General features: G+C 73.6%; 64 protein-coding genes, 1 pseudogene and 1 riboswitch (2 of these 66 running past the window's edge). Of the genes and pseudogenes, 21 read left to right on the top strand and 44 right to left on the bottom strand.

Going from position 1 to position 115,343, the window contains the following annotated elements:
- Together SD460_RS33730 and SD460_RS33735 are read left to right on the top strand one after the other, a co-directional pair.
- Positions 1-169, top strand: partial view of an HAD family hydrolase gene (locus tag SD460_RS33730; RefSeq protein WP_290054291.1) — the 3' end only. Its footprint begins 563 nt before the window's first position; the window shows 169 of its 732 coding nt (coding positions 564-732); its start codon lies off the left edge, out of view; the stop codon is at positions 167-169.
- Entirely contained in the window at positions 166-2,568 is a 2,403-nt protein-coding gene (locus tag SD460_RS33735; RefSeq protein WP_290054293.1) for a glycoside hydrolase family 65 protein, read from the top strand. Before SD460_RS33730 ends, SD460_RS33735 begins: the two co-directional genes overlap by 4 nt.
- Here the strand turns inward: SD460_RS33735 and SD460_RS33740 are convergent.
- Both SD460_RS33740 and SD460_RS33745 read right to left on the bottom strand, forming a co-directional pair.
- On the bottom strand, positions 2,549-2,731 hold the full coding sequence (locus SD460_RS33740; protein ID WP_290054295.1) for a hypothetical protein: 183 nt from the start codon (positions 2,729-2,731) through the stop codon (positions 2,549-2,551). The genes SD460_RS33735 and SD460_RS33740 overlap by 20 nt on opposite strands.
- 41 nt (positions 2,732-2,772) lie before the next feature.
- Complete coding sequence (locus SD460_RS33745) at positions 2,773-3,714, bottom strand: Ppx/GppA phosphatase family protein (protein WP_318307255.1); 942 nt, start codon at positions 3,712-3,714, stop codon at positions 2,773-2,775.
- 244 nt (positions 3,715-3,958) lie between these two features.
- Between SD460_RS33745 and SD460_RS33750 the strand changes: the two genes are divergently transcribed.
- Positions 3,959-4,555 (top strand): class F sortase, encoded by a 597-nt coding sequence (locus SD460_RS33750; protein WP_290054298.1) that lies wholly within the window; start codon positions 3,959-3,961, stop codon positions 4,553-4,555.
- 13 nt (positions 4,556-4,568) lie between these two features.
- Here the strand turns inward: SD460_RS33750 and SD460_RS33755 are convergent, their stop codons facing one another.
- The 4 genes from SD460_RS33755 to SD460_RS33770 all read right to left on the bottom strand — a co-directional run bounded on the left by SD460_RS33755 (position 4,569) and on the right by SD460_RS33770 (position 14,882).
- Complete coding sequence (locus SD460_RS33755; RefSeq protein ID WP_290054300.1) at positions 4,569-5,609, bottom strand: LLM class F420-dependent oxidoreductase; 1,041 nt, start codon at positions 5,607-5,609, stop codon at positions 4,569-4,571.
- 96 nt (positions 5,610-5,705) lie between these two features.
- Positions 5,706-6,620: a YhjD/YihY/BrkB family envelope integrity protein gene (locus SD460_RS33760; protein ID WP_318307256.1), complete on the bottom strand. Its 915-nt coding sequence runs from the start codon at positions 6,618-6,620 to the stop codon at positions 5,706-5,708.
- 83 nt (positions 6,621-6,703) lie between these two features.
- Complete coding sequence (gene fahA, locus SD460_RS33765; RefSeq protein ID WP_290054304.1) at positions 6,704-7,909, bottom strand: fumarylacetoacetase; 1,206 nt, start codon at positions 7,907-7,909, stop codon at positions 6,704-6,706.
- 349 nt (positions 7,910-8,258) lie between these two features.
- A complete protein-coding gene (locus tag SD460_RS33770; RefSeq protein ID WP_318307257.1) occupies positions 8,259-14,882 on the bottom strand; it encodes a DUF885 domain-containing protein in 6,624 nt (2,207 codons plus the stop codon).
- Between the two features lie 134 nt (positions 14,883-15,016).
- Between SD460_RS33770 and SD460_RS33775 the strand changes: the two genes are divergently transcribed.
- Positions 15,017-16,000, top strand: a complete 984-nt coding sequence (locus tag SD460_RS33775) for an Lrp/AsnC family transcriptional regulator (protein ID WP_318307258.1) — start codon at positions 15,017-15,019, stop codon at positions 15,998-16,000.
- Here the strand turns inward: SD460_RS33775 and SD460_RS33780 are convergent.
- From SD460_RS33780 to ileS, 9 genes are all read right to left on the bottom strand, one after another.
- Entirely contained in the window at positions 15,997-16,926 is a 930-nt protein-coding gene (locus SD460_RS33780) for an RluA family pseudouridine synthase (protein WP_290058523.1), read from the bottom strand. The two genes, SD460_RS33775 and SD460_RS33780, sit on opposite strands and share 4 nt — an antisense overlap.
- Positions 16,923-17,516, bottom strand: a complete 594-nt coding sequence (gene lspA, locus SD460_RS33785) for a signal peptidase II (protein ID WP_438860657.1) — start codon at positions 17,514-17,516, stop codon at positions 16,923-16,925. The genes SD460_RS33780 and lspA overlap by 4 nt, the downstream gene beginning before the upstream one ends.
- A gap of 77 nt (positions 17,517-17,593) precedes the next feature.
- Positions 17,594-18,208: a hypothetical protein gene (locus SD460_RS33790; protein ID WP_290058525.1), complete on the bottom strand. Its 615-nt coding sequence runs from the start codon at positions 18,206-18,208 to the stop codon at positions 17,594-17,596.
- A 16-nt stretch (positions 18,209-18,224) separates the two neighbouring features.
- Complete coding sequence (locus tag SD460_RS33795; RefSeq protein WP_290058527.1) at positions 18,225-19,583, bottom strand: aminotransferase class V-fold PLP-dependent enzyme; 1,359 nt, start codon at positions 19,581-19,583, stop codon at positions 18,225-18,227.
- Between the two features lie 39 nt (positions 19,584-19,622).
- A riboswitch (SAM riboswitch) is annotated at positions 19,623-19,737 on the bottom strand.
- 73 nt (positions 19,738-19,810) lie between these two features.
- The gene (locus SD460_RS33800) at positions 19,811-20,461 is read right to left on the bottom strand and encodes a M23 family metallopeptidase (RefSeq protein WP_290058529.1); all 651 of its coding nucleotides are present in this window, start codon (positions 20,459-20,461) and stop codon (positions 19,811-19,813) included.
- A gap of 132 nt (positions 20,462-20,593) precedes the next feature.
- On the bottom strand, positions 20,594-22,072 hold the full coding sequence (locus tag SD460_RS33805; protein WP_318307259.1) for a potassium/proton antiporter: 1,479 nt from the start codon (positions 22,070-22,072) through the stop codon (positions 20,594-20,596).
- A 97-nt stretch (positions 22,073-22,169) separates the two neighbouring features.
- The gene (locus SD460_RS33810) at positions 22,170-22,853 is read right to left on the bottom strand and encodes an ArsR/SmtB family transcription factor (RefSeq protein WP_318307260.1); all 684 of its coding nucleotides are present in this window, start codon (positions 22,851-22,853) and stop codon (positions 22,170-22,172) included.
- Positions 22,854-22,955: 102 nt separating this feature from the next.
- Positions 22,956-24,578, bottom strand: a complete 1,623-nt coding sequence (locus SD460_RS33815; RefSeq protein WP_318307261.1) for a penicillin-binding transpeptidase domain-containing protein — start codon at positions 24,576-24,578, stop codon at positions 22,956-22,958.
- Between the two features lie 83 nt (positions 24,579-24,661).
- The gene (ileS, locus tag SD460_RS33820) at positions 24,662-27,820 is read right to left on the bottom strand and encodes an isoleucine--tRNA ligase (RefSeq protein ID WP_290058540.1); all 3,159 of its coding nucleotides are present in this window, start codon (positions 27,818-27,820) and stop codon (positions 24,662-24,664) included.
- 369 nt (positions 27,821-28,189) lie between these two features.
- Between ileS and SD460_RS33825 the strand changes: the two genes are divergently transcribed.
- Together SD460_RS33825 and SD460_RS33830 are read left to right on the top strand one after the other, a co-directional pair.
- Positions 28,190-29,959, top strand: a complete 1,770-nt coding sequence (locus tag SD460_RS33825; protein ID WP_318307262.1) for an HSP90 family protein — start codon at positions 28,190-28,192, stop codon at positions 29,957-29,959.
- Positions 29,956-32,673, top strand: coding sequence for a hypothetical protein (locus SD460_RS33830; protein WP_318307263.1), 2,718 nt, complete (start codon positions 29,956-29,958; stop codon positions 32,671-32,673). The genes SD460_RS33825 and SD460_RS33830 overlap by 4 nt, the downstream gene beginning before the upstream one ends.
- A 92-nt stretch (positions 32,674-32,765) precedes the next feature.
- Here the strand turns inward: SD460_RS33830 and SD460_RS33835 are convergent, their stop codons facing one another.
- The 11 genes from SD460_RS33835 to SD460_RS33885 form a co-directional block, all read right to left on the bottom strand.
- Positions 32,766-33,425, bottom strand: a complete 660-nt coding sequence (locus tag SD460_RS33835; RefSeq protein ID WP_290058547.1) for a hypothetical protein — start codon at positions 33,423-33,425, stop codon at positions 32,766-32,768.
- 124 nt (positions 33,426-33,549) lie between these two features.
- On the bottom strand, positions 33,550-34,404 hold the full coding sequence (gene wag31 / locus SD460_RS33840) for a DivIVA-like cell division protein Wag31 (protein ID WP_290058549.1): 855 nt from the start codon (positions 34,402-34,404) through the stop codon (positions 33,550-33,552).
- 52 nt (positions 34,405-34,456) lie between these two features.
- Positions 34,457-34,732 carry a YggT family protein gene (locus SD460_RS33845; protein WP_013224824.1) on the bottom strand — a complete coding sequence of 92 codons (276 nt, stop codon included), beginning with the start codon at positions 34,730-34,732 and terminating at the stop codon, positions 34,457-34,459.
- Between the two features lie 115 nt (positions 34,733-34,847).
- Positions 34,848-35,447, bottom strand: coding sequence for a cell division protein SepF (locus SD460_RS33850; RefSeq protein WP_290058551.1), 600 nt, complete (start codon positions 35,445-35,447; stop codon positions 34,848-34,850).
- Positions 35,448-35,543: 96 nt separating this feature from the next.
- A complete protein-coding gene (locus SD460_RS33855) occupies positions 35,544-36,254 on the bottom strand; it encodes a YggS family pyridoxal phosphate-dependent enzyme (protein WP_290058553.1) in 711 nt (236 codons plus the stop codon).
- Positions 36,251-36,955 carry a peptidoglycan editing factor PgeF gene (gene pgeF / locus SD460_RS33860; protein WP_290058555.1) on the bottom strand — a complete coding sequence of 235 codons (705 nt, stop codon included), beginning with the start codon at positions 36,953-36,955 and terminating at the stop codon, positions 36,251-36,253. The genes SD460_RS33855 and pgeF overlap by 4 nt, the downstream gene beginning before the upstream one ends.
- Before the next feature lie 78 nt (positions 36,956-37,033).
- On the bottom strand, positions 37,034-38,341 hold the full coding sequence (gene ftsZ / locus SD460_RS33865; protein WP_318307264.1) for a cell division protein FtsZ: 1,308 nt from the start codon (positions 38,339-38,341) through the stop codon (positions 37,034-37,036).
- A 242-nt stretch (positions 38,342-38,583) separates the two neighbouring features.
- Positions 38,584-39,351: an anti-sigma factor gene (locus SD460_RS33870; protein ID WP_438860860.1), complete on the bottom strand. Its 768-nt coding sequence runs from the start codon at positions 39,349-39,351 to the stop codon at positions 38,584-38,586.
- A complete protein-coding gene (gene sigK / locus SD460_RS33875; protein ID WP_290061813.1) occupies positions 39,348-39,953 on the bottom strand; it encodes an ECF RNA polymerase sigma factor SigK in 606 nt (201 codons plus the stop codon). The genes SD460_RS33870 and sigK overlap by 4 nt, the downstream gene beginning before the upstream one ends.
- A complete protein-coding gene (locus tag SD460_RS33880; RefSeq protein WP_318307681.1) occupies positions 39,946-40,680 on the bottom strand; it encodes a DUF1365 domain-containing protein in 735 nt (244 codons plus the stop codon). Before SD460_RS33880 ends, sigK begins: the two co-directional genes overlap by 8 nt.
- The gene (locus SD460_RS33885) at positions 40,674-41,942 is read right to left on the bottom strand and encodes an NAD(P)/FAD-dependent oxidoreductase (protein ID WP_290061812.1); all 1,269 of its coding nucleotides are present in this window, start codon (positions 41,940-41,942) and stop codon (positions 40,674-40,676) included. Before SD460_RS33885 ends, SD460_RS33880 begins: the two co-directional genes overlap by 7 nt.
- Before the next feature lie 82 nt (positions 41,943-42,024).
- Between SD460_RS33885 and SD460_RS33890 the strand changes: the two genes are divergently transcribed.
- Complete coding sequence (locus tag SD460_RS33890) at positions 42,025-43,293, top strand: SAM-dependent methyltransferase (RefSeq protein ID WP_290061811.1); 1,269 nt, start codon at positions 42,025-42,027, stop codon at positions 43,291-43,293.
- Positions 43,290-44,051, top strand: a complete 762-nt coding sequence (locus SD460_RS33895) for a DUF1295 domain-containing protein (RefSeq protein WP_290061810.1) — start codon at positions 43,290-43,292, stop codon at positions 44,049-44,051. Before SD460_RS33890 ends, SD460_RS33895 begins: the two co-directional genes overlap by 4 nt.
- Here the strand turns inward: SD460_RS33895 and SD460_RS33900 are convergent.
- Positions 44,038-44,544 (bottom strand): DinB family protein, encoded by a 507-nt coding sequence (locus SD460_RS33900; RefSeq protein ID WP_290061809.1) that lies wholly within the window; start codon positions 44,542-44,544, stop codon positions 44,038-44,040. The genes SD460_RS33895 and SD460_RS33900 overlap by 14 nt on opposite strands.
- A gap of 80 nt (positions 44,545-44,624) precedes the next feature.
- On the opposite strand from SD460_RS33900, the gene SD460_RS33905 reads away from it, so the two are divergent.
- Both SD460_RS33905 and SD460_RS33910 read left to right on the top strand, forming a co-directional pair.
- The gene (locus tag SD460_RS33905) at positions 44,625-45,083 is read left to right on the top strand and encodes a MarR family winged helix-turn-helix transcriptional regulator (RefSeq protein WP_290061808.1); all 459 of its coding nucleotides are present in this window, start codon (positions 44,625-44,627) and stop codon (positions 45,081-45,083) included.
- A complete protein-coding gene (locus SD460_RS33910; protein WP_290061807.1) occupies positions 45,070-45,504 on the top strand; it encodes an OsmC family peroxiredoxin in 435 nt (144 codons plus the stop codon). Before SD460_RS33905 ends, SD460_RS33910 begins: the two co-directional genes overlap by 14 nt.
- A 96-nt stretch (positions 45,505-45,600) precedes the next feature.
- Here SD460_RS33910 and SD460_RS33915 read toward each other — a convergent pair whose 3' ends face one another.
- Positions 45,601-46,140: a CGNR zinc finger domain-containing protein gene (locus tag SD460_RS33915; RefSeq protein ID WP_290061806.1), complete on the bottom strand. Its 540-nt coding sequence runs from the start codon at positions 46,138-46,140 to the stop codon at positions 45,601-45,603.
- An 81-nt stretch (positions 46,141-46,221) separates the two neighbouring features.
- Between SD460_RS33915 and SD460_RS33920 the strand changes: the two genes are divergently transcribed.
- Positions 46,222-47,391, top strand: a complete 1,170-nt coding sequence (locus SD460_RS33920; RefSeq protein WP_318307265.1) for an MFS transporter — start codon at positions 46,222-46,224, stop codon at positions 47,389-47,391.
- On the opposite strand, the gene SD460_RS33925 is transcribed toward SD460_RS33920, so the two are convergent.
- Complete coding sequence (locus tag SD460_RS33925) at positions 47,388-48,218, bottom strand: NAD(P)H-binding protein (RefSeq protein ID WP_318307266.1); 831 nt, start codon at positions 48,216-48,218, stop codon at positions 47,388-47,390. The genes SD460_RS33920 and SD460_RS33925 overlap by 4 nt on opposite strands.
- A 57-nt stretch (positions 48,219-48,275) precedes the next feature.
- Positions 48,276-48,929 carry an FG-GAP repeat domain-containing protein gene (locus SD460_RS33930; protein WP_318307267.1) on the bottom strand — a complete coding sequence of 218 codons (654 nt, stop codon included), beginning with the start codon at positions 48,927-48,929 and terminating at the stop codon, positions 48,276-48,278.
- A 254-nt stretch (positions 48,930-49,183) separates the two neighbouring features.
- Between SD460_RS33930 and SD460_RS33935 the strand changes: the two genes are divergently transcribed.
- Positions 49,184-49,846, top strand: coding sequence for a lytic polysaccharide monooxygenase auxiliary activity family 9 protein (locus SD460_RS33935; protein ID WP_290059400.1), 663 nt, complete (start codon positions 49,184-49,186; stop codon positions 49,844-49,846).
- Here SD460_RS33935 and SD460_RS33940 read toward each other — a convergent pair.
- On the bottom strand, positions 49,843-51,312 hold the full coding sequence (locus tag SD460_RS33940; protein WP_290059402.1) for an FAD-dependent oxidoreductase: 1,470 nt from the start codon (positions 51,310-51,312) through the stop codon (positions 49,843-49,845). The two genes, SD460_RS33935 and SD460_RS33940, sit on opposite strands and share 4 nt — an antisense overlap.
- Before the next feature lie 83 nt (positions 51,313-51,395).
- On the opposite strand from SD460_RS33940, the gene SD460_RS33945 reads away from it, so the two are divergent.
- Positions 51,396-51,998: a TetR/AcrR family transcriptional regulator gene (locus tag SD460_RS33945; protein WP_290059404.1), complete on the top strand. Its 603-nt coding sequence runs from the start codon at positions 51,396-51,398 to the stop codon at positions 51,996-51,998.
- A 15-nt stretch (positions 51,999-52,013) separates the two neighbouring features.
- On the opposite strand, the gene SD460_RS33950 is transcribed toward SD460_RS33945, so the two are convergent.
- Both SD460_RS33950 and SD460_RS33955 read right to left on the bottom strand, forming a co-directional pair.
- Entirely contained in the window at positions 52,014-55,016 is a 3,003-nt protein-coding gene (locus tag SD460_RS33950) for a P-loop NTPase fold protein (RefSeq protein ID WP_318307268.1), read from the bottom strand.
- Positions 55,017-55,032: 16 nt separating this feature from the next.
- Positions 55,033-55,404 (bottom strand): winged helix-turn-helix transcriptional regulator, encoded by a 372-nt coding sequence (locus SD460_RS33955; RefSeq protein WP_290059408.1) that lies wholly within the window; start codon positions 55,402-55,404, stop codon positions 55,033-55,035.
- A 75-nt stretch (positions 55,405-55,479) separates the two neighbouring features.
- On the opposite strand from SD460_RS33955, the gene SD460_RS33960 reads away from it, so the two are divergent.
- A complete protein-coding gene (locus SD460_RS33960; protein WP_290059411.1) occupies positions 55,480-56,310 on the top strand; it encodes an alpha/beta fold hydrolase in 831 nt (276 codons plus the stop codon).
- A gap of 51 nt (positions 56,311-56,361) precedes the next feature.
- On the opposite strand, the gene SD460_RS33965 is transcribed toward SD460_RS33960, so the two are convergent.
- The 5 genes from SD460_RS33965 to SD460_RS33985 all read right to left on the bottom strand — a co-directional run bounded on the left by SD460_RS33965 (position 56,362) and on the right by SD460_RS33985 (position 61,129).
- Positions 56,362-57,279, bottom strand: a complete 918-nt coding sequence (locus SD460_RS33965; RefSeq protein ID WP_290059412.1) for an ABC transporter substrate-binding protein — start codon at positions 57,277-57,279, stop codon at positions 56,362-56,364.
- 75 nt (positions 57,280-57,354) lie between these two features.
- Positions 57,355-58,638 (bottom strand): LLM class flavin-dependent oxidoreductase, encoded by a 1,284-nt coding sequence (locus SD460_RS33970; RefSeq protein WP_318307269.1) that lies wholly within the window; start codon positions 58,636-58,638, stop codon positions 57,355-57,357.
- Positions 58,635-59,771 carry an LLM class flavin-dependent oxidoreductase gene (locus SD460_RS33975; RefSeq protein WP_318307270.1) on the bottom strand — a complete coding sequence of 379 codons (1,137 nt, stop codon included), beginning with the start codon at positions 59,769-59,771 and terminating at the stop codon, positions 58,635-58,637. The genes SD460_RS33970 and SD460_RS33975 overlap by 4 nt, the downstream gene beginning before the upstream one ends.
- 87 nt (positions 59,772-59,858) lie before the next feature.
- Positions 59,859-60,401 (bottom strand): TetR/AcrR family transcriptional regulator, encoded by a 543-nt coding sequence (locus SD460_RS33980; RefSeq protein ID WP_290059418.1) that lies wholly within the window; start codon positions 60,399-60,401, stop codon positions 59,859-59,861.
- Positions 60,398-61,129: an alpha/beta fold hydrolase gene (locus SD460_RS33985; protein ID WP_290059421.1), complete on the bottom strand. Its 732-nt coding sequence runs from the start codon at positions 61,127-61,129 to the stop codon at positions 60,398-60,400. Before SD460_RS33985 ends, SD460_RS33980 begins: the two co-directional genes overlap by 4 nt.
- A gap of 186 nt (positions 61,130-61,315) precedes the next feature.
- On the opposite strand from SD460_RS33985, the gene SD460_RS33990 reads away from it, so the two are divergent.
- Entirely contained in the window at positions 61,316-61,930 is a 615-nt protein-coding gene (locus SD460_RS33990) for a MerR family transcriptional regulator (RefSeq protein WP_290059424.1), read from the top strand.
- Positions 61,931-61,964: 34 nt separating this feature from the next.
- On the opposite strand, the gene eno is transcribed toward SD460_RS33990, so the two are convergent.
- A complete protein-coding gene (gene eno, locus SD460_RS33995; RefSeq protein WP_290059425.1) occupies positions 61,965-63,248 on the bottom strand; it encodes a phosphopyruvate hydratase in 1,284 nt (427 codons plus the stop codon).
- Between the two features lie 207 nt (positions 63,249-63,455).
- Here eno and fbaA point away from each other — a divergent pair, with 207 nt between their 5' ends.
- Entirely contained in the window at positions 63,456-64,487 is a 1,032-nt protein-coding gene (fbaA, locus tag SD460_RS34000; protein ID WP_290059427.1) for a class II fructose-bisphosphate aldolase, read from the top strand.
- A 7-nt stretch (positions 64,488-64,494) separates the two neighbouring features.
- Here the strand turns inward: fbaA and SD460_RS34005 are convergent, their stop codons facing one another.
- A complete protein-coding gene (locus tag SD460_RS34005; protein ID WP_290059428.1) occupies positions 64,495-64,935 on the bottom strand; it encodes a PTS mannitol transporter subunit IIA in 441 nt (146 codons plus the stop codon).
- Between the two features lie 317 nt (positions 64,936-65,252).
- On the opposite strand from SD460_RS34005, the gene SD460_RS34010 reads away from it, so the two are divergent.
- The 3 genes from SD460_RS34010 to SD460_RS34020 all read left to right on the top strand — a co-directional run bounded on the left by SD460_RS34010 (position 65,253) and on the right by SD460_RS34020 (position 74,458).
- Positions 65,253-68,060, top strand: a complete 2,808-nt coding sequence (locus tag SD460_RS34010; protein ID WP_318307271.1) for an AAA family ATPase — start codon at positions 65,253-65,255, stop codon at positions 68,058-68,060.
- 162 nt (positions 68,061-68,222) lie between these two features.
- Positions 68,223-71,774 carry a helix-turn-helix transcriptional regulator gene (locus SD460_RS34015; protein WP_318307272.1) on the top strand — a complete coding sequence of 1,184 codons (3,552 nt, stop codon included), beginning with the start codon at positions 68,223-68,225 and terminating at the stop codon, positions 71,772-71,774.
- A 5-nt stretch (positions 71,775-71,779) separates the two neighbouring features.
- Positions 71,780-74,458: an AAA family ATPase gene (locus SD460_RS34020; RefSeq protein WP_318307273.1), complete on the top strand. Its 2,679-nt coding sequence runs from the start codon at positions 71,780-71,782 to the stop codon at positions 74,456-74,458.
- A gap of 7 nt (positions 74,459-74,465) precedes the next feature.
- Here SD460_RS34020 and SD460_RS34025 read toward each other — a convergent pair whose 3' ends face one another.
- Complete coding sequence (locus tag SD460_RS34025) at positions 74,466-101,690, bottom strand: SDR family NAD(P)-dependent oxidoreductase (protein WP_318307274.1); 27,225 nt, start codon at positions 101,688-101,690, stop codon at positions 74,466-74,468.
- A gap of 603 nt (positions 101,691-102,293) precedes the next feature.
- Between SD460_RS34025 and SD460_RS34030 the strand changes: the two genes are divergently transcribed.
- Both SD460_RS34030 and SD460_RS34035 read left to right on the top strand, forming a co-directional pair.
- Positions 102,294-103,073, top strand: coding sequence for a DUF2306 domain-containing protein (locus SD460_RS34030; protein ID WP_290060713.1), 780 nt, complete (start codon positions 102,294-102,296; stop codon positions 103,071-103,073).
- 106 nt (positions 103,074-103,179) lie between these two features.
- Positions 103,180-103,365, top strand: coding sequence for a hypothetical protein (locus SD460_RS34035; protein ID WP_290060715.1), 186 nt, complete (start codon positions 103,180-103,182; stop codon positions 103,363-103,365).
- Between the two features lie 107 nt (positions 103,366-103,472).
- On the opposite strand, the gene SD460_RS34040 is transcribed toward SD460_RS34035, so the two are convergent.
- The 3 genes and pseudogenes from SD460_RS34040 to SD460_RS34050 form a co-directional block, all read right to left on the bottom strand.
- On the bottom strand, positions 103,473-103,883 hold the full coding sequence (locus SD460_RS34040; protein ID WP_290060717.1) for a DUF6892 domain-containing protein: 411 nt from the start codon (positions 103,881-103,883) through the stop codon (positions 103,473-103,475).
- 10 nt (positions 103,884-103,893) lie between these two features.
- Positions 103,894-110,025, bottom strand: a pseudogene (locus SD460_RS34045) (type I polyketide synthase); the annotation flags it as partial.
- 9 nt (positions 110,026-110,034) lie between these two features.
- Positions 110,035-115,343, bottom strand: the 3' end of a protein-coding gene (locus SD460_RS34050; RefSeq protein ID WP_318307276.1) for a type I polyketide synthase. Its footprint extends 14,242 nt past the window's final position; the window shows 5,309 of its 19,551 coding nt (coding positions 14,243-19,551); its start codon lies off the right edge, out of view; its stop codon occupies positions 110,035-110,037.

Genomic DNA, 115,343 nt, shown 5'->3' on the forward strand with positions numbered 1-115,343 from the left:
CTCGCACGCGGCCGTCTTCGAGGACGCCCAATCCGGCGTCCAGGCCGGGAAAGCCGGCGGGTTCGGGTACGTGGTGGGCGTGAACCGGGCCGACCAGGCCGCCGAGCTGAAGGCCCACGGGGCCGACATCGTCGTCGACGACCTCGCCGAACTGCTGGAGGACCGATGACCGACGAACCCCGCGGCTACGAGTGCTCCCCGTGGGAGCTGCGCTGGCGCGGCATGGACGTGGACGCCCTGCAGCGCACCGAATCGGCGTTCGCGGTGTCGAACGGGCACATCGGGCTGCGCGGCACCCTCGAGGAGGCCGAGCCGCGCGGGCTGCCCGGCACCTACCTCAACGGGTTCTACGAGCAGCACGAACTCCCCTACGCCGAAGCGGGCTACGGCTACCCCGAAGAGGGCCAGACCGTCGTCAACGTGACCGACGGCAAGATCATCCGGCTGCTCGTCGAGGACGAGCCGCTGGACATGCGTTACGGCACCGCGACCGCGCACGACCGCGTGCTCGACTTCCGCAAGGGCACGCTGAGCCGGTCCACGGAGTGGTCGTCGCCGACCGGGCGGCGGGTCCGCGTGCGCACCGAACGGCTGGTGTCGTTCACCCAGCGCGCGATCGCCGCGATCCGGTACGAGGTCGAGCCGCTCGACGAGGACCTGCAGCTGGTCGTGCAGTCGGACCTGCTGGCCAACGAGCCGATCGAGTCCGACACCAGCGACCCGCGGGTGGCCGCCGCGCTGAACTCGCCGCTGGTCGGCGAGTTCCACCGCGCGTCCGACTACAACGCCGTGCTGGTGCACCAGACCCGCCGGTCGGGGCTGCGGATGGCCGCGGCGATGGACCACAAGATCGAGGTGGACGACGGGATCCGCGCCCGCATCCACTCCGAGGAGGACCTCGCGCGGCTGACCGTCGCGGTCGACGTGCCGAAGGGCGGGCGGCTGCGGATCACCAAGTTCCTCGCCTACGGCTGGTCCGCGCAGCGCTCGGTGCCCGCGCTGCGGTCCCAGGTCGAGGCGGCGCTGGCGGGCGCGCGCCAGACCGGCTGGAAGGGCCTGGTCACCGAGCAGCGCCAGTTCCTCGACGACTTCTGGGCCACCTCCGACATCGAGATCGACGGCGATCCCGAGCTGCAGCAAGCCGTCCGCTTCGCGCTGTTCCACCTCCTGCAGGCCGGGGCGCGCGGCGAAAGCCGCGCGATCGCGGGCAAGGGCCTGACCGGCCCCGGCTACGACGGGCACGCCTTCTGGGACACCGAATCGTTCGTCCTGCCGGTGCTCACCTACACGATGCCGGACGCGGCGCGCGACGCGCTGCGGTGGCGGCATTCCACAATGGACAAAGCGCGGGAACGCGCGCACCAGCTGGGGTTGCGCGGCGCGGCGTTCCCGTGGCGCTCGATCAACGGCGCCGAATGCTCGGCGTACTGGCCGGCCGGCACGGCGGCGTTCCACGTCAGCGCGGACATCGCCGACGCGGTGCTGCGCTACCTCAACGCGACCGGCGACGAGGAGTTCGAGCGCGACTACGGCACCGAGCTGCTGCTGGAAACCGCGCGGCTGTGGGCGTCGCTGGGCCACCACGACCGGCACGGGACGTTCCGCATCGACGGCGTCACCGGGCCGGACGAGTACTCGGCGGTGGCGGACAACAACGTCTACACGAACCTGATGGCGCGCCGGAACCTGCTGGCGGCGGCGGAATCCTGCGAGCGGCACCGGGACGTCGCCGCGCACTTCGGCGTCGACACCGTCGAACTGGACTCGTGGCGCGCGGCCGCGGCGGCGATGTACCTGCCCTACGACGCCGAACTCGGCGTGCACCCGCAGTCGGAGGGGTTCCTCGAGCACGACGAGTGGGACTACGAGAACACCGATCCGGCGCACTACCCGCTGCTGCTGCACTACCCGTACTTCGACCTGTACCGCAAGCAGGTCGTGAAGCAGGCGGACCTGGTGCTGGCGCTGCACCTGTGCGGTGATTCGTTCAGCCTCGAGGAGAAGGCCCGCAACTTCGCCTACTACGAAGCGAGGACCGTGCGGGACTCCTCGCTGTCGGCGGGCACGCAGGCCGTCGTCGCGGCCGAGGTCGGGCACCTGCAGCTGGCCTACGACTACCTCGCCGAAGCCGCGCTGACCGACCTGCACGACGTGCACAACAACGTCCGCAACGGCCTGCACATGGCGTCGCTCGCCGGGGCGTGGCAGGGCGCTGTGGCCGGGTTCGGCGGGCTGCGCGACCACGGCGGGACGCTGGCGTTCTCCCCGCGACTGCCGGAGCAGCTGGGCCGGCTCACCTTCCGCCTGATGTTCCGCGGCACGCGGTTCCAGGTCGAGATCGACCCCGACCAGGTCACCTACCACGTGCTCGACGGCGAGCCGCTGGAAGTGCTGCACCACGGCGAGCGCATCACGCTCACCCCGGAGCCGCAGCGGTTCGCGATCCCGAAGATCGACGCGGGCGACCCGCCGAAGCAGCCCCCGGGCCGCGCTCCGATGCGGCGTGACTCGGAAAAGGTGCGTCAGTACGCGGAACCCAGCAACCCCATTACTCCGGAAGGTCGCTGAGGACGTCCCTCCCGGGCGGGGCCGGAACGTCTTCGGTCCCGCCCGGGTTCACATCCGGGTCGGGCGCGGTCGGCACGTCGTGCGTGAGGCTGCCCGGCGTCGGGAGCTTCGGGAGCTCTTCGTCTTCGTCGTCACGGCCGTGGATGCGCTGCTGTTCGCTCATGGTTTCCGGGATACCCGGTTTTCCCGGTCCCGGCCAGGGGTTCAAGCCGCCTGGGTGCCCGCGGCGGCCTTCGCCTTGTCCTGCAGGGTGAGCAGCAGGCCGTCTCGGGTGGACCACGGGCAGATCGCGACCTTGCCGCCCGAGACCGTCAGCAGCGCCTCCGCCACGATCGCGCCGGCCAGCGCCTGGTGGGCCCGGCTGCGCGAGATGCCCGGCAGCTCGGCCCGCTTCGACGGCGGGAGCGCGGCGAGCCGCGGGATCCACGCGCGCAGGTCGTCGAGCCGCAGTTCCCGGCACTTCCCGGGCCGGGCGCCGGACAGGCGGGCGAGCTGCTGCAGCACCTTCGAGCAGCCGACGACCCGCGGATCGACGACGTCGGCCGCGCCGAGCGTGGTGGTCACGATGTCGAGCGCGTGCGTGCGCAGCGCCTTGACCTGCCTTTTCGACACGCGCTCGGTGGGTAGCCAGTCCCGCGTCATCGACCGGGCGCCCAGCGGCAGCGACCGCGCGAACGAGGCCTGCTGGCCGCAGCCGGCGGCCAGCTCGACGGTGCCGCCGCCGATGTCGAGCACCAGCAGCGGCCCGGCGTCCGCGCCGTACCAGCGCCGGGCGGCCAGGTAGGCGAGCCCGGCCTCGGCCGGCCCGGACAGGAACCGCAGCTCGACGCCGGTTTCGCCGGCCACGTGCTGGACGACCTCGGCGGAGTTGGCCGCGTCGCGGATCGACGACGTCGCGAGCGGGTAGACGCCGCGGACACCGTGGCGGTAGGCCGTGCTCATGCCCGCCGCGACGGCGGCGGTGACGGCAGCCACGCCGCGATCGGTGAGCCGGCCGCGGCCGTCGAGCTCGCGGTCGAGGCGCAGCCGCGTCTGGTGGTTGAGCACCGGCTCTCGCGGGGACCCGTCGACGGGCACCACCACGAGGCGGGCACTGAACGAACCGACGTCCAGCACGCCCACCGCGGGCTCTTCGATTCTTCGCACGACTCGGCGCACCTCACTTCTACCTTGCTGAATATCCCCAGCGGGCCTGGTCGAAACCAGTAATGATGTCGGATCTCACGACGTACCGCCGGGTGATTAACGGGATTACCCCCTCTGGCGGTGCCTTTTTGCCGCGAAGGTCACAGCGCGATAACCCGAACGAGTGAATTGGACACGTTTTGGTAACGCCGAGGGGCGGTGCTGCGATCACCCGGGCATCAGCACCGGTGTGGAGCAGGGAAAAGTGACTGAACGGCCCGAGCGGAGATCCGAGTTCGCCCGGCCGGCCGCGGCCGTGCTCGCGGTCGTGGCCGGGCTCGGGTGCGTGCTGCTGGGCGTGACCACGGTACTCGCCCCGGCCACGACGGTCCCTCCGGGAGCGTCGGCCTCGCTCCCGGGCACCGGCGCCCCGCCGGCGTCGGTGCGGATCCCCGATCTGGGCCTGGAGCGCGACCACGTGATGGCGCTGGGTCACGTCGGCGGCCGCCGCGAGCAGCCGGGAACGGCGCCCGGGGTGGGCTGGTTCGCGGACGGCCCGGTCCCGGGAGCGCCCGGGGTCGCGGTGCTGTCCGGCCATGCCGGCTTCGGCTACTCGGCCGGGGCGTTCGCCCGCCTGTCGACGCTTCGCCCGGGCGCTCCCATCACGATCCGCGACGACGACGGGCGGGAGTACCGCTTCGTCGTCCGGCGCACGACGCTGTTCCCGTCGAACGCGCCGGACAGCACGCTGGTGGCGCCGGAGGGCGCGGGCCCGCAGCTGCGGTTGATCACCAGCGACGGAACGTTCGACGGCGCGGGTTTCAGCGGCGCACGGGTGGCCGTCTACGCGACGCTCGCCTGACGAGGGTTCCGATTCAGCCGATCAGCTCCCGCAGCTGGGACACCGCCGCCACGCGGGCGTCGCGGCCCGGGAGCAGCGGGTTCACCACCAGCGTCGTCACGCCCGCGTCCTTGAAGGCCGCCAGGCGCTCCTTCACGTAGCCCGCCGGGCCGACGAGGGAGATCGCGCGCAGCAGCTCGAGCGGGACCGCCGCCGCCGCTTCCTCCTTCTTGCCGTCGAGGTAGAGGTCCTGGATCAGCTTGGCCTCGGCCTCGTAGCCGTAGCGGCGGGCGAGGTCGTTGTAGAAGTTCTTGCCGCGCGCGCCCATGCCGCCGATGTAGAGCGCCAGGATCGGGCGCAGGTGGTCGAGCAGCGGCTCGACGTCGTCGCCGATGGCCAGTGCCACCGTCGCGAACGTGTCCAGCTCGCCCAGCTCCGGCGCGCGCTTCGCCTTGCCCTCGGCCAGCGCCGCGCCCCAGGCGTCGGCCGCCTTCTCGGGGTGGAAGAAGATCGGCTGCCAGCCTTCGGCGATCTCCGCGGTGAGCGCGACGTTCTTCGGCCCGAGCGACGCCAGCAGCACCGGGATGCGCTCGCGCACGGGGTGGTTGATCAGCTTCAGCGGCTTGCCGAGCCCGGTGCCCTGCTCCGGCGGCAGCGGGATCGTGTAGTGCTTGCCCTCGTGCACCACGCGTTCACGGCGCCACACCTGACGGCAGACCTCGACGATCTCGCGGGTGCGGCCCAGCGGCGCGTCGTACTTCACGCCGTGGAAACCCTCGATGACCTGCGGCCCGGACGCCCCGAGCCCCAGGATGAACCGCCCATCGGACACGAAGTCGAGCCCGGCCGCGGTCATCGCGGTGAGCGTCGGCGTGCGCGTGTAGATCTGGAAGATCCCGGACGCGAGCTGCACCCGCTCGGTCTTGGCCGCGAGGTACCCGAGCTGGCTGACGGCGTCGAACGAATACGCCTCCGGCACGAAGGCGACGTCGAGGCCCACCTTCTCCAGTTCGACGATGTCCGCGACGCTGTCGGCGAAGCCTCCGGCGTAGTTGATCGCGGTCCCGATCCGCATGTCCACCTCCGTTGCTGAGCAAGCGCTTAGCCGGATCCTAAGGGGAACGGGCGTTTCGCGTGCGGGCGATGTGCGCCCCGCCACTCGACCGCGGAGTCAGCGGCCCGACAGGGTGCGGACCACCAGTTCCGCCGATGCGCCCGCGCCCAGGGTCGTGCCCGCGTAGCGGACGTCCGCCGCCAGCGTGCCCGTCGGCTCGGCGCGGACCGTCAGCCAGACCGTGACCATCAGGAGCCAGCGGACGATCAGGTAGCCGAACAGCAGCAGGCCGACCAGGGTGCCGAAGGCCGCGACCGCTGGGGAGCGGCCCAGCAGGTGCAGGTACAGGCCGCCGGCCTGCTGGATCGCGCCGAGGCCGACCGCGGCGGCGCCGGCCGGGCGGAGGGTTGTGCGCAGGGGCAGGGGGCGGCGGGGGAGGCGGGCCAGGCACCAGGTGATGACCAGCCAGTTCGCCGCCAGGCCGAGCAGCAGGGAGCCCGCGACCAGCACGAAGTGCGCGAACCCGCCGTCGAGGCCAGCCAGCCGGAGCAGGCCCGCGCCCGCCGCGCCGGTCAGTGAGGCCAGGCCGAACGAGACCGCCGCCGCGAGGCCGATGCCGATGAGCACCAGGACGTCGGTGACGATGCCGCGCAGCAGTGGGCGCGGGGTGCGTTCCTGGCCGAGCATCGCGGTGACGGCGTCGCGGACGTTGCTGATCCAGCTCCAGCCCGAGTACGCGGCGACGGCGAGCGCGAGCAGCCCGATCCGGCCGCGCTCGCCGACGACGGTGTGCACGACGTTCGTGGCCTGGCCCGCGAGTTCGGGCGGCAGCGAGCCGTCGATGACGCGGTCGAGTTCGGCGCCGAGGATCCGGTCGCCGGCCAGCACGAACCCGGCCACCGAGACCGCGACCATGATCAGCGGGACCAGCGCGAGCAGGCTGAAGAACGTCACCGCGGCGGCGTAGTGGTCGCCGTCGCGCTCCCGGTACCGGGCCAGCGTCGCCCCGGCTCGCCGGAATCCCCTCTTCACCGCTCCACGCACCACCACACCGACCCTCTCATCCGCACGTGTCCTCCGCAGTCCGGACACGGCGGGCGCCGGATCGTCACGCGCTAGCCGGGCACCACCGTGCCCCGCACGTCGCCGAACCCGATCCGCGTGCCGCCGGGACCGGGCGCGGTCGCGCTGATCACCACTTCGTCGCCGTCCTCCAGGAACGCGCGGGTCTGACCGCCGGGCAGCGCCACCGGTTCCCGCCCGCCCCAGGACAGCTCGAGGAACGAGCCGCGCTGGTCGCGCTCCGGGCCGGTCACCGTGCCCGACGCGTACAGGTCGCCGGTGCGCAGGTGCGCGCCGTTGACGGTCATGTGCGCCAGCTGCTGCGGAGCCGTCCAGTAGTGCGAAGCGAACGGCGGGCTCGACACCAGGTGGCCGTTGAGCCGGATCTCCAGCGCCAGGTCGAGGCCCCACTTCTCGCTGGTGCGCAGGTACTCGAACGGCTCCGGGTCCTGCGGCGGGCCGTCGACGCGCGCGTGCTCGAGCGCGGCCAGCGGGACGATCCACGGCGACACCGACGTCGCGAACGACTTGCCGAGGAACGGGCCCAGCGGCTCGTACTCCCAAGCCTGGATGTCGCGCGCCGACCAGTCGTTGACCAGGCAGACGCCGAACACGTGGTCCGCGAAGTCCGTTGTGGACACCGGCGTGCCCGGCGTGGACGGGACGCCGACGACGAACCCGACCTCCGCCTCGATGTCCAGCCGCTGCGACGGCCCGAACGAGGGCGCGTCGGCGTTGCGCGGCTTGCGCTGCCCGTGCGGCCGGATCACCGGCGTGCCGGACGCCACGACGGTGCCGGCCCGGCCGTGGTAAGCGATCGGCAGGTGCTTCCAGTTCGGCGGCAGCTCGGTGACGTCGGGCCGGAAGATCCGGGTGGCGTTGAGGGCGTGCTGTTCGCTGGAGTAGAAGTCGACGTAGTCGGCGACCTCGAACGCCAGGTGGGTGGTCACCTCGTTCAGCGGCACGAGGTGCGGCCGGAGCTGGTCGGCGTACCGGGGTTCGGTCAGCCACTCCCGGACGCTCTCGCGAACCTCCCGCCAGGTACCCGGCCCGGCGGCCAGCACCGGGTTGAGCACCCCGCCGGTGAGCAGCGGCGCGAACGACGCCGCCGTCTCGGCGGCCGCGGCGGTCAGGTCGAGGACCTGCTCGCCGACGGGCACGCCGATCCGGCGCTCGGGCGCGCCGGCCACCGAGAACACGCCGTAGGGCAGGTTGTCCAGGCCGAACGGCGTGTCGTCGGCGAGCTCGAGCCAGGTCACGGTCGCTCCTCGATGCGGACAGTCCGCGCGGCCGGGCGGCCGGGCGTCGGGTGGTGGGAACGGGGTGCGGCACCTGAGCGGGGTACGGCACCCGGGCGCGGTCCGGCACCTGAGCGGGGTACGGCACTCGGGCGGGGTTCGGCACTCGCGCAGGGCGCGGCACCCGGACGGGGTGCGGTGCCCGGGCGAGGAGGGGCGCCGGGGGCGCCCGGCACCGCTGTCACGCCCGGCGAGGAGGGCGCCCCGCCGCAAGTGGCGGGCCCCACCTGCGCAAGCGTGGCCCGCGCCGGTACGTGGGTGGCGGCGGCCGGCACCGCCGCCCGTCGGTTTGCGGGGTGCGGGGGTGTGCTCACTCGCCGCCTTCCGTGCCTCGCGTCGCCACCCAGTCGGCCACCACCGTTGCCAGGACCGGCAGGGGCAGGGTTCCGCTGCCCAGGACCGTGTCGTGGAACTCGCGGATGTCGAAGCGGTCGCCCAGTGCCTGCTCCGCTTCGGTGCGCAGGCGCTCGATCTCCAGGCGGCCCACCATGTAGCTGAGGGCCTGGCCCGGGTGACCGGCGTAGCGGTCGATCTCCGCTTCGATCTCGATCGGTGCCATCGGGGTGTTGTCCCGCAGGAAGTCCACCGCGCGCTGACGGCTCCAGCCCAGTGCGTGCAGGCCCGTGTCCACCACCAGGCGGGCCGCGCGCATCGAATCCTGGGTCAGGAGGCCGAAGCGCGAGACGTCGTCGGAGTACAGGCCCATCTCGTCGGCCAGGCGCTCGGCGTACAGGCCCCAGCCTTCGACGTAGGCGTTGAAGATGCAGATCCGCCGCAGCAGCGGCACCCCGGTCAGCTGCTGTGCGAGCGTCAGCTGGAAGTGGTGCCCCGGCACGGCTTCGTGGAACGCGACCGACTCGCTCAGCGTCCGCTGCCGCTGGTCCGCCTCGTTCGTGTTGGCGTAGTAGGTGCCCGGGCGCGAGCCGTCCAGTGACGGGTCGATGTAGTACGCGATCGAGCCGCTTTCGGCCTCGGCCGGGGGTACCGGCGCGACCTCGCAGCGCTGCTCCGGGACGCGCAGGAACCATTGCGGCGCCACGGCTTCCGCACGGGCGATCGTCTGCCGGGCCGACTCCAGCAGCTCCTCCCCGTCGCGCCAGCGCAACGCCGGGTCGGTGCGGATCCGCTCGAAGATCTCGGCGAGTTCGGTGGTGCCGAACACCTTCTCGCCCAGCTCGCGGTACTCCCCCGCCAGCCGGTCGATGATCGCCAGCCCGGTTTCGTGCAGCTCCTGCGCCGTGCGCTCGGTCGTCGTCTCCGCGCGGATCAGGGCGGCGTACCGCTCCGGGCCGCCCGGGAGGTCGCCGAGGCCCGGGGACGTCTCCGGCCGCGCGACCGGGACGACCTCGCCGGTCAGAAAGTCGCGGTACCGCGTGTACGCGGGACGCACCACTTCGGCGAGCAAGCGGTCACGCTCGGCCTCGAGCCCGTGGACCGGGACCTTCAGCGGGTCGTCGTCCGGGGCGCCGAGGTAGCGCTCGACGTACCCGATGCCGATGCGCGCCAGGAACTCCGGCGGCGTCAGGCCCTCGGCGAGCGCCGCCCGCTGCCGCTCGATCAGCTGGTCCAGGTACGTGCCGATGGCCTCGAGCCGGCTCAGGTAGCCGCGGGCCTTGGGCTCGTCGTCGAGCACCGTCTGCGGCAGCTCCACCAGCAGCATCAGCGCCGGGGCGGCCAGGCCGTCGCTCACCGCGATGTCCGCCCGGCCGGAGGCGAGCAGATCGAGTTCGGTGCGTGCCTGCCAGATCACCACGTCGCGGGTGACGCGGTCGGCCGGGGCCAGCGCCGCCGCGTCGAGCGCTTCGGCCCGCGCGACGATCCCGGCGAGCCCGGCGCGGTACCGCTCGGCCGCCTCGGCGGTCTGGTCGGCGAGCTTGTCGTGCGCGCCCGGCAGGCCGTAGAGCGACGGGATCAGCGGCTGCGCCTCGAACATCAGCGCCACGCACTCGTCGGCGAGCCGGTCGGGCGTGTCCGCGTACCCGGCCACCCAGTCCGCGACGACGCCGGCCAGCACCGGCAGCGGGAGCGTGCCGCTGCCGAGCACGACGTCGTGGAACTCGCGGATGTCGAACCGCTCCCCCAGCGCCTGCTCGGCTTCGGCCCGCAGCCGCTGGATCTCCAGGCGCCCCACCATGTACCCGAGGGCCTGGGCCGGGTTGGCGGCGTACCGGTCGATCTCCGCTTCGATCTCCAGCCGCGCCATCGGCGTGTGCTCGACGAGGTAGTCGACCGCCTGCTGCCGGCTCCACCCGAGCGCGTGCAGCCCGGTGTCGACCACCAGCCGGCCGGCCCGCATCGAGTCCTGCGTCAGCATGCCCAGCCGCGAGACGTCGTCGGAGTACAGGCCCATCTCGTCGGCCAGCCGCTCGGCGTAGAGCCCCCAGCCCTCGGCGTACGCGTTCACGTGCGCGATCCGGCGCAGCAGCGGCACGCCGGTGAGGCCCTGCGCGAGGCACTGCTGGAAGTGGTGCCCCGGCACGGCTTCGTGGAACGCGACCGCCTCGCTGGTGAACCGCGGCCGCTTCTCGGCCTCGTGGGTGTTCGCGTAGTAGACACCCGGGCGCGTCCCGTCGAGCGACGGCTGGAGGTAATACGCGATCGTGCCGCTGGTCGCCTCCGCTTCGGGCACCGGCGCGACCTCGCACTCCTGCTCGGGAATCCGCGAGAACCATTGCGGCGCAACGGCTTCCGCCCGCGTGATGGCGGCCCGGGCGCCGGCCAGCAGCTCCTCGCCGTCACGCCAGCGCAGCGCCGGATCGGTGCGGATCCGGTCGAAGATCTCGCTGAGCTCGGTGGTGCCGAAGATCTTCGCGCCCAGCTCGCGGTACTCCCCCGCGAGCTTTTCGATCAGCACCAGGCCGGTCTCGTGCAGCTCTTGCGCGGTGCGCTCGGTGGTCGTTTCGACGCGGATCAGCGCCGCGTACCGCTCCGGGCCGCCCGGCAGGTCGCCGATGCCCGGGGACGTCTCCGGCCGCGCGACCGGCGCGACCTCGCCGGCCAGGAACGCGCGGTAGCGCTGGTACGCCGGGTGCACGACGTCGGCGAGCAGCCGGTCGCGCTCGGCCTCGAAGCCTTCGAGCGCGTACGGCGGTGTGACCCGCAGCGGGTCGCTCTCCGGCGCGGCGAGGTAGCGGTCCACGTAGCCGATGCCGATGCGCACCAGGAACTCCGCCGGCACCAGCCCTTCGGCCACGGCGGCGCGCTGCCGGGTGATCAGGGCGTCGAGGTAGTCGCCGACGCCGGCGAGCCGGCTCAGGTAGCCGCGGACCTTCGGTTCGTCGTCCAGCACCGTCTGCGGCAGGTAGAGCAGCAGCTGCAGCGCGGGCGCGCCGAGGCCGTCGCTGACCGCGATGTCGCCGCGGCGCGAGTCGATCTCGTCGATTTCGGTGCGGGCCTGGGAAAGCACGACCTCGCGGGTGACCCGCTCGGCGGCCGGCAGCCCCGCCGGGTCGAGCGCCTCGGCCCGGGCGGCGATCGCCGCGTACCCGGCCCGGAAGCGGTCTTCGGCGGCCGGGTCCGGCAGCTTGCCGTGGTCGCCGGGCAGCCCGAACACCGACGGGTAGAGCGGCTGCCGCTCGAAGTTGAGCGCCACCAGCTCGTCGGCCAGCCGATCGGGCGTGTTGCCCTGCCCGGCCACCCAGTCGGTGACCACCTTGGCCAGCGCGGACAGCGGCAGCATGCCGTGGCCCAGCACGACGTCGTGGAAGCCGCAGATGTCGAACCGCTCCCCCAGCGCCTCCTCGGCTTCCGCCCGCAGGCGCTGGATCTCCAGGCGCCCCACCATGTACCCGAGCGCCTGCGCCGGCCAGGCGACGTACCGGTCGATCTCCGCCTCGATTTCCAGCTGCGCCATCGGCGTGTGCTCGACCAGGAAGTCAATCGCCTGCTGCCGGCTCCAGCCCAGCGCGTGCAGGCCGGTGTCGACGACCAGCCGGCCGGCCCGCATCGAGTCCTGCGTCAGCATTCCGAAGCGCGAGACGTCGTCGGAGTACAGGCCCATCTCGTCGGCCAGCCGCTCGGCGTAGAGCCCCCAGCCCTCGGCGTAGGCGTTGAACATGCCGACCCGCCGCAGCAGCGGCAGGTCACGCAGTTCCTGGGCCAGGCTGAGCTGGAAGTGGTGGCCCGGCACAGCTTCGTGGAACGCGATGGCCTCGCTGGTGAACCGCGGCCGCTTGTCCGCTTCGTGGGTGTTCGCGTAGTAGGTGCCCGGCCGCGTGCCGTCGAGCGACGGCGGGAGGTAGTACGCGATCGTGCCGCTCGCCGCGTCGGCCTCGGGGACCGGCGCGACCTCGCACTTTTCCGACGGCAGGTGCGAGAACCACCGCGGGGCGACGGCTTCCGCACGGGCGATCGCGTCCCGCGCCGCGGCCAGCAGCTCGTCGCCGTCGCGCCAGCGCAGGGCGGGATCGGTGCGCAGCCGTTCGAAGATCTCGGCGAGGTCGGTGGTGCCGAACACCTTCTCGCCGAGTTCGCGGTACTCGGCCCCGAGCTTTTCGATCAGCGCCAGCCCGGTCTCGTGCAGTTCCTGCGCGGTGCGCTCGGTGGTCGTCTCCGCGCGGATCAGCGCGGCGTACCGCTCCGGCCCGCCCGGGACGTGCCCGATCCCGGGCGCGGTGTCGGGCCGCCCGGCGGGCTCGACCTCCGCGCGCAGGAAGTCGCGGTAGCGCGCGTACGCCGGGTGGACGACCTCCGCGAGCAACCGGTCGCGCTCGGCTTCGAAGCCTTCGACGGCCGCGGTCGTGCCCACCTTGAGCGGATCCCGCTCCGGCGCGGCGAGGTAGCGGTCCAGGTACTCGGCGCCGACGCGCGCGAGGTACGCGGGCGGCACGAGCCCGTCGGCGAGGCTCTCGCGCTGCCGCTCGGCCAGCGTCTCCAGGAACGACTCGATCCCGGCGAGCCGGGCCAGGTAGCCGCGTGCCTTCTTCTCGTCGTCCAGCTTGTAGTACGGCAGGTACATCAGCAGTTCGAGCGCGGGCGCGGTGAGCCCGTCGCTGACCGCGATGTCGGTCGTGCGCGCGCCCAGCCTGTCGGCCTCGACCTCGGCGGCGGCGATGACGACCTCGCGCGTGACGGCTTCTTCCGCGGACAGGCCGTCGGACGGCAGCGCCCGCGCGCGGGCCGCGAGCCCGGTGTAGGAGGCCCGGAAGCGGTCCTTCGCGGCGCGGCTCTGGTCGGCGAGGCGGTCGTGGCCGCCGGGCAGCCCGAGTACCGACGGGCTCAGTGGCTCCTGCTCGAACTGCAGCTCGACGAGCTCGCCCGCCAGTCCGCCGACGGTGTCGCCGTGCCCGGCCACCCACTCGTCGACGACCGAGGCGAGCACCGACAGCGGCAGCGGGCCGCCGGCCAGGACGAGGTCGTGGAACGCCCGGACGTCGAACCGCGAGCCGAGCCGTTCGGTGGCGCGAGTGCGGTTCCGCTGGATCTCCAGCCGCCCCACCATGTACGACAGCGCCTGGCCCGGCCAAGCGATGTAGCGGTCGACCTCGGACTCGATCTCGGGGCGCGCCTCCGGCGTGTGCGCCAGCAGGTAGTCGACGGCCTGCTGCCGGCTCCAGCCCAGCGCGTGCAGCCCGGTGTCGACGACCAGCCGTCCCGCCCGCAGCGAGTCGCCGGCCAGCATGCCGAGCCGGGCGATGTCGTCGGAGTAGAGCCCCATCTCCTCCGCGAGGCGCTCGCTGTAGAGCCCCCAGCCCTCGATGTAGGCGGTGAAGCCGCCGATGCGGCGCAGCAGCGGCAGCTCGGTGAGCCCTTGGGCGATGCTGAGCTGGAAGTGGTGCCCCGGCACGGCTTCGTGGAACGCGGTCGTCTCGGCCATGTGCCGGAGCCGCTCGGTGGCCTCGTGGGTGTTCGCGAAGTAGATGCCGGGCCGGGAGCCGTCGGTGGCCGGGCGCAGGTAGTACGCCGCGGGCGCGCCGGGCGCGACCTCCGCCGGGACCGCTTCGACCGTGCACTGCTGTTCGGGGATGCGGCCGAACCACTTCGGCGCTTCGGCGGCCGCCCGCGCGACGGCCGTGCGGGCGGTGTCCAGCAGGTCGTCGGCGCTGCCCCAGCGCAGCGCCGGGTCGGTGCGCAGGCGCTCGAAGATCTCGCCGAGGTCGTCGGTGCCGAACACCCGCTGCCCCAGCTCGCGGTACTCGGCGGCGAGCGAGTCGATGACGTCGAGCCCGATCCGGTGCAGTTCCTCGGGCGTGTGCTGCGTGGTCGTGTGCATCCGCGCCAGGCGCCCGTACGTCTCGTCGCCACCCGGCAGCCACGACAGGCCGGGCCGGTCTTCGGGCCGCCCGTGCGGCTTCACCTCGTCGGCCAGGAACGCGCGGTACTCCGCGAAGGCCGGGCGCACGACGTCGGCGAGCAGCTCGTCCCGCCGTCGCTCGAAGTCCTCGTCCGGCGCCGGCTGGCGGCGCAGCGGGTCGGTCGCCGGGTCGGCGAGGTAGCGGTCGAGGTGGGCGACCGCGGCGTCGACCAGGTGGGCCACCGGGACCAGGCCGTCGGCGATGCCCTCGGCGTGCCGCCGGGCGGACTGGCGGAGGAACTCCGGGATGGCGGCGAGCCGCCCGAGCTGCGCCTCCGCGGCCTCGCCCGCGGTCACGGTCGTCATCGGCAGCACCATCAGCAGCCCGGCCGCGGGCCCGATGGAGAGGTCGGTGACGGTGAACTCGGCCATCCGGCTGTCGGCCGACGCGATGCGGTTTTCGGCCGTGGCGATCAGCACCTCGCGGGTGACCCGGTCTTCGGCCGAGAGGCCGTCGCCGTCGATCGCGCGGGCGCGCTCCAGGAACTCCGCGAGCCGCGCCCGGAACGCGCGCTCGGCCTCGGCGGACTGGTCCGGCAGACCGGGTTCCGCCGGGCGGATGCCCAGGAGCGCGGGCATCAGCGGATCGGCGGCGAACAGCGCTTCGACGAACTCGTCGGCGAGTTCGGTGACCGCGGTCATGGGCAGGACCCCCAGTTTCGTTCGGTGTCTCGCCGGTGACCCTAACGGAGAGCACCGACAAGAACGCGGCGCATTTCGCCGGGGGCGGACAGCCTTCGGCACGGCCGGACGGGCGAAGCGGTAGCGTTCCGGGAGTGGCCGTGACCGATCCCGTGGATACCCGCCTGCTCGCCGCGCTCGCCGAACTCGGCAAGGCCGCGGTGCACGAGCTCGCGGCCAAGGTCGGCATGGATCCCCGCGAGGTCGCCTACCGGCTGGTCGCCCTGTCCGGCAGCGGGCTCCCCCTGCTCGTCGGCGTCGAGAGCGACCCGCAGGGGTTGCGCGCGGCCATCGCCGGCGCCCCGCCGTCGTGGGCGAACCGGCCGCCGCCGCAGTACCCCGCCGCGCCGCCGTCGCAGCCGATGCCGCAGCAGCCGCCGCCGATGCCGCCCCCGGTCCAGGGCACGCCTTCGGGTCCGTACAACGTCCAGGGCGCGCCTTCAGGGCCCTACAACGTCCAAGGCTCGCCCTCGGGTCCGTACAACGTCCAGGGCACGCCGTCCGGGCGGTACCCGGGCCCGCCGCCGCGCCCGCCGCAGCCGCCGCGCCCGTTCACGCCGCCCGCGCCGCCGCTGGACCCCGCCGTGAGCACGTGGGGACTGCCGCAGACGGCGTCGTGGGCCCGCGGCGACGAGCCGGTCAAGCCGGCCGGGACGGGCAAGCGCGGCCGATCCGGCGAGGTCATGGAGACCCAGGGGCTGGAGGGCGAGCAGCTGTCGGTGCAGCTCCTGGAGGTCCAGGACCCGGCGGACTACCTGTTCAGCGCGGCCGGCTACCGCCTCGAGGACGGTGAACGCGCGGTCGTCGTGCACACCGAGATCACCAACCGCGGGTCGATCCCGTTCGCGTCGCTGCCGGACAACTACCTCGAGCTGCTCGCCGCCGACGGCACCGCGATCGGCAAGGCCCCGGTGTCGCTGACCTCGCGGCCGCCGCACAAGATCGGCGTCAAGCCGGGCGAAACGCTCGGCGGGCACACGGTGTACGTCCTGCCGGACGCCACCCGCGTGGTGGCGGTGCGGTGGAGTCCGCGGCCGGAGCCCGACGAGCGCACGCTGACCTGGACGATCGAGGACTAGTAGCTCTCGTCCCGCAGGATTTCGAGGGCCTTCGCCAGGTCTTCCGGGTACTCGGACTCGAACTCGACCCAGCGGCCGTCCGCCGGGTGGGCGAACGCCAGGGTCTTCGCGTGCAGCCACTGGCGGCTCAGGCCCAGGTGGCGGGCCAGCACCGGGTCCGCGCCGTAGGTCAGGTCGCCGACGCAGGGGTGCCGCAGGGCCGAGAAGTGGACGCGGATCTGGTGCGTGCGCCCGGTTTCGAGCTTGATGTGCGCCAGCGACGCCGCCCGGAACGCCTCGACCACTTCGTAGTGCGTCACGCTCGGGCGGCCGCCCTGGACCACCGCGAACTTGTAGTCGTGGCGGGGGTGGCGGTCGATCGGGGCGTCGATCGTGCCGCGCGTCGGGTCCGGGTGGCCCTGGACGATCGCGTGGTAGCCCTTGTCGACCGTGCGCTCCTTGAACGCCCGCTTCAGCACCGTGTACGCGTGCTCGCTCTTGGCCACCACCATCACGCCGGTCGTGCCCGCGTCGAGCCGGTGCACGACGCCCTGGCGCTCGGCCGCGCCCGACGTCGCGATGCGCAGGCCGGCCGCGGCGAGGCCGCCGACGACGGTCGGGCCGGTCCAGCCCGGGCTCGGGTGCACCGCGACGCCGACCGGCTTCGAGATCACCACGATGTCGTCGTCGTCGTGCAGGATCTTCATGCCTTCGACCGGCTCGGCGACCACCTCGACGGGGTTCGCCGGCTCCGGCAGCGTGATCTCCAGCAGGCCGCCGCCGGAGAGCCGGTCGGACTTGCCCGCGGGACGGCCGTCGAGCAGCACGTCGCCGGCTTCGGCGAGCTCGGCGACGACCGTGCGGGACAGGCCGAGCAGCTTGGCGAGGCCGGCGTCGACCCGCATCCCGTCGAGCCCGTCGGGCACCGGGAGCATCCGCGAGCTCACGCCTGCTCCTCCGGCCCGGTGACCTTCTTCTTGTCCTTGGTCGACGTGCCGTCGTAGTCCTTGCCCAGCAGGGACAGCAGCACGATGAGCGCGCCGCCGACGCAGATCGCCGAGTCGGCGATGTTGAAGATCGCGAAGCCCTTGCCGTTCGGGGCGAACGCCGAGATGAAGTCGACGACGTGGCCCTGCAGGCCGCCGGGCGCGCGGAAGATGCGGTCGGTCAGGTTGCCGGTGGCGCCGGCGAGCACGAGCCCGAGGCCGATCGCCCAGCCGATCGAGCGCAGCCGCCGCGACAGCCAGATGATCGCGATGACGACGGCGAGCGCGACCAGCGCGAGCACCCACGTCATGCCGGTGGCCATCGAGAACGCGGCGCCGGGGTTGCGGATCACCTGCAGGTAGATGAGCCCGCCGAGGATCTTGACCGGCTCCTTGCCCTCCAGGTTGGCGGTGACCAGGTTCTTCGTCACCAGGTCGATCGCCCAGAACACGACGGCGATCGCGAACACCCAGCCGACCCGCCGCTTGGGCAGCAGCGGTTTCGCCGGGACCTCGGGGTTCTCCAGGGCGTCGGCCGCCTGGTCTGGCACCGCTTCTTCGGGCGCGGCGGTGTCGGGTTCGGAACGGCTGGGCTCGGTGCTCACCGGTCCATTGTCCACGGCGCTGGTCAGGCGGTGTCGCGGCGGTGCCGGAGCAGAACGGCGAAGGCGGCGGCGAGCAGCAGGATCGCCGACAGCAGCACGCCGACGAGGTCCGCCGAAAGCACGACGGCGAGCACCGCGAAGCCCGCGGCGGCGCCCAGGACGACCCGGCTGCGCTCATACGCGGCGAGCACCAGCAGGCCGAGGGTGGCCAGCAGCGGGCCGCGCAGCCCGTCCCCGAGCCGGAACTGCCAGGACCCGACCAGGTCGAGCAGCGGGACGGCGAGCAGCGCGGCGACCGCGGCGAGCACGAACCGCCCGGTGCGGGCGGGCCGCAGCGCGAACCAGTACCAGACCGCGGTGCCGGCGAGGACGACGCCGAGCGCGACGAGCCAGGCCGGCCCGTCGGGCAGGCCCGCGCCCGCCGCGTAGTAGGTGTCCTGGGTCAGGAACTGCGGCGCCGGGTAGCCCGTGCCGCCGACGCCGCCGGTGCCGAGTTGCTGCTCCAGCGGGCCGAAGGAGTAGTTCACGGAGTCGCCCTCGGCCGGGCTCCGGCCCAGCAGCAGCCGCACCGCCGCCATGCCGATCAGCGCGAATCCCAGCAGGGCCAGCGGAAACCAGTAGCGCGGTCCTCTCCCCATCGGGCCAGGCTAGCGCTCAGCAGAAGGGCGGGAGCTCCCGCGGGTCGCCGACCGGGGCCCAGCGGCCGTCCACCTTCGCGTACTCCCAGTCCGCCCCGCGCGCGACGATCCGGCGCAGCGCCAGCAGCACGCGGTCGACGTGCTCATCGGTGCTGCCCAGGCCGAGGCTGACGCGGATCGCCTGCTGCCCCTCGCCGCCGGCGACGGCGATGAGGCGCTTGGCCGCGATGTGGGCGCAGAAGGCGCCGTCGCGCACGCCGATGCCGTACTCGGCCGACAGCACCGCCGCGAGCCAGCCCGGGTCGAAGCCGGCGACGGTGAAGCTGACGGTGCCGACGCGGTCGACCGGCGCGTCGAACAGGCGCAGTTCGGCGCAGCCCGGGATGCTTTCGAGCCCCTTGCGCAGCCGGGCGAGCAGGGCCTGTTCGTGCGCGACGACGGCGTCCCAGTCGCGGGACAGGGTCTCGCACGCGACGCCGAGCGCGTACACGCCGACGGTGTTGGGCGAACCGGCTTCGTGGCGCTCCGGCCCGCTGTTCCAGACGACGGCGTCTTCGGTGACGAGCTTGGTCGCCCCGCCGCCGGCGAGGTACGGGCGCGCGGCGCGCAGCCAGTCGGCGCGGCCGATCAGCGCGCCCGCACCGAAGGGCGCGTAGAGCTTGTGACCGGAGATGGCGACGTAGTCGACGTCCAGCTCCCGGATCGAGATCCGGCGGTGCGGCGCCAGTTGCGCGGCGTCGAGGGCGATGCGGGCACCGTGCTTCCGCGCCACGGCGGCGATTTCGGCCACCGGGAGCAGCTCGCCGGTCACGTTGGACGCGCCGGTGACGACCACGAGCCGGGGCCCCTGCGGGGAATCCGCCAGTGCTTCGTCCACAGCGGACACTGCCGCGAGGCGCGTGCGCGGGGTCGGGATCCGCCGGACGTTCGGGCCCTGCCACGGCAGCAGCGCGGCGTGGTGCTCGGTGTCGAAGACGACGACCGTGGTGTTGCGCGGCAGGCTGCGGGCGAGCAGGTTGAAGGAATCGGTGGTGTTGCGGGTGAACACGACGGTGTCGGTCCGGCGGGCGTCCACGAACCGGCGCAGCACGTCGCGGGTGCGCTCGTAGAGCTTGGTGGAGACCTGGGAAGCGAAGCCGGCCCCGCGGTGGACGCTGGCGTACCAGGGCAGGAACTCGTCGACCTTCGCGCGGACGGCGTCGAGGCAGGGGGCGCTCGCCGCGTGGTCGAGGTTGGCGTAGCCGACCGTCCCGCCGGTGACGAGCGGGACCCGCAGCGACGCGCCGGCGACGGTGGGGATGCCTTGCGGGGCAGGGGTTTCGACGGGCGTCGTGCGGCGATCGGCGACGCTGGTGCGGTCGATGGCGAGGGTCATCGGGGTGCCTCCTCGGCGGTCCGGGGGACCCCGGCGAGGGGCCCGCGCTTGCCCGTCGCGGGACGCGACCGGCCCGGTCTTCACCCGGGGCACCCCACCGCGGTAGGAGGGTTGCCGGCCAGCAAGCCGGGGCTTAGCGCTGGCACTCATGACCTGGCACAGAAGGTAACCGACAACGCGTCGTGCGGCCAACCCCCGGCTCACATTCTGAGACGCCGCTCACAACGTCACAGTTTGGCGCGGAACCGCCCCGGCAGCTGCGTCACGGCGTCGTCCGCGAGGTGCGTCGCGGTGCCCTGGTACTGCTCGGCGCCCGCCGTGAACCGCCAGCCGCCCAGGGATTTGCCGTCCACCGGCTCGCCATACGCGGTGGCGAGGGTGGTCGAGACCGCGCCGAACGCGACGCCGTCCCAGTTCGCCGCCGGGGCGTCCGGGAGGGTCCAGAGCGTGAAGTGGACGTGGGCGCCCGTGCTGGAGCCGCCGCACGGGAGCGCGTTGCCGGTCGAACCGAGCACCGCGCCGGGCTCGACGTGCTCACCGTCGGTGACCGCGATGCCCTCCATGTGGTAGTAGCCAGTCCGCCAGCCGCCCGCGTGGTCGATGGTCACCCAGTCGCCGCCGGCGCAGTGCTGGAGGTGGACGGTGCCGGCGAGCGGCGCGCGCACCGTGCGGTCGGCGGGGCTGAAGTCGATGGCGTTCTTCACGCCGGTGCTGCCGTCGTCGGAGTGGATGCCGGCCGAGTAGACCTGCTGGCCCGCCTTGAACGGCAGGGCGAGCGCCGGGAACGGGGCCACTGCGGCGGTCGCGGCCGGCGCGCCGAGCAGTCCGAGAGCGGCGGTGATCGTGGCGGCCACGGCCGCTCGACGCAGTTTCGTCACCCTGTGTGCCCCTTTGGCTCAGGTGTTCACCCATTCGAATGAGCGCACATTAAGCCAAAAGGGGCAGAGAGGGAAGATCAAGTGAGATTTTTGTGAGGCGCTCTGGAGTACGCGATCAGCGAGCCGGCCCCGTCAGTGACCCGACTCGCCCCGCCAGCGGGCCAGGCGCCCGGCCCGGTCGACCGCGCGCAGCCGGCGTTCGACGGCGTCGCGCACCACCGACGTCGTGACCACCAGCAGCTGGTCGTGCTCCTGCAGGCGGCTGGTCTTCTGCGGGGTGAAGCTCGCGCCTTCGCGCACGACCAGGCTGACCGTCGCCCCGACCGGCAGGCGCAGCTCGGACAGGTACACGCCGTGCAGCTTCGACCCGGGCTGGATGCGCACCTGCAGCAGCTCGGCGCCGAGCTCGTCCAGCGGCGCCGAGTCGACCTCGATCTCGTGCGCCTCGGACTTCTTCGCCAGCCCCAGCCAGCGCGCGAGCGGGCCGAGCGTCGCGCCCTGCAGCAGCGTCAGCACGATGACCAGCACGAACACCGCGTCGACCAGCCGCTGGGCGCCCGGCACCCCCTGCGACAGCGGGATCATCGCGAGCACGATCGGCACCGCGCCGCGCAGCCCGGCCCACGACAGGAACGCCTGTTCCCGCCACGGCAGCCGGAACGGCAGCATCGACAGCACGACGGAGATCGGCCGCGCCAGCAGCAGCACGACGGCGCCCGCGACCAAGCCGGGCACGATCGCGTCGAGCAGCCGGCCCGGCGAGGCGAACAGGCCGAGCAGCACGAACAGCCCGATCTGCGCCAGCCAGCCCAGCCCTTCGGCGAAGGACAGCGTGTCCGAGCGGTGCGGCAGCCGCGAATTGCCGAGCACCAGCGCGGCGACGTAGGTGGCGAGCAGCCCGGACGCGTGCAGCAGCTGACCGGACGAATACGCCACGACGCACACCGCGACCGTGGCCAGCGGGTACAGGCCGGTCGCCGGCAGCGCGGCCCGGCGCAGCGCGATCCCGCCCACCCAGCCGAACGCGAGGCCGATGCCCAGGCCCGCCGCGAGTTCGTAGACCGCGAGCAGCGGCAGCGACCAGTCCACAGTGGTGCCTTCGGCCAGCACGACGACGGCGATGTACGCCGGCGCGTCGTTGATGCCCGACTCGAGCTCGAGCGCGCCGGTGAGCCGCTTGCCGATCCCGGCCGTGCGGAGCACGGAGAACACCGCGGCCGCGTCGGTCGAAGCGAGCACCGCGCCCCACAGCAGCGCGATCCGCCAGTCGAGGCCCAGCAGCCAGTGCAGGGCCGCGCCGGTGACCGCGACGCTCACCACGACGGCCACTGTGGACAGTGCGATCCCGATGCCCAGCGCGGGTTTCACCGCCGACCACCGCGTGGTCAGCCCGCCTTCGGCGAGGATCATGACGAGCGCGGCGAGGCCGAGCGACTGGGTCAGCTCGGGGTTGTCGAACCGGATGCCGAAGCCGGCTTCGCCCAGCAGCACGCCCATCGCGAGGTAGAGCAGCAGCGAGGGCAGGCCGAGCCGGATCGAAACCCGCACGGCGAGCACGGAAGCGAGCAGCACCACACCGCCGACGCCGAGCAGCACGGGAAGCTGGTCCATGCCGCCTCCCTCCCGAGTGCCGTGGGGCCCTCAGAATAGTGAAGCGGTCGGGTTAACTCGTTCGTGTACCGCTGCCGGATGCCGGCGACCCGGTGTGTTAAGGACGGCCTAATGTGCCGAGTTCGACCCCGAGCTCGGCGAACGGCGCTCGGGCGGCCGGGAGCACCCTGACCGCGCGGTGCCCGTCGCGGGTCACCCAGCCGGCGTCGACGGCCCGGTCGAGCAGCGCCGCGGGGAGCGCGCCGGCGAGGTGGTCGCGGCGCTCCGTCCAATCGAGACAGTCGCGCAGCAGTGCCCGGCGCCCGGCTTCGACCGGTACGCCGAGCCCGGCCAGCACCTCGCGGCCGCGCCCGGTCAGCGTCAGGCCGTCGGCGGTGTCGACCAGCCCGGTCGCGAGCATGCCGTCGCGGAGGGCGACGCCGAGGACGCCGGCGAGGTGGTCGTAGCAGGTGCGCGCGAAGCCGAGCCGTTTCACCCGAAGCGACGCCTTGAGTCCGGTCACCGGCCGGTGCTCGGCGTGCTGGGCCAGGTGCTCGATCAGCTCGGCCACCCGCGGGTCGGCGATCCGCACGTAGCTGGCCCGGCCCTGCTTGACCCGCGCGACGAAACCGGCGTCGGCCAATCGCGTGACGTGCTCGCTGGCGGTGGAGAGCGCGATCCCGGCCGCTTTCGCAAGCTCCCCGACCGTCCAGGCCCGCCCGTCGAGCAGGACGAGGCATATGGTGGCCCGGCTCGGCTCGGCGAGCACCGCGGCCACCTCGGCGAGGGCGATCGTCTCCATGTCCCCACGGTACGAGCCCCGCAGTTCGGCCCCCGCCGAAGCGTCACTTTCATAGGGAAAGTTCCGCCCCAAGGACCCCGCACTTTCACGTGAAAGTGCGGGTTAGAGCGCTTTCAGGAACTTGGCCGCCAGGGTGACGGCCGGGCCTGAGTCGTTCGAGTTCTCCAGGACCACCGCGAACGCCACCGCGCCTCGGTAGCCCACGAACCAGCCCGTCGCGTTCGAGCCGTCGCCGAACTGGGCTGTGCCCGTCTTGCCCAGCACCGTTCCCGCGCCCGCCGCGGCGCGGCCCGTTCCGCTGGTCACCACCGCGCGCATCAGCTTGCGGACCTCGCCGAGGACCGCCGCGGGCGGGGGCGAGTAGCCCTTGACGACCGTGGTCGGCAGGTCGTGCCACAGCCTCGGGGTGATCGCCTTGCCCGCCGCCACCGTCGCGGCCATCACGGCGCCGCCGAGGGCGCTCGCCTGGATGCGGCCCTGGCCGAAGCCGTCCTCGACCTGCTCGTCCTTGCTCGCCGCGGGCTCGACCTTGCCCAGCTCCGTCTTGATGCCGGGGATGTCGTAGTCGGCGTTGAGGCCGAGTTCGTCCGCGGCCTTCTTCAGCCCGTCCGCCGGGAGCGCCAGCGCGAGCTGGCCGAACGTCGTGTTGCAGGAGCGCGCGAACGCCGTCTGCAGGTTCGTCGCGCCCAGCTCGAAGTCCTCGTTGCGCACCGTGCGCGTGCCGATCGTGGCGACGCCTGGGCAATCAACCGGTGACCCCGCGTTCAGCCCGCTCTGCTGGACCGCCGCGACGGCCGTCGCGATCTTGAACGACGAACCGGGCTCGAACAGTCCGTTGAGGGCCTTCGGGGTGTTCCCGGCGGCCGCGTTCTGCGCGACGGCCAGGATGTCGCCCGACCCCGTGTCCAGCGCGACCAGCATCGCCGAGCCCTGGTAGCCGTTCACCGCGGCCTGCGCGGCGTTCTGCGCGGCCAGGCTCAGGCTCGACACGAGCGGCGGCGCGCCCTCGGCCGCCGCCTTGCCGAACAACGTCTCCGCGACCTTGCCCGCCGTGTCGACGCGCTCGACGGCGAAGCCCGCGCCGGTCGCGGCCGTGACCTGACCGGTGAGCGCCGAGCGCAGCAGCGGCGCCGGGTCGCCGTCCACCGGCCGCACGCCGGCGGCCCCGCTGATGAGCAGCGGCTTGCCGTCGCGGTCGGCGACCGCGGTGCTGTCCTGGGTGGCGGTGCTGACCACCAGGCGCTGCCCCGCCTCCAGCTTCGGGTGCAGCAGCGACGGCGACCAGTGCACGAGCCACTTGCCGCCCGCCAGGTTCAGCTGGAACGGGACGTCGTAGTTCCAGACGCCGCCCTTCAGCGACCACGCCATGGAGAACGTCCCGCCGGTCGACTTCGCCCCGGCCGGCGTCGGCTGCAGCACGGTCAGCTTGGCGACGACCGACTTCGGGTTCAGCGTGTTCCGCGCGTCGCGCAGCGTCACCGCCGCCGCCGCGTTGTCGTCGGTCAGCCGGGCGGCCGCGTCGGGGTTGTTCTCGGACAGGTCCTGCACGTACTCGGTGATCGCCGACTGCGGGTCGAGTGCACCGGGGCTCTCCACCGACGTCGCCCCGGCTTCCGCCGTCGGCGCCGTGCTCCCGCCGTTCAAGACGAAGAACGCCGCCACCACGACCGCGACCACCAGCAGCGCGCCGCCGATCAGGACGCCACGTCTCGCCGCAGGACTCATTCCCGCAATCCCCTCCCCCAAGGAACGCCACCGTCGTGAGTGGCAAGTCGGGTTCTAACCCTACTTGCCACTCACGACCGGCGTCAGGCTTTCGCGACCGCCGCCGTCACCTTCGTGCCGTCGCCGACCGTGCCGGCGAAGCCCTCGCCGACCGGCTCGTACGCCACCGACGTCGCCAGCGTCTCCGAGGCCAGGAACTCCTCGTGCCGCCGCGCCGCCTCGACGACGTCGGCCGGTGCGTCGACGGTCAGCGCGATCCGGTCCGCGACGTCGAGCCCGGCGTCGCGGCGGGCCTGCTGCACGACCCGGACCAGGTCGCGGACGACGCCTTCGGCGGCCAGCTCCGGCGTCACCTCGGTGTCGATCAGGACCAGCCCGGACCCGCCGGGCAGCTCCGCCGCCGCGCCGCCGCTCTTGGCGACCAGCCGCCGGTCGAACTCGCCCTCGTGCAGCGTGATGCCGGCCGCGACCACGGCGCCGCCCCGCAGCGACCAGTCACCCGCCTTGACGGCCTTGATCACCGTCTGGACGTCCTTGCCCAGCCGCGGGCCGGCGGCGCGCGCGTTCACCGCGACCTCGAACCCGCCGTGCGCGGCGACGTCGGTGGTCAGCTCGACCGCCTTGACGTTCACCTCGTCCCGCAGGATGTCGGCGAACGGTGCCAGCGACGAGGCGTCCTCGGCCGCCACGACCAGCGACGACAGCGGCAGCCGCACGCGCAGCTTGTTCGCCTTGCGCAGCGACAGCGCCGACGACGCCACCTGCCGCACCCGGTCCATCGCCGTGACCAGCGCCGCGTCCGCGGGCAAGTCGTTGGCGTTCGGCCAGTCGGTCAGGTGCACCGAGCGGCCGCCGGTGAGCCCGCGCCAGACGACCTCGGTGGTCAGCGGCAGCAGCGGCGCCGCCACCCGCGACGTCACCTCGAGCACGGTGTGCAACGTGTCGATCGCGTCCCGGTCGCCGGCCCAGAAGCGGTCCCGCGAGCGGCGCACGTACCAGTTGGTCAGGACTTCGAGGAAGTCCCGCACGGTCTGGCACGCGCCCGCGACGTCGTAGCTGTCCATCGCGTACTCGACGTCGGTGACCAGCTCGTGCGTCTTCGCCAGGACGTACCGGTCGAGCACGTTCGGCGAATCCGTGCGCCACCGGCCGTCCACGCCCTCGGCGTTCGCGTACAGCGCGAGGAAGTAGTACGAGTTCCACAGCGGCAGCACGGCCTGGCGGACGGCGTCACGGATGCCCTTGTCGGTGACGACGAGGTTGCCGCCGCGCAGGATCGGGCTCGCCATCAGGTACCAGCGCATGGCGTCGGAGCCGTCGCGCTCGAAGACCTCGTTGACGTCCGGGTAGTTGCGCAGCGACTTGGACATCTTCGCGCCGTCGGAGCCGAGCACGATGCCGTGCGCGACGCAGGCGCGGAACGCCGGCCGGTCGAACAACGCCGTCGCGAGCACGTGCAGCAGGTAGAACCAGCCGCGGGTCTGCCCGATGTACTCGACGATGAAGTCGCTCGGGTAGTGGTGCTCGAACCACTCGGCGTTCTCGAACGGGTAGTGCACCTGGGCGTACGGCATGGAGCCCGAGTCGAACCAGACGTCGAGGACGTCCGGCACGCGGCGCATGGTCGACTGGCCGGTCGGGTCGTCCGGGTTCGGCCGGGTCAGCTCGTCGATGTAGGGCCGGTGCAGGTTGTCCAGCCGCACGCCGAAGTCGGCCTCCAGCTCGTCGAGCGAGCCGTAGACGTCGGTGCGCGGGTACTCGGGGTTGTCGGACTGCCACACCGGGATCGGCGTGCCGAAGTAGCGGTTGCGGGAGATCGACCAGTCGATGGCGTTCTCCAGCCACTTCCCGAACTGGCCGTCCTTCACGTTCTCCGGGTACCAGGTGATCTGCTGGTTCAGCTCGACCATCCGGTCCTTGAACTGCGTCACCGCGACGAACCACGACGAGACCGCGCGGTAGATCAGCGGGTTCCGGCAGCGCCAGCAGTGCGGGTAGGAGTGGTCGTAGGTCTCGTGCCGCAGCAGCACGGCACCCTGCTGCCCCGCCGAACCCGTGCCGTTCTTGAGGTCCCGCACGATGTTCGGGTTGGCGTCGAAGACCTGCTGGCCCTCGTAGTCCGGCACGGTCGCGTCGAACTTGCCGTGCGCGTCGACCGGCGTGACCGGCGGGATGCCCGCCGCGTCGGTGACGACCTTGTCGTCGGCGCCGTAGGCCGGGGCGATGTGCACGATCCCGGTGCCGTCGTCGGTGGTGACGTAGTCGGCGGCGAGGACCTGGTGCGCGTTCTCGGTGCCGGTGAAGTACGGGAACGGCGGCGCGTAGCGGGTGCCGAGCAGGTCGGCACCCGTGTAGCGGGCGACGACCGCCGGCTCCTCGCCGAGTTCACGCTCGTACGCCGCGACGCGCGCTTCGGCGAGCAGGAACCGCTTGCCGTCGCTCTCCACGACGACGTAGGACACCTCGGGGTGCACGGCCGTGGCGAGGTTCGACGGCAGCGTCCACGGCGTGGTCGTCCAGATCAGCAGGTAGGTGCCGTCGAGCTCGTTGTCGTTGCCCGCCAACCGGAAGCCGACCGTGACGGCCGGGTCCTGGCGGTTGCGGTAGACGTCGGCGTCCATGCCCAGCTCGTGGTTGGACAGCGGCGTCGCGTCGCGCCAGCAGTACGGCAGGACGCGGTAGCCCTCGTAGACGAGTCCCTTGTCCCACAGGCGTTTGAACGCCCAGAGCACCGACTCCATGTAGGTGACGTCGAGGGTCTTGTAGTCGTTGTCGAAGTCGACCCAGCGCGCCTGGCGCGTGACGTACTCGCGCCACTCGTCGGTGTAGCGCAGCACGGACTCCTGCGAAGCCGCGTTGAACTTCGCGATGCCCATCTCTTCGATCTCGGACGTCTCGGTGATGCCGAGCTGGCGCATCGCCTCGAGCTCGGCGGGCAGGCCGTGGGTGTCCCAGCCGAAGCGGCGCTCGACCTTGCGGCCCTTCATCGTCTGGTAGCGCGGCACCAGGTCCTTGACGTACCCGGTGAGCAGGTGGCCGTAGTGCGGCAGGCCGTTGGCGAAGGGCGGGCCGTCGTAGAAGACGTACTCGTTTTCGCCCTTTTCGCCGGCGGGCCGCGCGTCGATCGTCGCCTGGAACGTCCGGTCGCTCTCCCAGTAGGCGAGGACCTGCTTCTCCAGCGCGGGGAAGGACGGCTGCGACGGGACGCCCGCGCCGTCGTCGAGCTGGGCCTGGGGGTACATCCGGGTGCTCCTCGGTTCGTCGCTCTCGTACGGACGACCGGCTCCCGGTCACCCACACGGGGACGAGACGCCTTGCGGCGTTCCGCGGTACCACCCCGCTTGCCTGTTTTCACAGGCCGCTTCGTTCGACGGCTGTAACGGGCCGCACCCGTCCGGTTCTACTGAGAGCGTGACGCTCGGTTCTTCCGGAGGCTCCCCGGTGATGGCCGGATCGACGCCTTGCTGCCTTCCAGGTTAACCGCTGCGCGCAACCCGGTTGTCAGGAGGGGCACACCGGAAACGAAGGAGCCCGCCGCGGCGATCCCCCGTTAGCATGACCGCGTGCCGCCGAAAGGTCCGCGGCCGGGAACCACGGGGGAAATTTTCACGGTGAGCCGCACTTTTCAGGTGGATCTTCGCGGGGTCGTCGACCTCCTCAGCCGCCACCTCTACTCGAGCCCGCGCGTGTACGTGCGGGAGCTCCTGCAGAACGCCGTCGACGCGGTGACCGCGCGCCGCGCGCGGGAACCCGGTGCGCCCGCGGAGATCGCGGTCGAGGTGGGCGACGGCGTCCTGCGCGTGACCGACACCGGGATCGGGCTGACCGAAGCCCAGGTGCACGAACTGCTCGCGACGATCGGGCGCAGCTCCAAAAGGGACGAACTGGGCTTCCAGCGCCACGAGTTCCTCGGCCAGTTCGGGATCGGGCTGCTGTCGGCCTTCCTCGTCGCCGACGAGGTGCGCGTCGTGACGCGCTCGGCCGGCGGCGGCCCGGCCGTCTCGTGGACCGGCCGGTCCGACGGCACCTACGCCATCTGGCCGGGCGAACGGGACGCGCCGGGCACCACGGTGACCCTCGACGCGCGTCCGGGCGCCGAACCGTGGTTCGTCCCCGCCACGGTCGCCGAACTGGCCACGCTCTACGGCTCGATGCTGCCGTTCGGGATCACCGTCGACGGCGAGCCGGTCACCCAGCCCGTGCCGTGGGCCGCCGACGACCGCACGCCCGGGCAGCGGCAGGCCGACCTGGTCGGCTACGCGCAGGACACCCTGGGCTTCACGCCGTTCGACGTCGTCGAACTGGACGTGCCCGCCGCCGGGCTGACCGGGGTCGCGTACGTGCTCCCGTTCCCGGCCAGCCCGGCCGAGCACGGCGGCCACCGCGTCTACCTCAAGCGGATGCTGCTCGCGGAGAACGCGCCGGGCCTGCTACCGGACTGGGCGTTCTTCGCCCGCTGCGTCGTCGACGCGGGTGAGCTGCGGCCGACGGCCGGCCGGGAAGCGCTTTACGACGACGGCCAGCTGGAGTCGGCGCGCGAGGCGCTGGGCGATCAGCTGCGCGGCTGGCTCGCCGGCCTGGCGCGGACCGCCCCCGACCGGCTGAACCGGTTCCTCGGGATCCACCACCTCGGGGTCAAGGCCCTCGCCCTGCACGACGACGAGATGCTGCGGCTGGTCGAGCAGTGGTGGCCGCTGGAGACCAACGTCGGCCGGATGACCATGGCCGAGTTCCGCGGCCGCTACGGGCTGCTGCGCTACTGCGCCACCGCCGACGAGTTCCAGCAGCTGGCCGGGGTCGCGGCCGCGCAGGACATCGCCGTGATCAACGGCGGCTACACCTACGACAGCGAGCTGGCCGAGCGGATGCGGGCGCTCGAACCGGACCTGCTGGTGACCCGGCTCGACCCGAGCGACCTCACCACCGCGTTCGCCGAGCTCGACAGCGCCACCGCGCTGGCCACCCGGCCGTTCGTCGCGGCCGCGCAGCGCCACCTCGACCGGCTGGGCTGCGAGGTCGTGCTGCGCGAGTTCCAGCCGGCCGGCCTGCCGGTGCTCTACCTGCTGGACCGGGCGGCCGCGTTCGCCGGCGAGCTGCGGGCCACCAAGGAGCAGGTCGACGAGCTGTGGGCGGGGGTGCTCTCGGCGTTCGAGAAGCCCGCCGACGACCGCCCGCAGCTGGTGCTCAACCACCGCAACCCGCTGGTGCGGCGGATCAGCCTGCTCCAGGACGACACGCTGCGCGGGCTGGCCGTCGAGTCGCTCTACGGCCAGGCCCTGCTGTTCGGCAGGCACCCGATCCGGCCGGCCGACGCCGAGCTGCTGAACCGTTCGTTCCTCGGCCTGCTGGAGCAGGCCGTCCCCGAAGAGGAGTCCCGATGACCACCCCCACCGCCGCCGAGCAGGAGGTGTGGGACCGCCTGTGGGCCGCCGAACGGCTGCCGCGCGGCCGCGCCCAGATCGCCGCGCTCGAAGCCGGGCTCCGGGACGCCGACGCGCTCGGCTCGGCCGAACTGCGCTTCGGCGCCCGGATCTTCCTCACCAGCGCCTACCAGCAGGGCGGCGAGCCGGCGAAGGCGTTCGTGCCGTTCGCGTGGTGCCTCGCGGTGCACGACCGCGGCGAAGCCGACCCGCGCTGGACCCACGACCTGCACTGGTACTTCAAGTTCATGGCCGGGTCGATGGCGACGTTCCCGGAGGTGCCGCTCGAGCGGACCCGCGGCGTGCTCGACGACATGGAACGCCGGTACCGCGAGGCCGGGTACTCGATGAACCCGGTGCACCAGTACCGCGCCGTGCTCGCCCGGCACGTCGGCGACCGCGAGACCGCCGCCGAGCAGTACCGGCTGTGGTCGGCCGCGCCCCGCGGTCAGATGTCGGACTGCGTCGGCTGCGAGCCGAGCGACAAGGTCGCGCACCTGAGCTGGCTCGGCCGGTACGCCGAAGCCGCCGAGGTGGCCGAACCGGTGCTGGGCGGCGAGTTCAGCTGCGTCGAGCAGCCGCAGCACATCCTGACCGAGCTGCTGCTCCCCTACGTCCACATCGGACGGTACGACGACGCCGTCCAGGCCCACCGCCGCGCGTACCGGGCGATGCGGCACGACCCGGCGCAGCTGCAGGCGATCGCGACCCACCTCGCGTTCTGCGCGCTGACCGGGAACCACGCCCGCGGGCTCGACCTCGTCGAGCGGCACCTCGGCTGGCTCGAGACGCCGCCGACGCCGTACGCGGAGCAGGAGTTCGCCGCCGCGGCCGCGCTGAACCTGCGGCTGGTGGCCGAGAGCGGCCACGGTGACGCGCCGGTGCGCCGCGCCGTCGGCTCCACCACGGTGGCCGCGCTGCACGACGAACTGGCCGAGCGCGCGCTGGCCGTGGCCGCACGGTTCGACGCGCGCAACGGCACGACCGAGCAGGGCGACCGGATCCGGGCGGTGCTCGCCGCCGAACCGCTCGTCGAGCACCTGCCGCTGTCCGGGGCCGCCGCGCCCGCCCCGGTTCCCGCGCCCGTCCAGGTCTACCCGGACTCGCCCGAGGAGCTGGCCGACCTCGGCGAGCAGGAGGCGCGGCTGGGCCGGTCGCCCGACGCCGTCTGGGCCCGGTTCGACGAGGTGTGCCCGGACCCGGCGGGAACGCTGCGGGCCCGGCGGCTGACCGCGGCGGCGGACGCCGAGGTGCTCGGTGACCCCGAGGCCGCGAGCCGCGGCTTCGCGCACGCGGCCGCGCTGTTCGAGGAAGCCGGCGACGCCGTGGGAGCGGAAGCCGCGCGCGGCAAGGAAATCCTGTTCTCGGCGCTGGCCGGGGACCGCCCGGACGCGGACGGTGAACTCGAAGACTCGGCGGCACGTCTCGCGGCCATCGGCGAGCCCGCCGACCACGCCCGTGCCCTGCTGCGGCTGGCGCTCCTGCGCTTCGCGCGGAACGACTTCGAGGCCACCGCGGAGGTTCTCGACCGGGCCGGCGACCCGGTCCGCGCCACCCCCGAGCTGACGGGGGCGTGGCTGGAGCGCCGGGGGCTGGTGCTGGCGAACCAGGGCGACCTGCCGGGCGCGATCGAGCTCGTGACGGACGCGGCGGCGCGGTACGCGGAGATCGGCTCGCCCGAGCGGGCCGCGAACGCCCGGCTGCTCGGCGTCCAGTTCCGCGCCGGCCTCGGCGACCGGGAAACGGCGTTCGCCGAGACGGCGTCTATCGACCCGGGCACCAACCGGGAGGCCTGGGCCCGGCTGCACCAGCTGCGCGGGCACCTCGCGAACGACCTGGGCCGGGCCGAGGACGCCGCCACCGCCTTCCGGGCGGCCGTCGGCGACTTCACCGCGCTCGGCGCCGACGTCGACGCGGCGGTGACCCGGGTCGAACTCGCGGCCGCGGCCCTGGACGCCGGCCGTCCGGAAGAAGCCGCCGAAGCGATCGAGGACGCCGAAGCGGTCCTGGAGCGGGCCGGCGCCGGCCACGAGTTGGCGCGCGGGCGGTACCTGCTGGCGAAGGCGTGCCAGGAGCTGGGCCGCCTGGTCCAGGCGGTGGAGCTGTTCGGCGCGTCCGCCGAGCACTTCGCGGCGATGGAGAACGAAGCCGCGGCGGGCCAGGTGACGGAGTCCCGCGCGGACCTCCTCGACGGTTTGGACCGGGACGCCGAAGCGGCGGAGGCCTTCACGGCCGCGGCCGAGCGGTTCCAGGCGGCCGGGCTCCCGGCGGAGGAACTGCGCACCCGCCGTCGCGCGGCGCTTTCGTGGCTGTGGGCCGGTGAGCCCGCGCAGGCGGAAGAAGCGCTGGCGGTGGCTGACGCGGTCACGGGCGAGGGCCCGCAGTTCGAGTGGGAAAGCGCACTGGCGGCCTACGACGGCGCCCGCCTGCTGGCCAACCTGGACCGCCCGGCGGAGGCCCTCCCCCGCGCCACGGCGGCGGCGGAAGCCTTGCGCGCCATGGAAGCCGAGGGCCCGGCGGTCGCCGCCGACGTCCTTTGTGGACGCCTGTGGCGCGACCTCGGCAAGGCGGCGGAGGCCCGGGAGGTGCTGACCGCGGCGCTGGCCCGGCTGCCGGAAGAGGCGTCCGGGCAGCGCGCGGACATCGAGGCCCTGCTGGCGGAGCTGGACGGCTGAAAGGTCTTGAATGAGTCATTCGGGGCGTGGGAGGTCCTGAATGACTCATTCAAGACGGCACCGGACCGCCGCCTGAGCTTGCTCGGCTCGGGTCAGCGGTGGGCGGCGACCAGGGTCGCGTCCGGGGCGCAGCGGGAGCAGGGGGTGAAGCCGAGCTGGCGGGCTTCGCCGATGCCGATCGGGATGCGCTCGCGGCTGCCCAGCCAGGTGCAGGTGGTGAGGTGGTAGCGCGGGTGCTCGTCGACGACCACTACCTCGTCCTCGAGGTCCGCCAGGACGGCGACGTCGTCGGCCGGGGTCTTCTCCTCACCCGGCTCGGCTTCGTCCGCCACGGAGGATTTCGCTACGGTGGATTTCGCCACGGGAGATTCCGCGACGGCGGATTCCGCCACGGCGGATTCCTCCGCGGCGGGTTCGGGCTCGGCGGATTCGAGCTCGGGTTCGGGCGTGTCCGCCGGATCCCCCAGTTCGCCCGCCGCCGGGATCAGGGCGGTCTGTTCCGCCTCGGCCGGTTCCCCGTCGGGCTCGGTCTCCCGAGCCGGCTCGGCAGCCGCGGCGCTCTCGGCGACCGGCTCGTCGGTCTCCGGCGCCGCGGAACGGCGACGGCGGCGCAGCCAGTCGGCCACCAGGAGCAGGCCCGCCAGCACGGACAGCGCGATGGAAACCCACGCCCACAACGAAGAAGCGGTGATCAGCGCGGATACGAGCAACCCCAGAGCCGCCAGTACCAGTACCAGCACGATGTAAAGCACGCTGCATTACAACACGAACCGGGCAAGATCGGACCGCGACCCACCCACGTGCCGTACCGGATCGACTCCGAACCGTGGCCTACCCCACCGGCAGGTGCCCGTGGGGTAGGCCCGGAACGAAAACTCAGCCGGCTTCGGCGCGCGGGCCGAACGAGTAGCCCTGGCCGCCGCTGGACGAACCGGACGTCTGGCCGGAGCCCGACGAGGCCGACGCGGGCGCGGCGGAACCGCGGTCGTCGAGCTCGCGCAGCTGGGACTCGAGGAACCCGCGCAGCCTCGTGCGGTACTCCCGCTCGATCGTGCGCAGCTCCTCGATCTTCTTGCCCAGCCCGCTCTTCTCGGAGTTCAGGCTGTTCATCGTCTCGGTGTACTTGCGCTGCGACTCGCGCTCCAGCGTCGTCGCCTTGTCGCGCGCCTGGCGCTCCAAGGTCTCCGCCCGGGTCCGCGCGTCGTTCAGCATCGTGTCGACGCGGGTCCGCGCCTCGTTCACCATCGAGTCGGACTTCGCCCGGGCGTCCGAAAGCAGCTGCTCGGACTTGGTGCGGGCCTCGGCCAGCATCCCGTCGGACTCGGTCTTCGCCTCGGCGGTCAGCCGGTCGGCCATCTCCTGGGCGAGACCCAGGACCTTGGCCGCCTGCACGTTCGGCTCCGTGCTGTCGCCGACCATCGAGTGCGCCTGCGTCTGCTCCATGGCCGACTGCGGCGGCGGCACGGGGGCCAGCCGGCGCGACGGCTCTTCACGCATCGGGGGGGCGCCGACGTTCGCCTTGGCGTTCTCGAGCTCCCCACGGGTCGACTCGAGTTCCGCGTCGAGCTGCTCCATCTGCTGGCGCAGCTCGTTGTTGTCTTCGATCAAGCGGGCCAGCTCGGTCTCCACCAGGTCGAGGAACGCGTCCACCTCGTCCTCGTTGTAGCCCCTCTTGCCGATGGGCGGCTTGCTGAACGCAACGTTATGCACGTCAGCGGGGGTCAACGACATCAGATCACCTCACGCACTCCATGGCCTGCAGGGTCCACCCAAGTTTCCCCGATCAACTTGGAGTCGCCAGTTGCATCGCGAAGAACACAACCAACAGCAGCACCATAATCGACAAGTCCAGTCCGACGCCGCCGATCCGGACCATCGGAATGATCCTTCTGAACAACCGGACCGGCGGGTCCGTCACTGTGTAGATGGTCTCGAGCGTCACCGCAACCCCTCCGGCCGGATGCCACTCACGCGCGAACGTGCGGACGAGTTCGACCACGATCCGCGCCGTCAGCAGCAGCCAGAAGGCGAACAGCACGTACCAGACGACCAGCCACACAGCTTCCACGTACCTACTCTAACCGGGCGTCCGGTCCCAAGACGCAGTTGAGGGGGTCGACGCCGCATCGAGTCGACAAAATCACGTCTGCTTGCGCTCAGCGGTCCGCGCGACTTCAGCCCCGCAAAAACAATCCCCCCTCGGCGATCCGCCGGCGGTCTTCGGCGGTCACGTCCACATCGGGCGGTGAGAGAAGGAACACCTTGTTGGTGACCTTGTCCATCGACCCGCGCAGCGCGAACGCCAGCCCGGCGGCGAAGTCGACGAGCCGCTTCGCGTCCGCGTTCTCCATCTCGGTGAGGTTCATGATCACCGGGATGCCTTCGCGGTAGTGCTCCCCGATCGCCCGCGCTTCCGCGTAGCTCGTCGGGTGCAGGGTCGTGATCCGGCTCAACGGGTCACGCACCGGCTGGCGCACGACCGGCTCGGTGACCGGTCGCAACCGCGCGACGGGCTCCGGCTGCCGGTCCATCGCGAGCGCACCGTGGACGGCCGGCTCCGAAGCTGCCACGGAGCGTGACCGGCTGCGGCTGACGGGCTCGTCGTACGTGTCGTCGACGTCGCGGTAGCGTGAGCGCGACGACCGGGGAGCAGGCTCCTCGTAGGAGTCGTACTCGTCGTCGTAGCCGCGCCGGTAGTCGTCCTCGGCGTCGTAACCGTCGTCGTCAGCAGGCACCATCCCGAAGTAGGCCTTCAGCTTCTGCAGCGCGCTCATGCCTCTCCCTAGCCCTAGCCGCTCCCGCACCAACGTGTTCCACGCCGTCAGTGCCCCGCCCGGGCGACCACTAAACGTGACGACCGCGCGAGCTCCCTACGGCGAGGCTAAACCGCGTCCACCGAGCAACGCGGTTCCGACACGCACACAGGTCGAGCCGTGCGTGATCGCCTGCTCGAGATCATGGCTCATCCCGGCGGACACGTCTGCGGCATTCGGGTGATCTTTGCGGAGCGCCTCCCCCGCGCGAGCGAGGCGTTCGAAGGCCGCCGAGGGGTCGGCGCCGAGCGGGGCGACGGCCATCAGCCCACGAAGCCGCAGTTCACCCATGTGGGTTACATGCTCGGCGAGGGCGCCCAGGTCGCCGAGGGGGCAGCCCCCGCGCTCGGGGTCGTCGTCGAGGCTGACCTGGATCAGCACGTCGAGGGGTTCGTCACGTATCTGGGCGTCCTGAGCCGCACGCACCGCCTTGGCGAGCGCGTCGGCCAGCCGGGCGGAATCGAGGGACTGGACTTCGTGGGCCCACCCGATCACGGAGCGTGCCTTGTTGCGCTGGAGCCGGCCGACCATGTGCCAGCGCAGCCCCGGCACTTCGGCAGCTTTCGGGCCGGCGTCCTGGTCGCGGTTCTCACCGACGTCGGTGACGCCGAGCTCGGCCAGCAGCGCGACGTCGGACGCGGGGAAGGTCTTCGTGACCGCGATCAGCTTGACCTCGTCGCGGGCGCGCCCGGCCGCACGGCAGGCGGCCGCGATCCGCGCTTCGACCTCGGCGAGGTTCGCGGCCAGCTCGGCCTTGCGGCCGGTCATGCCTCGATCCAGGTGATGCCCGCGATCCGCCCGGTCGTGCCGTCGCGGCGGTAGCTGAACAGCGTCTTGTCCTCGTTCGTGCACCGCGGGTCGACGCCGATCTTGCCGACGCCCAGGTCGGCGAGCTGGCGCCAGAGCCCGGCGCGCAGGTCGAGGCCGGGCGTTCCCTTGCGGGTCTTGCACGCGCTGCCGGGGACGTGCTTCTCGACGTCGGCGGCCATTTCGGCGGGGACCTCGTAGCAGTCGCCGCAGATGGCCGGGCCGAGCAGGGCTTCGATCCGGCCGGTCTCGGCACCCGCCTCCCGCATCGCGGCCACCGCCGCCGGGACGACGCCCACGCGCGTGCCGACGCGGCCCGCGTGCACCGCCGAAACCACGCCGGCCTCGGCGTCGGCCAGCAGGATGGGCACGCAGTCGGCGACCAGCACGACGAGCGCGACCCCCGGGGTCGCGGTCACCAGCGCGTCGGTCGCCTCGGCGGCTTGGGTCTCCGTGCCGTCCACAGTGGTCGCCGTGCGGCCGTGGACCTGCTCCATCCACGCCAGCTTGTCCTCGGCCAGGCCCAGCTCGGCCGCGAGGCGCTTGCGGTTGGCGTAGACGTTCCCCTCGTCGTCGCCGACGTGGTCCCCCAGGTTGAACGTGTCGTACGGGGGCCGCGACGCGCCGCCCGCCCTGGTCGTCACCACTCGCCGAACCCGCATACCTGCATCCTCCCAAACGCCGTGAAGGCCTCCTTACCGGCCTTAAGAGCCGGTAAGGAGGCCTTCACGGACCAGTGACTAGCGCCGCATGAACGGCGGGACGTCGACCTCGTCGTCCGACGGGTCGTCGTGGACCGGCATCGCGCGCCCGGGCAGGCTGCCCTGGGTCGGGTTGGAGCCGATCGGCGAGTAGCCGCGCGAGCCGCCGCCGGGCTGCGGGAGACCGCCGGACGGCTGTCCGCCGGTCGCCGACGGCAGCGGCGAGTGCGACCGCGGCGGCGCCACCGGGTAGCCGGAGCCGCCCGCGGACGGCACCGGGGTGGCGCCCGGCTGCGAGGACGGCGGGTTCGAGACCTGGCCGGCCGAGGCCGACGCGGTCGTCGACGACTGGCGCGAGCCGGAGCCGAAGGTCGACGGGTCGAGCTTCTTGTGCGTCGGCGCGCCGGCGTCGAACCCGGCCGCGATCACCGTGACGCGGACCTCGTCGCCGAGGGAGTCGTCGATGATCGTGCCGAAGATGATGTTGGCGTCCGGGTGCGCGGACTCCTGCACCAGCGACGCGGCCTCGTTGATCTCGAACAGGCCCAGGTCCGAACCACCCGCGATCGAAAGCAGCGCGCCGTGCGCACCGTCCATGGAGGCCTCGAGGAGCGGCGAGTTGATCGCCTTCTCGGCCGCCTGGATGGCCCTGCCTTCACCGCGTGCGGACCCTATTCCCATCAACGCCGAGCCCGCGCCGGACATCACGCTCTTGACGTCGGCGAAGTCGAGGTTGATCAGGCCCGGGGTGGTGATCAGGTCGGTGATGCCCTGGACACCGGACAGCAGCACCTCGTCCGCGGAGCGGAACGCGTCCATCAGCGAGACGCCGATGTCGCCGAGCTGCAGCAGGCGGTCGTTCGGGATCACGATGAGGGTGTCGCACTCGTTGCGCAGCGACTGGATGCCGTCCTCGGCCTGCTTGCCGCGGCGCTTGCCCTCGAAGGTGAACGGGCGCGTCACGACGCCGATGGTCAGCGCGCCCAGCTTGCGGGCGATCTGCGCCACGACCGGGGCGCCACCGGTGCCGGTGCCGCCGCCTTCGCCGGCCGTCACGAACACCATGTCGGCGCCCTTGATGACCTCTTCGATCTCTTCACGGTGGTCTTCGGCGGCCTTCTGGCCGACCTCGGGGGCGGCGCCCGCGCCGAGGCCCCGGGTGAGTTCGCGGCCGATGTCCAGCTTGACGTCGGCGTCGGACATGAGCAGTGCCTGGGCGTCGGTGTTCACCGCGATGAACTCGACACCCTTGAGGCCGACCTCGATCATGCGGTTCACGGCGTTCACGCCGCCACCGCCGATGCCGACCACCTTGATCACCGCAAGGTAGTTGTGCGGGGGCGTCATCGAAGTCCGCCTTCCTGATCGTTGTGCCCGTACAGCCCGCCGGCCGGTGATCGACTCTCACCCTGAACCGCAGAGTGAGAGTTATGTCAACTGCCGACGTTAGGCAGGACGGTAGGCACCAGGCAGCCTCTAATCCAGTAGGCACGCCGTGTGTCGCAAAGGTGTTTTGCCACAACACGTTCGAGCGCGCAAGAGCGAGGAGCCGCGAGCACCGCCGGAGCCCGGTCTGCTATGGCGCTCGATCAGGCCGGCGCGGGCATGCTCATGAGCACGTCGGTGGGCGCCCCGCTGGGCGATCCGCCCGCCTGCTCGACGCTCACCGCGAGGTGGTCGGCGTTCCCGATCCCCTGGGCCACGACCAGGCCGCCGTCGTCGGCGGCGATCACCCCGGCCGAGCGCGGCGCGCCCGTGCCGGTGATCAGCCAGGCTTCGTAGACCTTCCCGCCCGGCTGCGCCGGCAGCCCGGCGTCCATCACCATCACGCGGTCGAGCGACTTCGACAGGATGACCGTCACCCCGCCGCCGCCGGGCGCTTCGCCGTGCGCGGTCTTCGAGTCCGGCGCGGCGAGCAGCGCCGCCACCGGCTCGTAGCGGTCCCGGGCCTGGTCGAGCCGGGTCTGCGCGGACTGGAGCTCCTGCTGCTGGGTGAGCGCGATGCCGCCGAACACGCCGCCCGCGGCGAGCCCCACGACGGCGGCCGCGGCGGCGATGAAGACCGCCCACCGGGGCGCCCGCGCCGAGCGGCGGGACCGCTCGGGGGAGCCGGGCCGCGTGCGCGGCGGCAGCTGGCGGGTGGCGTGCATGGCGGTCATGACGCGGTCCTTGAACTCCGGCGGCGGCTCCTCGGCCATCGCCGCGCCGAGGCGGGCCGCGGTCGCGCGCAGCTCGGCGACCTCCTGCGCGCACGACTCGCACTGCTCGAGGTGGCGGGCGAACTCCGCGCGCTCGACGTCGTTGACGGCGTCGAGCGCGAAGGCGCCGGCCAGGGTGTGCATCTCCGGCGTGCTCACGCGGTCACCCCCAGGCAGTCCCGCAGGCGGATCAGCCCGTCCCGCAGCCGCGTCTTGACGGTTCCTTGCGGCGTCGACAGCACTTCGGCCACCTCGCGATACGTATAGCCCTGGTAGTAGGCGAGCAGCACGGACTCGCGCTGCAGCTCGGTCAGGAAGGACAGGCACTTGCGCACCTGGGAGCGTTCGAGCCGCGCGGTGACGGACTCGGCGACCTCGTCGAAGGGTCGGCCGCGGGCGGCTTCGAAGGTCGCCTTCTGCTCGCGTTCGGTGCTGGCTCGCGCGGAGCGGACCCGGTCGACCGCGCGGCGGTGCGCCAGCGTCATCGCCCAGTTCAGCGCGGACCCCTTCTCCGGCGCGTACCGCGTCGCGGTGCGCCACAGCTCGACGAGGACCTCTTGGGCGACCTCTTCGGACTGGGCCGCGTCACGCACGATCCGCCGGACGAGCCCGAAGATGGGGCCCGCGAACTGGTCGTAGAGCAGCTCGAAGGCCCGCTCGTCGCCCTTGGCGACGCGCACCATCAGCTCTTCGGCCGTCGGGCCCGCCGGGGCTTCGGCGGGCACCGGCGCGATGTGGCGCTGGCGGGCCGGCTCATCCATGCAGCTGTCCTCCGGCGTTCTGCGGGGTGCGCGCGATGACCGGCGCCTTGCGCAGCCACAGCGCGACGCCGTGGCGGCGGATGAGCGCGGACACCCGCTGCGGCAGCAGCGGCCGGGCGAGCACGAGCCGGGCCAGCCACCGCGGGTCCACCGGGCGGCGGACTCCCCGAAGCGTAGCGACCAGCGGCGTCGAACTCCCGCGGCGCAACGCGACCGTGAGGTCGAGCAGCGCTTCCGGGTGCGGCAGGCGCATCCGGTACTCGCCGTCCATCTCCTGGAACGGCGAGACGTAGAACTCCTTGGCCGCGCGGGCGAGGCCCGCCTCGTCGGGGCGCAGCAGGTAGGCGTGCCGGCCGCCGTAGGTGTTGTGCACCTCGGCCACGACGCACGCGAGCGCGCCGTCGGCGTCGTGGCACCAGTAGACGCTGATCGGGTTGAAGACGTACCCGAGCACGCGCGCGGCGGCCAGCATGACGACCTTGCCGCCGCGCAGGTCGACGTCGCGCTCGGCGAGCCAGGCGTCCAGCTTCTCCCGGATCCCGCGCGGGTCGGACGCCACGAAGTGGTCGCGGCGGTCGAACCGGGCGAACGGCCGCAGCCACCACGGCAGCCGCGGCGGCGCGTCCAGGTCCACCAGCCACAGGTACACGCGGTGCGCGAAGGAGTGCGGCGGGTCGATCCGCCGCACGTGCGCGACCGTGGCGTCGTAGAGCGCGTTGGTCACCAGGCCACTCCCAGGCTTTCGGCGGCGCGGGCCCCCGAAGCACAGCCGTCCTCGTGGAAGCCCCAGCCGTGGTAGGCGCCGGCGTAGGCGAACACGCCGTCGTTGAGCTCGGGCAGCCGGCGTTGCGCCGCAACGGATTCCGGCGTGTAGACCGGGTGCTCGTAGTGCATCTTGGCGACCAGGGCCTCCCGGTCGGTGCCTTCCCGCGGGTTGAGCGTGACGACGTAGCCGGTCGGCTCGTCCAGTCGCATCAGGCGGTTCATGTCGTAGCTGACCTGGACCGCGCCGGTCGGGGCGCCGCACACCGGCGCCCGGTAGTTCCAGCCCGCGCGGGCGTCGGCCAGCGACGGCAAGACGCTCGTGTCGGTGTGCAGCCAGGCCTCGTTCGCCGAGTAGCGGAACGCGCCGAGCACCTCGCGCTCGGCGGCGGTCGGGTTGCCCAGCAGGGCGAGTGCCTGGTCGGCGTGGGTGGCGATGACGACCTTGTCCACGCGGTGCGGGGTGTCCGCGTCGTCACGGACCTCGACGCCGCCCGCGGTGCGCAGCACCGACCGCACCGGCGTGGAGAGGTGCACGGCGGTGAGCTGCTTGGCCGCGCGTTCGACGTATTCGCGGGACCCGCCGACGACGGTCCGCCAGGCCGGCGAGTTCTTGACGCTCAGCATGCCGTGGTTGCGGAGGAACTCGAACAGGTAGCGGGCCGGGTAGCGCAGCGTGTCGCTGCGGTCGGCCGACCAGACGGTCGAGACCAGCGGCAGCATGAAGTGGTCGGTGAAGTAGCGGGTGTAGCCGCCGATGGCGAGGAACGCGCCGAGCGTCACATCGCCGGCGTCCGTCGCGTCGAGCAGCCGCTTCGCGTGCCGGTGGAACTTCTTCACCTCGGCCAGCATCCGCAGGTAGCGGGGCCGCGCGAGGTTGCCGCGCTGGGCGAACAGGCCGGCCAGCCCCTTCGCGCCGGCGTACTGCAGGCCGCAGCCGTCGCACCGGATGCTCATCGACATCTCGGTGTCGCGGGTGCGCACGCCGAGCTCCCCGAACAGCTTCAGCAGCGTCGGGTAGGTGCGCTCGTTGTGGACGATGAACCCCGAGTCCACGCCGATGGTGCCGCCGTGGGCGCTGGGCACGTCGTGGGTGTGCGCGTGCCCGCCGAGCCGGTCGTCGGATTCGAACAGCAGGACCTCGTGCTTGCGTTGCAGCAGGTATGCCGCCGTCAGCCCGGCCACCCCGCTGCCGATGACGGCGATGCGTTCTCCCGTGATCTCCACACCGGTACTTCGCCGCCGGCTCGCAGGTGGATTGGATGAAGCCGGCACCAATCCACCACGCAGGGGAGAGCGAATCCCGGACATGCCGAACAGCACCGCGCACCGCCTCGCCTCGTTCGCCGAAAAACTCCTCGGCGGGCAGCTCCCCGTGGGCCTGCGGACCTGGGACGGAAGCCAGGCCGGCCCAGTAGACGCGCCCACCGTCGTCCTCCGCAACCGCCGTGCCCTGCGCCGCCTGCTCTTCGCGCCGGGTGAGCTGGGTCTCGCCCGCGCCTACGTCACCGGTGACCTCGACGTCGAAGGAGACCTGGCGGACGGCTTCCGCCGGATCTGGGCCCTCACCCGCTCGGGGGAGCTGAACCGGGTGAAGCTCGGCCCGCGCGACTGGGCGGAGGCCGTCAAGCTCGCCGCGTCGCTCGGCGTCGTCGGGCCGCCGCCGAAGCCGCCCGCCGAGGAGGCGCGGCTCACCGGCAAGCTGCACAGCCTGCTGCGCGACAAGTCCGCCATCGCGCACCACTACGACCTGAGCAACGCCTTCTACCAGCTGCTCATGGACGAGTCGATGGCCTACTCCAGCGCGTACTTCACCTCCGAGTCGCAGAGCCTCGAAGAGGCGCAGCACGACAAGCTGGAGATGATCTGCCGCAAGCTGGGCCTGCGCCCCGGCATGCGGCTGCTCGACATCGGCTGCGGCTGGGGCTCGCTGCTGGTCCACGCGGCCAAGCACCACGGGGTGCACGCCGTCGGCATCACGCTCTCGGGCGAGCAGCTGCAGCACATCCGCGCCCGGCTCGCCCAGCACGACCTCGAAGACCGCGTCGAGGTCCGCCGTCAGGACTACCGCGAGCTGCCGGACGCGCCGTTCGACGCGGTCGCGTCGATCGAGATGGGCGAGCACGTCGGCGAGATCAACTACCCGACGTACGCGGCGACGCTGCACAAGATGGTCAAGCCCGGTGGCCGGGTGCTGATCCAGCAGATGTCGCGGGGGAACGTCGCCCCCGGCGGCGGCGCGTTCATCGAGCGGTACATCGCCCCCGACATGACCATGCGCCCGGTCGGCCGGACCGTCGACCACCTGGAGAACGCGGGCCTGGAGGTCCGGGACGTGCACGCGATGCGCGAGCACTACGTCTGGACGGTCCGGGCGTGGGCCGACACCCTGGAGGAGAACTGGGCGGACGTCGTCGCGCTGATCGGTGAGACCGGGGCGCGGGTCTGGCGGCTGTACCTGGTGGGCGGGGCACTGGCGTTCGAGGAGAACCGGATGGGTGTGGACCAGATCCTGAGCGTGCGGCCGGACGAGCACGGCGTCAGCGGGATGCCGGCGACGCGGGAGTGGCTCCGATGACGCAGCTGCTCGTCACGGCCGCCGTCACGCTGGTGGCGGTGGTCGTGACCTTCGGGATCGCGCGGGCGCGCAAGCGCTACGACACGATCGACACGTTCTGGGGGCTCGGGTTCGCGATCGTCGCGGTCGCGGCGTTCCCGTTCGGCGACGGCCCGCTCTCCCTGCGGCTCGTGGTGGTCCTCCTGACGGTGGTCTGGGGCGTGCGGCTCTCGGTGCACCTGCACCTGCGCAACCACAAGCTGCCCGAGGACCCGCGGTACGCGCGGATGGGCTACGGGCCGCTCAAGATGTTCGTGCGGATCTACCTGTTCCAGGCCGTGGTGCTGTACTTCGTCTCCCTGCCGGTGCAGTTCGCGGTGGACGGGACCGGGATCGGCGTCCTGGGCTGGCTGGGCATCGCCGTGTGGCTGGTCGGCTTCGGGTTCGAGACGGTCGGCGACGACCAGCTGCGCCGCTTCAAGGCCGACCCGTCGAACAAGGGCAAGGTGCTCGACACGGGGTTGTGGCGCTACACGCGGCACCCGAACTACTTCGGCGACGCGTGCGTGTGGTGGGGCCTCTACCTGCTGGCCTGCTCGACGTGGCCGGGGGCGCTCACCATCCTCTCCCCCATCGCGATGACGTTCACCCTGGCCCGCGGCACCGGGAAACCCATGCTGGAGAAGGGCATGGCGCGCACGCGCCCGGCGTACGCGCACTACGTCGAGCGGACCAGCGGGTTCTTCCCGCTGCCGCCCAAGAAGGTCACTCCCCGGTGAGGCCGTCGGTCAGCTCGCGCAGGACGTCGAGGTGGCCGACGTGCCGGGCGGTCTCCTCGATCATGTGCGTGAGCACCCAGCGGACGTTGAAGGTCTCGTGCTTGTGCGTGACTTCGTCGTCGAAGCCGTGTGCGGCGACGATTTGGCGGCTGCGGGCGCACTGCTTTTCGTAGTCGGCGAGCAGCGTTTCGACGGTGGTCCCGGGCGGGACCCGGAACTCGGCGTCCGGGTCCTGCTCGAGCTTGGCCTCCCAGGTGTCCTCCTCGCCGTCGACGACGACGGCGAACCAGAACCACTCGTTGAGCGTGAGGTGGGCGATCAGGCCGGCGACGGTGGTCAGCTCGCTCGGCAGGTGGACCTGGCGGGCTTGCGCTTCGGTGAGCCCGCCGGACTTCCACGCGACGGTGGCGCGGTGGTAGTCGAGCAGTCCGGTCAGGATTTCGCGCTCGCCGCCGGTGAGCGGGACTTCCGGGCGCTGGGGTCGTTCGGTCATGGCGGTGACTCTGCCAGAGGGGTCCGACAGTTTCGTCGAATACCTTGCGCGCGATGTAATCGTGGGCTAGGTTCCTGGGTGTGCCGGATGAGTTCCTGTTGGACGAGCAAGCCTGCTTCGCGCTCTACGCGGCGTCGCGCGCGGTGACGGACACCTACCGTCCCCTGCTCGGCGAGCTGGGGCTCACCTACCCGCAGTACCTGGTGCTGCTGGTGCTGTGGGAGTCCGACGCCCGGCCGGTCAAGGAGATCGGCGAGGCGCTGCACCTGGACTACGGCACGCTTTCCCCGCTGCTCAAGCGACTCGAGGCCAACGGGCTGGTCACGCGGGCACGCCTGCCCGAGGACGAACGGACCGTGGTGGTCAGCCTGACCGAGCAGGGCCGTACGACGCGCACCCGCGCGGCGGGCGTCCCGTCGGCCATCGGCTGCGCACTGGGCCTCGACGACGTTTCGCGGCGCCAACTGATCGAAACCCTGCGGCGGCTGACAGCGTCGGCCACCGCCTACTCACATGGAGGCCCTGATGCCCAGCCGTGACGCGACCACCCACTGGGTCGGCGGACTGCAGAACGGGAAGGGCGAGGTCACCCTGGACTCGTCCAACGCCGGCACGTTCTCCGTGTCGTTCCCGACCCGCGCGGGCAACCCGGACGGCCAGACGAGCCCCGAGGAACTCATCGCGGCGGCGCACTCGTCGTGCCTGGCGATGAACCTGTCGGGCGTGCTGGAGGCTCAGAAGCTGACGGCGGATTCGATCGACGTGAGCGCCGAGGTGACGCTCGGCCCAGCCTCCGGCGGCGGCTTCGAGATCAGCGGCATCGCGATCACGCTGCGCGCTTCGATCGAGGGCGTGACGGCGGAGCAGTTCGCGGAGTACGCCGAGACGGCGGAGAAGACGTGCCCGGTGTCGAAGGCACTGGCGGGCACGACGATCACCCTGGACGCGGCGCTCAACTGACCCCGGTCCCAAGCGCCCCAAGGCGGCCTTGGTTGCGTCTCACGCACCGAAGGCCGCCTTGGGTGCGTGAGACGCACCGAAGGCCACCTTGGGGCGCTAACCCCGCGCCCCCTCCTTGGCGCGATAAGTCGACTTCTTGGCCTGGTTGCCGCAGATCTCCATCGAGCACCACCGGCGCGTGCCCGGCCTCGACGTGTCCAGGAACAGCGCGCCGCACGCCGGGCCCGCGCAGCGGCGGACCCGGTCGAACTCGCGCGACGTCGCCAGGTCCAGTGCGTCCCGGGACAGCAGGGCCAGCATCGCCGCCGCGGGGTTTTCAGCCTGCCAGCGCACTTCGCCCGACGGCGTCAGCGAAGGCGCCGGGACCGGCAGCGCCGCGAACCGGTTGAGGCGCTGGCGGGAGGCCGGCCGCAGGGAGCCGGTGAGCAGCTCGTGGATCGCCTCCCGTGCAACCCGGGCGTCGTCGGCACCGGCCGGACGGACCGGCGAGGAAAACGGGCCCAGCTGGTCGATCCACGCTCCCCACGCCGCCGCGTCCAAGAGCTCCTCCGTCTCCGCGGGCGTGCCGCGGTAGCGCAGCGTGCGGACGAAGTCGAGGCACAGCCTGCCCGCGCCCGAGCGGAAGCGTTCCGTCATACGGGTCACAGTACGCCGGAACCGGTTTGACTGGTACCGTCGGGAACCGATCAAACCGGTTCCACGCTCCTGGGGGCACGCATGACCGACACCAAGCAGCAGGCGCCGCCCGGGTGGCTGGTGCTGCTGCTGGCCGTCTCCTGTGGACTGACGGTCGCCAACCTCTACTACGCCCAGCCGCTGCTCGCGGAGCTGCGCGGGACGTTCGGGGTGGGCGAAGCCGCCGCCGGCGGGGTCGTCACCGCCACCCAGATCGGGTACGCCGCCGGGATGGTGCTGCTCGTGCCGCTCGGGGACCGGCTCGAGAACCGGGGGCTCGTCGCGACGCTGCTCGCCGTCGCCTGCGCCGGCCTGGTCGTCACCGGCGTCGCGCCCGGGTTCGCCGTGCTGCTGATCGCTTCCCTGCTCGTCGGGGCCACGTCGGTCGTCGTGCAGATCCTCATCCCGTTCGCCGCCGACCTCTCCCCCGACGACATCCGCGGCCGGATCGTCGGGCGCGTCGTGAGCGGGCTGCTCTTCGGCATCCTGCTCTCGCGCGTGGTCGCCAGCTTCCTGGCCGAGGTCACGAACTGGCGCGTCGTGTTCCTCATCTCGGCGGCGGCGATGGCCGCGCTCGCCGTCGTGCTGCGGTTTTCCCTGCCGCGGCGGGCACCCAAGACCGACGTCCACTACGGACAGTTGATCCGCTCGACGCTGGCTATGTGGAAGAAGCACCCGGCACTGCGCCACCGCGCGCTGTACCAGTCGGCGATGTTCGGTGCCTTCAGCGCGTTCTGGACGACCATCGCCTTCGTGCTGACCGCGCCGCCGTTCGACTACAGCCAGCTCGGCGTCGGCCTGTTCGCGCTGGCCGGTGCGGCGGGCGCCGCGGTGGCGCCGCTGGCCGGGCGGTGGTCGGACCACGGCCACGGCCGGCGGCTCACCGCGGGCGCCTTCGTGCTCTGCGCGGCGGCCTTCGCGCTCGCCGGGTTCGGCGCGCACAGCGTCGTCCTGCTGGCGATCGCCGCGATCGCCGTCGACATGGCGGTCCAGACCACGCTGGTCACCGGCCAGCACGTGATCTACCAGCTCGACCCGTCCGCCCGCGCCCGGGTCAACAGCGTCTACCTGGGCACGTTCTTCATCGGCGGCGCGATCGGCTCCCAGGCGGGCTCGATCGCCTACCACCTCGGCGGCTGGACGGCGGTCGTCGTCTTCGCCGGCGTGCTCCCTCTGCTGGGCCTGGCCGGGATGACCCGCACGCGCGTCTAGGCGAAGACCTCCCGCCGCGCGGCGGCCCATTCCGCGTACGTCGTCCCGGGGCGGCCGAGCAGTTCCTCGACGACGCCGGTCGGCGCCTGCGGGTGCCGCAGCGTCTCCTCGAAGCCGTCGAGCAGCCAGTCGACGGCCGCTTCCGGGATGCCGAAGCCGACCCACTGCTCGCGCTGTTCGTCACGGGTCAGTTCGTGGAAGCGGATTTCCTTGCCCAGCACCGATCCCAGCGTCGCGACCTGCCCGCGCAGGCTGATCGCTTCCGGTCCACTGAGGACGTGCGTGGCTCCGATGTGTCCGTCCGAAGTGCACACCCGGGCCGCCACGGCCGCGATGTCGCCCAGGTCGATCGGCGTCTGCGTGGCGTCGCCGTAAGCCATCCAGACCTCGCCCGCGCGGACCATGTCCGCCCAGTCGAGCGTGTTGTTCATGAACACCCCGGGCCGCAGGAAGGTCCAGGCGAAGCCCGCCTCCCGCACCGCGGCCTCGACGGCGGCGTACTCGTTGCCACTGGAGCCCTCGTGGCCGTCCCCGACACTGCTGCCCGACAGCGCGACCACCCGCTCGACGCCGGCGTCGGCCGCGAGCTCGCAGAACCGCCGCACGGTCCGCGCCATCGGCGCCAGGTAGACCGCGTCGACCCCCTTGAGCGCCGCGGGCAGCGTCGAGGGCCTGGCCAGCGAACCCACCACCACCTCGGCCTCCGGCGGCAGCTTCGCCCGCGCGGGGTCGACGGTCAGCGCGCGCACCGGCACCCCCGTGGCCAGCAGTTCGTCGACCACCAGGCGTCCCACGCTGCCGGTCGCGCCCGTCACCAAGATCGTCATCGCACTCCCCTTCTCGTATGCCGTACGATATCGTACGGCATACGAGAAAGGAACGGGTCAGGCGCAGCCGGCCGCGTCCACCGCGAGCAGCGGGTCGTTCGCGGGCCGCGCGGTGATCGGCGCCGACTCCTGGACGCTCAACGCCCCGTCGCGCAGGGTGTAGGTGGTGCGGGTACCCGAGTAGGTGAACCGCTCGGCCGGGCGGCTGACGTCGTCGTTCTCACTGGCCACCACGACGAACGCGCGGCCACCCTCGAACGGCGTGCACGTGTAGCCCAGGTGGGCGGCGACGCCACCGCCTTCGGCGAGCGAGAACGGCTGGTCGTCCGGGCCGACCACCGGGCTGAGATTGCGGCCGTCGAAGTGCAGCGCGGAGAAGAACGTGGTGTTGGCGCCGACCGACCGGGTGACGATCAGCTCGGCGCGGCCGTCGCCGTTGAGGTCGGCCACCCGCGGGGCTTCGAGGCCGAACTGGCTGTCCGACGGCAGGTGGATCGAGGTGTAGGCGCCGTCCACCGTGGCCGAGATCAGCTGGTCGTCCCCCACCTGCTGCGCGGTCACGGTCTCCAGCTCCCCATCGCCGTTCAGGTCGGCGACAGTGGTGACCGGGCCGGCGGCGGGCGCGGCCAGCGCCGGCCCGACGGCGACGAGGCTCAGCGCGGCGGCGACGCCGGTCACGGTGGCGGTGCGGACGATTCCGGTGCGGTTCATGAGATCTCTCCTCCCCTTCCGGTGATCTTTTCACCGGAAGTGCTCTCACGAAGAAAGACGGCCACGAGTGGATCAAGTGCACTCGGGGTGTGATGCGCCACACAAACGCAACCCGGCCCGTGCGGAACAGTCCAACAACCCGGCAACTCTGTTGGTTGAACTTTGCCCGATTCGCCGCTAAGCTCCGTTCCGCACTGGGAGCGCTCCCACATGGATCAGCACCACCACTCATCGTCGAGAATGGAGGCCCATCCATGCGCAAGTGCAGCAGCTCCAGGTCCGTCACCCGACGGCGGAGCGTCCTCGCGCTGATCATCGCCACGCTGGCCGGACTGTTCGTCGGGGTCCCGGCAGCGTCGGCGCACGGCACCATCGTCAGCCCCGCCACCCGCGCCTACCAGTGCTGGACGGATTGGGGCAGCCAGCACACGAACCCGGCCATGCAGCAGCAGGATCCCATGTGCTGGCAGGCTTTCCAGGCCAACGCCGACACGATGTGGAACTGGATGAGCGCGCTGCGGGACGGGCTCGGCGGCAACTTCCAGGGCTCGACCCCCGACGGTCAGCTCTGCAGCAACGCCCTGTCCCGCAACAACTCCCTCAACACCCCCGGCGCGTGGAAGGCGACGAGCCTGGGCAGCAGCTTCTCGATGCACCTGTACGACCAGGCCAGCCACGGCGCCGACTACTTCCGCGTCTACATCAGCAAGAACGGGTTCGACCCCACCACCCAGCGCCTCGGCTGGGGCAACCTCGACTTCATCACCCAGACCGGCAAGTACGCCCCGGCCAAGGACATCACGTTCAACGTCCAGACGCCGGGATCGTACCGGGGTCGCCACGTCGTCTTCACCATCTGGCAGGCCTCGCACCTCGACCAGACGTACATGTGGTGCAGTGACGTGAACTTCGGCTAGCCGAGCGCGGCGAGGTAGGCCGCCACCGCCTCGCCGTCACCCGCGTCGGAGATCAGGCCGACGTAGCCGTCGGGGCGGATCAGCACGAGCGTGCGCTCGGTCGCACCGTAGGCGGCGGCCAACTGACCGGCGGTGTCGGCGATTTCGCCGGCACCGCCCGGTCGCGCCACGACGCGGAACGTCCGCGGGCCGGCGGGCACGGCCGCGGTTCCGAAGTCCAGCACCGTGAAGCGGCCGCCGCGGGTCAGGTCGAACAGCCGGCGGTCACCGTCCACTGTCGACAGACCGGCCGCGTCTGGGGCCCGGTCACCGGCGCGCAGCCCGGCCGTTTCGCCGCGGTCGTCGCGGGCCAGCACCGAGCCGCGGTAGGTGACGGCCAGCTGCGCCGTCCGGGCGTCCCGGCGGATCGGGATGCTCTTCCGCTCAGCCGCCTCCGCGAGGCGGGCGTCCGAAAGCGCGAGCACGTCCGCGGCGACCGGCCGGCGTTCGGCCTCGTAGCTGTCGAGCAGCACCGGCGAGGCGCCCATCGCGAGCTTCCAGCCGAGATTGTGCGCGTCATGGATGCCGGTGTTCATGCCCTGCCCGCCGGCGGGCGAGTGGATGTGCGCGGCGTCGCCGGCGAGGAACACGCGGCCTTCGCGGTAGCGGGCGGCGAGCCGGACGTTGGCGCGCCACAGCGACGACCACTCCGGCTCGTGGACGCGGACGTCGGTGCGGCCGCTCCGCCGTTCGAGGACCGCCTGCAGGTTCGCGAGGCCGAGCCCGGGATCCTGGCCGGGCGCGAGGCTCGCTTGGTACTGGAAGAGGTCGGTCGACGGCAGCGGGCAGAGGGTGACGAGTCCTTCGGCGTGCCCCCACATGTGCCAGGCGTCGCGGTCGAGGCCGTCGACGCGGACGTCGGCGACGAGCATCCGCACCTCCTCGCGGGTCTCGCCCTCGAACGGGATCCCGGCCCGCTTGCGGACGACGCTGTGGCCGCCGTCGCACCCGGCCAGCCATCGCGCGGTGACCGTCTCGGTCCCGCCATCCTTGACGAGCACCGCCGTTACGCCATCGGCCGACTGCTCGAACGTCTCGAGCGCGGTGCCGAACTCGACCTCGCCGCCGAGTTCCCCCAGGCGCAGCCGTAGTGCTTCCTCGACCCGCCATTCGGGCGTGATCAGGCCGGCCGGGTACGGGATGCCGGGATGCTCCGGCAGTGGCCCGGCACCGCTCAGCGTCACGTCGCCGCCGGGCGCGGTCGACCGGATCGGCATGGCCAGGCGGCCGTGGGCGAGCACGCGGTCGACGACCCCGAGGTCGTCGAACACCTCGAGCGTGCGCGGCTGAACTCCCTTGCCGCGCGAGCCCGGCCGCGGACCCGGGGCGGCCTCGACCAGGCGGAACGGGACGCCGCCACGAGCGAGTTCGCAGGCCAGCGTGAGCCCGGTCGGGCCGGACCCGGCGATCAGCACTTCGGTCGGCATGTCCTACCCCCGTAAGAAAGTCTTCCCTTTCTTAGGAGCGTACCCGAGTTGTCAAGAAAGGAAAGACTTTCTATTGTGGGCGCGTGCCCGCCGAACCCGCCCGCCGTCGCCGGCACGGCAAGCAGCTCGAAGCCGAACTCCTCGCGGCGGCCTGGGACGAGCTGGTCGAGACCGGGTACGCGCGCCTGACGATGGAGTCGATCGCCGTCCGCGCGCGGACCAGTGAGGCCGTGCTCTACCGCCGCTGGGCCCACAAGGACGAGGTCGTCATGGCCGCGCTCGAGCACTACCGGGCCACCCACCGGGCGTCGCTCCCCGACACCGGCACCCTGCGCGGCGACCTGCTCGCCGAGCTGGCGGCGGTGAGCGAAACCCGCGCCACGTTCTTCGCCATCGCCGCGGCCACCGCGTTCTCGGGCCTGCTGGCCGGCACCGGCCTGACCCCGGCGCAGGTCCGCACGCGAGTGCTGGGCGAGGCGGCACGCCCGCGCGAGCGGCCCCTCTACCGGCGCGCCCACGACCGCGGCGAGCTCGACCTGGAGCGCGTGTCCACCACGCTGCTCGAGATGCCGTTCGACCTGGTGCGGCACGACCTGCTGATGGAGCTGAAGACACCATCGCCCGCCCGCATCCGGGCGATCGTCGACGAGCTGTTCCTGCCGCTGCTCGACCGGGCTAGAGGGTGAACCCGAACCGCGCGATCACCGGCCCCAGCGCCGGTAGGTGCCGAGGTCGTCGAGCATGTCCGGCCGTCGGCTCGCTTCGAGGCCGCGGTGCAGGCGGGCCCACTCCGCGAAGTCGTGCGGCAGTTCGCCGGGTTCGGTCTCGTTCGTACCCGGGGCCACCTGCGCGAGGAAGCCGGCCCAGCTGTCCCCATCCGCGTCCTGGAGGGCGACGAGCAACCGGTCCGCCAGGCCCGGGTGGCCGGCGACCGCCGCGAGCAGGGTCAGCACGGCCTGGAACTCACCCGGCCGCCCGTCCCCGCCGAGGAAGCGCGACCGCGACCCGACGTGCCGGGTCGCCCGGATCAGGCGATAGGTGTTCATCAGCCGCTTCGCCGCCCGCGGACTCGTGACCAAGGCGCCCAGCTGCTGGGCGAACTCGACTTCGGGCTCGGTGAGGCCGAGGCGCTCCCCCGGGACGGCGGCGGCCGCGGAGCCGGGCTCGACGTCCAGCCGGGCCCGCGCCGGCGTGCGCTCTTCGCGGGTGGTGACGACGGGCCGGCCGGCGTCGATCGTGTCCCGTGGGTCCGCCGGCACGGGCGGCAGAGGGAGGTCAGCGACGCTCCCGATCAGCCGGGCGTAGGCCGCCGGTTCCATTTCCGGCAGGGTGAACGGGATCTGGAAGATCTTCTCCAGGTATTCGACCGGCATCCCGCGCAGGTAGGCGTCCGCCCGGGGATCGCCGCCGGCCGCGAGATCGCGGTACTGGTGCCACAGACTGCTGCTCAGCCAACGCGGGTCCACGCCGACGACGACCACGAACAGCTCCAGCGCGAGCAGCAGGTGGACGGCCTCCAGCACTTCGAGGACCTTGGCCGGCGGGCACCGGTCGAGGTCGTCGATGTAGAGCACGACCCTCGAGACGGGCTTGACGCCGGCGTCGCGGCTCCGGCTTTGGCTGCGCAGGAGCGCGTCCAGGAACCGGAAGTCGCGGTGCAGCGTGCCGACCACGCCTTGGTGCTTCTGGTACCCCGACGCGCGGTCGTTCAAGAACTCGTACAGCTTCCGCCCGACCGAGAGCGCCTCGGCGGCGGCGCGGGTCGTCGCGATCTTCTCGTCGAGCGCGGTGATCGCCTGGGTGGTCTCGGCGATCGCGTGTTCAGCGTCGGCGAGCTTGAGGTCGAGGACGCGTTCCTCGCGGCTTCGCTTGCTCCGCAAGGATTCCCGTGTTTCGTTGGTGATGCGGATGGCGTCCTGGACGTGCCCGAGCGCGGTGTTGACCCGCTGCGCGGCCGGCCGGATCAACTGGGTGAAGCCGACGATCGAGGCGACGGTCCCGCCCAGGGAGTAGAGCCACTCCACTCCCCCGCGCCCGGCGAGCGCGATGGTGAGCACGGCCAGCACGGCGAACGCGGCGGCGAGCGTCCCGAACCAGGATTTGTGGCGGACGCCGCGCCAGACGGCCGGCAGGTAGCCGGCTGTCGTGCGGAGGTCTTTGCCCAGGCCGGTGAGCTCGTCGATGGCCGGTTCGAAGCCCAGCTCTTTCGAGATGTCCTTCAGTTTCCCTTGGATTTCGGTGTTTTTCGCGAGTTCTTTGGCAACTTCGGTGAGCGGTACTTTCTCGATCTCCTCCCGGCGCTTTTCTTCCGCGCGGCTCCGTTTGGTGACGAGCTGCCCGCGCTCGTGTTCCAGCTGGATCCGCTCGGCGTCCAATGTGGACTTTGCGTCGCGGTAGGTTTCGAGCTCGGACAGCAGCGCCTCACGCTCGGCGCGGTTTTTGTCGCCGTGACTGCGGTGCCAGCGCTCCCGTTCGCGGAGATCGACGGGCTCGGGGTCGGCCAGGCGTTCGAAGATCTCGATCGCGAGGCTCGCCCAGAGGCTCGTGTCCGCGTAGTGCCAGGCGTTGAAGCGGATCTGGGTGATGGTGAATCCGTCGTCGTCGCTGGGGACGCGTCCGTCGATCCGCTCGCGCATCTTCTCCATGAAGAAGCTTTTGCCGGTGCCCCACTTGCCGAAGAGGCCGATGGAGAGGGGTGGTTTGACGTGGGGGTCGGTGATGACCTCGCAGACGGCGTTCACGTAGCCCTGGACGTCGAGCTGGTCGGCGCCGGCGGTGCCGTCGTTGTGGTAGCCGTGGGCGAAGCGGACGCCGTTCAGGACCGGCCAGAGGGGTGAGCCGGATGGGGCTACGGCCTCGTCGATCTCGGTGATCAGCGCGGTCCAGGCGCCTTCGCGTTGGAACGCCGCCAGTATTTCGGGGTCGGCGAGGCACAGCCCGAGCAGGAACAGGCGCGTGTCGAGCACCAGGTGGCGGGTCGTCGCGACGACGTCCGCGTCGAACAGGTCTGCGACGAGCTCGTACCAGTCACTCCAGGGCCGGTGCCGCCGAGTACTACTCATCCGCTCCATCGCACCCAGCCGGCCGGCGGCGTACTCCGGGTGCCGCCCGGCGATCACCACGACAATGTGGGACGCGGACGGCTCGGCCGAGGAAAAGCCGTCCGCCACGACCCGCATGCTGCGTGACAGGGGGATCTCCCGCCTGCCCGTCTCGGAGACCAGGAGGTTGAGGTTGTCCAGAGCAAGCTGCTCGGAGACACCCAATCCCATCAGCAGCCGGGGCAGCTGCCCGAAGGCCGTAGCACGTACTGAGCGCATGATCGCTATCGCGATGTCGACGAGGTCGACGGTCGACCGTGGCCCGGACCGCGATGTCAGGTGAGCCCTCAAGGCCGAGGCGAACTCGTCGTGCGCGGGCTCTTCGCCCTCCGGACGAGGCGAGAGTCCATCGAGCCCGATAAACGAGCCGAGTTCGTCCACGTTTCCCTTGCTTGCGCGCAAGGCCTGCCGGATCCCGGTGTCGATCAGCATGAGCGTCCAGAGCGCAGTCGATCGGGTGATCCTCGAGGTATCGGTTTCGTCCGCAGCCAGGCGGAGCCGCTGCGCCGACGACGCCAGCGAAGTGAACTCAGCGATCCGCGGGCTCGGCGTGCGGCCCGACTCCTCGATGAGCTTGCCGACGGTGAGCGGGATGTCGTTCACCCTCGGTGAGTCGCCGTCAGTCGGCTGATCGTTTCAGCGCCCGGTCGATCGCCGGCATGTTCTCCTCCGCCCACGTCCGCAGGGCGGATAGGGGGACCTCCAGGGACTCGCCCAGCTCGGTGAGGCGGTAGTGCACCTTCGGTGGGACCGTCGGCTCCACTCGCCGCGCCACCAAGCCGTCGCGGGTGAGGCTCTGCAACGTCGTCGACAGCATCTTCTGGGAGACGCCCGGCATGCGGCGTTGCAGGTCCGCGAAGCGCACCTCTCCCGGGGCGGCTTCGGCCAGGACCTTCACCGCCATGGACGTCCACTTCGTGCCAATGCGGTCGAGGAGCTTGCGGGTCGGGCAGGCGGGGTCGAAGAGGTCGCCGCGCGGGGAGGGGGTCACCTGGAGCTCACCACCTGTCGGGGAAGTGCCGTCTTGGCCGGACTGGGCCGGTTACTTACGCTCAGCCGGTAACCAATGGTAACCACTGAGGAGGGTAACGTGCGAGAGCAGCGGGTCAAGGCCAACGGCATCGAGGTGAACGTGGCCGTCGCCGGGGAGGGGCCGGCTTTCCTGCTCCTGCACGGCTTTCCGCACACCTGGCGGCTCTGGAGCGAGGTCATCCCGCCCCTGGCCCGGCACCACCGGGTGATCGCGCCGGATCTGCGGGGGCTCGGGGCGAGCACCCGCGCCGAGGGCGGGTACGACGCGGGGACCCTCGCGGACGACGCCGAAGCGCTTCTCGACGCCTTGGACGTGCCGGAGGCGACGGTCGTCGGGATCGACGCCGGGGCGCCGCCCGCGTTCTTGCTCGGGGTGCGGCGGCCCGGGCGGGTGCGGCGGCTCGTGCTCATGGAGTCGCTGCTCGGGCGCCTGCCCGGGGCCGAGGACTTCCTCCGCGGCGGGCCGCCGTGGTGGTTCGGGTTCCACGCCGTGCCCGGGCTGGCCGAGACGGTGCTCGCCGGCCACGAAGCCGAGTACGTCGACTGGTTCCTCGCCGCCGGCACGCACGGACGCGGTGTGCCGGCGGCGATCCGGGACCACTTCGCCGCGGCGTACCAAGGGCGCGACGCCTTGCGGTGCGCCTTCGAGCACTACCGCGCCATGCCGGAAAGCGCGCGGCAGATCGCCGAGGCCGGCCGGCTCACCGTGCCCACGACGGCGATCGGCGCGCACCCGGTGGGCGACGCCCTCGCCCGCCAGCTGCGCCCGCTCGCCGACGACCTCACGACGCACCTCGTCGAGGACTGCGGCCACATCATCCCGCTGGACCGCCCCGACGCCCTCCTCCCGCTCCTGCTCGCCTGACCGGCGTCAGCCTGACCAGCGTCACCCAGAACAGCGTCACCCAGAACAGCGTCAGCCGAGACCCTGCTGCGACAGCCAGTCCTTCGCCACGTCCGCGGCCTTCTCGCCGTCGGAGTCGACGCGCTTGTTCAGCTCGCGCATCCCTTCCGTCGTCAGCTTCGCGCTCACGGCGTTCACCGCCGCCGCGAAGTCCGCGCCGCGCTCGTCGAGGACCTTCTTGTTCACCGCCGGGACCACGTTCTCGGTGGGCACCATGGCCAGGTCGTCCTTCAGCGCCACGTACTTCGGGTCGCCGGCCAGCGGGCTCACCGAGTCGACCGGGATCACCGTCACCGCGCCGGAATCGAGCTGCTGCACGCGCGGCCCGAGCTCCTGCACCGTCTGGAACGTCGCGTTCGTCAGCTTGTAGACGTCGGTGAAGCCCTTGAAGCACGTGACGCGCTTCTCGCACTCCGGGCCGCCGGCCAGCACGACCTTGTCGAGCTTCTTCAGGTCGCCGATGCTCGCGATGCCGTTCGCCTTCGCCAGGTCGGCCTTCACGATGTAGGTGTTCTTGTCTTCGGCCGCGGCGTAGTCCAGCAGCGAGACGCCGCTGGGCTCGAGCAGCTTCGCCAGCTGCTCGTGTTCGCCCTTCGCGTCCTTCACCGGCTCCTGGCCGAAGCCCGCGGCGATCGCCGAGCCCTGGTACTCCGGGATGAACTGCAGCTCGCCCGACTTCAGCGACGGGTAGATCAGCTCCCGCGAGCCCAGGTTCAGCTTCTTCGTCACCGGGTAGCCCTTGGCTTCCAGCGCGCCCGCGTAGATCTCGGCCAAGATCTGGCTGTCGGTGAAGTTGAAGGACGCGACGACGATCGGCGCCCCGCCCTTGCCCGCCGCGGCGGGCTTGTCGTCCCCGCCGCCGCACGCTGTCAGGCCCAGAGCGGCCACCGCCACCAGCGCGGCCACTCGGATGTTCCGGGTCCAGCCCACGTCCCACTCTCCTTTGTCAAGATCGGACGGTCAGGACCCTAACCAGCACCACCGACAGAAACCACATCCTGGGATTCACCCGGCCAGGTGCTCACGCAGCGTCGAGCCCGCGTATTCGGTCCGGTACCGGCCCTTGGCCTGCAGGATCGGCACGACGTGGTCGACGAACGCGGTCAGCTCGTAGGGCAGCGTCGATCCCATGATGGTGAACCCGTCGACGGCCCCGGCGTCCTGCCAGGTGAGCACGTGGTCGGCGAGCTGCTCCGGCGTGCCGACGAAGTGGACCTGCCCCGCTCCCCCGGTGATCTTCGCCGCGATCTCGCGCAGCGGGGCCTCGGGTCGCTCCCGCGCCGCCGCCGCGAGCTGCTGCAGCCGCGACGACCCGCCCTCGGCCCGCAGCTCGGCGGGCAGCGGCGCGTCCGGGTCGAACGCGTCCGGGTCGAGGCCCGCGGTGTACAACGCGTTCTGCCAGCGGAACTCCGGGCTGGCCAGCTCTTCGAGCCGCTCCGCGCGGGCCTTCGCCTCGGCCTCGGTGCCGCCGAGGGTCACCATCAGGGCGGGCAGCACCCGCACCTTCGACGGGTCCCGGCCCGCCGCGACGACCTGGGCGTCCAGCTCGGCGCGGAACTTCACCGCCGCCTCCAGCGACGGCGGCCCGGAGAACACGAGCTCCGCGTACCGGGCCGCGAGCCCGATCCCGGCGGCCGACTGCCCCGCCTGGACGAGCACCGGCCGCCCCTGCGGCGACCGCGGGAACGGCAGGACGCCTTCGACGTCGTAGAACCGGCCGTGGAACCGCGGCGCGTGCAGCTTGGCGCGGTCGGCCCAGACGCCGTTCTCGCGGTCGCCGACGATCGCGTCGTCGTCCCAGCTGTCCCACGCCCGGGTGACGACGTCGACGAACTCGTGCGCGCGCTCGTACCGGTCGGCGTGGTCGGGGTGGGCCTTCTCGCCGAAGTTCGCCGCGGCCAGCGAGGTGATGGTGGTGACGATGTTCCAGCCCGCGCGCCCGCCGCTGAGGTGGTCCAGCGTGGCGAACCGCCGGGCGAGCTCCCACGGCTTGTTGTAGGTCGTCGAACCGGTGCCGATCAGGCCGATCTTCTCGGTGACCGCGGCCAGCGCGGAGAGCACGGCGATCGGGTCGAACTGCGTCTGCGGCAGGTGGGTGACGCGGTATTCGGCGATGGCGATGTTGTCGGCCAGGAAGATCGAGTCCATCAGGCCGCGCTCGGCCGTCCGCGCGATATCGGCGTAGTACGGCAGCCCGAGCACCCCGCGGACGTCGTCGCCGACCACGCGCCACGCGGATTCGTGGTAGCCGTTCGGCCAGATGAACGCGTTGAAGTGCAGGGAATTCACAGCGCGGCTCCTTCGATGGTGCGTGCCGCGTCGGCGGCGGTGCGCCCGTGGACGGCCGGGCGACCGCCGTACGGGTCCTGGTCGGTCCACAGTGTCGTCGGCGCCGCGGCGCGCACCACGGGCACGACCTCGGCGGCGAACCGTTCGAGCATGGCGAGCTGCTGCTCGTGCGGGATCATCGTGGGCAGGCTGAAGGACTGCAAGTCGTGGCCGTAGGCCTCGTGCCACCACAGGATCTTCTCGGTGATCTGCCGCGGGCTGCCCACCAGCACGGGGCCGCGCGCGATCGCGTCGTCGATGGTCGGGAACTCCATCGCGTTGCCCGGCGTGTGGTTGCCGGGCTGGTTGAAGTATTCGACAATCCGCTCGTAGGTGGGGCCGAACGCCTCACGTGCCTCCTGCGTGGTGTCGGCCAGGTACAGGAACCCGGCCCCCGCCCCGACGTAGGCGAAGCGCGGGTCGTGGCCGTGCTCGGCGTAGTGCTTGCGGTAGTGCTCGATCAGCACGGTGTAGTTGTCGCGCGGCTGGATCGCGTTGGCCGAGAAGAGCGGGTCGCCCCACTGGGCCGCCAGCTCGGCCGACGTCACCGTCGTCGCCGACCCGTGCCAGACGCGGGGCGCGCCGGCGAACGGGCGCGGCAGGCTGGTGACCTCCTGCAGCGGACCGCGGAAGCGGCCGGTCCACGTGACGTCCTCCTCGCGCCAGAGCCGCCGCAGCAGCTCGTACTTCTCCGCGAGCGCGTCCCACTGGTCGCCGTTGCCGATGCCGAACATCGGCAGCTGGCGCAGCTCGTTGCCCTTGCCGATCACCAGCTCCAGCCGGCCGCGGGACAGCTGGTCGACGGTGGCGTAGTCCTCCGCCACGCGCAGCGGGTCGTGGACCGACAGCACCGAGACGCCGGTCTGGATCCGGACGCGGCTCGTCGTCGCGGCGATCGCCCCGAGCAGCACGGTGACGCCGCTGCTCAGGAAGTGCCCGGCGTGGCGTTCGCCGAGCGCGACGGCGTCGAAACCGAACTCCTCGGCGTAGCGCGCCGAGGTGAGCGCCTGCGCGAAGCGCTCGTCGGTGCGGATCCGGCGACCGGTCACCGGGTTCGTCAGGTGGGGCAGGATGTCCAGGACCTGGAATCTCATCGCGGGTTCCTCGCTCGCGCCGGGGGTACGCGGTCATCGTGCAGAAACCGGTCCATCCCGCGGCGGCCGTTCCACCCTTCGGACGGCTCAGGCGCGCCGGAGCCCATTGACCAGGACCCGCACGAGCCGGCGTGGGTCGTAGGCGGTGCCCGCGCCGGCGCACAGGCTGCCGACGCCGCGCATCAGCTCGTACGGGTCCTGGCCCGGCTCGATCTCGCCGGCCGCGGCGGCCGCTTCCAGCAGGTCGGTGCACACCGGGCCGAGGCGCTCGAGGAAGTAGGCGTGCAGCGGGTCGTAGCACGCTTCGTCGGACTGCAGCACCGACGCGAGCCCCTGCTTGGTGATGACGAAGTCGACGAACCGGTCGATCCACGCCACGAGCGCGCGGTGCGGCCCCGGTTCGCTCGCGAGCAGCGCCGGCCCGGCTTCGGCCAGCGACTCGACCTGCAGCCGGTACACCGCGAGGATCAGGTCCGCGCGGGTCGGGTAGTGGCGGTAGATGGTCGCCGTACCCACCCCGGCCCGGGCGGCGATCTCCCGGATCGGGGCTTCGACGCCGGAGGTCACGAACACCGCCGCCGCGGCCTCCAGGACGTTCTCGGCGTTGCGCCGCGCGTCGGCACGCTTCACGCCCGCAGGCTACCGGCCCGCACCCCGACGTCCAGCAGCAGCGCGGCGAGCGCCGCCGGTTCGGTGATCATGCAGTCGTGGCCGGTGGCCAGCTCCCGCACGTCGGCGGGCTCGCCGTTCGGCTGCACGGCGGGCACCGGGCGCCGGTCGAACCCGCCGGGCTTGACGGTGCAGTGGATGTGCGTACGCGGGATCGCGGCCAGCGCCGGGTTGTCCATGGCCACCGGTTCCTCCAGGCACCGCAGGGACTGATCGCCCAGCATGGTCCGCACCCAGGCGACGTCCCCGGGATCGGTCACCCCGAACAGGCCGAAGGGCGCGGGCAGCTCGGGCAGCGGCGGCACGCGCCAGCCGGTCCCGAGCATGGTCCGGCTGATCGGCATGACGTCGAGCGCGTTCTCCCCGTCGGTGGGCACCATCGCGTCGAGGTAGACGAGCCGCGCGACGCGCTCGGGCACCTGGTTGGCCACCGCGGAGATCACCATGCCGGCGTAGCTGTGCCCGACGAGGACGACGTCGTGCAGGTTTTCTTCGACCAGCAGCCGCACGACGTCGGCGGTGTGCGTGCCGAGCCCGACGTCCGGGCCGAGCAGGTGCGCGGTCTCGCCGTAGCCGGTCAGCGTCGGGGTGAAGACCCGGCGCCCGCTCGCGGCCAGGTGGGGCACGACCCGCGCCCAGGCCTGCCCGGTGTGCCAAGCGCCGTGGACCAGCACGTACGTCGTCGTCATGAGAGGTCACCCTTCAAGTGGGACAGTGTCCCGGTTACTATATGGGACACTGTCCCGGTTAAGGCGAGCGGCTCGAAATCTGGGCATCCCACCAGACTTCGCGCCCGGCGCTGGGCCACGCCCACCCCTCGGCGGTTCACTGGGCGTTCCCCGCGTGTGCGGGCGGAGAAGGGGGACCCCGGCGCCATGCGGATGGCCGAACTCAGCGCGGAGACCGGTGTTCCGGTCGCGACCGTCAAGTACTACCTGCGCGAGGGCCTGCTGCCCGCGGGACGGCGGGTCGGGCCCAACCAGGCGCAGTACACCCCCGAGCACGTCAAGCGGCTGCGGCTCGTCTGCGCGCTGCGGGAGATCGGCGGGCTGTCGCTGGCGGAGGTGGCCGACGTGCTCGGGGTGCTCGACGCCGGGCGCGCGGCCCGGGTCGTGCTCGGGGCCGCGCAGGACGGGCGGGTCACCGTGCGGCCGGTTTCCGCGGCGGCGCGGGCGTGGGCGCTCGGGCGGGTCGGCGAACTGCTCGGCGGGACGGCCGACGACACCGATCCCGCCGTGGCGAACCTGGTCACCGTGCTGGCCGTCTGCCACGGCCTCGGGCACGACGCCGTCTCCGGGAAGCTCGCCGAGTACGCCGACCTCGCGCGTGCGGTCGCGGCCGTCGACGCGGCCCTGATCGACGACGTCGGCCCGGCGCGGCGCCCCGCCGAAACCGCGCTCATCACCACGCTGCTCGGCGAACGGCTTTTCGCCGGGTTGAGGCACTTCGCGCTCGTCGCCGCGCTGGACGTGGCGCCGGCCGAAGCCTGACGCCGGGACCGCGCGGTCCCGGCGTCAGACCGGCTCAGCGCTTCCGGTTCAGCGGCGCGCGGCCCGCGTACTCCGCCGCCTCGCCCAGGTCCTCCTCGATGCGCAGCAGCTGGTTGTACTTCGCCGTGCGGTCCGCCCGCGACAGCGATCCCGTCTTGATCTGGCCGCAGTCCACCGCGACCGACAGATCGGCGATCGTGGTGTCCTCGGTCTCCCCCGACCGGTGCGAAAGCACGACCCCGTACCCGGCGCGCGACGCCACGTCTACCGCGTCCAGCGTCTCGGTCAGCGTGCCGATCTGGTTGACCTTGACCAGGATCGCGTTCGCCACGCCCTGCTCGATCCCGTCGGACAGCAGCGCCACGTTGGTGCAGAAGACGTCGTCGCCGACGAGCTGGATCTCCTCCCCCAGCGCGCGGGTCACCAGCTGCCAGCCGGCCAGGTCGTCCTCCGCCATGGCGTCCTCGATGGACGCGATCGGGTACCGGGCGACCAGGTCGCGCAGGTAGCCGGCGTGCTCGGACGCCGACCGCTTCACGCCTTCGCCGCGGTAGTGGTAGATCCCGTCCTCGTAGAACTCCGAAGCCGCCAGGTCCAGCATCAGCGCCACGTCGTCGCCGGGCACGTAGCCGGCCCGCTCGATCGCACGCACCACGAAGTCGAGCGCCTGCTCGGCCGTGTCGAGCTGCGGCGCGAACCCGCCCTCGTCGCCGACGTTCGTGTTGTGCCCCGCTTCGCGCAGGATCCCGCGCAGCGTGTGGAAGACCTCGGCGCCGACCCGGACCGCTTCGGCGAAGCTCGACGCGCCGACCGGCGCGATCATGAACTCCTGGAAGTCGATGCCGTTGTCGGCGTGCGCGCCGCCGTTGACGATGTTCATCATCGGCGTCGGCAGCCGGTACGTGCCCTCGCCGCCCAGGTGGCGGTACAGCGGCAGCACGTGCGCCTGCGCGGCCGCCTTCGCCACCGCCAGCGACACCCCGAGGATCGCGTTCGCGCCGAGGCGCGCCTTGTTCGGCGTGCCGTCCAGCTCGCACAGCACCCGGTCCACCTCGACCTGCGACCGCGAGTCGAGCCCCACGACCGCGGCGGCCACCTCGCCGTTCACCGCGTCAACGGCCTTCCGGACCCCCTTGCCCAGGAACCGGCCCGGATCACCGTCGCGCAGTTCGACGGCCTCACGCGTGCCCGTCGACGCACCCGACGGCACCGCCGCGCGCCCGAACGAGCCGTCGGCCAGCTCGACGTCGACCTCGACCGTCGGGTTGCCGCGGCTGTCCAGGATCTCCCGGCCGGTGACTTGGACGATGGCAGTCATTGCTCTCCTCAGCGGCACGACGGATCGCGCCTCGGGTTCAGGGAAAAGGCCGGCGGGACGAACACGGCACGGGCGGGACGACGTCGTCACCTGCCACCGGCCGGACCGGTACCACCGTTCTACCGGGCCGCCACTGGGGAAAACCCCAGCATCGCGCCGCTAGCGTTCCGCCGGAACCCACCCCCGAGTCCGAAGTGGAGCGCCAGCATGCCCATCGCCACCCCCGAGGTCTACCGTGAGATGCTCGACCGGGCGAAGGCGAACCAATTCGCCTACCCGGCCATCAACGTGACCTCGTCCGAGACCGTGAACGCCGCCATCCGCGGGTTCGCCGAGGCGGAGAGCGACGGGATCATCCAGTTCTCCACCGGCGGCGCCGAGTTCGCCTCCGGCCAGAAGGTCAAGGACATGGTCGTCGGCGCCACCGCGCTGGCCGAATTCGCGCAGGTCGTGGCCGCGAAGTACGACGTGAACGTCGCGCTGCACACCGACCACTGCCCCAAGGACAAGCTCGACGGCTTCGTCCGCCCGCTCATCGACATCTCCATCGAGCGCGTCAAGAACGGCCAGAACCCGCTGTTCCAGTCCCACATGTGGGACGGCTCCGCCATCGACCTCGACGAAAACCTCGAGATCGCCGCGGAACTGCTCGCCAAGACCGCCGCCGCCCACATCATCCTCGAAGTCGAGATCGGCGTCGTCGGCGGCGAAGAAGACGGCGTCGAAGCCGAAATCAACGAAAAGCTCTACACCGCCGAAGGCGACTTCCTCAAGACCATCGACGCCCTCGGCGCCGGCGAGAAGGGCCGCTACCTGCTCGCGGCCACCTTCGGCAACGTCCACGGCGTGTACAAGCCCGGCAACGTCAAGCTCCGCCCCGACGTCCTCAAGGGCGGCCAGGAAGCCGCGGCCAAGAAGCTCGGCCTCGACCCCGGCGCCAAGCCCTTCGAGCTGGTCTTCCACGGCGGCTCCGGCTCGCTGCCGGAGGAGATCCGCGAGGCGGTGTCCTACGGCGTGGTGAAGATGAACGTCGACACCGACACCCAGTACGCCTTCACCCGCCCGATCGTGGACCACTTCTTCAAGAACTACGACGGCGTCCTGAAGATCGACGGCGAGGTCGGCAACAAGAAGGTCTACGACCCACGCTCGTACCTGAAGGCCGCCGAGACCGGCATGGCCGCGCGGATCGTCGAAGCCTGCGAAGCGCTCGGCTCGGCCGGCACCCGGCTGAAGTAACCGATTTTCAGGTTTCCCGGAGGATCCGGGTGATTTCCCCCGGATCCTCCGACGCGCGCAGGACGTCGAGGTGCGTCGGGTGCGCGAGCAGCGCGGTGATCCGGCAGAGGATTTCGACGTGCTCGGCAGCGGAAGCGGCGATCGCGATGGAGATCGTAACCCGTTCGCCGTCCCACGGCACGGGAGCGGTGAACCGGGTGAACGCCAGCCCCGGGTTCACCAGGAGGTAGTCGTGGACGTGCAGTGCGTGCGGAACGGCGATCCCGTGCCCGAGGTAGGTCGACGCACGGCGTTCCCGCGCGTGCAGCGAGTCACTGTATCCCGTGTGGACGGAGCCGGACCGTTCGAGCGATTTTCCGATGTGTGCCAACGCTTCCCAGCGGGTGGCCGCCGGGACGTCCAGCTCCACCGAGCGCACGGACAGGGACAGCACTTTTTCGTTCGTCACTGATTACGTTCTTTCCTGGGGATGCGGAGAAAAGACGGCCGGGTCACGTCGTCGTGCGCGCTCACCGTACGCCACGGCCACGCGATCCGGCGAAAACCCGGTCGCGCGTCACACCATTCGGAGAATTACGCGAAAATACTTCGAATCCATTGTCCGGTGCCGTTGTCAAGCGATTCCGGCGAAGTCTGGGGGAATCCGGGTCGGCGGCCCGGCCGGGGCCGGTGCCGCGCGCGTCCGGCCGATGGGCCAGGCTGGGAACGCCGGAACGGACCCGGCGATCGCGCGCGGACGGGAGAACTGTGGCTGTTCGGAGTGGTGTGCGGGGGCTGCCCCGGCCGGATCTGGCGGGCCGGGACTGGGAACTGCGGGTGCTCACCGACCGGGCGCGTGCCGCCGCTCTCGGCGAAGGGCAGGCGGTGCTGCTGCGCGGGCCCGCCGGGATCGGGAAGACCGGGCTGCTGGCCGTCGCGCTCGACGAGCTGGACCGGACCGCCACCACCGTGCTCACCGTGACGTGCGCCGACACCGGGGCCGGGGCCTACGAAGCCGTCCGGGCGCTGTTCGGTCCACTGTGGCCGCGGGGCGACGCCGGCGAGGCCGGCCTGCTCACCGGCAGCGCCCGGCTCGCGCTGCCCGCGCTCGCGCCCGGGCGCGTCGACGGCGCCGCCGCCGACACCTACTCGGTCATGCACGGCCTCTACTGGCTGGTGGCCGGCCTGGCCGCCCGCGGCCCGGTCGTCCTGGCGGTCGACGACGTCCAGTGGTGCGACGAAACGTCCCTGCGGTGGCTGGGCTTCCTGCTGCGCCGGGCCGAAGACCTGCCGCTGCTGGTGCTGCTGGCCCAGCGCACCGGGTCCGACGGGCCGGGGCCGGCGGTGCTCGCCGACCTCGGCACCGCCGTCAACTGCCTCGCGGTCGACCTCGCGCCGCTGGCCGCCGACGCGGTCGCCGACGTACTGGCCGCCGGGTTCGGCACGGCCCCGGACCGGGAGTTCGTCCGGCACGCGGTCGACATCACCGGCGGCAACCCGTTCCTGCTCGACCGGGTGATCGGCGCGCTGCGCGACCGCGTGCCGCCGGACGCCGGGCACGTCGGCGTGCTCGACGAGCTCGGCCGGGAAGCCGTGGTCCGCCCGCTGCTGGACCGGCTGTCCCCGGCCGCGCTGGCCGTCGCACGCGCGATCGCGGTGCTGGGCGGCGAGGAGCTGGAGACGATCGCCGCGCTCGCCGGCACCCGGCCCGGGCCGGCGCGCCACGCCGTGCAGGCGCTGCGCGACGGCGAGCTGCTCGAACCGGACCGGCTGGACTACCCCCACGACCTGATCCGCGCGGCCGCGCTGAACACCGCGGAGCCCGCGGAACTGGCCCGGCTGCGCGAGCGCGCGGCCACGCTGCTCAACGACAGCGGCCGCTCCAGCGAGGAGGTCGCGGTCCACCTGCTGGTGCTCGACGGGCCGCCGCAGCCGTGGATGGTCACCGTGCTGCGGGAAGCGGCCGCGGCAGCCGAAAGCCGGGGTGCCCCCGCGGCGGCCGCGCGGTACCTCGCGCGGGTGCTGCTGGCGCACGAGGACGACGTCGCCGTGCTCGTGCACCTGTCCCGGGTGCTCGGGCAGAGCGACCCGGCGGCGTCCCTGCGGCACCTCGAACGCGCGCTCCGGCTGGTGGCCGACCCGCGGCGGCGGGTGCCGATCGTGATGCAGTACGTCATGGTGTCGCTCGGCGCGCAGAACTCCCGGCGGTCCTTCGCGCTGGCGACCGAGGTGTCCGACGCGCTGGACGCCGTCGCCGGTCCCGACCCCTCCCCCGCCGACCGGACGCTGCGCATGGTCGGCCAGTCGGCGCTGCTGCTGTCCGGATTGGACGAAAAGGCCACCGTCGCCGAGGTCGGCGCGCGGTTCCGCGACGTCGTGCCGCCGCCGGGCGACACCGCCGAGGAACGCGAGCTGCTCGGCATGCTCTCGTCGCTGGGCACGCTGCAGGGGCGTCCCGCCGCCGAAGTCACCGCCCAGGCCGCCCAGGTGCTGCGCATCGGCGACGTCGCCCCGGGCGGCTGGGCCGTGCTCGGCGCCGTGCTCACCCTCTACCTCGCCGACCGGCCCGAGCCCGCGCTGGCGGCGCTCGGCGGGGTGCTCGACCACGCGCAGCGCCGCGGGCAGGGGTGGACCTACATCCTCGGCGCGACCACGCGCGCGCTGGTCCACCAGTTCTGCGGCAACCTCACCGACGGGCTGGCGGACGCGCAGTACGCGTTCGACGTCATCACGCAGGAGCGGTGGGCGCCCGGCACGGCCATGCCGCAGGTCGTCCTGGGGTCGCTGCTGGTGCGCCAGAACGATCCGGCGGGGGCGGAGGAGGCGCTGGCCGCGATCGTGCGGCCCCGGCTCGAGGAGTTCACGCTCGAGTACCACTGGTACCTGCTCGCGAAAGCCCGTGCGCGGGCCGCGACGGGCGACGTCGAAGGCGCGCTCGCCGTGCTGCGCACGTGCGGGGAAAGCCTGGCGGGCAACGGGATCGGCAACCCCGTGCTGGCGCCGTGGTGGTACGAATCGGCGGAGCTGCTGGCCGGGCTCGGCCGTCGTGCCGAGGGCGAGGCGGTGCTCGACGGCGTCGAGCCCGCGGTCCGCCGCTGGGGCACCAAGCGGGCGCTGGGCATGCTCCAGACGTCACGCGGGGTGCTCGCCGACGGCGACGCGGCGATCGAGCGGCTGCGCGAGGCGGCCGAGCTCCTGGCGGATTCGCCCGCGAAACTGGAGCAGGCGAAGGCGGAGTACCTGCTCGGCAGGCGGCTGCTGGCGCGCGGGGACGCCGAAGGCGCGCGGGAGCGGCTGCGCCGGTCGATCGACCTTTCCGTGCTGAGCCGGGACAAGCAGCAGCTCGGGCTTTCGCTGCCGGCCCTGGCCGAGGCGGGCGGGCGGATGCGCCACGGCACCGATTCGCCGTCGGACGCACTGAGCGGCAGCGAGCGGCGGGTGGCCGAGCGGGCCGCGGAGGGCGTGACCAACCGGGAGATCGCCGAGTCGTTGTTCATCACCCAGCGGACGGTCGAGGTGCACCTGACGAGCGTCTACCGGAAGCTCGGCATCGGCGGCCGGGCCGAACTGGCGGAAGCGTTGCGCGACCACTGAGTCACGGTCGGTCGCGGATTGCCCGGCTGTGCCCGGGAATTCTGGCCGGGCGGGCAGAGCTCCGCTGGACGGCGCCCGCCCCGAGGCCAACCCCGCTGGTGCGGCTTACGCTGCCCACGGCCCGGGTCGGCGTCGACCGCGCGGCCCGGAGGAGGTCATCCCGTGCGCGAACCGCGTCTCGTCGGCCGGGACCGCGCGGTGAGCGTGCTCGACGACCTGCTCGCGGGCCTGGCGCAGGGACGAGGCGCGACGGCGACGATCGCGGGCGCGGCGGGGACGGGGCGGACGGCGCTGCTTTCGCGGGTGCTCGGCGGTTTTCCCGGCGCGTCGGCTTCGTGCGTCCCGGACGGGATCCCGTTCGGGGCGGTGACGCAGCTCGCGGCGGCTTTGGTGCCTTCTCGTGCTTTCGGGGAGCTCGTGGGTGAGTGCCTCGAGGATCTCGAGGGCGCGGCTGGGCGGTTTTGTTCCGCGTTCGCCCGGGTGGCCGCTTCGGGGCCGCTGGTGCTGGCGGTCGATGACTTGCCGTGGGCGGACGAGTGGTCGTTGCGGTGGTTTTCGGAGATGGCGGGTCGTGTCGGTGAGGCGCCGGTGCTGCTGATCGCGACGGCGTACGAACCGGTGGGTGAGGGGCACCGGATCCCGGTGGCGCCGTTGACGCCGGGTGAGACGGCGATGCTGGCGGGTCAGGTGCTGGGTGAGCTGTCACCGGAGGCGGAGGCGGCGGTGCTCGAGGTGGTCCGTGGCCGACCGGCGGTGCTGCACGAGCTGGCAGCGGAGGCGGCGGGGCTGCACGGTGTGGGGCGCGCCGTGAACTTGGGTGAGCGGGTCACGCGGTGGAACCCGGCAGGCGGGCCAGCCGTGACCTCGGCGAGGCCGCACGGTATGGGGTCGGCGACCTGGGCTGAGGCGGCCGCGCAGCCGGGCTCGGCGGGAGCCGGGCGGGCCGTCGCCTCGGCGAGGCCGCACGGTACGGGGTCGGCGACCTCGGCCGAAGCGGCCGCGCAGCGGGGCTCGGCGGAAGCCGGGCGGGCCGTCGCCTCGGCGAGGCCGCACGGTATGGGGTCGGCAACCTCGGCTGAGGCGGCCGCGCAGCGAGGCTCGGCGGAAGCCGGACGAGCCGTCACCTCGGCGGAGCTGGCCACCGGGCGGGCCTCGACCTCCGCAGGGCCGGCCATGCGGGGGAACTCGGCCATCGGGCGAGCCGCGACCCCAGGCGAGCCGGGCGCGCAGTGGGCCCCGGCGGGAGCCGCCACCTCGGCGGGGGCGGCCGTGCGGTGGGACTCGGCGCGGGTGGCGGCCGCTGGGCGGGCTGTGCTGTCGGCGCGAGCGGCCCGGATCCGCCGTGGGCTGCCGCCGGATGCGCTGGCTCTCTTGCGGGCGATGTCGGTTTCGGAGCGGCTCGACGTGGTCGCGGCGGTCGGGCTGGCCGAGTTGCCGCCGGCGGCGGTGGCCGGTGCCTTGAGTGCGCTGGAGGCGAGTGGGCTGGTGGCGGACGGCCGTCCGGCGGAGCCGCACCTGGCCGCCGATGTGCTGGCGGAGCTGGCCGAACCGGAGCGGGACGGGCTGTACCGGCGGGGTGCGGAACTGGCGCACCGGACCGGGGCGGGCGCGCTGGTCGCGGCGGAACTGCTGCGTGCGGCACCGCCGGTCGGCGAACCGTGGGCGCGCGCGGTGCTCGAAGAGGCGGCGGAACAGTGGTCGGCCCAGGGCAACCCGGTGGCGGCCGCCGAGTCCCTGCAGCGCGCGCTAAGCGAACCCGCTTCGCCGGCCGACCGGGCGGCGCTGCTGGTCCGGCTGGCGTCGGCGGTGGTCCGCCGCGAACCCGACCACGCGGACCGCCGGCTGGTCCAGGTGCTGGCGGAACCGGCACTGGCCGCCCTCCCGGCCGCCTCGACGGCGGCGGACCTCCTCCTGGCCCGCGGCGACGCCGAGACGGTCCACCGTCTCGTGGCGGAACCCGGCCGAGCGTCCACTGTGGACCCGGCTTTGGCGGCGCTGGCCCGGCTCGCCCGCGAGGAAGCCGCGGCCGACCCGGAGATGCCCGTGCCCGCGCTGCCCGGCCCGGACGTATTCGGTGACCCGAGCGGAAACCGCACCACGCCGGCCGGCTTCGCCGAGGAGCGGGCCGCGCTCGAACCGCCCGATACCTCGGGTCAGCCGCTCCCCGGAACTCCGGCTACCGACGGCCGCCCTGCATCGTCACCTACCGGTACCCCGGACCGGCCGCTCACCACCACGCACAACCGACTGATGCCCGACACCGGCTCCACCACCCTGGGCCAGCCGCTCCCCGCCACTCACGACCGCCCGGCACTGCCCATCACCCCCGGCCAGCAGCTCCCCACCCACGCCCGGCCTCCACTACCACTCACTGGCCCCACCGCGGCGGCCACTCACGACCGCCTTGCGCCGTCACCTGCCGGCACCCCGGACCGGCCGCTCACCGCCCCACACAGCCGACCAACCCCACCCGACACCAGCTCCACCGCGCCGGGCCAGCCGCTCACCGCCACGCACGACCGCCCGGTGCCACCACCCGCCGGGTCCGCACCCCCGGGCCAACCGCTGACCGCCACGCATGACCGCCCGGCACCGCCACCTGCCGGGTCCACACCCCCGGGCCAGCCGCTCCCCACCCACGACCGACCCGCGAGCACCACCCCGGGCCGTCCGCTTCTCCCCTTTCCCGGTACCGCCACCCAAGACCCCGCCGCAGCTGGGGTTGCTGCCTTCTGGCTTGCCGTTCGGGGCGAACAGCGGGGTGCCGTTCTCGACCTTGCCGCCCGGGCGCTCGTCGTGCGGGAAGAAGCGCCCCTCATGCCGCGGATCGCCGCCTGCCGGGCCCTGCTCTGCGCCGGGGCCCTCGGCGAAGCCATCGACGCCCTGACCGTCGTCGTCGCCGCGGCTCGGCGGCGGGATGCGCGGGCCGCTGCCGCGCAGGCTCTCGTGTACCGGGCCGGCGCCGCGCTGCGCGGGGATCGGCCCGAGGATGCCCTGCGGGATCTCGGGGACGCCGATCGGGAGTTGCCCGCGCGCTGCTGGCACCCCCTCGCCCTGCCCGCGCGGGCCGCCGTCGAGATCACCACGCAGCTGCGGCTCGGGCGGCTCGAACACGCTCGCCACCTGGGTGCCGAACCACTCCCTCGCGGTAGTGGGCACGGGGCCGCGGCCGCGTTCCTGCGGCACGCCGAGGCGGAGCTCGCCCTCGCCGAAGACGATCCCGATACCGCGCTCCACGCCGCCCTCGAATGCGGTCGGGTGCTGCGCTCGCGGGGGTGGGTCAACCCGATGGTCGCCGCCTGGCGGACGACCGCCAGTCTCGCCTCAAGGCGGCTCGGGGACCACCAGGCCGCCGCCGCGCTGGCCGCCGAGGAGCTGGCCCTCGCCGAACGGTGGGGTACGGCCTCAGCGCTCGAACCGTTGCGCGAGCGGGTCGTTGCCGGGTTGCGGCGGGCCGTTCCCGCGCCGCGGCGGCCCGCTGATCCGCTGCCCGCGCCGCGGTTTCCCGTTTCCCGGCCCGACGCGCTCTCGGCCGGCGAACGCGACGTCGCCGAGCTTGCCGCCCGGGGGCTCGCCAACCGGGAGATCGCCCGGGAGCTGTCGATCGCGCTGCGGACCGTCGAACTGCGGCTGACCAAGGTGTACCGCAAGCTCGGGCTCAACGGCCGGGCCGCGCTCGCCGACCACTGGCCCACCCGGACGCCGGGAGGCTGACGCGGGTGCTGGTCGAACGCGAAACCCACGAGACCGCCCTCTCCGGCGCGCTGCGGACGGACGGCGGGGTCGTCGCGGTGCGCGGCGAAGCCGGGACCGGCCGCTCGGCGCTGCTGCGGCTCCTCGGCCGCCTCGCCGCCGGGCGGGGCGCGCGGGTGCTGCGGGCCGCCGGGGCGCCCGCCGAGCGGGACTTCCCCTTCGGGGTCGTGCGACAGCTCGTCCTGCCGCTGCTCGGCGACCCCGGCGAAGCCGAGTTGCCGCCGATCGCCGCGAAGCTGCTCCGGTCCGCGGCCGGGCCCGGCTGCGATGACGCCGTGCGGCTGCTCCACGGCCTCCACGTCCTCCTGCTCGCCCTCGAACCCGTCGTGGTGCTGGTCGACGATGTGCGCTGGGCCGACGAACCTTCCCTGCGCGCCTTGGCTTTCCTCGCCGGACGACTGCGCGGCACGCGGGTGCTGCTCGGCGTCGTGCTGCCGGACGCGCCCCGGGCACCGGCGCTGCAGGACATCGCCCGCGCCGCCGGGTCCGGAGTCCGTGCCCAGCCACTGTCCCCCGACGGCACACGCCGGGTGGCCCTCGCCCGGATCGGCGCCGGGGCCGACGCCGCGTTCACCGCGGCCTGCCACGAGCTCACCGGCGGCCGGCCGAAGGACCTCGACGAACTGCTGTCCCGCGCGTTCGCCCACCGGCTGACCGGCCGGGCCGCGGACTGCGTGCCGCTGCGCCAGCTCGGCGCCGCCGTGCACCGGGACCGGCTGCGGCAGCTGGTCCGGCGCGAGCCCGAAGTCGAAGCACTCGCGCGGGCGGTCGTGACGCTCGGGCGGCACGCGGAGCCCGAGCTCGTCGCGCGGCTGGCCGGGCTGGACGCGGCGGCGTGCGCCGAAGCCCGCTCGCTGCTCGGGGACGCGTGGCTGAGCACCGCCGTCGACGGGCGGCTGGTCCCCGAGCCCGCGCTGGTACGGGTGGTCGAGGAAACGCGCAGCGCGGCCGGTGCCGCGGAAGCGCACCGCGCGGCGGCGGCTTTGCTGACCGCGCAAGGGTTTCCCCCCGAACACGTCGCCGCGCAGCTGCTCAGCGTCGACACCCTCCGCGGTCGCGAAGACGTCGTGACGCTGCGGACGGCGGCGGTCGCGGCTCAGCGCCGGGGCGCCCCGGACCTCGCCGCGCGCTACCTGCGGCGGGCCCTGCTGGACGTGCTGCCCGGCGACCCCGGCCGGGCCCGGCTGCTCACCGAACTGGCCGCCGCCGAACCCGATCCGCGTGCGGCCGTGCGGTACCTGGTGCAGGCCGCGCCGCTGCTGCCCGCGGGCCGCGAACGGGCCGAAGCGGTCGCGCGGATCCCGCTCACCGCCGCCGCCCGCGGGCCGCTGGTGACGGAGCTGGTCCGGACGGCGACCGGCGCCGACGACCCCGACCTCGTGCCGCGGCTGGAAGCCCGGGACTGGTTCGCCGCGCTCGAAGAGCCGGGACGGCCGGCCGCCGCGGCGAACCGGCTGCGGGAACTGCCCGAGCACCCGGCGGGCCCCGGCGAACGGGAGCTGCGCGCGGTGCTGCTCCTGGCCGCCACGCTCGGCGGGCGTGTCACCGCCGCCGAAGCCGCCCGCCACGCCGGCGTCCTGCTGGACCACGAGCCGGCGCGGACCGTCCGGGCCGGTACGGCGTTGCGGATCGTTCCCCTCGTGCTGATCGCCGCGGGCCGCCCGGACGCCGTCGCGCCGTGGCTGGCGGCCGCGGGCGGGCCGCGGGCCACGACCGCGACCCGCGTGCTCGTCGACGTCCACCAGGCGCTGGCGCTGCTTTCACGCGGCCGGTTCGCCGAGGCCGGGGAGCCGGCGGAGCGGGCGTTCCGCGCGGCCGAGCCGGGTGGTTACGACGTGCTGGCGCTGCCGGCCACGACGCTGGCGCTGGTCGCGGACTCCGCGCGCAGCCGCGACCTGGCTCGGCAGGTGCTCGACGGCCTGCCCGACGCCGACGACCTCGCGGTGTTCGCGGTCCGCCGCGGCCTGCAGGGGATGCTGGCCGCGCGCGAGGACCCGGACGCGGCGCTGGCGCAGTTCCTCGACCGCGGCCGCTCGCTGGACCGGGCGGGCTGGCACAACCCCGCGATCTACGCGTGGCGCGGGTCGGCCGCCCTGCTGGCCCGGCGGCTCGGCCGGACCGGCCAGGCGCGGCAGCTGGCCGAGGAGCACCACCGCCACTCGCTCGCGTGGGGCGCACCCGCGATCGTCGGGCGGTCGCTGCGGGTGCAGGCCGCGCTCGCCGGCCGCCGTCGGGCGGTCGAGCTGCTGCGCGAGGCGGTCGAGCTGCTGGACGGCGCGCCGGACGAGCTCGAAGCGGCCAAGGCGTGCGCCGACCTGGGGACGTGCCTCCGCGAGGCGGAGCCGGACGCGGCACGGCGGTTGCTGGCCCGCGCGCGGGAGCTGGCCGAAAGCTGCGGCGCGGGACGGCTGGTGGCGCGCGAGGACGGCACGTTCGGCCACGCGGAGCTGTCCCGGCCCACCGCGGAGCTGACCGCCGGCGAGGCGACCGTCGCGCGCCTGGCCGCGGGCGGGCGGACCAACACCGAGATCGCCGGCGAGCTGAGCATCAGCCGCCGGGCCGTCGAGAAGCACCTGACCAGCCTGTACCGCAAGCTGAAGATCGACGGCCGCGCCCAGCTGGCCTCGGTGCTCAACGCGCACTGAAAGGTGATCAGTCGCCGGCTCCCAGCTTCTCGTCGAGCAGCGCGAACATCTCGTCGTCGCTGGCGTCGTCGAAGTCGAAACCGCCGTCGACGTCGTCGCGGCCGCTCCACGCCCCGCGCACCTGCTCCAGGCGCGCGGCGATCTCCTCGTGCGCGCCGGGGTCGATCGCGGTGTCCCGCAACGCCTTCTCCAGCCGGGCCAGGTCGGCCAGGATCGCCTGCTCCGGCTTCTCGTCCGGGGCGAGCAGTTCGGCCAGGTGCGTGGCGAGATCGCGCGGGGTCGGCTGGTCGAACGCCAGCGTCGCCGGCAGGGCCAGGCCGGTCACCGCGGTCAGGCGGCGGCGCAGTTCGACCGCGGTCAGCGAGTCGAAGCCCAGTTCCGTGAACGCCTGGTCCGGCCCGACGCTGTCCTGGTCGCCGTGTTCCAGCACGACCGCGACGGCGTCGGCCACCACGTCCAGCAGCAGCTCGATCCGCTCGGCCGCGCCGAGCCCGGCCAGCCGGGGCGCGAGGTCCGGCACGGGCGCCGCCGGGCGGACGGCGACCTGCCGGGGCGGGACGAGCGTGCGCAGCACCGGCGGGACGTCGTCGAGAGCGCGCAGCGCGGGCAGGTCGAGGTGCACCGGCACCACGACGGGGTCCGTGCCGCCGCGGACGGCGTCGAACGCGGCCAGGCCGTCGTCGGCGGCGAGGAGCCCGACGCCCGCGCGGGCCAGCCGCCGGATCTCCGCCTCGGGCAGGGACGCCGTCATGCCGGTCTCGGCCGTCCACGGGCCCCACGCCAGCGACACGCCGGGCAGGCCGCGGCGCTGGCGGTGGACGGCGAGCGCGTCGAGGACCGCGTTGGCCGCCGCGTAGTTCGCCTGCCCGGCGCCGCCGAACGTGCCGGCCAGGGAGGAGAACAGCACGAACCCGGCGAGGTCGCGCCCGGCCGTCAGCTCGTGCAGGTGCCGGGCGCCGTCGGCTTTGGGCCGCAGCACCGTGTCGAACCGCTCCGGGGTGAGCGCGCCGACGACGCCGTCGTCGAGGACGCCGGCCGCGTGCACGACGGCGGTGAGGTCGAGCCCGTCGAGCAGTCCGGCGACCGCCGCGCGGTCACCGACGTCGCACGCGCGCACGTCGGCCCGGGCGCCGAGGTCCGCGAGCTCGTCGAGGAGGCCGGGTTCGGCCTGGCCGGACCGGCTGGCCAGCACCAGGTGCCGGTGCCCGCCGGCGGCGAGGTGGCGGGCGACCAGCGCGCCGAGGCCGCCGGTGCCGCCGGTGATGAGCACCGCGCGGTCGCGGTCCCATGCGGTACCGGGCTCCCCCGGCGTCGCCCGGCCGACACGCGCGGCCGAGGCCACGCCGTCCACGATGGACAGTTCCGGTTCCCCGCTGCCGAGGAAGTTCTGCGGGGACCGGGATCCGTCGGAGTCGACGAGCACGAACCGGCCCGGGTTCTCCTGCTGCGCCGAGCGCACCAGGCCCCAGACGGCGGCCGCGGCGAAGTCCTCGCCGTCGAGCGCGCCGCGGGTCCGCAGCACCAGTTTCGCGCCGGAGAACCGGGGATCGCCCAGCCACGTCTGCACGAGCGCCAGCACGTCGGCCGTGACCGTGCGGATGTCCGCCCCCGCCGGGACCACCACCTCGACGAACTCGGGCACCGCGGTCAGTCCGTCCAGCGCGTACCCGGAAACCGTGACGACGCCGGCGGGTGCGGGGGCGACCGGTGTCCAGTTCAGCCGGTAGAGGTGCGCGGCACGCAGCTGACCGGCCTCGCGCACGGTGAGTCCCTCGACCGACGCCACCGGTGCGCCGGACGCGTCGGCGATGGTCAGGCTGAGGGTGTCCGGGCCCGCCGGAGCCAGCCGGACGCGCAGGTCGGTCGCGCCGGGCCGGTGCACCGCCACCCCGCGCCAGGTGAACGGCAGCGCGGGCGGACCGTCGGGGTCGGCCACCAGCTTGCTGTGCAGGACGGCGTCGAGCAGCGCCGGGTGCAGGCCGAAGCCCTCGGCCTCCTCGATGCGGACTTCGGCGAACAGCTCGTCACCGCGCCGCCACACCGCTTTCAGGCCCTGGAACGCCGGGCCGTAGCCGAACCCGCGATCGGCCAGGCCCTCGTAGGCGCCGTCCAGCGGCACCGGGATCGCGCCGGCGGGCGGCCACTCCCCCGCCTCGGCGTCCGGCGGCAAGACGTCCGGGGTGACGACACCGGTCGCGTGCCGGGTCCACTGGCCGTCCTCGCCGTGGGAGTGAATGTCCACCGGGCGGTGGCCGTTCGCTTCGGGCGCCCCGACCGAGACCTGCACGGTCACCCCGCCGGTGAGGACCAGCGGCGCGAGCAGGGTCAGGTCGTCCACGCGCGCGCAGCCCGCCTGGGCGCCGGCGTGCCGGGCCAGTTCGAGGAACGCCGTGCCGGGCACGAGGTTCGCGCCGAAGACGGTGTGGTCGGCCAGCCACGGCTGCGCGGACGCCGACAGGCGGCCCGTGCTGACGAGCGTGCCGGTCCCCGCCACCTCGACGGCCGCGCCGAGCACCGGGTGCCCGCCGCGCGCGTCGCCGGCCGGGCGGGACGGCGGCCAGAACCGCCGGTGCTCGAACGGGTACGCGGGCAGGTCGGCCCGCGGGCCTTCACCGGCTGCCCAGTCGACGTCGAGCCCGGAGACGTGCAGCCGGGCCAGTGCGCCGAGGAACGTCCGGTCTTCGGCGCGGTCGCGGCGGGCGACCGGCACGACGACCGCGTCCGGCACGTCGACCAGGCCGGCCAGCACCGCGTCCGGACCGACCTCGACGAACCGGGTCGCCCCGGCGAGCCGCTCCAGGGCGTCCGCGAACCGGACGGTGTCCCGCACGTGCCGCACCCAGTACGCGGGGTCGGTCACGTCACCCGAAGCGATCAGCGGGATCCGCGGCTCGGCGAACGTCAAGCCGGCCACGACCGCACCGAACTCGGCCAGCATCGGGTCCATCAGCAGGGAGTGGAACGCGTGCGAGACGCGCAGCCGCCGCTGCTTGCCGAACTTCCCGGCCACGGCGGTGACGGCCTCTTCGAGACCGGACAGCACCACCGACGTGGGCCCGTTGACGGCCGCGAGGTCGACGCCCTCGCCCAGCAGCGGGCGGACGTCCGCTTCGGACGCCTGGACGGCGATCATCGCGCCGCCTTCGGGCAGTGCGCCCATGAGCCGGGCGCGGGCCGAGACGAGCACGCAGGCGTCGTCGAGGGTGAGCACGCCGGCGAGGTGCGCGGCCGCGATCTCCCCCACCGAATGCCCGGCGACGAAGTCCGGGCGCACACCTCGCGATTCGAGCAGCCGCGCCGCGGCGACCTCGAACGCGAACAACGCCGGCTGGGTGTACTCGGTGCGGTGCACGCGGTCGTCGTCCAAAGCGGACCGGACGGCCGGGTCGAGCCGGTCGAGGACTTCTTCGTACGCGGCGGCGAACACCGGGAAGCGTGTGGCCAGCTCGCGCCCCATGCCCGGCCGCTGCGCGCCCTGCCCGGAGAACAGGAAGGCCGTCGGACCGGGGGTGGCCACGCCTTCGACGACGTCCGGCGACGGCTCACCGGCGGCGAACGCGGCCAGCGCTTCGGCGGGCCGCTCGGAAACGACGACCGCGCGGTGCGCGAACCGGGAACGGCGGGTCAGAGCCCGGCCGACCTCACCCGCGGGCACGTCGTCCACAGTGGACGCCAGTCGGGTGGCGTGGGCCTGCAGCGCCGCGGCCGAACGCGCGGACAGCGGCCAGATCACCGGCCCCTCGGGCTCTTCGGCGGGTGCGGGCACTTCGGGGGCCTGCTCGATGATCACGTGCGCGTTGGTGCCGCTGATGCCGAACGACGAGATTCCGGCCCGCCGTGGCCGGCCGGCCGCGGGCCACGCGCGCGGCTCGGTGACGACGTCGACCGCGCCCGCCGTCCAGTCCACATGGGACGACAGCGTGCCGGTGTGCAGGCTCGCCGGGACGACGCCGTGGCGCATCGCCTGGATCATCTTGATGATGCCCGCGACGCCGGCGGCGGCCTGGGTGTGCCCGATGTTCGACTTGACCGAACCTAGCAGGAGCGGCGTCTCGCGGTCCTGCCCGTAGGTCGCCAGGAGCGCCTGCGCCTCGATCGGGTCACCCAGCGCGGTGCCGGTGCCGTGCGCCTCCACGACGTCGACGTCCGAAGTGGACAGTCCGGCGCCGGCGAGCGCGGCGCGGATGACCCGCTGCTGCGACGGGCCGTTGGGCGCGGTGAGGCCGTTCGAAGCGCCGTCCTGGTTCACCGCGGAACCCTTGACCACCGCGAGGATCCGGTGCCCGTTGCGGATCGCGTCCGACTGCCGTTCCAGCACCAGCAGGCCGACGCCCTCGGCCCAGCCGGTGCCGTCGGCGTCGTCGGAGAACGCCTTGCAGCGGCCGTCCGGCGAAAGCCCGCGCTGGCGGGCGAATTCGACGAACGTCGCCGGGGTCGCCATCACGGTGACCCCGCCCGCCAGCGCCAGGGAGCACTCCCCCGAGCGCAGGGCTTGCGCGGCCCAGTGCAGCGCCACCAGCGACGACGAGCACGCCGTGTCCACAGTGACGGCCGGGCCTTCCAGTCCGAGTGTGTAGGCGACGCGGCCGGACGCGATGCTCGGCGCGCTGCCGTTCCCCTGCTGGCCTTCGTAGTCGCTGCCGGCGAGCAGGCCGCCGTAGTCGCTGTACATCACGCCGGCGAACACGCCGGTCGCGGAGCCGCGCAGCGTCGCCGGGTCGATGCCCGCGTTTTCCAGTGCCTCCCACGACGTCTCGAGCAGCAGCCGCTGCTGGACGTCGGTCGCGACGGCCTCGCGCGGGCTCATGCCGAAGAACGCGGCGTCGAAGTCCGCGGCGCCGGACAGGAACCCGCCCGCGCGGGCGTAGGTCGTGCCGGGGTGGTCGGGGTCGGGGTCGTAGAGCGCGGACAGGTCCCAGCCGCGGTCGGCGGGGAACGGGCCGACGGCGTCGCGCCCGGCGGCGACCAGGTCCCAGAACTCGTCGGGCGACGCGGCGCCGCCCGGGTAGCGGCAGCCCATGCCGACCACGACGATCGGGTCGTGGTCACGGCCGCGGGCCGGGCGGGCTTCGATGACAGCCGTCTCGGCGCCGGTCAGCTCGGCCAGCAGGAACGCGGTGAGCGCCGCGCTGTTCGGGTGGTCGAACACGAGCGTCGTGGGCAGCCGCAGGCCGGTCGCGGTGGCGAGCCGGTTGCGCAGCTCGACGCCGGTGAGCGAGTCGAAGCCCAGCGCGGAGAACGCGCGGGACGGCTCGACGGCCGTGCGGTCGGCGTGCCCGAGCACGGCCGCGACCTGCGTGGTGACCACGTCGGCGACGACGTCGTGGCGCTCGGCCTCCGGCAGCCCGGCCAGGCGCTCGGCGAGCCCGCCGTCGACCCGGCGGGTGGTCGCGCGGACCAGGCCGCGCAGCGGGGCCGCGACCTCGCCGGACGCCGTCGCGGCCAGCCGGACCGGCACCAGCGCCGGGACTCCGGCACCGACGGCCGCGTCGAACAGCGCGAGGCCGTCTTCCGCGGTCAGGGCGGTGATCCCGGCCCGGGCCATCCGCGCGACCTCGGCGCCGCTCAGCTCGGCGGTCATGCCGCCGACCCCGGCCCACGGGCCCCAGGCGAGCGACACCGCGGGCAGCCCGCGGGCGGCGCGGTGCTCGGCGAGGGCGTCGAGGTAGGCGTTGGCGGCGGCGTAGTTCGCCTGTCCCGCACCGCCGATCGTGCCCGCGACCGACGAGAACAGCACGAACCCGTCGAGGTCCGCGGTCAGCTCGTGCAGCAGCCAGGCGGCTTCGGCCTTGGGCCGCCACACGCGGTCGAGCTGCTCGCCGGTCATCGCCTCGACCGTGCCGTCTTCGAGGACGCCGGCCGCGTGCACGACGGCGGTCAGCCGGTGGCCGTCGAGGACCGCGGCGAGCGCGGCACGGTCGGTGACGTCGCAGGCGGCGACGGTCACCTCGGCCCCGGCTTCGGTCAGCTCGGTGACGTCGGCCTCGCCGCCGCGGCTGAGCAGCAGGAGGCGGCGCATGCCGTGCGCGGTGACCAGGTGTTTCGCCAGCAGGCGGCCCAGGCCGCCGGTGCCGCCGGTGATGAGGACGGTCCCGTCGGGGTCCCAGCCCAGCGGCGCCGGCTCGGCGGGTGCTTTCGCGAGCCGCGGGACCTCGACGACGCCGTCGCGCACGCGGGCTTGCGGCTCGCCCGCGGCGAGTCCGGCGTCGGCCGGGTCGGCGCAGTCGACGAGCGCGAACCGGCCCGGGTGCTCGGCCTGCGCCGCCCGGACCAGGCCCCACACCGCGGCGGCGGCGAGGTCGGTGCCGTCGGTGGCGCCCGTGGTCCGGAAGACGAGTTCGGCGTCCCGGGGCTCGGCGAGCCAGTCCTGGACCAGTTCCAGGGCTCGCGTGGGACCGTCGGCCTCGACGACGACCCGCTCCCCCGGCTTACGGACCGGGGTGGCCGGGATCCAGCCGAGCCGGAACAACGCGTCCTGCGTCCGGGCGGCGGCCGCGGGCCGGAACGACACCTCGTCGACCTCGGCGACCAGCGCGCCTTCGGCGTCCACAAAGGACAGCGAGACGGCGTCGGTACCGGCCGGGGTGATGCGGACGCGCAGGAGTGCCACCCCCGTGGCGTACAGCCGGACACCGCGCCAGCCGAACGGCACGTGCGGCCGGTCGTGCCCGGCGGTGAGCGCGACGGCGTGCAGGGCCGCGTCGAGCAGCGCCGGGTGCACCCCGAACGCGCCGGCCGGTTCGTCGCCGAGACTCAGCTCGGCGAAGACGTCGTCGCCGTGGCGCCAGGCACGGCGCAGGCACTGGAACGCGGGGCCGTAGCCGAGGCCGAGCGCGGCGAGCCGGTCGTAGGCGTCGCCGACGTCCAGCGGCTCGGCGGTCGCCGGGAGCGTGGCGTCGCGTGGGGCGGTGCCGGGGTCCGGTTCGAGGACGCCGGTCGCGTGCCGGGTCCAAGCGCCGTCGTCGCCTTCCGCGCGGGAGTACACGCCGAAGTCGCGCAGGCCGTCGTCGTCCGGTTCGGCCACGCGGACCTGCAGGTGCACCGCGGCTTCGGCTGGGAGGACGAGCGGCTCGACGACGGCCAGCTCACGCACGGCGCCCAGGGCCAGCGCCAGTTCGGTGAAGGCCGCGCCGGGCAGGACAGCCGAGCCCAGGACCGTGTGGTCGGCCAGCCACGGCTGCGCGGCGAGGGAAAGCCGGCCGGTGAGCAGGCGGCCGCCGCCGTCGGCGAGGTCGACCGCACTGCCGAGCAGCGGGTGCCCGGCCGCGCCGAGCCCGAGGCCCGCGGGGTCGCCGGCGCCGTGGCGGGCCGCGGGCCAGAACCGTTCGTGCTGGAAGGCGTACCCCGGCAGCGGGACCGCGCGGCCGTCGGCCAGCCCGGCCCACGCCACCGGCACGCCGGCCGCGAAGAGGCGGGCGAGCGCGGTGCGGAAGGTGCGGGGTTCGTCCCGGTCGCGGCGCAGCAGCGGCACGACCACGGCGTCGTCGCTCGCGGCGAGCCCGGCGAGGACGGCGTCCGGGCCGACCTCGACGAACTTGTCCACGTGCCACGCCCGCAGCGCGCGCAGGGCGTCGGCGAAGCGGACCGTGTCCCGGACCTGCCGCACCCAGTACGCCGGATCGGTGACACTTCCGTTCGCCACCACGGGAATCGACGGCTCGTGGTAGGTCAGCCCGGCCGCGACTTCGCCGAACTCCGCGAGCATCGGGTCCATCGAGGACGAATGGAAAGCGTGCGAAACCGCGAGCCGCTTGGCGTCACCGAAGTGGGCCGCGACCGCCGCGACGGCGTCCTCGGCGCCGGAAATCACCACCGAGCGCGGGCCGTTGACGGCGGCGAGACCGACCTCGCCGGTGAGCAGCGGCCGGACCTCGTCCTCGGTGGCCCGCAGGGCGACCATCGCCCCGCCGGGCGGCAGCGCCTGCATGAGCCGGCCGCGGGCGGTGACCAGCCGGGCCGCGTCGGCCAGGGAGAACACCCCGGCGACGTGCGCGGCCGCGAGCTCGCCGATCGAATGCCCGGCGACGTAGTCCGGGCGGACACCCCGCGCGGTCAAGGTGTGGAACAGCGCGACTTCGACGGCGAACAGCGCCGCCTGGGCGTATTCGGTCCGTTCCAGCGCGGCGGCGTCGTCACCCCACATGACGGCGCGGACCGCCGGGTCGAGTTCGGCGAGCACGGTCTCGAGCGCGGTGGCGAAGACCGGGTCGGCGGCCAGCTCGCGGCCCATGCCGAGGCGCTGGGAACCCTGGCCGGAGAACAGGAACGCGGTCCGGCCGGGCGCGGGGCCGCCGGTGACGACGTCCGGGTGCTCGGTGCCCCCGGCGAGCGCGGTCAGGGCGTTTTCGCCGAAGACGACGGCTCGCTCGTCGAAGCGGGCGCGCCCGTGCGCCAGGGTCCACGCGACGTCACGAGCGTCGTGCTGTCCGATGTGGAGGCTGAGTCGTCGTGCCTGCGCGCGCAGGGCTTCCGGCGTCTTGGCGCTGACCAGCCACGGCACCTCGGGTGCCGCGGGCCGCTCGTGCGCCGGGCCCGGCGCGGGCTGTTCCAGGATGACGTGGGCGTTCGTGCCGCTGATGCCGAACGACGAGACGCCGGCCCGGCGGGGGCGGCCCCGGTCGGGCCAAGCCGTTCCGGCGGTGGCCAGCTCGACGGCGCCCGCCGTCCAGTCGACGTGGCCGGACGGTTCGGTGACGTGCAGCGTCCGCGGCACGACGCCGTGGCGCATCGCCTGCACCACCTTGATGATCCCGGCGACGCCGGAGGCCGCTTGCGTGTGCCCGAGGTTCGACTTCACCGACCCGAGCAGCAACGGGGTCTCGCGGTCCTGCCCGTAGGTCGCGAGCAGCGCCTGTGCCTCGATCGGGTCGCCGAGAGTGGTGCCGGTACCGTGCGCTTCGACGACGTCGACGTCCGAAGTGGACAGTCCGGCGCCGGCGAGCGCGGCGCGGATGACGCGTTGCTGCGAAGGGCCGTTGGGTGCGGTGAGGCCGTTGGACGCGCCGTCCTGGTTGACCGCGGATCCCTTGACCACGGCGAGGATCTCGTGGCCGTGACGTTCGGCGTCCGACCGCCGTTCCAGGACCAGCATGCCGACGCCTTCGGACCAGCCGACACCGTCGGCGCTGCCGGAGAAGGGTTTGCAGCGGCCGTCGGGTGCGAGCCCGCGCTGGCGGGAGAACTCGACGAACGCGGCCGGCGTCGACATCACCGTCACGCCGCCGGCGAGGGCGAGGTCGCAGTCGCCGGAGCGCAGGGCCTGCGCGGCCCAGTGCAGCGCCACCAGCGACGACGAGCACGCCGTGTCCACGGTGACCGCCGGGCCTTCCAGACCGAGCACATAGGACACCCGGCCGGACGCGACACTGCCCGCGCTGCCGCTGGTCTTGTACCCCTCGGCGTCCTCGCCGCCGTCGAGCAGGCGGCTGTAGTCGCCGTACATCACGCCGGCGAACACCCCGGTGGCGCTGCCGCGCAGCGACGACGGGTCGACGCCCGCGCTTTCCACCGCGGCCCAGGACGTCTCGAGCAGCAGGCGCTGCTGGACGTCGGTCGCGACCGCTTCCCGCGGGCTCATGCCGAAGAACCCGGCGTCGAAGTCGGCGGCGTCGTGCAGGAACCCGCCGTGGCGCGTGTAGGACGTGCCGGGGTGGGCCGGGTCCGGGTCGTAGAGCGCGGTGAGGTCCCAGCCGCGGTCGGCCGGGAAGCCGGTGATGGCGTCGCGTTCTTCGGTGACCAGCCGCCAGAGGTCCTCGGGTGAGGAGACCCCGCCCGGGTAGCGGCAGGCCATGCCGACGATGACGATCGGGTCGCCGTCGACGGCCTTCGCGGTGGGTGCCGCTTCGGCCGGTGCGTCCCCGGCGAGGTGCTCGGCCAGTGCGCCGACGGTCGGGTAGTCGAAAACGAGCGTGGCGGGCAGCCGCATCCCGGTGGCGGCGGTGAGCCGGTTGCGGAGTTCGACGGCGGTGAGCGAGTCGAAACCGAGTTCGGAGAACGACTTGGCGGGCGTGATCCGCCCGGTACCGCGGTGGCCGAGGACGTGCGCGACCTCGTTCGCGACGACGGCCTCCGCTTCGGCGCGCCCGCGCAGCCGCCGTTCGGCCTTGGCGACCGCGCGGCGCGCCGGACGTACCAAGCCGCGCAAGGGGTACGGGAGGTCGTCGCGGCGGCGCAGGACGGCCCGGTCCAGCCGGACGGGCAGCACCACGGCCTCGCCGGTGGCGAGGGCGGCGTCGAAGAGCGCGGTGCCCTGCTCGACGGTGAGCGGCGGGTAGCCGGCGCGCGCGAGCCGTTCGACGCCGGTGTCGCCGAGGTCGGCGGTCATGCCGGACGTCGGTACCCACGGGCCCCAGGCGAGGCTCACGGTGTTCGGGCGGTGGCGGGCGAGTGCGTCGAGGAACGCGTTGGCGGCGGCGTAGTTGCCCTGGCCGGGGAGGCCGAGGGTGCCGGAGACGGAGGAGAAGAGGACGAGGGTGGTGCCGGCCGGGGTGAGTTCGTGCAGGTTCCAGGCGGCTTGGGCCTTGGGCCGGTGGACGGCCGCGAGCCGTTCCGGGGTGAGGTCGGCGAGGAGAGCGTCGTCGAGCACCCCGGCGGCGTGGACGACGGCGGTGAACTCGCGGCCTCGGAGGAGTTCCCGGAGTTCTTCCTGGTCGGCGACGTCGCAGGCCGCGAGGGTGACGTCGGCTCCGGCCTCGGCGAGGTCGCCGGCCAGTTCGGCCGCACCGGGGCTGTCGGCCCCGCGGCGGCTGACGAGCAGCAGGCGCCGAGTGCCCTGGCTGACGAGGTGCCGCGCGATGACGGCGCCGAGGCCGCCGGTACCGCCAGTGATGAGAACGGAGTCCCAGGAGCCCGCACTTTCACGTGAAAGTGCGGGGGTCAAGCGGGCGGCGAGGAGGGTGGTGCCGCGGAGGGCGAGCTGGGGTTCGCCGCTCGAGAGGGCGGCCAGGAGGAGTTCCGGCGGTGCGGACCCGTCGAAGTCGACCAAGCCGAAGCGGCCCGGGTGTTCCGACTGTGCCGCGCGGATCAGGCCCCAGACCGCGGCGGCCGGGAGGTCCGTTCCGTCCGTCGCGCCTCGGGTCAGGAAGACGAGCTTGCCCGTCTCGGACTCGGCGATCCAGCGCTGGGCCAGCTCCAATGCCCGGCAGGTCAGGTCGTGCGCCGAGGCCGGGACGTCCGCGTCGCCGGTCAGGCACGTCACCACCAGCGGCGCTCCGGTGAGGTTTTCGACGGCGGGCAGGGCGAGACCGAACGGGTCGTCACCCCAGCGGACCGCGGGGGCAGCCGTGGGGGTGGGCACCGGGGTCCAGTCCAGGGTGAACAGGGCGTCGGTGCGCTGGGCTGCCGGGCGGTGTTCGCGCAGGTCGAGGGCGTCGATCGTGGCGACGGGGGTGCCGTCGGGAGCCGTCAGCGAGAGGCCGTCCGCGCGGACGTGGACTCGCAGGGCCACCGCGCCCGACGCGTGCAGGGACACTCCCCGCCACGAGAACGGGAGCACTCGGGGTGGTGTGTCCGGGCGCAGCGTCAGGGCGTGCAGGGCCGCGTCGAGCAGGGCCGGGTGGAGGCCGAACTCCGCGGCCTCCGCGTGGAATTCGGTGTCCAGGGCCACTTCGGCGAAGACCTCGCTGCCCCGGCGCCACGCCGCGCGGAGGCCGCGGAAGCGGGGGCCGTAGTCGAAGCCGTCCGCCGCGAAGTCCGGGTAGAAGTCCTCCAGTGCGACCGGTTCCGCGTCCGCGGGCGGCCAGGCACCGGCCTCGGGTTCGGGCGCCGATGTGGCCGGGCTCAGCGTGCCGGTGGCGTGTTCGGTCCAGTCGTCCTCTTCGGACTGTCGTGAGTGGATGGCGACGGGCCGGGTGCCGTGCTCCCCCGGTTCCCCGACGCGCACCTGCACCCGCGCGGGCACCACCAGCGGGACGGCCATGGTCAGCTCGTCCAGCCGCGGGCAACCGCACTCGTCGCCGGCGCGGATCGCCAGTTCGGCCAGCGCCGTGCCCGGCAGGAGGGTCGCGCCCGCCACGACGTGCTCGGCCAGCCACGGCTGCGCGGCCACCGACAGCCGGCCGGTCAGCACGACCTCGTCCGAGCCGGCCAGCGCGACGACGTCGTCGAGCAGCGGGTGCGCCGCCGTCCCGGCCGCGCGGACCGGCCGCGGCGCGGGCCAGAACCGTTCGCGCTGGAACGGGTACGTGGGCAGCTCCACGAGCCGGCCGCCGGTCGGCCATGCGACGTCGACGCCCGCGACGAACAGCCGGGCCGCGGCCTCGACGAACCCGGCCTCTTCGCCGCGACCGCGCCGCATCAGCGGCACCGCGAGCCCGTCCGGGACCAGCGCGGACAGCACGCCGTCCGGACCGGCTTCGACGAACCGCGTCACTCCGGCCCCGGTCAGCGCGGTGACCGCGTCGGCGAACCGGACCGCTTCGCGGGCGTGGCGCACCCAGTAGTCCACTGTGGCCGGATCCGCAGCGGAGTCCACAGTGGATACGAACGGCAGCTTCGGCGGCGAGAACGTCAGTCCACTCAGGACCTCGGCGAACTCCGCGAGCATCGGCTCCATCAACGGCGAGTGGAACGCGTGCGACACCGTCAGCCGCCGCGTCTTCTCGAACCGCGCGGCCACGGCTTCGACCGCCTCCGCCCTGCCGGACAGGACGATCGACCGCGGCCCGTTGACGGCGGCGATCGCGACGTCCGGACCGAGCAGCGGGCGGACGTCGGCCTCGGTCGCCACCACCGCGACCATCGCGCCGCCGTCCGGGAGCGCCTGCATCAGCGCGCCGCGGGCGGCGACCAGGCGGCACGCGTCGGCCAGGGAGAACACCCCGGCGGCGTGCGCGGCCGCGATCTCGCCGATCGAATGCCCGGCGACCAGATCGGGCGTGACCCCCCAGGACCCGGCCAGCCGCAGCAGCGCGAGGTGCAGGGCGAACAACGCGGGCTGCGCGAACTCGGTGCGGTCCAGGCGATCCTGGTCGTCCCCGCGCACGACCGCCACGACGTCGGGACCGAACTCCGCGAGGACGGCGTCGTAAGCCTCCGCGAACACGGGGAAACGCCGCGCGAGTTCGCGGCCCATGCCGGCGCGCTGGCCGCCTTGGCCGCTGAACAGGAACGCGGTCTTCCCGGGCATCGCGGCACCGGTGACGGCGGCCGGGTGGTCGAGCGTCAGCGCGGCGCGGGTGGTCGCCGGGTCGGTGGCGAGCACGACGGCCCGGTGCGCGAACCGCGCCCGGCCGGCCAGGGTGTGCCCGGCGTCGAGCGGCTCGTCGGCGAACGCGGCCAGGCCCGCCGCCTGGGCGCGCAACGCCGGCTCGGACTTGGCCGACAGCGGCCAGGGCACGACCGCGGGCGTGGGCACCGGAAGCGCGTCCGGGACGGCTGGGGGCTGTTCGAGGATGGCGTGGGCGTTCGTGCCGCTGATCCCGAACGAGGAGACCGCCGCCCGGCGCGGCCGCCCGGTTTCGGGCCACTCGGCCGCGGCGCCGAGGAGGGCGACACCGCCGTCTTCCCAGTCGATGCGCGACGACGGCGTGTCCGCGTGCAGGGTCCGCGGCAGCACGCCGTGCCGCATCGCGAGGACCATCTTGATCACGCTCGCGACGCCGGCGGCGGCTTGCGTGTGCCCGATGTTGGACTTCACCGAACCCAGCAGCAGCGGGGTTTCGCGATCCCGGCCGTAGGTCGCGATGAGCGCCTGCGCCTCGATCGGGTCGCCCAGCGGGGTGCCGGTGCCGTGCCCGTCCACCGCGTCGACGTCCGAAGTGGACAGTCCGGCGGCGGCCAGCGCGGCGCGGATGACGCGTTGCTGCGACGGTCCGTTGGGCGCGGTGAGGCCGTTGGACGCGCCGTCCTGGTTGAGCGCCGATCCCTTGACCACGGCGAGGATGCGGTGCCCGTTCCGCTCGGCGTCGGAAAGCCGTTCCAGCAGCAGCATTCCGGCGCCTTCGGCCCAGCCGGTGCCGTCCGCGCCGTCGCCGAAGGAGCGGCAGCGGCCGTCCGCGGACAGGCCGCGCTGCCGGGAGAACTCGACGAACGTCGACGGCGTCGCCATCACCGTGACCCCGCCGGCGAGGGCGAGGTCGCACTCCCCCGACCGCAGGGCCTGCGCGGCGAGGTGCAGTGAGACGAGCGACGACGAACACGCCGTGTCCACGGTGACCGCCGGGCCTTCGAGACCGAGCACATAGGACACCCGGCCGGAGGCGACGCTGCCCGCGCTGCCGCTCGTGAGGTAGCCCTCGGCGTCTTCGCTGCCGCCGAGCAGGCGGCTGTAGTCGTGGTACATCACGCCGGCGAACACGCCGGTCGAGGTGCCGCGCAAGCCCGCCGGGTCGATGCCCGCGCGCTCGACGGCCTCCCACGACGTTTCGAGCAGCAGCCGCTGCTGCGCGTCGGTCGCGAGGGCCTCGCGCGGGCTCATGCCGAAGAACTCGGCGTCGAACTCGGCGGCGTCGTGCAGGAACCCGCCGTGGCGCGTGTAGGACGTGCCGGGGTGAGCGGGGTCCGGGTCGTAGAGCGAGTCGAGGTCCCAGCCGCGGTCGGTGGGGAACTCCGAGACGGCGTCGCGGCCGTCGCGGACCAGCTCCCAGAGCTGTTCGGGTGTGCGGACCCCGCCCGGGTAGCGGCAGGCCATGCCCACGATGACGATCGGGTCGCCGGTGACCGCGCGGCGCGTCTCGGCGACCGGCGGGGCGGCGTCGAAGAGCTCGGTCAGCAGGTGCCCGGCGAGCGCGGTGACGGTCGGGTGGTCGAACACCAGGGTGCTCGGCAGGCGCAGCCCGGTGGCGGCGGCGAGGCGGTTGCGCAGGTCGACGCCGCTGAGCGAGTCGAAACCGAGGTCGGAGAAAGCGCGGGCGGGGTCGATCGCGGCGGCGTCGGCGTGGCCGAGTGCGAGCGCGACGTGCGTGGCCACCAGTCCGGCGAGGGCCTCGGCGCGCTCGGGTGCGGGCAGCGGCGCGAGGGTGCGGGTCAGGTCGACGGCCTGCGCGGACCCGGCGGCGGCGCGGCGGCGGCCGGGCCGGACCAGGCCGCGTAGGACGTGCGGGACCTCCGGCTGCCGTCGCACGGCGGCGAGGTCGAGCGGCAGCGGGAGCAGCGCGGGATCACCGGCGCCGCGGGCGGCGTCGAACAGGGCGAGCCCCGCGTCGAGGGTGACCGGCGGCAGCCCGGCTTCGGCGAGCCGCCGGAGGTCCACTTCGGACAGCGTCGACGTCATGCCGCTGCCGGATTCCCACGGGCCCCAGCCGAGGGACACGGTGTGCGGGCGGTGGCGGGCGAGCGCGTCGAGGAAAGCGTTTGCGGCGGCGTAGTTCGCCTGGCCGGCGCCGCCGAACGTGCCGACGACGGAGGAGAAGAAGATCAGCTCGGTGCCGGGGCCGGTGAGCTCGTGGAGGTACCAGGCGCCGTCGGCCTTGGCGCGCAGGACGGTTTCGAAGCGTTCCGGGGTGAGCGCGGCGAGGGTGCCGTCGTCGAGGACGCCGGCGGCGTGCACGACGGTGGTGATCTCGCGGCCGTGGAGGAGCCGTTCGAGGGCGGCACGGTCGCCGACGTCGCAGGCGGCCACCTCGACGCGATCGCCGAGCTCGGCGAGGAGGGCGGGGTCGGCGACGCCGGAGCGGCTGACGAGCAGCAGGTCGCGGCCGCGGGCGGCGAGGTGGCGGGCGACGGCGCTGCCGAGACCACCGGTGCCGCCGGTGATGAGGACGGTGCCTTCGCGCTCGGCGGGTTCGGCCGGGGGTTCGGTGACGCGGGCGAGGCGGGCGGCGAGGAGGCGGCCGCCGTCGATCTTCAGGACGGGTTCGTCCCCGGCGACGACCGGGTCGAGGGAACCATCGGTCTCGACGAGCACGAACCGGCCCGGGTGCTCGGCTTGGGCGGCGCGCACGAGCCCCCCGGCGGCGGCCGCGACCGGGTCGGCGGCGGGGATGACGACGACCAGGGTGCGATCGTGGGTGAGGGCGGCCTGGAGTTCGGTCAGGACGTGGGTGGTGACCTCGCGCAGGGAGCGGGGGACGTCGGTCAGGTCACCGGTGATGGTGAGGACGTCGGCTGGGATCGGCTGGGGTGTGACCGGGGTCCAGTCGAGGCGCAGGAGCGGTTGCGGGGTCTTGGCCGCGCCGGGGCGGCGGAGGACGAGGCGCTCGATGGAGACGACGGGGTTGCCGGCGGGGTCGGTGGCGGTGAGCCGGAGCCCGCCGTCGGCCGGGGTCAGCCGGACGCGGAGGGCGGCGGCGCCGGTGGCGTGGAGGGTGATGCCGTGCCAGGAGAAGGGGACGCTGCCGGTGAGGGCGGGGTCGAGCAGGGAGACGAGCCGGAGGGTGGCGTCGAAGAGGGCGGGGTGTAGGCCGTAGGCGGAGGCTTCGGGGCGCTGGGGGCCGGTTAGGGCGACTTCGGCGAAGATCTCGTGGTCGCGGCGCCAGGCGATGGTGGGTCCGGGGAAGGCGGGACCGTAGCCCAGGCCGTCGGCGGCCAGGCGGTCGGTGAGGTCGGTGAGGCCGAGGGGTTCGGCGCCGACGGGGGGCCAGGTGTCGGCGGAGGTCGAGCCGACCGCGGCGGACAACGCGGCCGAGCCGGGCACGGCGGCCCTACCTGCAGCGCCGGGTGCGCCGGGCACCGCCGCCGAGCTGGCAAGGCCGGCAGCGGCGGCCGAGCCGGACACAGCGGCCCCACCGGGGGCGCCGGCAGCGCCGGGTGCCGCGGCCGAGCCGGTCGCGGGCGTGGCAAGCGCCGCCGCCGGGACGGAATCCTCATCCAGGGCCACCTCCGGCACCAGGCGGCCGGTCGCGTGGCGGACCCACGGGTCGTCCGTGCCCTCGGGGCGCGAAGACACCGTGACCTCTCGCGCACCCTCCTCGTCCGCGGTGGACAACCGCACCTGGAGGTGGCGGTCCTCCGCCAACGCCAGCGGGGACTCGATCGTCAGCTCCTCGACTGCGAGGTCCACGCCCGCCGCCAGGGCGAGCTCGGCGAACGCCGTGCCGGGGAGGACCGGGGTGCCGTGGACCTCGTGGTCCGCCAGCCAGGGCTGGGTCGCCGTCGTGAGGAGGCTGGTCCGGACTACGCCGCCGTCGGTCAAGTCCAGAGCCGGGCCCAGGAGGGGGTGGCCGGGGGCCGAGGGCCAGAAGCGCTGGTGCTGGAACGGGTACGTCGGCAGGTCGGTCACCCGCGCGCCGGAGCCCGCGAACCACGCCGGCCAGTCCACTGTGGACCCGGCGACGTGCAGGCGGCCCAGCGCCTCGAGGATCGACACCGGCTCCGGGCGGTCGCGGCGCAGGACCGGCGTGACCACCGCCGCCGGGTCGTCGAGCAGGGCGGACAGGACCGCGGCCGGGCCGATCTCCGCGAACCTCGTCACGCCAGCTTCGCGCAACGAGCCGAGCGCGTCGGCGAACCGGACCGTTGCGCGCACGTGATCAACCCAGTACTCCGGGGACGTCACGTCGCCCGCCGCGATCAGCGGGATCTGCGGCGGCGCGAACGACAATTCCGCCACCACCGCGCGGAACTCCGCCAGCATCGGATCCATCAAGGACGAATGGAACGCGTGCGACACCTTCAGCCGCTTGGACTTTCCGAACCGAGCAGCCACGGAGAGGACCGCCGCTTCGACGCCGGAGACCACCACGGACCGCGGGCCGTTCACCGCGGCGAGGTCGGCGCCGTCGATCAGCTCGGCACGGACGTCCTCTTCGGACGCTTCGATCGCCACCATCGCCCCGCCGCGCGGCAGGGCCTGCATCAGCCGGCCGCGCGCGGACACCAGGGTGACCGCGTCGGCCAGGGACAGCACCCCGGCCACGTGCGCGGCCGCGATCTCCCCCACCGAGTGCCCGGCCACGAAGTCCGGGCGCACGCCCCACGACGCCAGCAGGCGGGACAGTGCCACTTCGATCGCGAACAACGCCGGTTGCGCGACGCCGGTTGCGGCCAGCGCCTCGGCGTCGGCCCCCCACACGACCGCGCGCACCGAATCGTCGAACCCGGCCAAGACCTCGTCGAACGCCGCCGCGAACACCGGGTACTCCGCGGCCAGCTCCCGGCCCATCCCGAGCCGCTGGGCGCCCTGCCCGGTGAACAGGAAGGCCAGCGGTCCCGGGGCCGCGACACCCCGCGCGACCTCGCGCACGCCGTCGGCACCGGCCAGCAGGACCGCGCGGTGCGGGAACCGGGCGCGGGTGGTCGCCAGCGTGAACCCGGCGTCCAGCGGCGCTGGGGAAACCGCGGTGACGCGGGCGATCTGGTCGGTCAGCGCCGCTTCCGAACGCGCCGAGAGCACCCACGGCACCACTGGGCGCTCGGCAGCGGGAACCGGCTCGACGACCGGGGCTTCGATGACGACGTGGGCGTTGGTCCCGCTGATCCCGAACGACGACACACCCGCCCGCCGCGGCCGGTCGGCGGCCGGCCACTCCCGTGCTTCCGCGAGCAGTTCGACGGACCCCGACGCCCAGTCCACATGGGACGACGGTGTCCCCGCCCACAGCGACTTCGGCACGACGCCGTGGCGCATGGCGAGGATCATCTTGATGATGCCGGCGACTCCGGCGGCGGCCTGGGTGTGCCCGATGTTCGACTTCACCGAGCCCAGCAGCAACGGCGTCGAGCGGTCCTGGCCATAGGTCGCCAGCAACGCCTGCGCCTCGATCGGGTCACCCAGCGTGGTCCCGGTGCCGTGGGCTTCGACGACGTCGACGTCCGAAGTGGACAGACCGGACGCCGCCAGCGCAGACAGGATCACCCGCTGCTGCGAAGGACCGTTCGGCGCGGTGAGGCCGTTCGAAGCACCGTCCTGGTTGACCGCCGAACCGCGCAGCACAGCTAAAACCCGGTGTCCATTCCGGACCGCGTCCGACTGCCGCTCCAGCACGAGCAGGCCGACCCCTTCGGACCACCCGGTGCCGTCCGCGTCGTCCGAAAAGGACTTGCAACGGCCGTCACCGGCCAGTCCGCCTTGGCGGGCGAAGTCGACGAACGTCGCCGGGGTCGACATGACCGTGACCCCACCGGCCAGCGCCAGCGAACACTCCCCCGAGCGCAGCGCCTGGGCCGCCCAGTGCAGCGCCACCAGCGACGACGAACACGCCGTGTCCACCGTGACCGCCGGGCCCTCCAGGCCGAGCGCGTACGCGACCCGCCCGGACGCGATACTGCCCGCGGTGCCGTTGACGTCGAAGCCCCGCGCCTCGGGATCCTGTGCGATCGCCGCGTAGTCGTGGTACATCACCCCGGCGAACACGCCGGTGTCCGAGCCCTTCAGCGACGTCGGGTCGATGCCCGCCCGCTCGAACGCCTCCCACGATACTTCCAGGAGCAGCCGCTGCTGCGGGTCGGCGCTGAGCGCGTCCCGCGGGGAAATGCCGAAGAAGTCGGCATCGAACCCGGTGGCCTCGTGCAGGAAGCCCCCGGCGAAGTCCGCGCCGGGGACGTGCCAGCCGCGGTCGGCGGGCATCGGGGTGATGCCGTCGCGGCCCTCGGTCAGCAGCTCCCAGAAGTCCTCCGGCGACGCCACCCCGCCCGGGTACCGGCAGGCCATGCCGACGACGACGATCGGGTCGTCGCCGCGCGGCGCGGCCACCTTGGCCGGCCGCAGCGAAAGGCCGTCTTCGAGGAACGCGGTGACGGCGTCCGGGGTCGGGTGGTCGAACACCAGCGTCGCGGGCAGCCGGCGCCCGGTCGCCTCGGCGAGCCGGTTGCGCAGCTCCACCGACGTCAGGGAATCCAGGCCCAGCTCGCGGAACGTCAGCGACGAGTCGACCGACGCCGCGGATGCGTGCCCGAGGACGTTCGCCACCGTCGACACGACCAGCGCGCCGAAGTCGGTCGCCGCGGCGGCCGCGCGGCGCGGGCGCGGCGGGGCCAGGCGGTGGAACACCGGCGGCACGACGTCCAGCGCGCGCAGGGCGGCGCGGTCGACGTGCGCGGCGACGACGGCGGGTTCGGCCCCGGCGAGGGCCGCGTCGAACCAGGCCAGGCCTTCCTCGACCGAGTGCGCCGGCAGCCCGGCGCGGGCCATCCGCCGCAGGCCCGCTTCGGACAGCGTGCCGGTCATGCCGCTCTCGCGCGCCCACGGGCCCCAGGCGATCGCGCGGGCCGGGAGCCCGGCGGCGGCCCGGGTGCGGACCAGGTCGTCGAGGACCGCGTTGGCCGCGGTGTACGCGCCTTGGCCGCCGTTGCCGAGCACGCCGAACACCGACGTGAACACGACGAACGCGGACAGCTCCGGGGCCAGTTCGTGCAGGTGCCAGGCCGCGTCGACCTTCGGGGCGAGCACGCCGGCGAGCCGGGCGGGGGTCAGTGCGTCGAGCACGCCGTCGTCGAGGACCCCGGCGGCGTGCACCACGCCGGTGACGTCGTGCGCGGCCAGCAGTGCGGCGACGGCGTCGCGGTCGGAGACGTCGCACGCGGCCACGTCCACCGCCGCGCCGAGCGCGGTCAGCTCGCCGGCCAGTTCCCGGGCGCCGGGTGCCTCGGCACCGCGGCGACCGGCGAGGACCAGCCGCGTCACGCCGTGGGCCGTCACCAGGTGCCGGGCGACGTGACCGCCGAGGCCACCCGTACCGCCGGTGATCAGGACGGCGCCGGTCCCCCACTCGACCGCACCGGGCTCGCCGGCGGGCACCGGCGCCAGGCGCGGCACCTCGACCCGGCCGTCGCGGACGCGGGCTTCGGTCTCACCGGATGTCGGGAGCGCGGCCAGCTCCGCCGCCGAGGGCACGCCGGACAGCAGGAAGAAGCGGCCCGGCCGTTCCGCCTGCGCCGAGCGGACGAGCCCCTCGACGGCCGCGGCGACCGGGCCGCCGCGGGTGACGAACACCAGGCGCTTGCCGTCCTCGAGGTGCCCGCGCAGGTGGCTCAGCACCGTCGCCGTCACCAGCCGGACGGCGGCCGGGACCGGCAGGCCCACGGCGTCCGGGACCGGCACGAGCAGCACGTCGGCCGACGACGGCACCGCGTGGCGCCCGGCCAGCAGCGCGCCGAGGCCGTCCTCGTCCGCGCCGACGACGGCCCAGGTCAGCTCGGCCGGGGCGCCGAGGTCCTTCCGCGTCCACTCGACGTGCAGCAACGGCGGCGCCGCCGGAGCCGCGTCGGCCGGGGGCCGCAGCACGAGCGACCCGACGGTGGCGACCGGCGCGCCTTCGGGGTCGGTCACGGACAGCGTCACGGTGTCCGGGCCGAGGCGCCGCAGCCGCAGCCGCAGCGCGGACGCGCCCACCGCGTGCAGGCCGACGTCGGACCAGACGAACGGCAGCCGGGCACGCGGGCGCGGGTCGAGCCCGAGGAACGGCACCAGGTGCAGCGCGGCGTCGAACAGGGCCGGGTGCAGCAGGTAGCCGGCCGGGTCGCCGGCTTCCTGGGGCAGCACGAGGTCCGCGCACAGGTCGTCGCCTTCGTGCCAGGCCGCACGCACGCCGCGGAAGGCGGGCCCGTAGGCCAGCCCGGCCGCGGCCAGGGTCGGGTACAGCTCGGCGACGTCGATCTCTTCGCCGCGCTCGCCGTCCGGGAGCACCGGGGCCGCGACGGCCGGGACCAGGCGGCCGGTCGCGTGCTCGGTCCACGGGCCGCCGGCCGCGCGGGAGTGCACGGTGACCGGGCGGCCGCCGTCGTCGGCGCCGACGCGGACCTGCACGGTGACGCCGTCGGCCGGGAGTGGCAGCGGCGCGGTGAGGGTCAGTTCGGCGAGTGCGCCGCAGCCGAGTTCGGCGCCGGCGCGCAACGCGAGTTCGACGAACCCGGTGCCGGGGAACAGGATCCGGTCTTCGACGACGTGCCCCGCCGGCCACGGCAGCGCGTCCGGCGAGACGTGCCCGGTGAGCACGACGCCGTCTTCGCCGGGCAGTTCGACGGCCGCGCCGAGCAACGGGTGGTCCGAGCGGTCGAACGGGCGGGCCGACGGCCGCGCGGTGACCCAGAAGCGTTCGTGCTGGAAGGCATACGTGGGCAGGGCGACGCGGCGGGCGCCGGTGCCGGCGTAGAACGCCGTCCAGTCGAGTTCGGCGCCGAGGACGTGCAAGCGGCCAAGCGCGGTAGCGAACGCCGTCTCTTCCGGCCGGTCCGAGCGCAGCAGCGGCACCGGGGACGCCTCCGGCAGCGTGCGCGCGACCAAACCGGCGAGGGTGCTGTCCGGTCCTATTTCGACGAACGTGCCGATCCCGTTGTCCCGCAACGACTCCAGCGCATCGGCGAAGCGCACGGTGGCGACGACCTGGGCGACCCAGTAGCCCGGATCGGTCAGCTCACCCGGTCCGGCCGGGCGGCCGGTGACCGTCGAGACGACCGGCAGCGTGGGCTCGTGGAACGTCAACCCTTCGGCCACGCGCCGGAAGGCGTCGAGCATCGGCGTCATCAGCGGCGAGTGGAACGCGTGCGACACCGAAAGCCGCCGGGCCTCCTCGAAGGACGCCGCCAGCCGCAGCAACGCGCTCTCTTCCCCGGAGACGACCAGGGATTCGGGCGCGTTGACGGCGGCGATCGCGACGCCGTCGGTGAGCAGCGGCCGGACCTCGGCTTCGGTGGCCTGCAAGGCGATCATCGCGCCGCCTTCGGGCAGCGCCTCCATCAGGCGGCCGCGCGCGACGACGAGCGTGCACGCGTCCGGCAGGTCGAGCACCCCGGCGACGTGCGCCGCGGCCAGCTCGCCGATCGAGTGCCCGGCGACCCGGTCCGCACGCACGCCGAGCGACTCGGCGAGCCGGAACAGCGCGACTTCGAGGGCGAACAGCGCGGGCTGGGCGACGCCGGTGCGGTCGAGTTCGGCCGGGTCTTCGGTGGCGATCGCCGCCGCTACCTCGGCCGGGAAGTGCGCGCAGATCTCCGCGTACGCGGCCGCGAAGGCCGGGAACCGCGCGGCCAGCTCGCGGCCCATGCCGACGCGCTGGGTGCCCTGCCCGGCGAACACCGCGGCGACGGACGGCGCCAGCGCGGGCGCGGTGCCGCTCGCGATCTCGGCCCCGCCCAGCAACACCGCCCGGCGGTCGAACGAAGAACGCGTGGTGAGCAGCGAATGCCCGACGTCGATGGGGTCAGCTTCGAAGTCGCGGAGGCTCTCGACGGCGGCTCGCAACGCGGCTTCGGACTGCGCCGAGACGACCCACGGCACGGCGGCGGCCACGACTTCGCGCGCGGGCTCGGCGATGGCGTCCGCCGGGGCCTGCTCCAGGATCAGGTGCGCGTTCGTCCCGCTGATGCCGAACGACGACACGGCCGCGCGGCGCGGCCGTCCGGCGTCCGGCCACTCGCGGGCCGCGGTGACGAGGTCGACCGCGCCCGCCGTCCAGTCCACATGGGACGACGGCGTTTCGGCGTGCAGGGTGCGGGGAACGACGCCGTGCCGCATCGCCGCGATCATCTTGATGACGCCGGCGATCCCGGCCGCGGCCTGCGTGTGCCCGATGTTCGACTTGATCGAGCCGAGCAGCAGCGGTGTTTCCCGCTCCTGCCCGTAGACGGCGAGCGCGGCGCGCGCTTCGATCGGGTCGCCGAGCCGGGTGCCGGTGCCGTGCGCTTCGAGGACGTCGACGTCGGCGGGCGCGAGACCGGCGTCGCCGAGTGCCTCGCGGAGCACGCGCTGCTGCGCCGGGCCGCTGGGCGCGGTGAGGCCGTTGGACGCGCCGTCGGAGTTGACCGCGGAGCCGCGCACGATCGCGAGGACGTCGTGGCCGAGCTCGCGAGCGCGCGAAAGCCGTTCGACGACGACCATGCCGACGCCCTCGGCCCAGCCGGTGCCGTCCGCGCCGTCGCCGAACGCCTTGCAGCGCCCATCTTCCGACAGGCCGCCCTGCTTGGCGAACTCGACGAAGATGCCCGGCTCGGCCATCACCGTCACGCCACCGGCGATGGCCAGCGCCGTCTCGCCCGAGCGCACCGAGCGGACGGCCAGGTGCAGCGCGACCAGCGACGAGGAGCACGCCGTGTCCACGGTGACGGCCGGACCGCCGGTGCCGAGCACGTAGGCGACCCGGCCGGAGACCAGGCTCGGCGAGGTGCCGGTGAGCACGTACCCCTCGGCGTCGCCGGTGCCTTCGGCCAGCCGCGGCCCGTAGTCCTGCGCGGTGGCGCCGACGAACACGCCGGTCCGGGTGCCGCGCAGCGACGACGGCGCGATGCCGGCGCGCTCCAGGGTCTCCCAGACGACTTCGAGCACCAGCCGCTGCTGGGGTTCCATCGCCTGCGCTTCCCGCGGCGAAATGCCGAACAGGCCGGCGTCGAACCCGGCGACGTCGGCGAGGAACCCGCCCGGCCGTCCGGTGCCGAGCACCGACGCGGGCCAGCCGCGGTCGGCGGGCATCGCGGTGATCGCGTCCACTTCGGACTCGACGAGCTGCCAGAGTTCTTCGGGGGAACCGGCTCCGCCCGGGTAGCGGCAGCCGAGGCCGACGATGACGACGGGGTCGGCGTCGCCGGACGAGGTGATCCCGGGTGCGGTCACCGGCGCGGCGCCGGCGAGGTGCTCGGCGAGCGCGCGGGCGGTCGGGTGGTCGAACAGCGCGGTCGTGGCCAGCGTGCGGCCGGTGGCGGTGCCGAGCCGGACCGCGAGGTCGACGTTCATCGCCGAGTCGAAGCCCAGTTCGCGGAAGGACGTCGTGGGGTCGACCGCGGTGCCGAGGACCGCGGCGGCTTCGGCGGTGACGAGCTTCAGCAGGTCGCGGTCGACGGGGGCGGCCGCGGGTTTCGGTTCGGGCGCGTCGAACCAGTGGCGTTCGCGGTCGAAGGCGTAGGTCGGCAGGTCGAGCGGGCGGCCGCCGCCGGTGAGCTTCGTCCAGTCGACGTCGATGCCGTGGACGTGCAGCTCGGCCAGCGCCGCGACGGCGCCGAAGTCCTCGGGGCGCCGCGACCGCGAAGACCGCACGGCCACCGCGTCGCCGCCCAGGCCGGCGCGGACCAGCGAGGTGAGGGTGCCGTCCGGGCCCAGTTCGAGGAACGCCGTGATCCCCTGGCGGGACAACGCGGTGACGGCGTCGGCGAAGCGGACGGTGTCGCGGGCTTGGCGGACCCAGTACTCGGGGTCGCCCAGCTGGGCCTGGCGGATCTCGCGGCCGGTCACCGTCGAGACGATCGGCCGACGCGGCGCGCGCAGGTCGAGCTGCTCGACGACCCGGCGGTACTCGGCCAGCATCGGGTCCATCAGCGGCGAGTGGAACGCGTGCGAGACGGCCAGGCGGCTGACCTTGCGGCCCTCGGCCTCGAACCGGGCGGCCAGCGCCAGCACCGGCTCCTCCGGGCCGGCGAGCACGACGTGCGCGGGCCCGTTGACCGCGGCGAGCACGACCCCGTCGCCCAGCAGCGGCTCGACCTCGGCCGCGGCGGCGCGGACCGACACCATCGCGCCGCCCGGCGGCAGCGAGCCCATCAGCCGGCCGCGGGCAGTGACCAGCACGCAGGCGTCGTCGAGGGACAGCACGCCGGCGACGTGGGCGGCGGCGATCTCGCCGACCGAGTGCCCGGCGACGTACGCCGGCTCGACGCCCCACGAGGCGAACAGCCGGTACAGCGCGACTTCGTAGGCGAACAGCGCGGGCTGGGTGTGCCCGGTTTCGTCGAGCACGGCGGCGTCGGCCGAACCCGGCTCGGCGAACAGCACGTCCCGCAGCGGGCGTTCGGTGTCGCAGCGCGCGCAGATCTCGTCGAGCGCCTCGGCGAACACCGGGAACCGCTCGTACAGCTCGCGGCCCATGCCGGGCCGCTGGGCGCCCTGGCCGGGGAAGAGGATGGCGAGGCGGTGCTCGCCCGCCGTCCCGGAGACGACGTCGGCCGAGGGCTCACCGGCGGCGAGCGCGGGCAGGGCGGCGGGGTCGAGCACGACGGCCCGGTGCGGGAACGCGCTGCGCGTGGTGGCCAGGGAGTGCGCGATGTCGAGCGGATCGGCGTCGCGCCCGGTCAGGGCTTCGGCTTGGCCGCGCAGGGCGCGCGGGGTGCGGGCGGAGAGCACCCAGGGGGCTGATCCGGTTTTCGGGCGGGGCGGCTGGGTCGTCCTCGGTACGGCGGAGAGGACGAGGTGGCAGTTCGTGCCGCCCATGCCGAACGACGAGACCCCGGCGTAGGTGTTTTCCGGCCAGGGAAGAGGTTCGCGGGCGACGCGCAGGCGCCAGTCGTCGAACCGGATGGCCGGGTTGGGGTGCTCGTGGTTGCGGCTGGGCGGGACCTCGCCGTGAGCCAGCGAGAGCGCGACCTTCAGCAGGCCCGCGATGCCGGCGGCGCCTTCGAGGTGGCCGATGTTCGTCTTGACCGAACCGACCCACAGCGGGTCTTCGCCGCGGCCGGGCGCGAACACGGCCCCGAGCGCGGCGGCTTCGAGCGGGTCGCCGACGCGGGTGCCGGTGCCGTGCAGCTCGACGTACCGGACGGCTTCGGCGGGGATGTCCGCGCGGCGCAGCGCGGCCCGGATGACCGCTTCCTGGGCGTCGGCGCTGGGCGTGGTGAGGGTTTCGCTGAAGCCGTCGTTGTTGACCGCGCCGCCTTCGATGACGCAGTGGACGCGATCGCCGTCCCGCAGCGCGGCGGCGAGGGGCTTGAGGACGACGAAGCCGCCGCCCTCGCCGCGGACGTAACCGTTGGCGCGTGCGTCGAAGGTGTAGCAGCGGCCGTCGGGCGAGAGCCCGCCGAACCGGTCGGCGGCGATCGTGCTCTCCGGGGCCAGGTTCAGCTGGACGCCGCCGGCCAGCGCCAGCTCGGCCTCACCGCTGCGCAGGGCTTCGCAGGCGAGGTGCACGGCGACCAGCGACGACGACTGCCCGGTGTCCACCGACAGGCTCGGCCCGCGCAGACCGAAGGCGTAGGAGATCCGGTTGGCGACGACCGCGCGGCTCTGCCCGGTGAGCGTGTGGTGCCCGATCGCGTTCGCGCCGCGCTGCTTGAGCAGGGTGGCGTAGTCGTCCGCGCTCGCGCCGACGAAGACGCCGGTCGAGGAGCCTTCGAGGGTTTTCGGGACGATCCGCGCGTCTTCGAGGGCTTCCCAGCCGAGCTCGAGGGCGAGGCGCTGCTGCGGGTCCATGGTCGCGGCTTCGCGGGCGGGGATGCCGAAGAACGCGGCGTCGAAGGTGTCCACATCGGACACGAACCCGCCGCGGCGAGTCCCGGGCGGCACATCGGCGCGGCGGTCCGGCGGGACGTCGCCGGTGCCGTCGGCGCCTTCGCGCAACAGGGTCCAGAAGGCGCCGGGCGCGGGCGCCGCGGGCAGGCGGCAGGCCAGGCCCACGATCGCGACGGCACCTTCGCGGACAACGTGCTCGGCTCGATCCACCGCGGCGCTCCCAGTGATCCGGTTCGGGCGGGCGCCCGCCGCCTCGCGACGCGGGAGCCACCGCCGGGGTTTCAGGTTTCGGGTTTCGGACTTCGGGTTTCAGGTCGAAGGCGACTATGCCGCCGTCCGGCCCGGTTTTTCCCCAGAGATCGCGTGGGTTGCGGGTGGCCGGACGACAGGAATGAGTCATTCACTGCGTCCGGCGACAGGAATGAGTCATTCACTACGTTCGGCGGGGGTGGGTGGCGGGGGCGGGAGCGGGCCGACGGGGGCCTAACCACGCCGGCGCTGGTCGCGCGGCGGCGAGTGGCGGCGGCAAGTGGCGGCGGTGTCGCGAATGACTCATTCGGGACCTCGGAGGTCCCGAATGAGTCATTCGCGACCTCCGGGGGCGATGCGGGCGGGCAGCGGGGCAGACCAGGACGGGCCGGGCCGGGCGCCGGGCGGAGACAGCCGGGCGGGGCGCGGCCGGGGCGGGGCGGGCCGGGGCGGGGCAGGGGCGGGACGGGCCGGGGCGGGGCGGGGCGGGGGTCAAGTCTGCGGTTTTCCGTGGTTTCCCGGCGGCATGCTCTTCGCGCCGGATGTCCCGAAGGAAGGCAGGCCATGGCAAGCATCGGACGGGCGTTGAGACGCCCCTGGATCGTCCCCTTCTACTTCCTGGTGTTCGGGTTCCTGGCGTTCCGGCTGCCCAACTACCTGGGCTTCGACCCGAGCAAGTCGACCGCGGCGACTCGCCTCGACCTGCCGTTCTACTACCCGCTGCTGGTGGCGCACATCGTCTTCGGGTCGGTGGCGTTCGTGACGGCGTCGATCCAGGTCTGGCCGTGGCTGCGCAACCGCAAGCCGAAGCTGCACCGGATCTCCGGGCGGATCTACGTGCTCGGCGGTGCGCTGCCGGCCGGGCTCGCGATTCTCACGATCACGCCGTTCCTCACGCACGGCGCGGGCCAGAAGGCGGGCAACGCGCTGCTGGGCCTGCTGTGGCTGGGCACGACGATCGTCGGGTTCCGCCGGGCGCGGCAGGGGCGGATCGTCGAGCACCGCGAGTGGATGCTGCGCAGCTTCGCGCTGTGCTTCTCGATCCTGGCGTCCCGCTTCTGGCTGGGCCCGGCGATCCTGTGGCTGGAGCCCGAGGTCTTCACCATGGGCGTCGACGGCCCGCCGGCGGTGCAGGACCAGGTGTCCACGCTGACGTCGTGGGTGCCGTGGGTGGTGAACCTGCTGATCGCGGAGTGGTTCAACCACCGCGCCCGCTACAAGGCACTGGGCCGACAGGCGGCCAAGCGCGCGGCGGCGAAGGTCGCGGTGCCGGTCGAGCCGGCCCTGCCTGCGGACACGAAGACCCCGGTCCTGGAGCGCCCCACCCCCGACCCCGTCCCCTAGTCTCGCGGCTGCCTTCCCGCGGCGGAGGAACCCCGGCACGACCCCAGGTGCCGGGGTTTCTCCGCGTTCAATCCAAGGGGACGAAGTCGCCGGCGGGCCGGGTGGCGTGCGTGGAGGCGCTGGTCAGGACGCGCCTTCGCACGATCCGGACGTAGGCGCCGTCCAGGGGGAAGACGAGCACGAACTTCCGCCCGTCGTGCCCGCGCAGGACGCGCCCCTCGGCCAGGTTGGTCAGGAACTCGACGATGTCGCGTTCGACTTCGGCCGCGTGGTCGCGCTGCCCGTCCAGTGAGATGTCGTAGGTGGCGCGCCGGCCGGCCGCTCAGCCGCCACTTCGACGAGGCGCCGATCTCGTCGATGACCGCCGCGCCCGGGAACTCGCGGAGGAAGTCCAGCACGTCAGTCCGCCGCGATGCCGCGCGCCGCCAGTTCCGCCTGCAGCTCACGGCCCAGGAACTCCGAGCCGAGCACCCGGCGCAGGTTCGGGAGCAGCGCCAGGTCCGCCAGCGATCCGATGTCGAACAGGGCGTCCTCGCCGTCCCAGACCGGGGCGCACTCCTGGTAGACGCGCAGGCCGCCGTCCATCACCAGTTCGTCCACCGTCGCCAGCAGGGCCGGGGCGATCTCCAAGGCCGAGAAGTACGCCCGCGCTTCCGGCAGGACCTGGTAGGCCAGGCCCCGGTCGTACGCGTACTGCCACGGGTCGTCCGACGGCAGGACGTCGGCGATGCGGAACGGCGGGGCCAGCACCTCGTCGTCGTACATCAGCTTCTCGACGACGACCAGCTTGAAGTTGAAGTCCTGGAACACGCCCCGCACGCTAGCCGACCGGCGGGAGCCAGGCCCGCACCGCCGCGACCGCCTCCGCGATGTGCTCCTCGACGATCGTGAAGTGGTTGCCCGGCACGTCGGCCACCGTGTCCGCGTGGGCCCACGCCGAACGCCAGTCCACCGACTCCTGCGCCGCGACGATCGGCTCGGACGCGCGGACCAGCAGCGTCGGGCACGGCAGCGGCCCCAGCTCCCAGCCCTCCATCAGGTCGAAGCACCACGCCATCGCCGACAGGCCCGCGCTCGTCACCTCGGTGTACTGCTGGTTGCGCTTGTACAGCCCCTGCATCAGGCCACCGCCGGCACTGGACACGAACTCGCTGTCCACCGCGTACGGGTCCAGCAGCGCGACGCCGGCCGGGGGCGTGCCGCGGCGACACAGCTCGGTCGCGATCGCGTGCACCAGCAGGCCGCCGGTGGACACGCCGAGCACGATCGCCGGTTCGCCGCCGGTGTACGCCGTGATCGCGTCGGCCTCCGCCTCGACCAGCGCCTGGCGGTCGGCCGGGAGTGCTTCGCCGTCGGTGAAGCCCGGGATGGGGACCGCCGAGACGTCGTGGCGGCCGCGGCAGGACGCCGCGAACAGCGAGTACTGCTGCACCCCCGCCATCGCCACCAGCGCCGGGACGCAGATCAGGTGCGGCCCCGGCTCGGCGTCCGGGGATCGGCGCGCGAGCCGCAGCGGGCGGATCGGGCGGGTCAGCTCCTCGGACGTGCGGAACTTCGGGCGCAACGTCGCCGCCGCACGCAGGAACGCGATCGCGTCCGCCTGCTGCCCGGCCTTGAGCGCCTCGGTGAACAGGCCCGCGATCGTCTCCGGGGCCTGCACGGATACCGTCGTCGTGACCTCGCCGGACGCCGGTTCGGTGGCCAGCTCCCCCGCCAGGTGCGCGGCCAGCTCTTCCGGGGTCGGGTGGTCGAACACCACGCCGACCTGCAGGATCAGGCCGGTCGCGGTCTGCAGGCGGTTGCGCAGGTCCATCGCGGTCAGCGAGTCGAAGCCCAGTTCGGGGAAGCTCCCGTCGGCCGGCACGGCGGCGGCGCTGGGGTGCCCGAGCACCGCAGCGGCCAGGCCGCGGACCAGTTCCAGCACCGCCGCCGGCCGGTCGCCGGAGGGCAGCCCCGCGTACGTCCGGGCGAACGAGCCCGTGTCCTGTTCCGCCGTGGCCGCCGAGCGGCGGGACGGCGGCGGCAGCAGCGCGTGCATCATCGGCGGCACTTCGCCGGCCGCGCGCATCGCGGCGAGGTCGAGCCGGATGGCCGCGAGCACCGGCTCTGCCGGGCGGGCCACCGCGGCGTCGAACAGGGCCACGCCCTGCTCGGCCGTGAGCGCCAGTGCTCCCCCGCGTTCCTGACGGCGGCGGCTCGTTTCGTCGAGCCGGGCGGCCATCACGCTGCCGTCCCCGGCCCAGGTGCCCCACGCGATCGACGTCCCGGGCAGGCCGAGACCACGCCGATGCCGGGCGAGGGCGTCGAGGAAAGCGTTTGCGGCCGCGTAGTTGCCCTGCCCGGCGGTGCCCGCGAGCCCGGCGAACGACGAGAACAGCACGAACGCCGTCAGTTCGCGGTCGCGGGTCAGTTCGTGCAGGTGCCAGGCCGCGTCGAGCTTCGGCGCGAACACCGTGTCGAGCTTCTTCGGGGTCAAGGACCCCAGGACGCCGTCCTCCAGCGCCCCGGCGGTGTGCACGACCGCGCGCACCGACGGCTCCGCGGCGAGCAACCGGGCCAGACTGTCCCGATCGGACACATCGCAGGCGCGGATGTCCACAGTGGCGTCCAGCCCGTCGGCGAACTCCGCCGCCCCGGGGGCGTCCGGGCCGCTGCGGCTGACCAGCAACAGTTCGCGGACGCCGTGCTCGGCGACCAGGTGCCGGGCGACCGTCCGGGCCAGCGCCCCGGTGCCGCCAGTGACGAGCACCTTGCCCGCCGTCCAGTCCACAGTGGATTCCTCGCCGCGCACGCGGGTCAGCCGGCCGACGTGCGGGACGCCGTCGCGCAGCACGACCTGCGGTTCGCCCGAGGCGAGCAGGCCGGGCAGCAGCGGCAGCAGGTCGCGGATGGACTGGTCGCCCTCGCGTTCGAGGTCGGCCAGCACGATCCGGCCGGGGTTCTCGGTCTGTGCCGAGCGCAGCAGGCCCCACGCCGTCGCGCCGGCCAGCGCGTCTTCGGTCGCGCCGCGGGTGACGAACACCAGCCGCGTGGTGCGCAGCCGGTCCTCCTCGAGGAACGCCTGGACCTCGCCCAGCACCCATTTCGTCAGGTCGCGGGCGGCCTCGCGGTCGTTCTCCGGCCGCACCGGCACCAGCGGCACGAGGATCACCTGGGGCGCGGGCAGGCCGTCGTCGAGGGCCCGGGACAGCGCGCCGAGGCCGAGGAACGTCTCGACCGCGCGGCCGAGGGTGTAGACCGCGCCGGTCAGCCCGAACTCGTCGGCGCCTGCGACGACCCACGTGCCGTCGGCCAGCCGGCCGGGCTCCGGGGCGGGAACCGGCTGCCACTCCCAGCGGAACAGGCTGTCGCCGTACGCCGGAGCGGTCTCGATGGGCCCCGCCGAACGCAGCAGCAGCGAGCCGACGGACACGATCGGCGTGCCGGTGGTGTCGGCGAGGTCGACGCGGACGCTGTCGGCCCCGGCCGGGCTGATCCGCACCCGGGCCCGGGACGCGCCGACCGCGTACAGCTCGACGTCGGTCCACGAGAACGGCAGCCGGCTGCGGCCCTCGCCGGTGAACGACGCCGCGTGCAGGGCCGCGTCGAGCAGCGCGGGGTGCAGGGCGCACGCCGCCGCTTCGGCGCGGTTGGCTTCGGGCAGCGCGACTTCGGCGTAGACGTCTTCGCCGTGCCGCCAGGCCTTTTCGAGGCCGCGGAAGAGCGGGCCGTAGCCGAAACCGTTTTCGGCCGCCGTTTCGTAGAACCCGGTCAGGTCGATCGGCGCGGCCCCGGCGGGTGGCCACTCGGCGGGGAACTCCCCCGGCTCGGGCACGTCGCCGGCGCGCAGAACGCCGGTGGCGTGGCAGGTCCACGGCTCGTCGCCGGCGTCGGGCCGGGCGTAGACGGACAGCGTGCGGCGGCCGGCCGGGGTCAGCGGGCCGAGCACGACCTGCGTCCGCACGGCCTGCCCGGGCGCGACGACCAGCGGCACGGCCAGGGTCAGCTCGTCGACGACCGGGCAGCCGGCCTCGTCGCCGGCGCGGACGGCCAGCTCCAGGAACGCGGTGCCGGGCAGCAGGACCGCGCCGCCGAAGGTGTGCTCGGCCAGCCACGGGTGCGTCGGCACGGCCAGCCGCGAGGTGAACAGGAAGCCTTCGGTGTCGGGCAGCGCCGTCACCGCGCCGAGCAGGGGGTGGTCGGCGGCGGCGAGGCCGAGCGCGGTGATGTCGCCGGTCGCCCGCATCGCGGTGCGGGGCCAGAAATCGGTGCGCTGGAACGGGTACGTCGGCAGGGCGACGCGCTCGCCGTCGGGCGGGACGGCGAGGGTCCAGTCGACGTCCGCGCCGCGGGCGAAGGCGGCGCCGAGCGCGGCCAGGAACCGGTCGGGGCCGCCGTGGCCGAGCAGCAGGGTCGCCGATGCCGTCGCGCCGGTGCCCGACTGCTCCAGCAGCGCCTGCAGGCCGAGGCTGAGCACCGGCTGCGGGCTGATCTCGACGAAGTGGCGAGCGCCGCGCTCGAGGGCGGCGAGGACTCCGGCGTCGAACCGCACGGTGCGTTCCAGGTTGCGGTACCAGTACTCGGCGTCCATTTCGGACCCGTCGAGCCAGCGCTGGTCGGCGGTGGAGAAGAACGGGATCGCGGACTCGCCGGGGTGCAGTTCGCCCAAAACCTCCAGGAGTTCGTCGTGCAGCACGCGCACCTGGGGGCTGTGCGCGGCGAAGTCGACGCCCTCGACGCGCCAGCGCATCAGCCCGGCCGCCGACAGGCGCTTTTCCAGCGTGGTCAGCGCTTCCGGCTCACCGGCGACGGTGACCGTGCGCGGCCCGTTGACCGCGGCGATCGACAGCGTGCCTTCGAAGTCGCCGAGCAGTTCGCCGACTTCGGCCTCCGACGCCATCACCGACAGCAGGCCGCCGTGGCCGGCCAGCCGGTCGCCGATCAGGCGGCTGCGCAGGGTCACGATCCTCGCGGCTTCGGGCAGCGAAAGGACTCCGGCGAAACACGCGGCGGCGATCTCGCCCTGGGAGTGCCCGAGCACCGCGGCGGGCTGGACGCCGTAGGAGCGCCACAGGTGCGCGAGCGACACCATCACCGAGAACAGCACCGGCTGCACGACGTCGACGCGGTCGACCGAAGGCGCGCCTTCGACGCCGGTCAGGACGTCCAGCAGCGACCAGTCGACGTACGGCTTCAGTGCTTCGGCGCACTCTTCGACTCGGGCGCGGAAGACGGGCTGGGTTTCGAGGAGCGCCATCGCCATCTCCGGCCACTGCGAACCCTGGCCGGGAAAGACGAACACCGGGCCGGGCGCGGTGGTCACCGTGCCGGTGGCCACGGCCGGGGCCGGGACGCCGGCGGCGAGCGCGGACAGGCCTTCGCGGAAGGTGGCGTGGTCGGTCCCGGCGACGACGGCGCGGTAGTCGAAGCGGCTGCGGGCCAGCAGCGCGCGGGCGATCCCGGACAGCGGCTGGGTCGGGTGCTCGTCGAGGTGGGCCAGTAGCCGGGAAGCCTGCGCGGCCAGCGCTTCCGGCGACTTCGCCGACAGCACCCACGGGAGCGCGGCCGGTTCCGCGGCGGCCGCGGCTGGCTCGGCGGGCGGTGCTTGTTCGAGGACGACGTGCGCGTTGGTCCCGCTGACGCCGAAGGACGACACGGCGGCCCGGCGCGGGGCCCCGGTGCGCGGCCACGGCCGGGGTTCGGTGAGCAGCTCGACGTCACCGGCGGTCCAGTCGATCTTCGTCGACGGCTGCTCGGCGTGGAGGGTGCGCGGCAGGACGCCGTTGCGCATGGCGAGGATCATCTTCAGCACGCCGCCGACGCCGGCCGCGGCCTGGGTGTGCCCGATGTTCGACTTCAGCGAGCCGAGCCACAGCGGGCGGCCCTCGGGCCGGTCCTGGCCGTAGACGCCGATCAGCGCCTGCGCCTCGATCGGGTCGCCGAGCGAAGTGCCGGTGCCGTGCGCCTCGACGACGTCCACATCGGACGGTGAGAGCTTGGCGTCGGCCAGCGCGGCGCGGATCACGCGTTGCTGCGACGGGCCGTTGGGTGCGGTGAGACCGTTGGACGCGCCGTCGGAGTTGACCGCGGAACCCCGCAGCACGGCGAGGACCTCGTGCCCGTTGCGCCGCGCGTCGGACAGCTTTTCCAGCGCCAGCATGCCGACGCCCTCGGACCAGCCGGTGCCGTCGGCGCCCTCGGCGAACGCGCGGGAGCGGCCGGTCGGTGAGAGCGCGCCCTGGCGGCTGTACTCGATGAACACCATCGGCGTCGACATGATCGCGACGCCGCCGGCGAGCGCCAGGGAACACTCGCCGCGGCGCAGGGCCTGCGCGGCGAGGTGGAGGGTGACCAGCGACGACGAACACGCCGTGTCGACGCTGACCGTCGGGCCTTCGAAGCCGAAGGTGTAGGAGATGCGGCCCGAAGCGACGCTGCCCGCACTGCCGTTGCTCTGGTAGCCTTCCAGGTCTTCGGTGACGCCCTGCAGCGCGATCGCGTAGTCGTTGTACATCACGCCGACGAACACGCCGGTGTCGCTGCCGCGCAGGGAAAGCGGGTCGATGCCCGCGCTTTCGCAGGCCTCCCAAGCGGTTTCGAGCAGCAGCCGCTGCTGCGGGTCGGTGGCCAGCGCCTCGCGCGGGCTCATCCCGAAGAACGCGGCGTCGAACCCGCCGGCGCCGTGCAGGAAGCCGCCCTCGGTGGTCGCCGACGTGCCCGGCCCGCCGACGTCACCGAGCAGGTCGGCCAGCGGCCAGCCGCGGTCGTCCGGGAAGCCGGAGATCGCATCGGTGCCGTCGTCGACCAGCCGCCACAGCCCTTCGGGGGTGTCGACGTCGCCGGGGTAGCGGCAGCTCATGCCGACCACGGCGATCGGCTCGTCGCCCGCGGACTCCGCGGCCACCAGGCGTTCGCGGGTGCGCTGCAGGTCGGCGGTCACCCGGCGGAGGTAGTCGAGGAGCTCGGCTTCGGTCGCCACGGGTCACTTCACCCCCAAGTCGTTGTCGATGAACGCGAAGAGCTCGTCGGCACCCAGGCCGCCGGTCGACGGCGTTTCGGCCGCCTCGCCGGGTCCGGTCCACTTGACGAGCAGGGCTTGCAGCCGCACGGTGATCGCGGTGCGGGCGTCGTCGTCGGAGGCGACGGCCGCCAGCAGGTTTTCCAGCTTTTCGATCTCGGCCAGCGCCGGGCGGGCGGCCGCGCCGTCGCCGAGCGCGGCGGCGACCAGAAACTCGGCGACCCGGGTGATCGTCGGGTGGTCGAAGACGAGGGTCGCGGGCAGCCGCAGGCCGGTGCGGGCCTCGAGGCGGTTGCGCAGTTCGACCGAGGTCAGCGAATCGAAGCCGAGGTCGGTGAAGCTGACGTCGGCGCCCACCGCGCCCTCGTGCCCGAGCACGGCCTCGACCTGCTTGCCGACGAGGGCGACCGTGACCGGGAGCCGGTCTTCGGACGGCAGCGGGGCCAGCCGGGCGGCCAGGTCGCCGCCGGGTTCGACGGCGGTGCCGCGCCTCGGCGTGGTGGTGACCAGGCCGCGCAGGGCGGGCAGGAGCGGGTCCTGGCCGCGCAGCACGGCGAGGTCGAGCCGCAGGGCCGCGACCGCGGGCAGGCCGGTGTCCAGCGCGGCGTCGAACAGCGCGACACCGTCCTCTGTGGACAGCGGGGGCAGGCCGGAGCGGTGCATCCGCGCCAGTTCGGCTTCGGTGAGCGTGCCGGCCATGCCGGTGTGCCACGCGCCCCAGGCGATCGAACCGCCGGCCTTGCCCTCGGCGGCCCGCTGGTGGGCGAGCGCGTCGAGGAAGGCGTTGGCGGCGGCGTAGTTGCCTTGGCCGGCCGCGCCGAGGGTGCCCGCGATCGAGGAGAAGAAGACCAGCCGGGTGCCGGGTGCGGTGAGTTCGTGCAGGTGCCAGGCGGCGTCGACCTTGGGCGCGAAGACGGTGTCCAGGCGCTCCGGGGTCAGGGCCCCGAGGACGCCGTCGTCGAGCACACCGGCGGCGTGCACGACCGCGGCCGGCTCGGCCTCTTCGAGGACCTTCGCGAGGGCGTCCCGGTCGCTGACGTCGCAGGCGACGACCCGGGCTTGCGCACCCAGCTCGGCCAGCTCGGCGACGAGCTCCGCGACCCCCGGTGCCGCTTCCCCGCGCCGGCCGAGCAGCAGCAGGTGCCGCACCCCGCGACCGGCCAGGTGCCGCGCGAAGGTCGCGCCCAGCCCGCCGGTCCCGCCGGTGATGATCACGGTCCCCTCCGGCTCCCAGGACGCGGAGCTTTCACGTGAAAGCGCCGCTTTGTAGCGCAGAGCGGAGCTTTCACGTGAAAGTGCGGGGGTCAGGCGGGCGGTGTGGAGGCGTCCCGCGCGGAGGGCGACCTGGGGTTCGGCGGCCGCGAGGGCGCCGGCGATGGCCGCTTGCGGGACGTCGTCGACGTCGGAGTCCAGCAGGACGATGCGGCCCGGGTTCTCCAGCTGGGCCGCGCGGAGCAGGCCCCAGACGGCGGCGTGGGCCAGGTCGACGTGCTCGGTGGGTTCGACGGCGACCCCGTTGCGGGTGACGACGACGAGGGCCGGTTCGCCGGCCAGCCCGCGCTGGACGTCCGCCAGTACCTGGGCGGTCACCGCTCGGACGGCGGCCGGGACCGGGCCGTCGGCGGCGGGAACCGGCAGCAGGGTCACCGGGGGAACCGCGGATGGCAGCGGGGCTTCGGGGAGCGACGGCCAGGTGAGCTGGTAGCCGGTCGGCGCCGGGGCGGCCGTGGTGGGCACCGCCCGCAACGCGAGCGAGCGGACGGCGACGACCGGGGTGCCGTCCGGGGTGGTCGCGGTGACCGCGACCGAGCCGTCGACCGGGGTGAGCCGGACCCGCAGCGCGGTCGCGCCGGAGGCCAGGAACGAGGCACCCGACCAGCTGAACGGCAGCCCGCCGCCGACCTCCAGCAGCGACGCCGCGTGCAGCGCCGAGTCGAGCAACGCCGGGTGCACGACGAACTGCGCGGCGGCGTCGTGGTCGTCCTCGGCCAGCGCGACTTCGGCGTAGACGTCGCCGTCGTGCCGCCAGGCGCGGGTCAGGCCCTGGAACATCGGGCCGTAGCCGAGGCCGCGGTCGGCCATCGTGTCGTAGAAGCCGTACAGGTCAACGGCTTCGGCGCCGGCGGGCGGCCACTCGGACCAGCCGGGGACGGGGTCGTCCACAACGGACACCAGTGTGCCGCTCGCGTGCCGGGTCCAGGCCGCCCCCGGTTCGCCGTCGTCGCGGGAGTACACGCGCAGGGTGCGGACGCCGTCCTCGTCGCCGCTTACGGCGACCTGGACGACGACCCGGCCGCCGTCCGGCACGACCAGCGGGGCTTCCAGGGTGAGCTCGTCGACGCGCGGGCAGCCGGCCTGGTCGCCGGCACGCACGGCCAGCTCCAGCAGCGCCGTGCCCGGGACCACCACGGCCCCGCCGACTGTGTGCCCGGCCAGCCACGGCTGGGCGGCGAGCGAGAGGCGGCCGGTGAACAGCAGGCCGCCGGAGTCCGGCAGCTCGACCGCGGCACCGACCAGGGGGTGCCCGGCGGCCCACAGCCCGGCCGCGGCGACGTCGCCGGCCTGGGAAAGCCCGCCGCCCGGCCAGATCCACTGGTGCTGGAAGGCGTAGGTGGGCAGCGGCACGGCCCGCGCGCCGGGCCCGGCCGGCGCGGTCCAGTCGAGGGTGACCCCGGCGACGTGCAGCCGGCCGAGCGCTTCGACGGCCGCGTCGGCTTCGGCCCGGTCGCGGCGCAGGAACGGGACCGCGAGCCGCGAAGCGTCGAGGGATTCCGCGGCCATCGCGGACACCGTCGCGTCGGGACCGATCTCGGCGAACGCGGTGACGCCGAGCGCGGTCAGCCGCCGGACGGCCGGGCCGAACAGCACCGGCCGCCAGACCTGCTCGGCCCAGTGCTCGGCCGAAGCCAGCGTCGCGGCGGTGACCAGGTCGCCGGTGACCGTCGAGACGATCGGGACCGTGGGTTCGGCCGCGGTCAGCCCGGCGACGACCTTGCGGAAGTCGTCGAGCATCGGGGTCATCAGCGGCGAGTGGAACGCGTGGCTGACGCGCAGCCGCCGGGTCTTGCGGCCGTCGGCGGCGAAGTGCGCGGCGATCTCCTCTACGCGGCCGGCGGCGCCGGACACGACGACCGACGCCGGGCCGTTGACCGCGGCCAGCGCGACCTCGTCCTCGCGCCCGGCCAGCAGCGGCCGGACCTCGTCCTCGGTGGCCTGCACGGCGATCATCGCGCCACCCTCGGGCAGCTGCTGCATGAGCCGGCCGCGCGCGGCGACCAGCGTGCAGGCGTCGTCGAGGGTGAACACCCCGGCGACGTGCGCGGCCGCGATCTCGCCGATCGAATGCCCGGCCAGGTACTCCGGCGTGATCCCCCACGAGCGGACCAGGTGGTACAGCGCGACTTCGAAGGCGAACAGCGCGGGCTGCGCGTACTGCGTCTCGTCGAGCGCACCGGCGTCATCGGCGAAGAGCAGCTCCCGCAGCGGGCGGTCCAGCTCCCGGTCGAGCCGCGCGAGCACCGTGTCCAGCGCTTCGGCGAACACCGGGAAGCGCTCGGCGAGCTCCCTGCCCATGCCGGCGCGCTGGCTGCCCTGCCCGGCGAAGAGGAACGCGGGCACCTGCTCCCCCGCCGTCCCGGTGACCAGCCCGGCGACGCTGCCGCCGCGGGCCAGCACCTCCAGGCGGGTCTCGAGGTCGGTGCGGGTGGTGCCGGTGACGACCGCGCGCTCGGCGAACTGCGTCCGGGTGGTGGCCAGCGCGAACCCGATGTCGGCCGGATCCACGTCGCGGCGCTCGGCGAGGTGCGCGAGCAGCCGGGAAGCCTGCGCCCGCAGCGCTTCCGGCGTGCGGCCGGACAACGGCCAGGCGACGGCCGACGGCCCGGGCTCGTCCCGCGGGGGCACCACGACGGCGGGCGGCGCTTCGAGCACGGTGTGGGCGTTGGTGCCGCTGATGCCGAACGACGACACCGCGGCGCGGCGCGGACGGCCGTGCTCCGGCCAGGCGCGTGGTTCGGTGAGCAGCTCGATCCCGCCGGCCGACCAGTCGACGTGCGTGGACGGCTCGGTGACGTGCAGGGTGCGCGGCAGCGAGCCGGCGCGCATGGCCTGCACCATCTTGATGATCCCGGCGACGCCGGAGGCGGCCTGGGTGTGGCCGAGGTTCGACTTGATCGACCCGAGCAGCAGCGGGGTCTCCCGGTCCCGGCCGTAGGTGGCCAGCAGCGCCTGGGCTTCGATCGGGTCGCCGAGGGTGGTGCCGGTGCCGTGCGCCTCGACGACGTCGATGTCCGAAGTGGACAGACCGGACGCGGCGAGCGCGTGGCGGATCACGCGTTGCTGGGCCGGGCCGTTCGGGGCGGTGAGGCCGTTGGACGCGCCGTCGGAGTTCACCGCGCTGCCGCGGACGACGGCGAGGATCTCGTGGCCGTTGCGCTTCGCGTCGGACATCCGCTCCAGCACGAGGATCCCGGCGCCTTCGGACCAGCCGACGCCGTCGGCGGTGTCCGAAAAGGACTTGCAGCGACCGTCGGCAGACAGGCCGCGCTGGCGGCTGAAGCCGATGAACGTGCTGGGCGTGGACATCACCGTGACGCCGCCGGCGAGCGCGAGCGAGCACTCCCCGTTCTGCAGGGCACGGGCCGCAAGGTGCAGGGCGACGAGCGACGACGAACACGCCGTGTCGACGGTCAGCGTCGGGCCTTCCAGCCCGAACGCGTAGGCGACGCGGCCGGAGGCGACGCTCGGGGCGCTGCCGTTGCCCTGGTAGCCCTCGGTGTCGGGGCTGCCCTGCAGCAGCAGGCCGTAGTCGGAGTACATGACGCCGACGAACACGCCGGTGCGGGAGCCGCGCAGCGAGCGCGGGTCGACGCCGGTCCGTTCGACGGCCTCCCAGGAGACCTCCAGCAGCAGCCGCTGCTGCGAGTCGGTCGCGAGGGCTTCGCGGGGGCTCATCCCGAAGAACGCCGGGTCGAATTCGCCCGCGTCGTGCAGGAAACCACCGCTGCGCGTGTAGGACGTGCCCGGGTGGTCGGGGTCGGGGTGGTAGAGGCCGTCGACGTCCCAGCCGCGGTTGGCCGGGAAGTCGGTGACGGCGTCGACGCCCTGGTCGACGAGGGTCCAGAGGTCTTCGGGCGAGCCGACACCGCCCGGGTAGCGGCAGCCCATGCCGACGATGACGATCGGGTCGCCGGTGACCGCGGCCGTGGTGGTGACCGGCTCGGGGACGTCGACCTCGCCGAGCAGGAACGCGGCCAGCTCGGCCGGGGTCGGGT

Source organism: Amycolatopsis solani, assembly GCF_033441515.1.
Classification (GTDB): Bacteria; Actinomycetota; Actinomycetes; order Mycobacteriales; family Pseudonocardiaceae; genus Amycolatopsis; species Amycolatopsis solani.

Excerpts from the sequence above, each read along its gene's own strand:
- SD460_RS33935 (WP_290059400.1), top strand. The coding sequence starts at position 49,184 with ATGCGCAAGTGCAGCAGCTCCAGGTCCGTCACCCGACGGCGGAGCGTC.
- SD460_RS33810 (WP_318307260.1), bottom strand. The coding sequence starts at position 22,853 with ATGGAGACGATCGCCCTCGCCGAGGTGGCCGCGGTGCTCGCCGAGCCG.
- SD460_RS33755 (WP_290054300.1), bottom strand. The coding sequence starts at position 5,609 with ATGCGGATCGGGACCGCGATCAACTACGCCGGAGGCTTCGCCGACAGC.
- SD460_RS33850 (WP_290058551.1), bottom strand. The coding sequence starts at position 35,447 with ATGAGCGCGCTGCAGAAGCTGAAGGCCTACTTCGGGATGGTGCCTGCT.
- SD460_RS33975 (WP_318307270.1), bottom strand. The coding sequence starts at position 59,771 with ATGAGATTCCAGGTCCTGGACATCCTGCCCCACCTGACGAACCCGGTG.
- SD460_RS33925 (WP_318307266.1), bottom strand. The coding sequence starts at position 48,218 with ATGACGATCTTGGTGACGGGCGCGACCGGCAGCGTGGGACGCCTGGTG.
- wag31 (WP_290058549.1), bottom strand. The coding sequence starts at position 34,404 with ATGTCGTTGACCCCCGCTGACGTGCATAACGTTGCGTTCAGCAAGCCG.
- SD460_RS33805 (WP_318307259.1), bottom strand. The coding sequence starts at position 22,072 with ATGGACCAGCTTCCCGTGCTGCTCGGCGTCGGCGGTGTGGTGCTGCTC.
- SD460_RS33900 (WP_290061809.1), bottom strand. The coding sequence starts at position 44,544 with ATGACCGAACGACCCCAGCGCCCGGAAGTCCCGCTCACCGGCGGCGAG.
- SD460_RS33920 (WP_318307265.1), top strand. The coding sequence starts at position 46,222 with ATGACCGACACCAAGCAGCAGGCGCCGCCCGGGTGGCTGGTGCTGCTG.
- SD460_RS33910 (WP_290061807.1), top strand. The coding sequence starts at position 45,070 with ATGCCCAGCCGTGACGCGACCACCCACTGGGTCGGCGGACTGCAGAAC.
- SD460_RS33960 (WP_290059411.1), top strand. The coding sequence starts at position 55,480 with ATGGTAACCACTGAGGAGGGTAACGTGCGAGAGCAGCGGGTCAAGGCC.
- SD460_RS33795 (WP_290058527.1), bottom strand. The coding sequence starts at position 19,583 with ATGACCCTCGCCATCGACCGCACCAGCGTCGCCGATCGCCGCACGACG.
- fbaA (WP_290059427.1), top strand. The coding sequence starts at position 63,456 with ATGCCCATCGCCACCCCCGAGGTCTACCGTGAGATGCTCGACCGGGCG.
- ftsZ (WP_318307264.1), bottom strand. The coding sequence starts at position 38,341 with ATGACGCCCCCGCACAACTACCTTGCGGTGATCAAGGTGGTCGGCATC.
- SD460_RS33770 (WP_318307257.1), bottom strand. The coding sequence starts at position 14,882 with ATGACCGCGGTCACCGAACTCGCCGACGAGTTCGTCGAAGCGCTGTTC.
- SD460_RS33990 (WP_290059424.1), top strand. The coding sequence starts at position 61,316 with ATGCGGATGGCCGAACTCAGCGCGGAGACCGGTGTTCCGGTCGCGACC.
- eno (WP_290059425.1), bottom strand. The coding sequence starts at position 63,248 with ATGACTGCCATCGTCCAAGTCACCGGCCGGGAGATCCTGGACAGCCGC.
- SD460_RS33890 (WP_290061811.1), top strand. The coding sequence starts at position 42,025 with ATGCCGAACAGCACCGCGCACCGCCTCGCCTCGTTCGCCGAAAAACTC.
- SD460_RS33930 (WP_318307267.1), bottom strand. The coding sequence starts at position 48,929 with ATGAACCGCACCGGAATCGTCCGCACCGCCACCGTGACCGGCGTCGCC.
- SD460_RS33735 (WP_290054293.1), top strand. The coding sequence starts at position 166 with ATGACCGACGAACCCCGCGGCTACGAGTGCTCCCCGTGGGAGCTGCGC.
- SD460_RS33740 (WP_290054295.1), bottom strand. The coding sequence starts at position 2,731 with ATGAGCGAACAGCAGCGCATCCACGGCCGTGACGACGAAGACGAAGAG.
- sigK (WP_290061813.1), bottom strand. The coding sequence starts at position 39,953 with ATGGATGAGCCGGCCCGCCAGCGCCACATCGCGCCGGTGCCCGCCGAA.
- SD460_RS34030 (WP_290060713.1), top strand. The coding sequence starts at position 102,294 with ATGGCAAGCATCGGACGGGCGTTGAGACGCCCCTGGATCGTCCCCTTC.
- SD460_RS33940 (WP_290059402.1), bottom strand. The coding sequence starts at position 51,312 with ATGCCGACCGAAGTGCTGATCGCCGGGTCCGGCCCGACCGGGCTCACG.
- SD460_RS33790 (WP_290058525.1), bottom strand. The coding sequence starts at position 18,208 with ATGGGGAGAGGACCGCGCTACTGGTTTCCGCTGGCCCTGCTGGGATTC.
- SD460_RS33855 (WP_290058553.1), bottom strand. The coding sequence starts at position 36,254 with ATGACCGGCCGCAAGGCCGAGCTGGCCGCGAACCTCGCCGAGGTCGAA.
- SD460_RS33985 (WP_290059421.1), bottom strand. The coding sequence starts at position 61,129 with ATGACGACGACGTACGTGCTGGTCCACGGCGCTTGGCACACCGGGCAG.
- SD460_RS33830 (WP_318307263.1), top strand. The coding sequence starts at position 29,956 with ATGACCACCCCCACCGCCGCCGAGCAGGAGGTGTGGGACCGCCTGTGG.
- ileS (WP_290058540.1), bottom strand. The coding sequence starts at position 27,820 with ATGTACCCCCAGGCCCAGCTCGACGACGGCGCGGGCGTCCCGTCGCAG.
- pgeF (WP_290058555.1), bottom strand. The coding sequence starts at position 36,955 with ATGCGGGTTCGGCGAGTGGTGACGACCAGGGCGGGCGGCGCGTCGCGG.
- SD460_RS33815 (WP_318307261.1), bottom strand. The coding sequence starts at position 24,578 with ATGAGTCCTGCGGCGAGACGTGGCGTCCTGATCGGCGGCGCGCTGCTG.
- SD460_RS33915 (WP_290061806.1), bottom strand. The coding sequence starts at position 46,140 with ATGACGGAACGCTTCCGCTCGGGCGCGGGCAGGCTGTGCCTCGACTTC.
- SD460_RS33895 (WP_290061810.1), top strand. The coding sequence starts at position 43,290 with ATGACGCAGCTGCTCGTCACGGCCGCCGTCACGCTGGTGGCGGTGGTC.